We start from the raw sequence: 115,343 nt of genomic DNA, 5'->3' as shown, positions 1-115,343 counted from the left end.
ACCCTCCGAACCACTATTTTTCATTTTGATTGATAACTTCCGCTATGACCAATGGAAAGTTGTAGAACCCATTCTAAATGAGTTTTTTACGGTCGAAGAAGAATCCTCTTACTATTCTATTTTACCCACTACCACGGGCTTTGCTCGTAATTCTATCTTTGCGGGTATCATGCCCAGCGAAATAGAACGCCAATATCCCAACTGGTGGGTCAACGACGAAAACACTCCCGAAGGTGAAGAAGGGCTCAACAAACACGAAGAAGATTTGTTGAGAAAACAATTTGAACGAAATCGCATGCAAGTGCGCTTTTCGTACAACAAAATCATCAATCAAAACCAAGGTAAATCCTTAATTGATAACCTTCCCAATCTTTGGAAAAACCACCTCAACGTAATCGTCTACAACTTTGTAGATATGCTCTCCCATGCGCGTACCGACATGATGATGATCAAAGAGCTAGCGCCTGATGAAGCCGCCTACCGCTCGATTACTCGTTCGTGGTTTTTACACTCGCCTATCATGGATTTGCTGCAAAAAATTGCCGAGAAAAAAGGCCGTATCATCATCACAACCGACCACGGCATGACGCGCGTCAAAAAGCCCGTGAAAATTGTAGGCTACCGCGAAACCAATACCAATCTTCGCTACAAGCAGGGAAAAAACTTAGGTTTTGATGATAGCAATCACATTTATGTTTGCCGTCGCCCAGAGCGTTTATTTTTACCTAAGCTCAATGTTTCTACGGCCTATGTATTTACGTTAGGGGATTACTTTTTTGCCTATCCCAACAATTTCAACCAATACGTCAATATGTACCGTGATACTTTTCAGCACGGTGGGATTTCGATTGAAGAAATGATTATTCCTTTTGTTTTCTTAAAAGCCAAATAAAAACCACCATTGTTGTGTTGTAGAGACGTTGCATGCAGTGGAGACGTTGCATGCAACGTCTCTACAAAAACGTTGGATTTTTGATACAATCTCAAAACTCTACTCGATAGTTAATCACAGGCACCATTCCTAACTGATATTGTTTCACAATCTGTGCCTGAAAAATATCATAGTAGCTATAAGCTTCGTTTTGGATACCTGCTACATTTTGAATATCAATCGACCAAGTACGGGTATAATTAGGCTTGTTTCGCTTCCAGAAAACCCTCACATCCGGTCTGAAATAATCTTTCATTTTGAGCGTATAAAGTTCACCTATTTGATAAACGGTTTTGCCAGCTTGCCGCGAAGCTGCTACATCGATGGGCGAATCCCGATAACCTCCCAGCCACAATACCCGTAGGTTTACCCCAAAAGTCCGATTGGGACGCCGATGAAATTCTTTGCCGCCCGCCACACTAAAGGTATGATTTCCGTTAAAACGTGTACTACGCTCTACGCCATCTCTGCCTTTGTAGGTAGAATTGTACAAAGAGCCCGAAATGAGCGTATAAAAATTGTTTCTCAAAAACTGCTGATAAGTCACTTCAATACCGTAGTTGCGCCCAGTTCCCCGATTGACAAGCCACAAATCACTCACGCCTTCAATCAAATTAAGGGCTGAAAAAGTGCCATTGTTCGTAACATCCGACCATATATCATCACTTGCAATAGGCACGTTGAAAAGGGATTGATAATATAGCTCTGCTTTGATTGTAGCTTGCTTTTGAAGATTACGCTCATAGCCCACTACAAAATGATGCGCTTTGGTAAAACCCAAGTTTTTGTTGCGCTGTAGCGGCCCTCCGCCCGACATGCTTCCTGTAGAAAGATATACTTGTGGCAGTTGAATTTGGCTGTGCAAACCATAAGACAAACTTACTGCGGCTTTTTCGGAAGCTGCCCACCTCACCGACGCCCTTGGCTCAAGCGACTGGGTTTGGTTATAAGTATATGCTAGATAATGAAGCCCCGCTTGAAGATGTAAACGCGGAGTCAAACGCCCTGACATTGATACAAATGGCTGAATCAAAAAGCCTTGTGTGGTTCCTTGGGCCTGCTCCTGCCAACTACTCACCTGTACAGAATCGCGTTGATGAGTGATGTATAGGCCTTCTTGCAATTGCCAGTGTGCGTTGAGCTTATGTGCCAAAGAAGTAGAGAAAGAATAGCGCGTTTTTTGGAAAGCATCCACTTGGCTCAATGTTCGACTAAAATTCTGTTTGTTGAGGGCATATCCTTCTCGACGGTTTTCTAAAGCCGAAGCTGCCACTACGGTTCGCCAAGTGGTATTACGGCCCACATTGATGGTATGGGTAAAACCCAAAGCCCCCATACGATTACGAAATTCTATGTCAAAATTATCTTTCTGATATTTCCATTCGAGGGTATCGCGCGAGGCTTGAAAAACATTGCTGCTCATACCTCCCATTCCAAACACCGTAAACGTGCCTGCTTTGCGCGTAGGAAAGGTAAGATTGAAGGAAATATCCTGAAAACGAATATCTTCGCCCCCAAATTTCACTCCCATAGCCGCTAACAATCCCGTAAACGAATAACGGTAATTGACCAAATAAGAGGATTTGTTTTTGGGGGAAATAGGCCCTTCTGCGGCAAAATCAAGACCTATCAAACCTGCTTGTCCCGTAAATTCATGCTTTTGGTCATTGCCTCGACGCAGATGCACATCCATTACGCCCGCAAGCACATTCCCATAAGTGGCCGGAAATGCGCCCGTTAGGAAATCGGCGCGTTCCATCAACTGCGCACTCAAGATATTAGTCCCTCCACCTGTTTGGGTAGGTCTATCGCTAAAAGTCCCAGCGTTGCTGAGGTGATTAGGATTGACGATCTCGACTCCTTCAAGTCTCCATTGAGTACCCGTCGGCGAATTTCCCCTGATTACCAGCCCATTGGCTTGGTCGTTGGCAGCAGCTACTCCCGGAAAAGAAGTCGCTAGTCGGGCAGGGTCAAAAAACGTACCTGCATAGCGAAGCGTCTGTTCGATAGTGATTGTTTGAAGGCTATTTTGGGAAACAGGCCGCGCAGTCCGCACCACGGTCTCCGAAAGCTGCTGTGTAGTTTCTTTGAGGGAAATAGTGAGTACTTTTTCTTTACCCGCTTCTACCAATACTTCTGGCAGGATAAATGTTTCGTAGCCTACGCTACTGACCTGTATCGAATATCGACCAATCGCCACCCCATTAAAATAAAACCTACCACTAGAGTCTGTCACGGTGCCACTCGAAGTGCCGATGATTTGTACACTTGCGCCAATGAGGGGTTGATTGTTGTCACCGTCCATAACACGCCCCCTGACCGTCTGCGTAAGGGGTGTCTGACTTCTCAAAAGAGAGTTCACAAAAAATATTAATAAAAAAAATAAAGAACTTGACCTAAATAAGCGGTTCATAATGGAAAAGGATATATATTTCATCAAGATATTTACGTTGTTGCGGATATAGTTAGGCTTGACGTTAGCAGGCTGAGCCAAACACTTTGATTAAGTATAAAACATACCTTTTCACAAAAAGGTTAATTTCCCTCCCACTATGAGTATCAAGACCACCGAGGCAAAACTATACTACACCTTATATGATTTTTTTGAAGCAGAGGGCTTTCAATTGCTGATGCAAAAAAAACAATTTCGTAAAAGTACAACAACAGGCTTTACAAACATCATTTTTTCGGTGTCAGAATACGATGATGAAGCTTGGGTAGAGGTACATATAGGCTGCCGCAATCACCAAATTGAGCAAATGGCCCAGCAGTTTATCCCTTCTCTTCCGATTGATTTTAGAGAAGATGCCAATACGCTCATCATCTCAACAGGAAGATACAACGACGTCAAATATTTTCGATATAAAATCCAGAATGATGACGACTTGAAAAACACCTGCGACGCTATCATGGACTTTATGAACTTGTCGGGATGGACATTTTTTAAATCAGTCACCAAAGTAGCTGACATTGATCGGATTCTGAATAGTCAGCCTCATAAGCCCTCCAAATACCTCTACAATCAAGAAGACCGCTGCTTCAAAGGACTGATTGCGGCTAAACTCAATCATAATCCACATTTTGACCGACTTATTGAGATTTACCAAGTGTATTTACAAAAACAAGTCAGGGACGAGATAGAACTTCATAACTATCAAAAACTAGTCTCCTTTTTACAGTACTACAACGACAACTAGTCCACAGTAGCTTTGTTCCAAAAACTGACCAACATCAGTTTTTGGGTATGACGATTCTCATGTCATTTTGGTATACAGGGGCGCATTTTTGGGGAAATACCAACCCCCCAACTGTATGTCGCAAGCTACACTCTCAACAACCGAAGTAAAATGTTATCACTGTGGTGCCGACTGCGATGATAGCATCATTGTCCACGATGATAAACCCTTTTGCTGCGAAGGATGTAAATTGGTGTATGAATTACTCCAAGAAAACGAACTATGTAGCTATTATGATTTTACCCAAAATCCTGGAGTATCGCCCGACAAAACCTACTACGCTGGCAAATACGCTTATTTAGACATGCCAGAAGTACAGCAGCGCATCATTGAGTTTACGGATGGCCGTCAGACGCACGTCAACTGGTACCTACCTCAGATGCACTGTAGCTCGTGCGTATATCTACTCGAAAACCTTCACCGTCTCCACGAAGGCGTGATTTCGTCTTTGGTCAACTTCCCCGAGAAAAAAGTGCGGGTAGTCATAGATACCCAAAAAATCAAACTCAGCAAACTTGCCGAACTCCTTACCTACATTGGATACGAGCCTTATATAAGCCTTCAAGATGTAGAAGGAAACGCCCAACAAAAAAACAATCGAAGTAGATTGTATAAAATCGGGATTGCGGGCTTTGCCTTTGGCAATGTGATGATGATGAGCTTCCCCGATTATTTTGGCTTAGGAGATACTCAAAGCGATCATCAACTCCAAACCATGTTTAGTTTGTTTAGTGTTGTGCTAGCATTACCAGTCTTTTTTTATTCGGCCTCCGAATTTTTTGTGTCGGCGTGGAAGTCTATTCGCAAGCAGTATCTCAATATCGATGCCCCCATTGCCTTGGCCATTTTGGTGACTTTTTTACGTAGTTTATACGAGATTGGTACTCAAACGGGCGTTGGCTATCTCGATTCCATGACTGGTATTGTATTCTTCATGTTGTTGGGACGCTATTTTCAAGACAAAACATACTCAGCCATTTCGTTTGACCGAGATTACAAATCTTATTTTCCGGTAGCGGTTACATTATTAAAAAAAGCCACTTCCAAAGACTCAGAAGTGCCCACTACGTCAAATGAACAAATCTTAGTAACAAACTTACAGCCTGGCGATCAGATTTTGATTCGTAACAAAGAATTGATTCCTGCCGATGTGCGCTTAATCAGCGAACGAGCCATGATTGATTATAGTTTTGTTTCGGGCGAATCGGTACCCGTCGAAAAAACCCGTAATGAAATCATCTACGCAGGCGGACGACAAATGGGGGGAGCTATCGAACTTGAAGTTACCAAAAAAGTATCCCAAAGCTACCTTACTCAGTTATGGAACAATGATTCTTTGAGCCAACAACAACAATCCCAAAAACGTGACTTAGTAGGCCAAATCAACCGTTATTTTACTTGGACAGTGTTGGGGCTGGGCTTGGCGGCATTGGCATATTGGTATCTTATGGGAGACCTTCCACGAGGTATCAACGCCATCACTACGATTTTGATTGTGGCTTGTCCTTGTGCCTTATTGCTATCAGATACTTTCACCAATGGCAATATGCTGGGGATGTTTGGTTCAAATAAGTTTTATCTCAAAAATGCCCAAGTCATTGAAAACTTATCCGAAATTGATACGGTCGTTTTTGACAAAACAGGAACACTCACCTTGCCCGATGCGGCTCAAATTGAGTTTGTGGGAAAACCACTTTCACCCCTTCAAAAAAGTATTGCCAAAACCATGTCTGAGCAATCTTCTCATCCTTTGAGTAGGCTCATTGCTAAATCTCTGGCGGCATCTCCCAAAGAAAAAACATTGACTCATTTTAAAGAAGTAGAAGGACTGGGCCTTCAGGCTCAATTGGGCGATGACTTTGTAATCAAAATGGGTTCGGCTCGCTTTTTGGGCATCGCTCCCGCCTCCGACGACCAAGAAACAAGTCATGTGTATTTTAGTTTTGGAGGACAGTTTTTGGGATATTTCAACATTTTTAGTCTTTATCGAGACAATCTCTCCGAAACGCTCACAGCCCTCAAACAACGTCATTATCAAACCTACCTTTTGTCAGGTGATAAACCGACCGATATAGCCCTTTTGAGTCATCTATTTGGTTCAGAAAAACAGCTTCATTTTCTCCAAAAACCTGAAGACAAACTTCGTTTTATTGAGGATTTGCAGCAAAAAGGCCAGAAAGTGCTCATGGTAGGCGATGGACTCAATGACGCCGGCGCTCTTCTGAAAAGCAACGTAGGGATTGCCGTTTCTGACAACATTAACAACTTCACTCCGGCTTGTGACGGTATTTTGGAAGGAAAACAACTTTCGCTCCTTCCCCACTACGTAAAATTGGCCAAAGCGGGTCGGCGTATTGTGATTCAGAGCTTTGTTATCTCGGTGGTATACAATATTATCGGGTTAAGTTTTGCCCTAACTGGCACTTTATCGCCCGTGATCGCGGCTATTTTGATGCCGGCCAGCTCTATCTCTATCGTGCTTTTTACGACCTTAAGCAGCCGACTGGCTACGCGACTACTCTTGAAAAAAGCTGACTAAAGTCAGTTTTGAGACCTGACATCGCTCATCTTTATTGCAGCCCTGCGCTCTTACTTTTGAGCAAAACCAATCGATTGTTGACGATTTCAATAATCAAAAACCTCCAATGCTATGAGTGCTCTCATTCTCCTTTTATCGCTTAGTCTGCTAGTGGCTGGGGCTTTCTTGGTAGCCTTCATCTGGTCAGTCAAACGCGGACAGTTCGACGACGACTACACACCTTCCATTAGGATTCTTTTTGAAGACAAAGAAAATAGTTCATCACCTCAATCATAAACCTCCTCAATTTTTGTATGGAACCAATTTCCAAAACGACCTCTACAGTTGACATGGAAGAGTTTCAGTATGACAACACTATCGTACGTAACTTTGCCATTGCCTCCATTGTATTTGGGATAGTGGGTATGCTGGTGGGCGTACTCATTGCTTTCCAGCTCGCTTTTCCGGCGCTTAATTTTGACATTCCCTATACTACCTTTGGGAGATTGCGCCCCCTTCACACCAATGCGGTCATTTTCGCTTTTGTCGGAAACGGCTTTTTCATGGGATTGTATTATTCGGCACCTCGGGTACTCAAAACCCCCATGTGGAGCCCACTTTTGAGTAAAATCAATTTTTGGGGCTGGCAATTGATTATCGTAGGTGCGGCTATTACCTTGCCTTTGGGTATTACTACTGGTAAAGAATACGCCGAATTGGAATGGCCCATTGACATCGCCATCGCAGTAGTATGGGTAGCAGGTTTGCTCAACTTAGTGATGACCATGATCAATCGCCGCGTTCAGCACGTGTATGCCGCTATTTGGTTTTATCTAGCTTCTTTTGTGACAGTAGCGATGCTACACGTAGTCAATAGTGTAGAGCTGCCTATCTCTCTTACCAAAAGCTACTCATGGTATGCTGGTGTGCAAGATGCACTCGTCCAATGGTGGTATGGGCACAATGCCGTGGCATTCTTCCTTACTACACCTTATTTGGGTCTGATGTATTATTTCTTACCAAAAGCCGCCAATCGCCCTATTTATTCTTATCGCTTATCGATTGTCCACTTCTGGTCTTTGATATTCCTTTATATATGGGCTGGTCCTCACCACTTGTTGTACACTGCCCTTCCTGACTGGGCGCAGTCGCTTGGGGTTGTGTTTTCTGTGATGTTGATTGCACCTTCTTGGGGTGGGATGATCAACGGTCTCTTTACCCTTCGTGGTGCATGGGACAAAGTTCGTGAAGACGTAGTACTCAAATTTATGGTGGTGGCTGTTACAGCCTATGGCATGGCTACGTTTGAGGGACCAATGCTTTCACTCAAAAACGTCAACGCTATTGCTCACTATACCGACTGGATAGTAGCGCACGTACACGTAGGAGCATTAGGTTGGAATGGGTTCATGACTTTTGCGATTATGTACTGGCTTTTCCCTCGTTTGTATGGACGGCCCCTCTATTCGCTCAAACTCGCCAACTTCCACTTCTGGATTGGCACCCTCGGCATTATCTTCTACGCAGTACCGATGTACTGGGCGGGCTGGACTCAGTCGTCGATGTGGAAAGAATTTACGGAAGAAGGCTTCTTAAAATACCCTAACTTCCTCGAAACCGTAACCCAATTGATTCCTTTCTATGTATTCCGGGGAATTGGTGGTACGTTGTATTTATTAGGTTTTGTAGTAGGTTCTTACAACCTTCTTATGACTGCCCTTAGTGGCAAACTCATCAAAGTCGAAAACGCCCGTGCAGCTTCTTTGGCTTCTATTTGGCATCAACCAGCCAACGAGTTTTGGCACAGCCGCATTTTCGAACGCAAACCTGTGATGCTTACTTTCTTTGCATTGATAGCGGTTATCATCGGCGGAATTATTGAAATGGTACCTACTTTTATGGTAGAGTCCAATGTCCCTACCATCGAAAGTGTCAAACCTTATACTCCTCTTGAACTGCAAGGTCGTGATATTTATGTTCGCGAAGGTTGCTATACTTGCCACTCTCAAATGGTAAGACCTTTCCGTAGCGAAACCGAACGCTACGGCGAATATTCAAAAGCGGGAGAATTTGTATATGACCACCCCTTCCAGTGGGGTTCAAAACGAACCGGTCCAGACTTGCACCGTGTAGGGGCCAAATATCCCGACTCTTGGCACTACAACCACATGGAAGACCCTACTAGTATGTCACCAGGTTCTATCATGCCCAAGTATCCGTTTTTGTTGGAAAGTACGCTTGACCTAAGCACTACTCCTGCCAAAATCAGTGCTATGCGTACGCTAGGCGTTCCTTATGGCGAAGGCTATGAAGACAAGGCGATTGCCGATGCTCAGACTCAAGCCGACCAGATAGTGGCTAGTCTGAAAAAAGACGGAATCAAAACCAAAGCCGACAAAGAAATCATCGCCCTGATTGCTTATCTCCAACGTCTCGGTACCGACATTAAGGCTCAATAATGACAAAAAATAGACTTTCCAAGCGGCAAGCGGACTTAGCTCTAGCTTGGGAAGTCTCCTCTACAAACCCAATATTATACAACCAATGAAATTCAGAAATTATCTCCAAACCATCGAAGGCGTGGGTATTTACCCGCTCATCGGTCTGCTGATTTTCACCGCACTTTGCGTAGGGCTGATTTGGTATGTTATTCGAATGGATAAACAGACCGTCAAAGCCATTAGTCGCTTACCACTTGAAGATGGCACCATTCAAAAAGGTATAACTACCTTTCTACTTTTCTTCATCACCAGCATTGCTTTTGGCCAAGCAGAGCAAAAAAAAGCCGGAGACCAAGAGTTAATAACTTATTTGATATTGATGCTCCTGGTTTTGGTGATTTTGGCCGTAGTAGTGGTACTAGTACAAGTGTTGATGTTGCTCCAAAAATTAACCAAAGGCACTTCCACTTCAGCCGAAGCTCCCGAAGATTTACGCGGCGAATCGGCTCCTTTGTTTAGCGACCGTTGGTGGCAGCGCTGGACTGGTTTTGGGGTAAAACTTCAAGACGAACAACGCATCCTTATCAAAGGACACGATTATGACGGTATCCACGAACTCGACAATCGTATGCCTCCTTGGTTAGCTTTCTTGTTTCAGGGTACCATTGTCTTTGCTATTTTTTATTTGATTCATTATCACTTTACCAAAACAGGTGATTTGCAATTGACCGAGCTAGAAAAAGAGTCGAAAGTTATCGAAACCAAAAAAGCGGCATTCTTAGAAAAAGCAGCGGCCAAAATCAACGAAAACTCCGTTACGCTTGCTACCGATGCCAAATCGATTGAAGAAGGGAAAGTTATTTTTGCAGCCAACTGCGCCGCTTGCCATGCCGCCGACGGCGGTGGTTCCGTAGGTCCCAACCTGACCGACGAATATTGGCTACACGGCGGAGGCATCAAAAATGTATTCAAAACTATAAAATATGGTATCCCCGAAAAAGGGATGATTGCGTGGGAGAAACAATTGAACCCTCTCAAAATGCAGCAAGTAGCGAGTTATATCATTTCGATAAAAGGCGCCAAAACCGCCGCTCCTAAAGCACCGCAAGGTGAGATTTATGTAGAAACCAAAGCAGCCGCCGATAGTACCGTGGCTATAGAATCCAAATAAACCAGAGAGGGAGGATTCTAATCCTCCCTCTTCTTTTTTGCAACCCAAATGCTATGCAACCCCTCGATACACATCCCGATTTTGATGAATCCTTCCGCGATAGTTTTGCGGCGGTAGATGATACGACAGGAAAAAGAAACTGGTTTTTTCCTCAAAAACCAACGGGAAAGTGGCACAACCGCCGCGTATGGTTTACTATTTTTCAATTGACGGTTATGTTTGGCCTTCCTTTCATCAAAGTGAATGGCCAACCCCTATTTTTGTTTAATGTACTAGAAAGAAAATTTATCGTATTTGGCATCTTCATTGGTCCCCAAGACTATTGGCTTTTTGGCCTCATGATGATTTCATTCTTTGTTTTTATCGTACTTTTTACGACTGTTTTTGGGAGAGTATGGTGCGGATGGGCTTGTCCCCAAACTGTATTTATGGAAATGGTTTTTCGTAAAATCGAATATTGGATAGAAGGCGATTGGAAAGCACAACGCGCCTTAGAGAAAGCCCCTTGGAATCAAGAAAAAATTATTAAAAGAACTTCTAAAGCAATCCTATTTTTAGCTCTTTCTTTCCTCATTGCAAACCTCCTTTTGAGCTATTTTGTGGGGATTGACGAATTATACAAGATTATCGCCGAACCTATCTCTGAGCATCTTACTTTATTTTTAGGCATTTCTGCTTTTACGCTTATTTTCTTTTTCAACTTTGCTTGGCTTCGCGACCAAGCTTGCACGGTAGTGTGTCCTTATGGTCGTTTGCAAGGAGTACTGCTTGACAAAAACTCGGTGGTGATTGCCTACGATTATAAAAGAGGAGAACCCCGCGAAAAACTCCGCAAAGGTGCCGAACGTACCGCCGGGGATTGTATCAACTGCTTCCAATGTGTGAATGTATGTCCCACAGGTATTGATATCCGAAACGGTACCCAAATGGAGTGTGTTAACTGTACGGCTTGTATCGACGCTTGCGACAATATCATGGACAAAGTCGGCCTTCCTAAAGGATTGATCCGTTATGATTCTGAAAACAACATCGCAAGCGGAAAAAACAAACTCATCACGACTCGTACCATTGCTTATGCTGTAGTACTATCGGCGTTGTGGATAGGACTTGGGTACGCTATCCTGACTCGCGACGATACCGAGACTACACTATTGAGAGCTCCAGGCTCACGTTTTATTGAAAATCCCGACAAAAGTATCAGCAACCTCTATACTTTTAAACTTTTCAATAAAACCAATCATCCTATTACACCAGAGATGCGAATCATCTCTCCCAATGGCACCTTAAAATTTGCGGGGATTCCCAATCTGCATCTTAATGCCGCTGGAATGGTAGAAGGCTCGGTGATTATTACTTTACCAAAATCCGAAATCACCAAACGACGTACTGAGATAACGCTGGGTATTTTTGCCAACGGCGAAAAATTAGAAGAATTCAAGACCTCGTTTATTGCACCCGAAGAATAAATTCACTCATTTCTCACATTTCAATTTATTATCTATATGAAACTCTCTTGGGGAAAAGGCATTTGGGCATTTTATGGCCTGTTTGTCGCCATGATACTCACTATGGTTGGTATGAGTGTGGTTCAAAAAATCGACCTCGTCACCGATAGCTACTACGAAGAAGAATTACGTTTTCAGGGAAAAATTGATAAAATCAAACAAGCCCAAAAACTCACGATTCCGCTTACTTGGGAAGTGACCGACCACAATATCCTGGTCAAATACCCCAAAAATCTTAATAATATCAGCGGGCATATCAATTTTTATTGTCCTTCCGACAACCGGAAAGACTTTAAATTACCTATTCAAATCGACGCACAGTCAAGTCAATCGATTCCTTTAGAAAAGATATCCGCAGGGCGTTATCAGATTCAGTTTGACTGGCAAGCCGCCGGTACTCAATATTGGAACGAAGGTATTATTAATCTCTAAAGACTTTTTGGATAAGTTGTTGTTCCAGATTAGCCCATTTTACCTAAGATGTTTTATCTAGCTTTTTCATTGGGATTGATGAGTAGCCTCCACTGCATAGGCATGTGTGGGCCTATTGCGTTGGCCTTACCAGTGCATCATCGTTCTTTTTATGGCAAAACATTAGGTATCTTGAGCTATAACTTAGGTCGGGCTTTTACCTACAGCTTACTTGGTTTTTTACTAGGCAGTCTCGGAACTGCCCTCAATTTTGCGGGTTTACAGCGATTTCTTTCGGTGGGGTCGGGCTTGGTAATGCTAGGCGCAGTAGCCTACTCTTCACACTGGCTCGACCAGCTTTCTACACCTCTACCACTTCAAAAAAGCGTCGTTTGGCTCAAAAAGAAACTAGGCGTATTGCTCTCTCGGCGCAGTTTCGGCGCATTGTTTACCTTGGGAGTGCTCAATGGCTTTTTACCTTGTGGATTGGTATACATGGCTCTCATTAGCTCTTTTGCCGTAGGGAATGCCGCCGAAGGTGCTTTGTTTATGGGATTGTTTGGATTAGGGACACTACCTGCGATGAGCGCAGTAGGGTTTGTGAAAAATATTTTTTCGGTAAGTTTTCGAAGCAAAGCTCGCCAACTAATGCCCGCTATTGTGGCGGCCACGGCTCTTTTACTCATAATTAGAGGTTTTCAGTTTTCGGGAGACTCATTTTTTCATAAATCTTCCCCCGAAATCCCGATTTGTCATGGAAAATAACACCAACGATGACCTTTGTCATATTTTACTCCCACAAACAATTTCATTTTTGGTAAAAGTAGTTTTTTATCCGACATTACCATGAATACCCATCTCTTACAAAAATACAACGTTCCAGGCCCACGATACACCAGTTATCCCACGGTGCCTTATTGGGACAAAACTCCGATGACCGAGACTAAATGGCAAGATTTAGTGAAAGATATGTTTTCGGTCAGCAACGACACCGAAGGAATCAGCCTTTATATTCATTTACCTTTTTGTGAAAGCTTATGTACTTACTGTGGATGTAATACCCGCATTACGGTCAACCATAAAGTAGAACATCCTTATATAGAAGCAGTACTCAAAGAATGGCAACTTTATTTGGATTTTTTGCCTTCACGCCCGCTGATTCGGGAAATTCATTTAGGCGGTGGCACTCCTACTTTTTTTAGCCCTGATAATCTACAAACTCTTATCAAAGGATTACTAACAAAAGCAGAAGTACACCCACAAGCAGAGTTTGGATTTGAAGCGCATCCTGCAAGTACTACCGATGCACACCTAGAAGCATTGTATGAAGTAGGCTTTCGACGTATCAGCATTGGGGTTCAAGATTTTAACCCTGTCGTTCTTCATCTCATCAATCGCCCCCAAACCTATCAACAAGTAAAGCACGTTACCGAAAAAGCCCGTGAGATTGGTTACACTTCCGTCAATTTTGATTTGGTGTATGGCCTTCCTCAGCAGCGCGTATGTACCATGACACAAACTATCGGCGAAGTCATTGCGCTACGTCCTGACAGAATCGCTTTGTATAGCTATGCGCATGTACCGTGGGTCAAACCCGGTCAACGCAAGTTTACGGAAGATGACCTCCCCGATGCCTCCAAAAAACTGGCCATTTATGAAACTTGCCGTGGGGTATTAGAAATGGCAGGTTATGCAGATATTGGCATGGATCACTTTGCCCTCAAAACCGATGAACTTTACAAAGCATTAGAACAAAAACGCCTGCATCGTAATTTTATGGGCTATACCACAAGCAATACCCGTCTTTTGGTAGGTTTGGGGGTATCGGCTATTGGAGATTGCTGGTGGGGATATGCCCAAAACGAAAAAACGGTAGAAGCTTATTACGAACGCCTCAAGCAAAATCAATTGCCTATTTTCAGAGGGCACGTATTGACCCGCGAAGACCTTATCTTACGTCGGCATATTCAACAATTGATGTGCCATTTCGAAACAAGTTGGTACGATACCAAAGACCAATGCAGAGCACTATATGAAGCTCTCGCAAGACTCGATGAGCCCGAAAAAGACGAGTTAGTCAGCATTGAGCCTTTTCACTTGACAGTGACACCCTTAGGTCGTTCGTTTATTCGTAATATCAGCATGGCCTTCGATGCACGACTCTGGGGAGATGTACCGCAAACGACGATTTTTAGTCAAGTCTTCTGAAATACTAGGCTATAAATACAATTTAATAAAGTTTTAATTTTTTTGGAAAAACCGTAATAACCTCCGTATTTGGTATGTTAGAAATATTTATTCAACAAACCCAAGCGATGAGAAGACACGTCGAAATGCTAGATGCACTTTTCAAAAGTGCAACAGAGGGAATTATTGTCGTGGATTCGTGGGGCGCTATCCAGTTAGTTAACCCAAAAGCACAGGAGTTATTTGGTTATGAAGAGGGGGAATTGATTGATAAAAAAATTGAAACCCTGATTCCACAACGTTATGCTAACAAGCATGTTTCCCACCGGATGAACTACGCTCAAGCCCCTAAAGCCAGGAGTATGGGCGGAAATTTTGACCTATGGGCCAAAAAAAAAGACAATAGTGAGTTCCCAGTAGAAGTAAGCCTTAGCCCATTTAGTACCAGCGAGGGAGATTATGTAGTAAGTTTCATTATCGACATTACCTCTCGCAAAAAGCAAGCAGAGGCACTCTTAGAAGCCCATCACCAAATCCAACACCTCAATGCTGATTTGGAAGAACGCGTCAGGATGCGAACTCGCGAACTCGCCCAAGCTCTCGAAGAGCTTGAACAGTCAAAACAAGAAGTGATGCGTGCCCTCGAAAAGGAACGCCAACTCAATGACATGAAGACCAAATTTGTGACCATAGCGTCGCATGAGTTTCGGACGCCCTTGGCTACGATTTTGTCATCAGCGTCGTTGATTGGGCGCTATACCCATACCGAAGAAGACGAAAAACGCCAAAAGCACGTACAGCGTATCAAATCGACGGTCAATAACCTGACTGAGATTCTCAATGATTTTCTATCATTGGGCAAACTTGAAGAAGGTCAAATCCGAAATGTACCCGTCTTGTTTAATATCGCCGATTTTTGTACCGAACTCGTCGAAGAGCTGCGCCCTGTATGCAAAGAAAATCAAGCAGTGAAGTACACCCACAAAGGCGATCAAGAAGTATGTATCGACCGTCACCTTTTTAAAAATATCCTTATCAATCTTCTTTCTAACGCTACCAAGTATTCGGGCGAAGGCAAAGACATATTTCTGAATACACAACTAAAAGATAAAACACTTTTCATAGAAATCATCGATCAAGGAATCGGAATTCCTGAAAAAGACCTCCCTTATGTTTTTGACCGATTTTTCCGTGCTCATAACTCAGGCACTATCCAAGGGACTGGTTTAGGACTCAATATCGTCAAAAAATACATTCAACTCATGGAAGGCACCGTAGAACTTCTGAGTGAGGTCAATGTCGGAACTACCATTCGGATTCAACTCCCCAATTGTTGTTAATAGCTCCATGGGGAGCAAGCTATTCTCATTTACATAGATGAAAACAATCTTACTCATAGAAGATAATCCCGAAATGCGGGACAATACCGCCGAAATTCTGGAATTGGCTCATTATACCGTACTTACCGCCGAAAATGGCAAAAAAGGCATCAAGTTGGCCCAAGAAAATGAGCCTGACCTCATTATTTGCGATATAATGATGCCCGAACTCGACGGCTACGGGGTGTTGCACTTATTGAGTAGAGAGCCCAATACGGCGAGTATTCCTTTTATATTCTTGACTGCCAAGGCCGAAAAGTCTGATTATCGCAAAGGAATGACCCTGGGAGCCGACGATTACCTGACCAAACCCTATGACGATGTAGAATTGCTGAGTGCTGTTGAAACACGTCTCCGCAAAAACGACTTACTTAAAACCGAATACTCTCGCACAGAAGAAGGCCTCAATCAATTTCTGAACGAAGTAAAGTCTTTTGAATCCCTCAAAAAGCTTTCTGAAAATAAAAAGACCAAAACTTACAAAAAACGAGAGGTTATTTATTCAGAAGGGAGCTACCCTAATGCGGTTTATTTCCTTAAAAATGGGAAAATTAAAAACCTAAAATCCAACGAATTCGGTAAAGAATACATCATAGAACTGCACAAACCTGGTGATTTTTTTGGCTATCTAGATTTGTTAGAAAATACGACTTACCAAGACTCAGCCGTGGCACTGCAAGACAGTGAAGTGGTCATTATTCCCAAAGATGAATTTAATTCACTGCTTTACAACAATCGTGATGTAGCTACCAAATTCATCAAAATGCTTTCTAACGAAGTCCGCGAACGCGAAGAAAGGCTCCTCAAATTGGCCTACAATTCGGTCAGAAAACGCGTGGCCGAATCGCTCATCATGCTTGCCAACCGCTACCAAGAAGACAAATCAAAACCCTTTGCGATTTCAATCACCCGTGAAGATTTGGCAAGCATCGTCGGTACCGCCACCGAAACAGTCATCCGTACTCTCTCTGACTTCAAAGATGAGCACCTTATCGAGATGAAAGGTAGCTTGATTACAGTGCTTGATTATGAAAAATTAGCGAGAATGAGGAACTAGTCCTCATTCTCTAGCCCAATGCTTCTACTTCTAGCATCGCCTGCTCCCACTCTTCGGTGGCTTCGTCAATTTTTTGCTTAATATCTGCATAAAAACGATTCAACTCTGCCAACTTGGAAGGATCGTTGTAAATGTTTGAGTCGGACAGTTTAGTTTCGGTATCCTCTTTTCGTTTTTCTAAATCGCTGATTTTCTGCTCGATTTGGGATACTTTATTTTGAAGCTGTTTGAGCGTAGTTCCGTTAGTGTTTTTTGCTAATTGTCCATTAGATTTAGAAACCTCACTGGATTTTGGAGTAGTCATCACGGGAGCGAGGGGTGCTTCCACCGACTTTGCGGCCTGCTCTTCAACTCTTTCCTCTTGCCACCATTCGTATTCTTCGTAAGTACCAGGGTATACCTTCACTTCTTTGTCTTCGATGTACCAAATTTTGTTGGCAATGGCTTCCACAAAAAAGCGGTCGTGCGAGACCACCACATACGACCCTTCGTACTGACGGAGTGCCTGAATCAGGATATTGACCGATTGCATATCCAAGTGGTTGGTAGGCTCATCAAGCAGTAAGAAGTTAGCCTCTGATACCAACACCTTTGCCAACGCCACCCGCGATTTTTCCCCTCCCGACAACACCTTGATTTTTTTGAATACATCGTCTCCAGTAAATAGAAAACAGCCCAAAATCGTGCGGCATTCGGTTTCGGTTTTGGTCGGGTTGGCGTATTTGAGCTCTTCCAATATAGTATGCTCTACATTGAGAGATTCGAGCTGGTGTTGGGCATAAAACGTAAAGAGCACATTATGACCTAGTCTTCGCACGCCATCGACAGGCTCTGTACCTGCGATGATACGCAGTAGAGTAGATTTTCCTTTTCCATTGGCTCCAATCAATGCCACTTTATCCCCGCGTTCCATGGCTACATTGGTATGCCTCAAAATTTCCTTTTCGCCGTATGCTTTCGAGACATCTTCTAGCTGAAGCACATGCCGACCGGGCTGAGTCGTAAACTGAAACTTAAAATACACCTTGGCATTTGCATCTACTACCGCTTCTACCCTCTCTAATTTATCCAACATTTTGGCACGGCTTTGGGCTTGTTTGGCTTTGGTAGCCTTGGCCTTAAAGCGTTCGATGAAGCGTTCGGTTTGGCGAATTTTGGCTTGTTGATTCTCGTAAGCCCCTTTTTGTATTTCGTTACGCAGGGCTTTTTCTTCTATATAATAAGAATAATTTCCGGCATAATAATTCAGTTTTTGCCCGCTTACTTCTACCGTAGTATTACAGACATTATCCAAAAATTCGCGGTCGTGAGATACCACTATTACTGCATTTTCATAACTCTGCACATACTTTTCTACCCACTGAATCGACGGCAAATCCAAGTGGTTGGTAGGCTCATCAAGCATCAAAAGGGCAGGTTTTTGGAGAAGTAGCTTGGCTAGCATCACCCGCATACGCCATCCTCCCGAAAACTGCCGCAACGATTTTTGTAAATCAGTTGTCGAAAATCCTAGCCCTTCGAGTATTTCTTCAGCTTTTGACTGAATAGAATAACCATCCAGCGCTTCAAACTCTTCTTGTACCCGCGCCAACTTATCGACGAGCTCGTCGCGATAGTTGGTTTCCATTTCATGCAAAATCTTATCTATCTGACGCTGAAGCTCATTTTGCCGCTCAAAGGCTTGCATCGCTACCGACAAAATCGAATCTTCGGTTTGGTATGATAGTAAATCCTGATTCAAAAAGCCGATAGTACACCCTCCTGCTTTGGAAATAGTACCAGCATCGGGCTGATAATTCCCCACTATCAAATGCAATAAGGTAGATTTACCCGTTCCGTTTAGCCCAATCAGGCCAATTTTATCTTTTGGCTTGATATGCAACGAAGCATTTTCGTACAAGGCTCGGTCGCCTAAGTAATATGATAAGTTAGTTATTGAAATCATGCCGCAAAGTTAGCGGATTTTGTATCTTTGTCCGATAAGTAATCACAGAATGACGTCCATAATCCTACAGAAAAGGGCAAAATCTCCCAAGCCACGACGTTATATGACACGTGTGTTTAGGAACGAGCCTGAAATTCTACACCATTTTCGCCTCCGATGGACCCCTTGGCTGTTTAATACCCCTCTGCACGTCAGGTATCAAGCAGCCGAAGAAGTTTATACTTTTGTCTTGACAAACGCCGATACCCAATCCGACGCTTATGGTTTTTTTCATTTGTTTATACAAACCCCTAAAGGCATTAGTCCTTTTAGAGCGTCATTTGGCTCTTTCGAAATCGCCGAGCATTTGAGTCACGAAGATTTTGACGAATGGCTACATTTCATTGAGGATTTTAGCAAAACACTCGGGATTAGGTCTATCACACTCAAACATTACCCTTCTTGTTATAATCCAAACCGGACGGCTTTTATTAAGAGAGGATTGTTACGGAATTCGTTTGATATACTCCAATCTACCTCCAATCAGTACCTTGCTGTTACGTCCCGTTGTTTTGAGGAAGGATTGCATGCGTCCGAAAAAAGACGCTTACGCAAATGTACCAAAGCAGGTTTTTGTTTTGAAGAGTGGCAACAGCCCGTTGCGGAAGATGTTTATCAATTTATCCAGCACAATCGGAAGTCACTTGGCTATTCGTTGTCGTTTAGTCTTGAGCAATTCAAAATGTGGCTCCGTGTTTTTCCCAAATATTTTCGTATTTACTGTGTCAAAGACGGTGAAACAATCGCCTCGCTTACCATTGCGGTACAAGTAGGAGAAGAGGTATTGTACAATTTTTGTCCTGCCGACAACCTCAGTTATCGTACTTTCAGTCCAGCCGTAATGCTCAACAAAGGACTTTATGATTACTGTCAAAAACACGATATCAGTCTTTTAGACTTGGGGGTCTCTGTAGATGAACAGGGTCTCGAAAAACCCAGTTTACGGAGATTTAAACAAAATTTAGGAGCAAGAAACTGTGATAAACTCCAATTTCACAAAATCATTGTTTGAAATAGTACCTTGTTGCTTCTATTCGCTATGAATCTTCGTAAAACGCTTGCCTTATTTTTACTGGCTTTTCATTTTTTGGGTCATCTTATTGCCCAACCCCCTCTTTCACCCGACAAAATCAAGTTTGTAAGACAAGGAGTGCGGAGGTTTATCTTTGACGAACAGCAATCTATTCCCTTGGCAGCATTGAACCCTCGCGAAATCATCGGACTATCGGCCATGTATCCAGTCAATCATATGGGCAGTGAAAAAGCCGATGTCAAAATTCATGAAGGGCAACTTTCGATTCAGTCTAAGACCGATACACACACGGCCATTTGGTTTGGCGGATTCAATCCATTTGCTACCTACACCATCGATTTGGGCTCTTGTCAAGGAAAAGGCGAATTAGGATTTATGTTTGCTGATGCAGCCAAAAGTGAGCAGTTTTTCATCAAAATCAAGTACCACAACCTACAAATCACCGAAGTAACCCAAACCCTACGCCAAGGCTCCAAGGTCATAAAAGATAGCACAATCGCCACTAAAAACGCCTTAAAAAGCCGTATTTCTGGAAAAATCATTCTACAAATGCTTGGTAGTGGTCTTACTTTATATGTCCAGAAAGATAGTTTGCCTGTACCTATCGGTCAGTCTGATTTTGGTCGGTATATTGATTTACGTAAAAAACAATACCTCAATTCTTTTCAATCGCATTTTTATGTATACCAACAAACAGGGCACGTTGCCATCAATAAAATAACGTCAACCCTCAGCAGCGGTATGGGACTAGCCGATATTAGGGCCATAACCTACGAAGACGGAGAACCTATGCTTGACCGTGGCCGACTTTGGTACACCATGTCTATTCGAGGAAGGGCTTTGCCGCACCATATTCAAGGAGTTTTTAGTATGGATCCTACCGTGTTTGATGTTCGCTTAGAAGGGGTTATCTTGTTTGACCGCGCCGACGGCCTCCTGCGCAACGAAATCGCTTCTCATATTTTTTTCGACCGACAGCATAAGCTATGGCGGGGCATCACGACAGGTTTTAGTGCTTATGCGCATCCAAATGAAAAAAAACAACTGTTAGCTGTTCAGAGTCAAAAAGACCCGCGTTTTGGTTTTTCGGTGATGAGTGCTAGTCCTTTTGGAATAGTAGGAGACATCGAAGACCCTCATATTTTATTTGACGACATCGCAAAAAAATGGCGCATACTCACCTGTGAAAATATCAACGGTTATAAGGCTGTCATGCTGGAGTCGGAAGAGTGGAACAAAGGTTATCGCCGCATTGCAGGCCCCGTCACTTTCAATTCTACGGGTACCTCTATCCAAAAAATAGGCGACACACGCTACTGTTTTTCGGGTAGTCAAGAGCGCAAAATTTTCATTTACTCTTACCCTGACCTCAAGTCAGTAGGCACTTTAGGAATGGATTTACCTCCTTGGGATGCTAGCTCGGGTACCAGAGTCTGGCCCAATGTAGTACAGCTTCCCGAAGGCTACCCCTTCCGCTACGTGGCATTGATGATGGATCGATTCAATTATCCTGGATTAGAAGGCCCCAACTGGACCTACGGTGCCCTGTATTTGTATCATGGATATGAATAATCAGAGACAAAAACTGATTTATGTTATTTATTTTACCATCTTACTGAGGTAGATTTATTGGTTCATTATTACCAAACGCCAAATGATTCACTTCAGAAAATGGAAAAGTTTTTAAGAATTCTCTCCATTGTGTTCCTTGTTTTGACGGCTCTCAACGCCATCATAGCAGGACTACTATTTATGATAGACCCTTCTGGCTCTAAAATGGGAATGACCGTCGATTATTTACAATTTTCACCATTCCGTTCTTTTCTAATCCCCGGCCTAGTTTTGTTTTCTGTAAACGGGATTTTGAGTTTACTGACGGCATTTTCTACCATAAAACATCAAGCAAATGCCCCTGCGCTTATTATCATTCAGGGTATTTTGCTGGGTGGCTGGATACTGATTCAAATCATCATGGTGAGAGATATCAACCCACTCCATATTATTATGTTTACCATTGGGGTTATTTTAGTAACCTGCGGCACTTTACTTTGGAAAGCCGCCAAAGCATAAGTTTTTACCTTGTATTTTAGGTACCCCCCAAAAATACTCCTGACATAGGGCTGTCAACCATAAGTATTAAATTTGTCATAAAATACCTGACGTAATCAGCACTTATGGAAAAGGAGACCTTTTATCCCCAAAGCCGACAAGCATGGCGCGAATGGCTACATGAAAATCATCATTCTAAGCCATCTATTTGGCTGGTTTGTTATAAAAAACATACCAATATTCCCACTATTAGCTGGAGTGAGGCCGTAGACGAAGCACTATGTTTTGGGTGGATAGACAGCACTCGCGTCTCGGTAGATAACGACGCCTTTATCCAGTTTTTTTGTCCAAGAAAACCCCGTAGTGGATGGTCTAAAATAAACAAAGAAAAAATAGCACGACTCACCAAAGAAGGTTTAATGACCTCAGCGGGATTAAAAAGTATTGAAATTGCAAAACACAACGGTTCTTGGGATATGTTGGACGAGATTGAAGCACTCATTATCCCTCAAGATTTGACAGAGGCGTTTGAAAACTATCCTTCGTCGTTAAGTTATTTTTTGGGTTTAAGTAAATCCGTCCGAAAATCCTTATTGCACTGGCTCGTGCTCGCCAAACGCCCCGAAACGAGACAAAAAAGAATTCAGGAAGTAGCATCCTTGGCAAGTCAAAAGCAATTACCTAAACAATTCAGGTAACGCCTCGGACTATTGCCCAAATACACCGCTATTTTTGATAAATGATAGGTACTATCCCTGATAAACTTGGTTTAAGATTAAATAATATTCAATTTTTTGGGAGAAATAAAAGCTTAATTACTAACATTGCGCTTTTCATCAACTTTGACAAAGTTCTATCATTTGAATCAAAACCGTATGTTTAGAATAGTAACCGCCTTTTTAGGTTTTGTACTTTTGACCACCATCCTACACGCCCAACAACCCGTAGAAGTCACCGAGCAGACCCTCAAAATCGGAGGGCTCAAAGAAGAGGCGTTTTATTTTGGATTTGCCACCGGCGACAAAATCGTTTTTAATTTCAAAGAAGTTGACAACAAAGAATTGAAAGAAATCGAAATTGTAGAATATCCCAATAATCCTCGGTATTCGGATTACAAAATCACTCTTTTGGAAAATAAAACCATCGAGGTACCCAAGCAAGGAGTTTATATTTTCAGATTTAAAAATACTGCTCTTACTGGCCGAATCTGTAAAATCAAGGTTCAACGCATCCCTGCTAGTATCGAAACGGCTCATTTTAATACTTCGGTGACATGGGAAGACAGAGATGAAACCACCTACAAAACATATACCAAAGAGGTCATTGCAGGCTATGATACTACCTATATTCAAAAAACAAAAAAAGTACTTGTCAAGACTGAGCAAAAAGAAGAGTTGATTTTTGATAAACCACAGAGGGTTCACTCAAACGCCAACATCAGCAATCACAACAAAACTTCTCTCTCATTCAAACTTCCCCTCAATCAAATCAGTCCTTACAAAACCACCAAAGTAATCGCTTGGGCTTACTGGGTGGGCGTAGGCAAAGAAGCCAATCTAGCTTGGAAACAAAATGCCCAAATCATCAAAAACATAGTGAAAGGTGCGGTGGCTTACTTTACTACACCGCTAGGCGCATTGGCAGCGGGTGTGGTCACTGATTTAGCCACCCCCAAAGCCGGAGAAGATGTGTATTATGGCATTGCTAATCAGACCAATAGAGATCTTTTTGTGGCGGGCCAAAAATATACTGTTTATGACCAAGGCAAAGGCGTAGCGGGCTATCGAAAATTCACCGAACCGAGCTTATGTCAAGGGACTTATTACGTGCTTCTCTCCAACGACAATCTAGTGCAGGCCATAGATGCCACCGTGAAGGTCGTTGCTATTCTCGAAACCAACGTCTACGAAGAGCAATCCTACTCGGACATAATTCTCAAGCCTCGTTATGAAACAAAGACATTTTCGGAGCCTGTCATCAAAACCTCACGAGTCCCTGTCACTGGAAAATTTTGAATTAAATAAATGTGCTAATTGGTTAGTCAAACCCAAACGGCTTTATTTGAATTAATATGATGTTTGAACACATTTTCAAAGAGCAACTTACGGCCTTAACAAAGGACCTAACCCTCATCGAAAAGCTATGGAGTGAAATCAAGCATCAGTATTCAAAACCTGAACGCCATTATCACAACCTCTCACATCTCGACGCGCTAGTGGCTTCTCTGTCAAACGTCTTTGACAACATCAATAATTGGCAATCTCTCATTCTGGCCGTAGCTTACCATGATATTGTGTATAATGTCCTAAAAAACAACAATGAAGAGCAAAGTGCTAAACTTGCCGCCGAAAGACTTGAGCAGCTAGGCTTGTCCCAAAACAGTATAGCGCATTGCTGTGCTCAAATAATAGCCACCAAAGGCCACACAGAATCAAATAATCAAGATACTAACTATTTCATTGACGCTGATTTGGCTATTTTGGGTGGTACTCCTGAAGAATACAAACACTATACACATCTGATACGAAAAGAGTATCGATATTATCCAGACCTGATTTACAATCCAGGCCGACGAAAAGTTTTACAACATTTTGTCGCTATGCCTCGCATATACAAAACCGACTATTTTTATGAGCGGTTTGAGTATCAAGCTCGTATCAATCTTCATCACGAACTTAAGAGCTTATCTTAGTACAAATAGATATATATTAACAGACATGATGAGCCTGAAAAGTCGACTAAACAGCATTTTTTGACTTAGATCAAAGTTTGAAGGAAATAAGCATTGCATTTTTGCACCATTATTAATCTTCATAACAATTCAAATAATGAAAAAGAAACACTTTAAGTACATCAACACCTTATTTGTAGTAATTCCGATGACACTGATTATGGCCTTTGTCGGTCTTATGCGCAACTATGGATTTGGCGAAGACTGGTTTGTCAAATTTATAAAAGCCTGGAGCGTCATGTTGCCTGTAGCGTATGCGTCAGCATTTCTCATTATTCCTAATGCCCGAAAACTGGCAGAAAAATTAGCCGTAAAAGAGTAATTTAAGAGCCCACTAATTTTGAATGTACGAACAACTCACACATTACCTCAACAGCCAAATCAAAGTAAGTGAAGAAGAACTAAAAATCATTCATTCTTTCTTCAGGCCATTGAAATTAAAGAAGAACGAGCTTTTAGTTACCCACGGACAAACCAGCCAACGAACCTTCTTCGTTGGCAAAGGTTGTTTACGGATATTTTTCATCAACGAAGAAGGACAGGATGCTACCCGATATTTTGCTTTTGAAGACCAGTTTGCGACGGCTCTAGTAAGTTTCATCACGGGTGAGCCTTCCGAAGAGTTTATACAAGCAGCCGAGGATTCGGAATTGCTTTATATCACGCACAAGGATTTTTATCATTTGCTCGAAGTCATTCCGCAATGGGAAAAGTTTTATCGCCATTACCTCGAAAAAGCCTACGTAAACAATACCAAACGCCTCATGTCTTTTCTTACACAAGACGCCACCGAAAAATATCGCCAATTACTTAACGAAAATCCAATCATCGTAAGACGTTTGCCTAATAAAATGGTCGCTTCTTATCTCAATATTTCGCAGGAAACATTGAGCCGTTTAAAATCAAAAGTTTGATTTTATTTTTTGATCTACATCAAAGCGTAGCGCATTGAATGTCAATAATTTTACCCAAAAAAAATTGACACAAATGAGCTACCAAAAAGAATCAATGATACACAGCGGAATCGTTTTACAAAACAAGCAAATCGCGGCTCACACTTTCCATTTACAAATCCAAAGCGATGATTTCGCCAAAATGCAATACGTAGGGGGTTTTACGGTAGATATATTTTTAGGAAACCCTTTAGAGGAAGCTTTTTGCCAAGACCGAAAATATTCCTTCTGGAATTATGAACCTGTCTATCACATTGCCGACTTTGCCATTTGCACATTCTCAAACGGAAAAGGGGCGGAATGGATACAAAAATTACAGCCAGGGGAGCGTATTTTTTTCAAGCCACCCAAAGGAAAATTATTGGTAGACAATAATGCCGACAATTATTTGCTTATTGGAGATATCACTTCCTTATCTCATTTATACGAAATCCACAGAAGCCTTGCAGTAAGCAAAAATATTTTCACTTTTATTTATGCCCAACAAGAAACTGATTTTTTTCCTGATATAGACCACAGCTTCCCATTCAACCATCATATTATAAAACCTGTACTGACCCACATCGTAGTGGATACAATCATTAGTCTTTTGCCAAGGTCTCTTGACAATACAATAGCCTACATTTTGGGTCATCCTGAAATCTGCCTCGTATTGCACAATTATTTAAAGCATAACAAAAACCTACCAGTTCAAAACCTACGTACAAAACCGTTTTGGAAAATTAAACAAAATAACCACTAATCTTAAGTCTGCCCTCTTTCCATAGACCTTCTGCTTAGAATTTTTATTGTGTACGGTAGTAGAGCTGTATTGACCCAAGACTAACGATTTGATTGTTAGTAGCAAGGCTTGGGCAGTCCACAATTTCTATCATAAGGCACGATATGACAAATAGGGCAGTTTTTGTAACTTTAGCCCCTACAAAGCACTTCCTATACCTAATCCGTTAGATGATGAAAAAAATAGCAATTATAGGAGCCACGGGGATGCTAGGGCAGCCCGTCACATATGAGTTTCTTAATGCAAGCTATGAAGTCAGTATTTTTGTTCGTAATCCTTCCAAAGCACAAAAGCTTTTTGGGAAGAAGGTCAACATTACTACTGGCAACCTCACTGACGTAGCAAGACTCAAAAAGTTTTTAGAAAATCAGGATTTTTTATATCTCAATCTTTCGGTAAAGCAAGAAAGCGGGGAGCACGATTTTCAACCCGAACGAGAAGGATTAGCAAATATTTTGAAAGCCGCAAAAGAGACCTCCCTACCAAGGATTGGGTATCTTTCATCGTTGGTGCATTTCTACCAAGGCCAAAATAATTTTGACTGGTGGGTCTTTAGACTCAAAGCCGATGCTGTTTCTCAAATCAAAAGCAGTGGTATTTCTTACTCTATTTTTTACCCTTCCACATTTATGGAAAGCTTTGGAAAAGGTGCTTATCGTCAAGGCAACAACCTCTTGCTTTCGGGTAAATCAGCTTATAAAATGTATTTGATTTCGGGGAGCGATTATGGAAAGCAAGTAATCCGGGCTTTTGAAAACAACAATGGCAATAACGAATATACAATACAAGGACAAGAAGGATATACTGCCGACGAAGCCGCTACTTTATTTGCAGACCATTATCCTAAAGCCAAAATCAGAATCATTCGAGCACCTTTTGGGCTATTGAAGTTTTTAGGAAAATTTACCAATAAATTTAATTATGCCGCCAATATCATCGAAGCTCTAAACAACTATCCTGAGCAATTTGACGCTGAGAAAACTTGGCAAAAACTAGGCACTCCCCCCACGAAGTTTTTGGACTATATCAAAAAATGCCCCTAAAAAATTAGAAATACGTATCTATCAAAATGTCAAATAAGGCGCAATTTTGGACACTAGTTTTTCGTCTAGGATTTTAATTTTCAACAAATCCTCCTCCGACTGAAATGCTCCATGCTGCTCCCGATACCGCACAATAATCTCGGACTGTCGTCTTGATAAATAAGGATGTCGATCAAGATCTTCGGGAGAAGCGGTATTGATATTTATTTTTTTGACGGGAGATTTCACCCTTGCAAGTCGATTGAGTTCTCCCAAGGCTAATGAATCTAGTCCAAAGACTTCGGAAAATTGTGACTCTGATACAAAACCCCCTAACCCATCTCGAAACTTTACAATCCGAGCAGCTAGTTTGCTCCCAATTCCTTTTAAACGGATAAGTTGGGTTGTGTCGGCGGTGTTGATGTCAAAAACTACCTCTAGCGGTTTAGAAAAATGATTGGATTTGGGCGGCACTGCCACTGTAGCGACTTCAGCTGCTGAGGTCAATGTAGCTTGGGGCTGGGTCTTAGATTCTTCTTTTGCGAGGCTAATGTATGGTTCGAGTTTTTCGTAAAGCGTAGGTTGTAGCCCATATATTTTTTGCAAATCTTCTTTCTTACGAAATTTCCCCCCTTTACTACGGTATTTTTCGATGCGTTCTGCAATAAAACGCGGCATTCCTAAGGCCTGAAACTGCTCAACTGTAGCTAGATTGGGATCAAAATAAAATAAAGTCAAAGGCTGTTCAGGATTGCCTTGCGTCTCTTTTGGGTAATTTTTTGCGGTATAGGAAGGATACGATTTGGATAATACCTGCGATTTTTCCAATATAGCTACCAAGCTATCGGCTTTTTGAATATCCTGTGGTTGGATAACAAAGCCCTCATTATCCAACATTCTATCATACACAAGAGGCAAACTCCAGCTCGCTACCATCAACGTAGCTACCACCAAAAACGCCCGCGCTTGGCTTTTCGAAACCCCAAATTCATCTCGAATAAGTAATATTAAGCGGCGAAGCATACAAATTTAAAATTAGTAACCACGGCTTTTTGACTTACTTCGCTACTTTACGTCACAATTTCCCTAATTTTGCCGCCTTATATCATTGTCAAAAATCGATAACAACTAACTGATAACAGATAACGTCCCCATGAGCCAAGCTCCCGCTACCTCTTTACAAGACATTGTGGCACATGCCAAAGAATACGGATTTGTATTTCCTTCTTCCGAAATTTATGATGGGCTACAGGCTGTGTATGACTACGGTCAAAACGGTGTCGAACTCAAAAATAACCTCAAAAACATCTGGTGGAAAGCCATGACACAACTCAACGACAACCGCAGCGGCGGGCCAATCGTGGGTATTGACGCGGCTATCTTTATGCATCCCCTTACGTGGAAAGCCTCAGGGCACGTGGATGGTTTCAATGACCCGATGATTGACAACAAAGATTCTAAAAAACGCTACCGCGCTGACCAACTTCTTGAAGCAAAAGCCGAACAATACGCTGCCGAAGGCCAACCCGAAAAAGCCCAGGAATTGTTGAATGAAATGGGGCGTTTGTTGGGAAATAACGAATTAGAGGCTGTACGCGAACTCATCATTGCGGAAGGTATCAAATGCCCAATTTCGGGTACTGCCAACTGGACCGAAGTGCGTCAGTTCAACCTTATGTTTAGTACCCAAGTAGGGTCTGTGGCAGAAGATTCAAATTTGATTTATCTCCGCCCCGAAACAGCCCAAGGAATTTTTGTAAACTTTTTGAACGTACAAAAATCTGGCCGCATGAAGATTCCTTTTGGGATTGCCCAAATCGGGAAAGCTTTCCGCAACGAAATCGTAGCACGGCAGTTTACCTTCCGCATGCGCGAGTTTGAGCAAATGGAAATGCAGTTTTTTGTACGTCCTGGTACCGAAATGGAATGGTACGAAAAATGGCGTGACACACGCCTGAAATTTCACCAAGCGGTAGGTCTGCCCGCCGAAAAACTGAAATTCCACATTCACGAAAAACTCGCCCACTACGCCAATGCTGCCGTGGATATTGAGTACCAGTTTCCGTTTGGCTTCCGCGAAATCGAAGGGATTCACTCACGCACCGATTTTGACTTAAAAAATCACCAAGAACTTTCGAAGAAAAAGCAACAATACTTCGACAACGACCTCGACGAAAATGGCAAGCCTTTTGGTAATTATATCCCTTATGTAGTAGAAACTTCGGTAGGTGCCGACCGTTTGTTTTTGGCGGTATTTTGCAATGCTTATACCAAAGAACTTGTAGGAGAAGGAGATGCTCAAAAAGAACGTACTGTACTAAAATTACATCCTGCGTTGGCTCCTTTCAAAGCGGCGATTTTCCCCTTGGTCAAAAAAGACGGCTTGCCCGAAAAAGCCGAAGAAATTGTGAAAGCACTCAGAAGCGAGTTTCGGGTATTTTATGAAGAGCGCGATGCCATCGGCAAGCGTTATACGCGCCAAGATTTGATAGGAACGCCTTTCTGTATTGCGGTAGATTATCAAACCCTCGAAGACAACACCGTCACCATTCGTCACCGCGACAGCATGGAACAGGAGCGCGTACATATCGACGAGTTGAAAGCTAAAATCGGCTACGCTGTGTCAGAACAGCGAATTTTGGAGTTAATTTAGAATAAGTTCTTTAACCACAAAGAACACCAAGAATAGCACAAAGGACACAAAGCATTGTGAACTTAGCGGCCTTCTTCGTTTTCTTTGTGGTTATTTTTTTAGGCTACATTTACTTTAAAACGCTCACTATAAAGTTGATAGAAACTAAGAGAGTAAGCAATGTAAAAGCAAAACAATAAAGCCACTAGCACAATTGGCCCTTCCCTGAAAATATTGTAGTCTAAAAAAGCACGTGGCAAATTTAAAGTCACACTCACCCATGCAAATAGTAGCCCCAATCTTGAAGACACTGCGTTGAATTTCAACGAATTCACAAATTTTTGTTTACCCGATGCATACCTCCAAATCTGTTTTATAGTTTGTGGAATAAGCATCAAAAGCGGAGTCAGTACACACGCCATAAAAACCCAAACAAAATACTGCCTAGACACCAAATATGCAAACTGAAAAGTAAGCAATCCAACCAAAAGCGTTGTCACAAGCGTAGGCCAACGGAAGTAGGATTTCATGATTTGCCAATGCCTTTTGGAAATTTCCCCCCTCAAATTTTCTTCGTACTCAGCTTGAAGTTTGCCAATTCCAAATTCGGGTACACCTCCGTTTGTATAGTCTTTCCATACCCCATAATGGTCCCACGCACGAGCTGGGCGTTTGTAGTTTACAAAATCCGCATGAACCTCCCCAAAAGCACTTTCAAAAGTTTGCCCCTGGGCTTGTCTATCTTCAATAGCCAAAATATAATGATCTAGCAATTCTTCGTACAAGTCTTGGTACTTGATACCACCTTGGATGAGTTCTTTGCTGATAAGGTCAAGTTGAGTGGGGGTTAAGTTCATCACAGAGAAGGTTTTAAGTTCAATATTTTTTGGAGATTTGTCACAAAATCCGCCAATTCCGACACCGCACTTTGGGCTTGCTGTTGCCCGTTTTCGGTGAGCTTATAGTATTTTCGATTTCGGCCGTCCACTAGGGCATTTTCGGTAGTGAGTACGCCTTCCGCTTCCAATTTGTGCAAAGTAGGATAAAGCGCCCCTTCGGTGAGTTGAAGCTCTCCCGCCGTAATTTCGCGTACCCGTTGAGTGATTTCGTAGCCGTACATGCGTTTGTTGTCTTGTAAAAGTTGCAAGACAATCGCGCTCAAGCAGCCTTTCAGATAAGTTTGTTGTTGCATATCACAAATATACATCAAAATTTTAAATACCAAATTTACTTAGGTATTAGCTATTCTGTTTTTTTTTAACTTTGTTAAAGTTTAAGACTTTAACAAAGTTTTGTAATGAATCCACTTCCAAAAAAACACTATACGCCAGAAGAATACTTAGAATTGGAAGAAAAGGCTTCTTATAAAAGTGAGTATTTTGACGGTCACATCTACCCCATGGGCGATTTTGAAGGCGATACACCCGAAGCAATGGCCGGCGCAAAACCTGCTCATAATGCTATACGGGAGAATTTATCGATTGAAATAGGTTCTTTCTTAAAGAAAAAATCATGCCGCTCCTATTCAAGCGACCAACGGGTTTTTATTCCTTCTACTGAGCTTTACTCTTATCCTGACTTGGTAGTGGTATGTGGAAAACCTGAGTTTTCGGATAGCCAAACCAGTAGCTTGACCAATCCCGTTTTAATCGTAGAAGTATTGTCACAAAGCACGGCCAATTATGACAGAGGCGAAAAATTTGAACTTTATCGCGCTATTCCAACGTTCAGAGAATACTTATTGGTAGATTCGCGCCGTATTTGGGTGGAGCTTTGGCGAAAAAGCGAGCAGGGTATTTGGTCACTGATGTTTGAAAGCAAATCGCTAGAATCCGTGGTACATTTAGAGACGATTCAGGGGGATTTATTGGTTGCTGACTTATACTCAAATACGGAAGATTTGCCAGAAACCGTTTTTAGAATTCGATAAATATAAATAAGAATGATATACCAAAGGACTGAAAGTAACACTTATACGAAACTTTCAGTCCTTTGTTTTTTTTACTAAGAGTAGCCGAGAGACCCAAAAACCGTAAAAACATTTTTTTAATCAACTCTCGTATCGTACCCTTTTTCGCAGTATGTACAATCTACAATTTTGGCTTTTGTGCCTCAGTAATTTCCTATTTTCAGCCAGTTTTCAAATGATGATTCCTGAATTGCCTGATTACCTCTCGGCTATGGGTGGGCAACAATACATCGGACTCATCATTGCACTTTTTACCCTCACCGCCGGCCTATCGCGACCTTTCAGTGGCAAACTCACCGATACTATCGGCCGTGTACCGGTCATGGCCTTTGGGTCGTTGGTATGCTGTGTGTGTAGCCTGATTTATCCTTTTGTACATGTGGTGTGGGGATTTTTGCTTTTGAGATTCATTCATGGGTTTTCAACTGGAACCAAACCTACCGCGACCGCTGCTTATGTAGCCGACATCATCCCCGAAAATCGACGGGGGGAGGCCGCAGGAATGCTTGGTATTTTTACCGCTACAGGTATGTCGATTGGACCCACTATCGGTAGCTATCTTACTTTATGGTTTGGTATCAATCCCATGTTTTATGTAGCTTCTGCTTTTGCTTTGATATCTATTTTGATTTTGCTAAACATGAAAGAAACCTTAGTAGAGAGGCAGCTTTTCAGCTTTAAGCTCTTCAAAATCAACCGACAAGACATTTTCGAGCCTCGCGTCTTGAGCGTATTTTTGGTCATGTTTTGTGTATCATTTTCATCGGGGGTGATTCTTACCCTTATACCAGATTTGAGCAAGACTTTAGGCATTCAAAACAAAGGCTTGTTTTTCACAGTCTATACGATTGCCTCTTTACTTATTCGAGTCGTGGCGAGCAAATCGTCCGATATCCACGGTCGTGTACCTGTCATGATTATCTCTACCATTATTTTGGCGATTGGTATGGCCATACTTGGTTTTACCCAATCCACCTTTGGATTTTGGGCGGCGGCGATTTTGTTTGGTTTTTCATGGGGACTCAACACCCCCACCCTCACCGCTTGGGCTATTGACCTCAGTCATCCCGAATATCGTGGACGGGCATTGGCTACGATGTACATTGCATTAGAGGCGGGCATCGGCGTAGGCGCGTGGTGGTCGGGCTGGTGGTATGGTGGAAAAGTAAGCAATATGCCTTTCGCTTTTTATCTTTCTTCGCTTTTGGCTCTAGCCTCATTGGGCTATCTTATTTGGTGGCGGCGCCACAAAGCCATACAAATGGGATAAAATTTAAAAACTAATGACTTTTGTCGGTACAACGAGTGCGTTTGTGTTGTAATTTTGACGCCACTTCCTTATCTCTGATTGGAGAGCAGGATATTGTTTAGTGGACACCTCGTTTGAATGCAAGAACTTCGCACCCTCATTGGCAAAGAAATAACGCTCGAATGGCGCCAACGTTACGCCCTCAATGGCATGATGTTGTATATCGTCAGTACCATTTTTGTGTGTTATTTGAGTTTTCGGCTCAAGTCAAACCAATTGAACCCCCTCGCTTGGAATACCCTCTTTTGGATTATCATGCTTTTTATGGCTATCAATGCCATTTCTAAGAGTTTCACCCAAGAGCGTGCGGGACGGTTATTGTATTATTACACATTGGCAAGCCCGCAGTGGATTATTCTTTCCAAAATCATCTACAATTCCGCCTTGATGTTGATTTTATCGATGTTAGGTTTTGGGTTTTATAGTTTTGTGATGGGAAATCCCGTCGGTGATATCCCTATGTATCTGCTCACGATTGTGTTGGCAAGTGTAGGTTTTGCTTCTTCTTTAACGATGATTGCGGGGATTGTTTCCAAGGCTGAAAACAACGGCGCATTGATGGCTATCTTGAGTTTTCCGGTGATTATTCCGATGCTTTTGATGGTGATGAAACTCGCCAAAAACGCCCTCGACGGACTCGACCGGGGCAGTAGCAACGACGAAATGATGATATTGTTGGCATTGGACGCGATTGTCGTAACTTTGTCATTGATTTTATTTCCCTATTTGTGGAGGAGCTAACACAAATAAGAGACATAAATTTATTAGCTCTGAGTTATCACTTAATTTGTTGATTTAGTTATAGATTATGAAAAAATATTGGTGGAAAATAGTAGCGGTGGTATTGCTAGTTTATGGCTTTTACTTTGGTCTTATGGGTGAAGTACCACGCCGTGATATTTTGAACGAAAGTATCCGAAATGTGTACTTTCACGTATCGTTGTGGTTTGCTACTACGCTATTTCTATTAGTGTCGGCAATTTTCTCCGTTCGTTATTTACGTTCTAACAACCTAGCCGACGACGATAAGGCAGTTGAGTTTGCCAATGTCGCTTTACTTTTTGGGGCTTTGGGATGTAGCACCGGCTCACTTTGGGCTAGAGTGACTTGGGGCGGATGGTGGCCCAACGACCCCAAGCTCAACAGCGTTGCGATCAGTATGTTGATGTATTTTGCGTATTTGGTGTTGAGAAGTTCACTCGAAGACGAACAAAAGAAAGCCCGTATTTCGGCGATTTACAACATATTTTGTTTTGCAGTATTCATTCCTTTGATTTACATTTTACCTCGCCTGACCGATTCGTTGCACCCCGGCAACGGCGGCAACCCTGCCTTTGGCGAATACGACATGGACAATCAGATGCGTCGGGTGTTTTATCCTATTATCATCGGGTGGATGCTCCTAGGCACTTGGATTGCTTCACTGCGTATTCGGGTGCGCGCTTTAGAAAAAATAGAAGATTAATGTATAATTTGATATAACCATGAGAAAAATATTGTTTTTGTTTTTAAACGTGTTGGTTTCCTTAAACCTCTTTGCTCAACAATCTGTTAATCAAGAAACACCTATGGCCGACCAAATGCGTGCTGACGGCAAGATATGGGTAGTAGTCGTGGTTATTGGGGTAATTTTTGCGGGCATTATTGCCTTTTTGGTTAACCTAGAGCGCAAAGTCTCCAAACTCGAAAAACAATCAAAGAAATGAGTTTTTGGGAATTAGTCGTAAAGATTGAAAGTAGCGTTTATTTGAAGAATGCGGAATTAAGCCAATTTAGTAAACATCAAAAATCAGCATAATCATCATGAAAAAAATACATCTTTTTGGACTCATCGTCATTGCTATTGCTATCGGTATCATTGTCTCTACTTACGGCAATGCCAGTACTTACTCCAATTTTACGGAAGCTACCGAAATGGCCAAAGAAGGCGAAACCTCTGATATCCACGTAGTAGGAAAGCTCAAAAAAGACGCTAGCGGGCAAATCGTAGGCATGAAGTATGACCCCGTCATGGACGCTAATCACTTCGAGTTTGTGCTAGTCGATACCAACAAAGTAGAAAAGCGAGTGGTATATCTCAGCCCCAAACCCCAAGATTTTGATAAATCAGAGCAAGTAGTGGTGATTGGTAAAATGCAAGGTGATTATTTTGCTTGCAACAAAATCTTGATGAAATGCCCTTCTAAATACACCAACGAAAAGCCTGATTTCAAAGAAGCGACGGCAGAAAAAATATAAACCAACCCACGCAAAGGGTGCACTAGCTTAAAATACTAGGCACCCTTTGTCAATTTCTACTTCAACTCATGACACTCGGAAATCTAGGTCACTTACTCGTTATTATATCTTTTGTCACGGCTTTGGTAGCTACCTATGCTTACTTAAAAGCCACGCTTTTGGCTACCAACAATCTCGAAACCGGCACTTGGAAGCAATTTGCTCGTTATGCTTTTTATACCCACTCTGCTGCGGTGATAGGATTTTGTGCGGTCTTATATACCATCATTTACGGGCATCATTTTGAATATCACTACGCTTGGAGTCACTCATCAAAGGCTTTGCCGTGGTATTATATGCTATCTTGTTTTTGGGAAGGCCAAGAAGGAAGTTTTATGCTTTGGATGTTTTGGCAAGCGGTGCTAGGGGTGGTGTTAATTCGTACTAACAAAACATGGGAAGCACCCATGATGACCGTTTATACGCTAGTACAAGCTTTTTTGACTTCCATGATTTTGGGAATCGTAATACCTGGTTTGGATTTCAAAATCGGTAGTACTCCTTTCTTGACTATCGTTGAAGCCAATCCCAACGCGCCGTTTCTACAAATGAATCCCGATTTTGTACCCAAAGACGGGAATGGTCTCAACCCTCTTCTCCAAAACTACTGGATGGTGATTCACCCTCCTACCCTATTCCTAGGTTTTGCGCTTACTCTTATCCCTTTTGCTTATCTCATGGCTGGTCTATGGCGTAAGCAGGTTTCGGAATGGCTTCGCCCAGCATTGCCTTGGACTCTGTTGGCGGGGGTGATTTTGGGCGTGGGTATTTTGATGGGTGGCTATTGGGCCTACGAAACTCTGAGCTTCAATAGCTACTGGAGTTGGGACCCCGTCGAAAATGCCGTGTATGTACCTTGGTTGATTTTGATTGCAGCCTTGCATACGATGATTATTGCCAAGAAAAATGCTACTGCTCTTAAGACTTCCGTCATTTTGGTGATTGCACAGTTTATCCTGATCTTGTATTCTACTTTCCTTACCCGCAGTGGCGTTTTGGGCAATGCCTCCGTTCACTCATTTACGGATTTGGGCCTTTCGGGGCAGCTTCTTTTGTATCTTTTTGCTTTTATTGCCGTAGCGATTTTTTTGAGTGCAAGGGTCTGGAAACTCATGCCTTCTGACAAAGAGGAGGTTTCAACTTACTCACGTGAGTTTTGGCTTTTTATGGGTGCTACGGTCATTTGCTTGGCTGGTTTTCAAGTCATTATTCCAACTTCCATTCCAGTCTGGAACAAAATCGTCGAGGCATTTGGTGGGGTTTCTAAGCTTGCTCCTCCTACCGATGCCATTAGTTATTATACCAAATTTCAACTTTGGTTTTTTGCCGTAATAGCCATTTTGTCAGGAATTGGCCAGTTTTTTTGGTGGAAACGAGTTCAGAAAGGAAAACTTCAAGACCTCCTGACCCCTCTTTGGATTACATTGTTGATTTCTGCTTTGTTGATTACTTTTGGCAATATTCATAAACTCCCTTATATAGCCCTTCTCACCGCCGCCGTTTTTGCGCTAGTAGCCAATATTACTATTATTTTGGGGGTATTGCGTGGCAGCTACCGTCTTTCAGGTGGCGCTGTCACTCACATAGGGGTGGCATTGATGTTGATTGGTATTTTGTGGTCGTCGGGTTATCAAAAAGTAGTTTCGCTCAATGCGTCAGGACTTTTGATTTCTAAAGATGATTTCTTTACTAAACAAGACAACAAGGAAAACAAAGAAAACGTGTTGCTTTGGCTCGGCAAGCCTACGCGTATGAGTGATTATTTGCTCACTTACCGCGGGCCTCGCACCGAAATCCGCGATGTTTCTAGTTATGTCCCTAGCAGTTGGCTCGACATCATCGAGGGAGATTTTCACGCCGTTTGTTTGAGAGATATTACTATTGGCGAAAAAACATACCACAAAAAAGGTGATACCGTGGCGGTATATCCTGAAAATGTTTTTTATGAAGTCGAATACCGCGAACCCAACGGACGCATCACTACCCTCTATCCGCGAGTGCAGTTCAACGAGCGTATGGGTTTGGTTACATCGCCTGATATTAAACGCGAGCTTAACAAGGATTTATATTCGTATGCTACTATTGGTAGCAACCCCAACGAAAGCCAAGATTGGTCACCTACCGAAAATTTCCGCGTGGCTGTTCAAGATACGTTTTTTGTGAATGATTTTGTGGCGGTGCTAGAAAGTGTAAGTCGAGTAAATGCCGTGGAAGGTATCAACTTAGCTTCCAACGATATTGCGGTCAAAGCACAAATAAAAATATTCGACCAAGACCGCGAATACTATATCACCCCTACTTTTGCTATCAACCAAGACCGAATGGTATTGCGCAAGCCAGAAGTAAACGAAGAACTAGGGCTAAGAGCGCAGTTTATGGAAATTGATCCCAAAACAGGCACTTTCACTTTTGCATTCAATGCCAAGCAAAGAGACTTCATTGTGATGAAGGCCGTCGAGAAGCCTCTCATCAATGTGCTCTGGATTGGGACCTTGATTTTATCGCTAGGGTTTACTATGTCGACCATAAGGCGCTTTCGTGAATTCAGACTCACCCGCGATAAAGAACCCAAAATCGAAAGAGTTGAAAAAATAATTTAAAAAATAAAAGAGAAAAGCGGCTTTTGGCCGCTTTTTTGTTAGTATTTAAGAAATACAATTTACGCTCAGTAGAGGCGTTGATATAATTAAAAATCTTCTATGTAGTGCGTCAACATCATTATATAGTACAGTTGTGTCTTTTCATGATTTTGCTCATGGGAAGTGCTTTGTATGCTCGGCCTACCGAAACTCCTACCTCCGAAAGCTTCAAGAAAACCCTTATTTTCAAAAAACATCAGTTTGATATTTCAACCAGCGATGCTGGATCTGTACGAGAGCTTGTGATACGAGTTAGTCGTGACAATGCGTTTTTGATGACTATTCGACAAAAAACCGACGGCTGGGTCGTCAATGCAGAAGCAGGTGATTTGGACCAAAACAATGCTCCCGAAATCTATATTTATTCTTGCACCTATGGCAGTGGTGCCTTTGGTAAGGTGTATGCGTTTCAGTTTTTCCCTGATTTTTTTGACAAAATTCATACCACACCTCTTACCGCAGACTTAGCGGAAGGTTATATGGGGCATGATTCATTTATGATAGAAGACAACATGCTCATCAGAAAATTTCCCATTTACCATCCCGGCGATACCAATGCCAAACCAACAGGAGGGCTTCGTACTATTATGTACAAATTAGAAGAGGTAGAAAAAAGGCTCATCTTAACGCCAAAATCCTCCTTGCCTCATCCTTCTTCGTTGCCCAACCGATAGGAAGCAATCTCTTCAATTTATTTTTGGCAAGATTATTGCTGGTTTAAGTTAAAGCCTATATGGCGCAAGTGTCATTATACCCTACTTACTATGAAATACCCATTCTTTCTCTCTTCAGAAGAGAAGGTGAAGCTGTCTTTAGCTCTCTCATTTACAAAGTGTTTGGTCTTTGCTTAATATTATTTCTTTCAAACTCCAATGACCAAGCGATGTTATTTTACTAATTTCCCGCAACTTTTTGTGAAGACAAATGTTTGTAGAAGAAACATTCTAAGAAAAAGTAGTATTGGGGCAAAGCCCATGCTAATTGATAAAAACTATAGCAGTAATTATCCCAAAGAGTTTTCTTTTGTTCTAAAAAGGCATCAAAATTTTAATATAGTGTGAAAAGAGTAGAATTCCCTTTAGCGATTGCCGAAGGGAATTTTTGTTTTTAAGAAGTATGATCACTTACTATCAACCATTTCCCTCCTATTTTGCGAAACACTAAAGTATAATGTCCCCCAATGTCTCCCTTTTCGGGGCGAGTCAGGTGCCATTTTCCTATCACAAAATAGGCGTTTTTGTCAAGGCGATTAAGACGCAGAATTGTGAACTTCAATGTTCCCATAGAAGCACGGTCAGGGTAGCGCACTTTGTAGTTGTCTAAGGTATTTTGCCACCCATAAGTCGGCCCCTTGGCACCGATAAAAGCCAAAGAGTCTGATTTCCAGTAACCTTGCATAAACGAATTAACATCGCCCGCATTCCAATCCGCTTCTTGTTTTTGAAGAATAGCCAAAATGGCTTTTTCGTCTGCGTTTTTTTGGCCAAAGCCTATATTCCAAACTGCTAAAAACAACAGTAGCGCAATGGTGATTTTTTTGTTCATCCCTATTAGATTTAATATCCTCTTGACAAATTGATTTGGTTTTCGACAGGCTTGCCTTCTAAAAATCGGGTAAGGTTTTTGGCGAAAAAATTGACTTTTCCTTCATCTTCACTTGCTTGACCACCGCCTGTGTGTTGAGTAAGTATGACGTGGGGCATTTCCCACAAGGGATTATCAGAAGGGAGAGGTTCTACTTCCGTTACATCCAATACTGCACCCGCAATGCGCTTCTCTTGTAGAGCCTTAATCAACGCTTCTTCATCGACGGTAGTCCCACGGCCTACATTTGCAAAAACAGCCGTAGAAGGTAAAGCGTCTATCATCTCAGCCGTAAAAAAACCTTTGGCCATGCCGGGCAGGCAATTAATGACTAAATCAGTCTCAGGTAAGACTTTCAGAAGAGCTTCAGGGGAGTGAATATCGGCACTCGGATGCGATCGTGCTACCATACTTATATCACAATCAAAGCCAGCAAGCATTTTTTTGACGGCTTGACCAATGCTCCCAGCCCCCAAAATAACCACCCGCTTGCCTGTTAGGAGATTGAGGCGAAAACGTAGCGGAGCTCCAATCCAACGTTTTTCAGCTTTGAGCAGGGTAAGTTCGTCCACTCCTCGATAAAAAGCCATGATACCGGCGATGATTGTCTCCGCACAAGGAATCGAAAAATAATCGGCCAGATTACACACTACTGCTTCTGGCAAAGAAACATGTTTGAAACCATCGAATCCAGCCGAATCTAGCTGCCAAAATTGAAGATCTGGCGAAACCTCCTCAAACCATGCCGCAGGGGGATTTCCTAAGATAATTTGAGATTGTCGAAAGCCTTCGCGTTGTTGTTGTTCGGTGTGTTCTATTTTAAAAAATACTGAATGCTCCGCAGGAAGCTGCTGACGTAATTTCTGGCGTAATACCTCATTCAAAGGTGTATTTACAAATATTTGCATTAGATTTGTGGGGAAGTTACATAGCTAAAAGTAGCGGATTTTTATCAATTACTTTAGAAAGTAACCAATAAAATTGACATTTCATTAAACTCACTTTCAAGCATATGCTCAATAAGTGGCTCAATAAGCTCAACCGACACGACTATCCTTTCATCGATTTGTTTTATTACTTAATCGTGATTGTCGTTTTCTTTTTGTTGGTAATTATCTCTAGTATTTTTTTTGACTAAAACACCTACCTAGACTTCCCGCCGATTTTTCTTGAGAAGCCTAGGCAGAGTGTGCCGTATCTTATTTTATGCGTGAATACTGGGGTAGCTCCCAATCACATACCGGCTTCAACCACTCATAACCCGATTCAATCGGCTGGCCGTCGGGTGGAGTCATGGCATTGATAGGGACTATATCTGATGCGTTGGAAGCTGCTTCTTTTATCTGATTTTCGGCAAACAAATAATGTGCTTTTTGCTTCATATCCGCCGTGGTTTGTCTTGATAACCAAGTTTTTAAATCTTGCACTTTCAATCCTATACTAGCTCGTACTTGAGGAGTGACGTCTTTGCTTCGGCTCAAATCCAGAAGATGTGTCAAGATTAGCTTTTCTACCAAGCGCTCAATTTCTCCCTCATATCCTGCGCGGCTCTGCGTCGATTTCCAAGTAGCATTGATAAGCTGCCCGATGACTTCTTCAAGACTTGGCAAGGAAGGATCAATTGCTGACTGAATCACCAAACGACTCAAACGCTCGGGATTGAGTAACATCCGAAGGCTCATTCCTGCCGCAGCTTCGGGTGGCCCAAGTGGATCAAACACAAGTCCTGTGCGACGTTTGAAGGTCTCACGGGGATTGGCACTATATCCAAAAGCACGGGGAGGAATTAGTTTTAACACCGAGGAAGGCACTTTCAGAAAAGAAGGTTGTAAAGTCTGTAACAAAGCCTCCAGTGCTTCCCGTTGTTCTTTACCATTGACAGGCAATGTTTCAAGATTTTTCTCACCTTTTACCGAAAAACGATAGTTTACGCCTGCCAATACTTTGGCCGTAGCTTCTACCTGAAACCGATGAAAAAGGTACATCGGCACAAAAACCTCTTCCAACGAACTCATCGGAGTTCCCGTACGAAGTTTACGTTCGTCAAAATTAGTCAAAGTGACTTTCCGAACTTCCGAAATACGTTTTAGTTCGGCAATCGCACTCACGCCATTGTCCCAAAGATGCGTCTGAGGGTGAGCACTTCCTTCGGGGCGTGCATCTTGGTCAGTCAAAAAATACAGTCCCTTGGCATACATTTGCTCTACGATACCATTAAGGGCTTTTTTCTCGTCAGTGCCTTTGGGAAAATCTTGGTATCCCCACATAATAGACCACTTGTCGTAGTCTCCTATTTTTTGGTCGTAGGCGTTTGATAAATCTACTTTTCCGTCTTTGAGCTCTACCAGCATGTGAGGATAGTCCATCACCGAAGCCCGATTGTGCACACTCGCTACGTAATTGTGTGGTAAGCCTAAGGTATGACCTATCTCATGCGCGGAGAGTTGTCGGAGGCGAGCAATCGACATCCCCATCATATCTTCTACGTTAGTAGTATCGGTCTGAAAATCACCAACCAAACCCTGAGCAATGAGGTAATCTTGACGTACCCGCAATGACCCCAAAGTTACTTTCCCTTTTAAAATTTCTCCTGTGCGCGGGTCGATGATACTACCGCCATAAGACCATCCTCGGGTAGATCGATGCACCCACTGAACCAAATGATAGCGTATATCCATGGGATCGGCATCGGCAGGTAGCAATTTGACTTGAAAGGCATCTTTATAGCCAGCAGCCTCAAAAGCTTGATTCCACCATTTGGCACCTTCTACCAAAGCCGTCCGAATAGGCTCTGGGGCACCGGGATCGATATAGTACACGATAGGCTCCACGGCCTCACTCAATGCGGCATTAGGGTCTTTTTTCTTGAGACGATGCCGCACAATATACCGCTTTGTGATAGGCTCACTGACGGGGGTGGCATAATCGTAAAACGAAGTAAAAATATACCCCATGCGTGGATCAAACTCTCGGGGTTGAAAATCTGCATCGGGGATCTGCACAAACGAATGGTGCTGACGCATTGTGACAGTAGTGGGAGTAGGTACTACTTGGCGCAAGTAAGCACCTGGAGAATCGCCAGTGAGGGTGATGGTTACTTCAAATTCGGTGTTTTTTGGAAAATTTTTGGTATTGGGCAAATACATCGAGGAGCGCGACGCATCCAATTTGTAAGTACCTTGCTTGGAACGACTGATGTCCTGAATTGCTCCTACCGCATCTTGCAGTAAAAACGGGGTCAAATCAACCAAGACATTTCCCGAATTTTCGGCGGCAATTTCAAAGCCCCAGTGAACAGACTGCGCAAACGACTCCTCCACCGCACGACGTTCGAGTGGATCTTGACTCACCGCTCGATAGCCATAGTTGGGTTCTATCATCAATACTTTGTTGCCAGTGCGCTGAAATTTTATGATGTGTTCTTGCCCCAAACGACCCCGGTCAAGGCCAATGTCGTTTGAGCCAATACCCTGAGCTAAAGTGGGATAATACAACAATTCGGTATCAAACTGTTTGATTTCTAGGTAAATCTTTCCCTTTTTGGTATCCCAATAAAAGGGTAAAAACCCATCTTTCTTTTCCATGTCTTTGGTAAAAGTTTCGATGGGATTTTGGCTAAAAACTGAAAACGAAATGAGCGTAAAAAGAAGAATTTTTCTCATAAGAAGCGTTGGTTTGTTGAATGAAAAAGTGGGCTATTCACAAATAAACCACTTTTTCAGGAAACTTTCACCAACACAGTGAGATTTGTATTAATGCTTCGCAATCTCCTCCAAGCTCACGCCTAAAGCTTTCTTTGCGAGGGCATTGAGATCTTTTTCGTCGCCTTCAAAATGATAGGTACGACTGCTGTGTCTGAGGCTTTCGCCTTTTTTGAGGGCTTTTGCGGGCGACGATGATTCCAACTCATAAAAGGGTCCCATTTGAGTCCCATCTGCCACGGGTCCATCATTATAAGAATTGACGGCATCGCCTTTAAAAGGTTCTTTCTGGATTTCCCACATCGAATTGACATAGTCACCCGTAGGGTCAAGGTCGTAACTAACAATCGTCAAAATACCTTTTTCGGCATCATAGCTACCCATCACGGGTTTTGAAATACCCGGTGGCAAGCCTATTTTGCTGCGATGCTTGCCATCTGCTTTGAAATACAACACACTGTCTTCGATGATAAGACGCTCGGCGGGGACTTTCCCAAAATAACTATCATTGATTTTGGATTTATTTTCATTTCCTCCCTCAAAAGGAATAACGACGGTAGTTTTGGGTGAGGGGTTAAACATCCCCAAAATCCAAATCGACAATAAGCCCGTTTCTTTTTTCCAGTCAGCCCCTTGATTGGTGATTTGATTGACGGTTTCGTAAGCTACTGTTTTCACATTTTTTAGCGGCAGATTAAACGCCGTCTCCACATCCACCTTGCTAAGTACCTCCACACGACGCTCAATCACCAAGTCGAAGGTAGTGCCACTGTAATTGGTAAGCGAAGTCGTTTTGCGAAATACGGCCTTTGATTTGTCGGACGAGGCCACCTCAAACGCCTCAGAATCAATCACCGCAGGGACTTGCCAATCATCAAAGACAAACTTTTTGCCAGGTTGGAAATAAATAGAAAACTGCCCTCCTTCGGGGCCTAACCAAAAGCGGTCTTCGCCCCCAAAAGCACTCATATGAGAAGTAAATTTCCCTTCTTTTAACAATGATTGGTTAATCCAGCCGTAGCTATTGCCCGCCGCGCCATTGGCCGTAGAAGTCATGACCCGTCCTTGCAGAGCCGCTACTACGGCCACCTGAGCAGAATCATCGTCGGGCGAAACAAGAACAAGAGTGGGTTTGAATTTTTTTAGGGTTTCGATATCTGTACTAAAAGTGTTTGTGTTGGAAGACATAGTATCGTTTTTAGGAGACGAGCAGCTCGTCGTGTTTAGTATCATTACCGCCGTCATCGCCAAAATGACTATCGAATGAGTGCAACAAAAGTGTTTTTGGGGAAAAGCCATAGCAGAGTTAGTGAATATTCTATTTGTGAATGAAAGCGTACTTAGATTCTCAAATACTCATGACCCGTAAGATGAGCTGCGTCGGAGACGCTGCACCATTTTTGACCCAAATCGTAGTTTGGGCCAAGTTATCGCTTGTCCCGACGTGCTGTCGGGATGCTCAGGATAACTCAAAACTACCCTATTGGCAAACTGGAAACTAAGGCAAGTACATCAACCTTGATACCTATCAGCTTTCGTCCTATATTTGTACTGACAGTATTTCAAATTCTCCCACTTCGGCAATTCCCAAACCGCTAGTAGTAAGCTTAGTCGGACTGATTAACTGATGGACAAATTTATTCTTGCATTAAGAGCCTATCAATCTGACGTTGAAATTCATAGGCATTCAGCGTACCAAATTGTATTTACGACTGACAATCCCTTTCATTCTACAATTGAAAGAAAGAAATATCAAAATATTTATGGTTTTGTAATCAGACCTCAGGTAGCACATGCCTGTGAATGTAGTAATAGCACTCTTACTATTATCAATATTGAACCTTACTCTTTTATTGGTAAAATTATCCTTGACAAACTTGGGAACAACAATTCTAAAGTGTTTAATAACAATGACGAACTTACAAACTTCTTCAATATTTCGGAGTTCAAGTTTTCTATATCCAATCTTGTAAAGTCCAATCAGCTACCCAAACCCCTCACAGAAAAAGATGAAAGAGTTGAAAAAGTAATCGTTCATATCAACCAAAATTTTCAAACAGAACAGTTTTCACTTAACGATATTGCGAATCACGTTTTCTTATCACCCTCTCGATTAGGTTTTTTGTTTAAACAAGAAACGGGGAGTAGTATTACTAAGTATCTTTTGTGGACAAGGCTGAGAAGGGCTATATTTTTAATACTTACAAATCATAAAAAAAGAATTACTGACATTGCATTAGAAAGTGGCTTTTATGACTCCTCACAAATGAACAAATACATGTATCAAATGTTTGGAGTTGGCCCTCTAAAGCTTCGGCAAAAAAGTGATTTGATACAATTTTTAGAGATGGAACCCCATTAAATTTGTGGCTCAAACCAATCTCATAAAAATTCAACACTTTAAGCTATGAATAAAATATTAGTTGTAATAACCTTGTCGGATAGTGGAATTGAAACCATAAAATCTACGCCAGAACTTCCTAAAAAGGAAATGGAGTTTGTAAACTTGTGGCAAAAAGAAGAAATTTTGGAAAGTTTTTTTATATCGGTAACGAAAGTAAATGCCGTCTTAATTTTTAAAAGCATTGACGAGCCGCAAGTTAAGAAACTTATAGAATCACTACCCTACTTTCCATATATGTCGAAAATAGAATATCATGTTTTGAATCAACAGTTTTGAGAAGCTACAAAGTCTGTTGATTTTGGTAGAAACTAAGGTTTCGTGATGGAGTGCTTACAAGAAAGCAAATTCCCTCCTTTTTACATGGATTGGAAGAGATGGGCTTCTTGCCTATAGAGCCACATACAATAGAGACTTTCTAAGTTTTTAGCTTCTACTGCCTCAAACTTAGAAAGCCTTTGATTGTTATGAAGACGCCACTTTTTTTCTGATAGTGATGCCTCTATTTTCGGCCCATTCTTGGGCTTTCGCGGTGGCGATTGCAATAGCTCGGCCTTCGTCGTTGCCTTCTTCTAGCAAAGCATTCGCTATTTCGATGGCTTTATTCCGTACCCGTGCCCGAAAGTTTTTCAAGGAAACGGGATAATCATCCTTGGTCCACGGCATGATGGTATAGCGTTTTGAAATTAATATTACTTCATTCCACGTTCGAGACGTTCGGCCATTTCCAGATGAGCGGTCAATTTGGGAAGCGTTTTAGAAGCAAAATCCTTGATATTTGTATCTTTTGATTCTTCCACTATTTCCTGAAACTCTTTGATATCTTCTTTATGGTCATCCACCATCATATCGAGGTATTTTTTATCAAAATTTTTCCCAGTCTCATCCTTAAACTTATTGACCATTCTTTGATGCTTATCCATCAGGGCTACTGGCAAAGCCAAATTTTTTTGAGAAGCAATATTTTCTAAATCAGCAATAGCGTTGGTATGGTCATCCACGAGCATTCGGGCAAAGTCTTTGACCTTAGGCGACATTGATTTTTGAAGTGCCAATTTCCCTAACTCGACTTCCATCATACTCCCGCTTGCGGCTTCTGCCAAAAACTCAGCATCGTCTTCTTGGGCATCTGCCGCTGCCTCTGTAGGAGCAGTGGCTTCGATTCGTTCTTCGTTTGTTTTTTCGGTGGTATCTTCTGTGTCTGATGAGCCACCACAGGCAGTCAACCCTCCTATCAAGAACAGAACTGCCACCAATTTCATGTTTGTTTTCATAGTTTAGTAAGATTTGTTGTCGTACATAACTATACGTTCAAAACAACCATGCCAATTTGGTTTGGGGAATCAAGCGTACATTTTGGGGATTATAAAAACTAAGGATGAAAATTTTGCCCCATATACAAAGTAAGACACGACATTTTCTAGCGAAGCAATATGTTGAATAAGAATATTCCACTTCTAAAATTATTGTGCAATTAAATCCAATCTGTAATTTTGATAACTCTTAGCAACGTTTGAAAGTCCCCGGCAGGCTCAAATCGTCCTTAAAAGCCTTAGAGTAAATCGCATGAAATATAAGGAATCGATTTTAGTTTTTATATTCTTCTTTTTATCCTTATCAACTAATAGTCAGTGTCTAGTATCTATAAGTGATATTTCAACGCAGATTGATCTCACCCCTTATTCTTCAGTTTTTGAAGATAGTACTTCTAAACTTACTTTTAAAGAAATTCAGCACAAAGACTTCAAGCCCATTGAAAAAAAAGATATTTTGATTCCTTTTTCAAAGCGTACATTCTGGTTCAAGGTACATTTAAAAAATACAAGCTCTCAAAATGCGCATTGGGTGATAAAGTGGGACAATCCCCTTCCCGAGAGCCTTGACTTTTATTTACCTGATTCACAGGGCCGTTATAAGGTTCAGAAAAAAGGCACCCTTGTTTCAAAACCCGAGTTTTTTTATGGTAGTATGAGTCCTCATACAAGTTTTAATCTCACTCCTCAAGGCCAAAAGATCATTTTTATCCGCGTTCAAAGTCAACGGAGTCATTATGCCCAGATTGAATTATATACTTACTCCCAATATATCACCACCCAAGGAGCAGAACTCCAAGGCAATGGTTTTTTGCATGGTATTAGCCTTCTTCGGCTTTTTTATGTACTGCTATTGGTGTTTTTTGTCGTCAAAGATGTTACGTTTCGCTACTATTCTTACTTCTTAATTTTAAGGACCTTCGCCTTCTGGGGTATCAATAGCCTCTTGGGAGTATTTTTCACCCAACCTGGGTCTACCGCTACTATCATCAATTTTATGTCTTATCATATCATGCCAATTGGATACGTCTGGGTAGTTCAGTCCATATTGCCCTATCCAAGTAAGCTCAGGCCTGTCAGATTACTCTTAAATATCATCATCGGAATTACGGTTATCCTTGCACTTTGCATCATTTTTAATTATCAATGGTATTGGTTAGAAATCTCCTCCTATCTGTCTATTTTTTGTTGGCTTGTGGTCGTTGGACTATATATGGCTGCGGGTATCCATTCAGCCAAAATCGACTGGAGCTATTCTACCCCTTTTTTGTTGGGTATCAGTAGCTATATTTTGATTCAAATTAGCTTGGTTACCCAAATCGAAATTCCTTGGAAATACACCTTTGCCTACCTAATGTATATTATCGAGATTTTTGTATTTGGCCTTTTTTTAGGAAAAATTATTCACAATTCTCAACAAGCCCAATCAGATACCGAAAGAGAGCTGTCGTACAAACAACAGCAAGCCAACTACCTAAAAGAGCTAGACACCCTCAAAACCAATTTCTTCACCAACATTTCGCACGAATTCCGTACTCCACTTACCCTTATTATCAGTCCTATTCAAGAATTAAAAAAGAAGTTTCCTACCCTCGAAAGCCTCTGGCTCATCGAACGAAACGCCCAACGTCTACTCTCTCTTATCAATCAACTGCTAGACGTCAGTAAATTGGAGGCCAAAGAAATGCCCGTTGATTTGCAAGCTGGAAACTTAGCAAAGTTTACTCAATCCTTGGTGCCTTCTTTTCAATCTTTGGCCGAAAGCAGACATATTCAGTTTGAGATTTTTCAGAACCAAATCAATGCAAACGTCTATTTTGACCCCGATAAGTTTGAAAAAATCATTTTCAATTTGCTTTCCAACGCTTTTAAATTTACCCCCAATGGAGGGAGTATTTCGCTCGGCGTTTATTATGGTGAAGCTTTGGACGAAGTCAAAATCATCGTCAAAGACAGCGGCATCGGGATTCCTGAACAAAAACTAGAGAAGATTTTTGACCGCTTTTTTCAAGTCGAGGGCACCAACCAACCCAACTATGAAGGTACAGGCCTCGGCCTTACTTTGGTTAAGGAACTCGTGAATTTGCTCCAAGGTTCCATCCAAGTCACTAGCCAACAAAACCTAGGTACTACTTTTAGCGTAACTTTGCCATTAAAACCAGCCACACACCCAACGGAAAACTTACCACTCTATTTTCAAAAAGACGAGGCTATTTTCTCTCCTTCTGCCAACGACGCCACCACCATGCCCCCCCTCTTCCCTGCTCCAAATACAACCGAAGAGGTATTGCTGATTGTGGAAGACAATGAAGATTTGAGAACTTACATAAGAGAGATTTTTGAGAATGATTACCAAATCATCGAAGCCGTTGATGGTATAGACGGACTTGAAAAAGCAACCAATTCTATCCCCGACATTATCATCAGTGACCTGATAATGCCCCGTATAAACGGGTTTGAGCTTTGCAAATACCTCAAATCTTCCGTCAAAACCAGCCATATTCCTATTATAATATTAACAGGCAAAGTAACACTTGAGAATAAACTACAAGGTTTAGGACTTGGCGCAGATGATTACCTTATCAAGCCTTTCAATGCCGCTGAGCTAAAAATACGCGTGCAAAATCTGGTTAGTATGCGAGAAAATCTCAAACAATATTACTTACAGACTGCCACAACTACGCCTTCTGCTTTAGAGGCAAGTTTATCTTTAGAAGAGGTATTTATCCAGAAGATCAAAATCATTCTTGATAAAAATCTATCTGATAGTACTTTTGGTGTAGAGCAGTTGGCCGCTGCCGCTAATCTAAGCGCTTCTCAATTGCTTCGAAAACTCAAAGCACTCACCAATCTCACCACCGTAGAATTTATCCGCGTGTATCGTTTAGAAAAAGCGGCGATTTTGTTAAAGCAAAAAAATGCGACTGTTTCTGAAGTCGCTTACCAAACGGGCTTTGAAAACCTTTCTTATTTCACCAAAGTATTTCAAGAAAGATACCATGTATTACCTTCAGAGTACTAGTCTTAAAAGGCTCTAAAGTTATGATTTCATAGTTTTTTTGTCAGATTGCTGGATTTATGGCAAAGAATGCTGGATTTGTGTTAACCCTTCTTTTTACAAAAACCACACATTTGCGATATTTTATCGCACTAAAAGGCTGCTTGCTTCTTTGCACTTATCGATAAGTGTAAAGTTTGCCTGTCTTGTATTACTCAATCCTTGTTTTATCAAATACGATTCCCTGAAAATCAAATGCTCAACTCATGAAAAAAAAATTTACACCCCATTTCTTCAAGTCTGCCTTTAAACCATTAATGAGTGGCTTTTTAAGTTTGATGATGTTTAGCAATACGTTTGCCGCTACCTATACTTGGGACAATGCCAACAATACCTTGCTTATTTCGCTATCTACCGATGAAAGTATCTCAATTAGTAAAAGTGGAGCAAACACCTCCTTTACGCTTAATAGTGGTGTATTTACCCAATCGGGCGGAGATATTGCCACTGGTAGCGGCACAAGCACCATTACAATTGCAGATGCCGATTTAGTTTCGTCTTTAACAATCGATAATGTTTCTATCAGTAGTGGTACAAACAATGTCACATTCAGCGGAAGTGGAAGTCTATCGTCTGCTGCAATCAATATCAATATTGCCCAAACGGGAGTTTCTAGTACTATTAGTGCTTCTGCCACGTTTAGTCTGATTGCTACCGAATTAGTTTTTCAAGCTACAGCGGGAGTGGGAACCTCCTCCGTCCCAATCAATACACAAACCGGTAAATTTGAAGGCACTACCACTAACGCCGGGATATTTGTTTCAAACATTGGTGACCTAACCCTTGGCGGTACGAATGGTAGCTTAAATGGAGTAACGGCAACAGGTACTTCCGGAATAATTCACATAGTGACAAGCGGTACTATGAGAGTCGTAGAACAAGTGAAAGGTTCGGGTAATGTAACCCTACAGACTACGGGGGTTGCCTCAGACCTTATCACAGAACACGGGGCTGTAAACGGGATTGGTGCAGCAAGCGGAGTGATGACCGTGAATGCGGGTCGTGACCTTATTTTGGGTACTGTAAACGGATACGGAGATGTAAACGGTCAGAGTGTAGCAGTTCTAGCTGACCGTGATATTGTCATATCTGCTGCTACATATGTACAAAGTAACGGCGGAAGCTTATCAGCCACGGCAGGGAGAGATTTTAAAATCCTTCAAACCAATGGAGGAGGCTCCGTTTTTAATAACAATGCCGGCAATGCTCCCATTACGATTTCAACTGGGGCAGAGGGAACCCTTGTTTTAGATCAAGGCTCTAACGGCGGAATCGCAGCAAATGGTGGAACAATCACCATCAATGCGGATAATATCTCTTTACTTTCTGGGGGAATAGCAACCTCTTCTACTGTCATCTTAGCCTCAGCTACTACTGCTCGCTCAATCTCTCTCGGTACCGAAACTAACGGGCAATTAAGTTTAACTGATACCGAGCTAGACCTAGTGAGTGGCGGTACGTTGGTCATTGGCGCAGCCAATAGTGGTACTATCAACGTCGAAGCCGACATTTCGCGAACTACTGCCACCGCAATGCAGTTGATTAGCAATGGTGATATCAATATCAAAGGTGGAAGTATCAGTACAGGCGGGGGTACATTACTTCTTGATTCAGGCACTTCGCCTGCGGCGGTGAAACCTACTTTTACGGGTACTGACGTTACAAGCAGTACGCTTTCCTTTAGTAGTGATGTGGCCATTGTTCTCAACGGCACTACGCCTGGAGATGGTACTGGAAACTCATATACCCAACTGACGGTGTCAGGAGGGATTAATTTGACCGGAGCCACACTGGCACTAAGCGGTACTTATGTTCCCGTATTAGGCCAAACGTTTAAGATTGTTGATAATGACAATACCGATGCTATTACTGGTACTTTTATTGGCCTCGCCGAAGGGGCAACTATCAGCAGTTTTCTAGGAAGTAATTTCTCTGCTTCTATATCTTATATCGGTGGCGATGGAAATGATGTGGTCATTACGGTAGTATGCAGTGCCTTTAGCGCACCTACGGCATCTGTTACTACCCAACCCACTTGTGCCATTCAAACCGGAACAATTACCATTACTACGCCAACGGGAAGCAATATAGAGTATAGTGTAAACGGTACTGATTATCAACCACAAACTACCTTTAGTGCACTAGCTCCAAATAACTATTCAATAACTGCTAAAAACACGCAAACAGGTTGTATTTCAGAAGCATTAAGTCTAACTGTCAACCCTGTGCCCACTGCTCCAACCATTTCAGGGATAGATTTGACTCAGCCTACTTGTGCCACCAACACCGGAACCGCCCTCGTCAACGCCTCTGGTACAGGTACTCTGGAATATTCTAAAGACGGCATCAACTGGCAAGAAAGCAACACTTTTAGCGGGCTTGCCCCAGGCAACTACACTTTTCAAGTAAGATTGCAGAACAATACGACATGCTCGGCTTCTTCTCAGCAGCAAACCATTAATTCAGTGCCTACTTCTTTAACTGTCTTTACCTTACAAGGAGGAACCACACTCTGTGCTAATAATTCGGGTAACACTCCTGCCGCCGCCCTCCTCCTCAATGGCTCACAAGTCGGAGTACTTTACCAACTCAAAAAAGACAACCAAAACTTCCGAGAACCTATCTCTGGTAATGGTAACAACCTCGTATTCTCCAACATAAACCAAGCTGGTAACTATACGGTAGAAGCTTTCGTGGAAGGAGGGGCTTGTCTGACTACTATGAATGGAGCTGCTACAATCAACCTCGGACAGACACCCAATGTCTTTTCTCTCACTGGGGGAGGTAGCTACTGCAACGGTGGAAATGGCGTAGCTATTGGCCTAAGTGGTTCACAAGAAGGATTTGTTTATCAACTTCGACGCAGCAATGCCAACATCGGTACTCCAATCTCAGGCACTGGCAATGCCATTAGCTTTGGAAATCAAACCGCCGCAGGTTCATACACCGTCGTGGCTACTCAAGCTACTTCGTCTTGTAACAGAAACATGACAGGGTCTAAAACTGTAACCATTACCAATTGTAATGCCAGAGTCGCCAATGCTGAAAATAGCAATATTGAAAGTAGCGAAACTAAAGAATGGGTCACTATCGCTCCCAATCCTGTGGTAAATTCAATCCTTGAACTTATCGTAAGGGGTATTGCTCAACAATCTGTTGAATGGCATATTTCAAATATACAAGGTTCTTTATTACAGCAGGGCTCTTTTCAAGTTTCTTCACCTATGTATACCACCACCTTAAATGTATCTCATTTAAAAGCGGGGGTTTATTGGATACACTTAACAACTTCTACATTCCAAAAAACATCTATCAAAGTCATTAAAATATAATCAAGGTTTTTTCACTTTAATCTCATAAGCATAGGTAGATTCAATTTATGCTTATGAGATTTCTCCTATATTTGTAGTGAAGTACCTATTGATTATGCGTTTTTTCTTGATTCTTTATCTTTACTCTTCCTTTCTTTTTGCACAATCTTCCCCTTGGCAAAGTATTACTATTTCTGACGGGCTTTCGCAAGGCATGGTGTATGACCTGCGCCAAGACCGAGAAGGCTTTATGTGGATTGCGACCAAAGATGGCCTCAATCGCTACGACGGCTACAATTTCAAGGTATTTACCAATGACCCCTACAATCCTTTCAGTATTTCTGGCAATACTTGTACTGCTTTGTTGGAAGACACCAAAGGGAGGATATGGGTGGGAACCGAAAAAGACGGCCTCAACTTGTATGACCCAAAGACCCATAAATTTTACCATGCAGACATCCGCGACCAAGGATTCAACAATGCGGGCAATTATAGCATTGTTTATCTAAAAGAAGATCAACAAGGTTATATTTGGATTTTCACCGTGCAAGCTGGAAAATACTTTAAAATTAACCCACGTCAGCTTACTCTCTCTACCAGTGAGTTTTCGCATCTGGTCGAAAAAGTAAACATCAAACATAGCCAACAAATCCCTCAGTTTATCCATGACAATGTTCCCCTACCCCTACAATATGCCGAGCACCTTTATCAACTAGATACTATTTATCAGAAACACCATAAAATCCTCCAGCGTACTGTTACTAATGCTGTTTTGAAAACCTCCAGGCACGGTTTCTGGGCTGCAACTGATGAATCAATTATCAATTGGAATCATCAAAAGTTAACACAAATTCGGGTTCCTGCCAATAAACAAAGCAGTTTAAACTTACTGAATGACAGCACCTTAACAATTTACAATCAGGAGTATGTGTGGCTACTCCCTATAAAGGATTTTCATAAAACTTCTGAACTTACGCCTCAAAATGCTCACGCCCAACTTTCTATACCCTTTCACTTGAGTAAGGCGACTCGTACGATTAATTATATTTTTCAAGACCAACAAAATAATCTATGGGCTACCACTCTAGGCTATGGCCTGTTAAAATTTAATCCCCATACCAAAGAGTTTCAGTCATTTTTACCAAGCTATTCGCCAGCCTACCTCTACCAAGACCGTCAACGAAAAGTATATATACATGCCAATTATCGTCCTTCGTATCATTTTTATGAATTAGACAAAATTACAAATACCCTAAAAAAAATACCCAACACTTCTTATGCCTCCAATGACCTTCACGATGCTTTATTGCAAGACTCAAAGGGCCATTATTGGTTATTGACGAGAGTTGTACCTCAAGTCAGTCGCACTTTAAAGAAATATGCCCCCAACTGGCAACTACTAAAACAATATCCTATTCCTGCTCTCAAAGAAACCTCTACGGCTAGTTATAGACTTTTAGAAAGTAAAAATGGGTCGCTGTGGATAGGTTATACCGATGGTATTTTGTTGTATTTTGACCCCACCAAAGAGCAATATAAAATCCACAATTATAAGCACTTATTACCCCAAAATGGCGCCACTGTTGAAACATTTTCTCTTTTGGAAGATGTATTAGGCAATCTATGGATTGGAACCCAAAAAGGTCTCATTAAAGTCGAAAACCCTTATGTATCACCTTCTTTTTCGATTTACAAAAACAACCCTACTAATCGGCAAAGTTTAAGCAATGATTTTGTATCAGGGTTACTAGATGACCCTTTACAGCCGCGCAATTATCTATGGGTGAGTACCAAAGGAGGGGGGCTCGAACGCCTCGACAAACGAAATGGACAATTTCAGCATTTTACAGAAGCCCAAGGATTACCCAACAAAGTAGTATATGGGGTACTCTCCGACGAATACAACAACCTTTGGGTAAGTACCAACAGGGGTATTGCTCGACTCAATCTTAGCACTTTTATTTTTAGTAATTTTAATAAATCGGATGGTCTACAAGGTGACGAATTTAATACCAATTCTTATTTCAAAGCCTCTTCAGACGAGATTCTCTTTGGTGGCGTCAATGGCATTACCATTTTTCGACCCTCTAAAATAGGTCACAATAAAAAATCACCCACCGTTAAAATTATTGACCTAAAAATTAACAACAAGACTGTCATTCCTGGCGATACGACTGGTATTCTTCAACAATCTATTGAATATACTTCACAACTACTACTAGACTATAAGCAAAATTCACTCACCTTTGAGTTTGTAGTCATGGACTTGAGTAACCCTATCAAAAATCGATTTCGATATCAATTATCCGGCAGCGGTCAAGAATGGATAGATATAGGTACCAATCGCTTCGCTAATTTTACCCAACTTCCCTATGGGCACTATACACTCAAAGTACAAGGTACTACCGACGGCGAGCTATGGAGCAAACCTATCGCGCTACATATTTATATTCGACCTCCTTTTTATCGAACTTGGTCAGCGTATTTGATTTATTCAATCATAATTTGCTACGTACTCTATCGTCTTTATTATATCCAACTCAATCGGGTACGATTAAAAGAACAAATCCGTTTTAAAGACCAAGAAACCTCCCGATTAGCAGAATTAGACACGCTTAAGACCAATTTTTTCACCAACATTTCACACGAATTTCGTACCCCACTTACCCTTATTATCGGCCCTATTCAGGAATTAAAAAAGAAGTTTCCTACCCTAGAAAGCCTCTCGCTCATCGAACGAAACGCGCAGCGTTTACTCACACTTATCAACCAACTCCTTGACGTCACTAAACTTGATGCTAAACAAATGACTGTTGACTCGCAACCAGGAAACTTAGCAAAATTTATTCAAGTGTTGGTCACTTCTTTTCAATCTTTGGCACAAAGCCGAGATATTCAGTTTGAATTCGCCCAAAACAAATCTAACGCAACGGTTTTTTTTGACCATGATAAGTTCGAAAAAATCATTCTCAATCTGCTTTCCAATGCCTTTAAGTTTACCCCAAATGGTGGGCGCATTTCACTGAGTATTTATTATAGCGAAGCTTTTGACCAAATAAAAATTATCCTCAAAGACACCGGCATTGGTATTCCTGAACAAAATTTGGAGAAGATTTTTGACCGCTTTTTTCAAGTCGATGTCTCCAAAAAACAAAACTACGAAGGTACCGGCATTGGCCTTACCTTGGTCAAAGAACTAGTTGATTTGCTACAAGGGTCAATCCAGGTCACAAGCCAAGAAAACTTAGGAACTACCTTTAGCCTCTCTTTGCCATTAAGAGCCGCAGACTCCAAAACCCAAATTAGGCCGCTTAATTCACAAAAGCATGAAGCCATTTCCGCACTCTCTACTGCCGACGCCCCCCTCACACCCCCACCTCCTCCCAAAATGCCCGAAGAGGTGCTGTTAATTGTGGAAGACAATCAAGACTTGAGAACTTACATAAGAGAAATTTTTGAGGATGAATACCAAATCATCGAAGCTATAGATGGCATAGACGGGCTTGAGAAAGCAATGAACTCTATCCCTGATATTATCATCAGTGACCTTATGATGCCTCGTATGGATGGATTTGAGCTTTGTAAATACCTTAAATCTTCCGCCAAAACCAGCCATGTCCCTTTCATATTACTCACCGCTAAAGCCACCCTAGCCAACCGCATCGAAGGTTTGGAACTCGGCGCAGATGATTACCTTATTAAGCCTTTTGATGCCAATGAACTCAAAATACGAGTACAAAACTTAATCAAAATTCGTAGGCAGCTTCAGGAATTGTTCAGTAAAGCTATCGTTGACCTACGACCCACGGAAGTAAAAGTAAGCTCTATCGATGAAGCTTTCCTCCAAAAAGCAAAAGAAGTTATTGAAAAAAACATTGCTGACAGTAGCTTCGATATCACGCAGTTTGCCCATGAAATGAGCCTTTCTTCTTTTCAACTCCGCCGCAAACTCAAAGCTCTCACCAATTATACCGCGACAGAGTTTGTGAGACGTTATAGGTTACAGCGGGCGGCTGATTTACTCAAACAAAAAACCGGAACCGTCTCCGATATAGCCTTTCAAGTAGGCTTTGAAAGCCTGTCCTATTTCACAAAAGTTTTTCAAGAGGAATTTGGACATACTCCGTCTGAATTAATCAAATAGCCCCTTTCCTTTATTCAAAAATTGCATTTTGCTCAAAATGAGCAAAAGAATCTCCATTTTGAGTTAACACAGCCCAAGCCTCAAAAACCATCTTTGTGTTTGTATTCATTCCATCTTTACTACCCTAAAGAGGGCGAGTAAAGAATGGTTTTTCGCTCAATTTTACATTTCAAAGTAGTTATGAAAAACTCTCTACGCTTGCATCCGCTCTGTTTTTTGGGGCAGAGTTTGGTCATTTTATGGCTGACTTTTACCCCTTTTATTAGTGCCGCTGCTACGCTCACCGTTACCAATGGCAACGACAACGGCCCTGGTTCATTGCGAAACGCACTTGCTACCGCCTCCAACAATGACCTTATCGTGTTTGCATCAAATGTTTCGACCGTTACGCTTACTAGCGGGGAACTGCTGATTGAAAAAAGCGTCCATATCAACGGTGGCACAAGTGGTGTCACTATCACACGATCTGGAGATATACAGTTTCGAATTTTCAATGTTGAAAGTGCCTCTGAGCAAAGCCCTGTAACAGCTTTTTTGACTCTACTTACTATTAGCAATGGAAATCACCCCACTCAAGGAGGAGGTATCCAAAATTCAGCTACTTTGACCTTAAATCAATGTAGAATTACGGGCAATACCGCACTTCAAGGAGGCGGCATCCAAAACGACGGGGTAATTACGCTTAACAGCTGTACTATCGACAATAATACTGTCAGTAGTACGGGGGCGGGTTTTATCAGTTTTGGAACCTCCAATACACTCACCAACTGTACCATCAGTAACAACGTGGCTTCTGGAGGGGGCGGGGGCCTTAATATTCAATTTGGCGACCTCTCCATGACACATTGTACAATCGCTTATAATCAAGCGTCAGAGGGGGGAGGGATTTTTATTGCCAATAATTCAACCATTGTGCTTACCAATACAATTCTTGCTAACAATCCAGCTACTAATATTTATGGAACTGTAAGTAATACGAGTTCCCATAATATTTTAAGCTCAACTCCAAGTACGTCGGGAGGAATGAGCAATGGCGTCAACGGCAATATACTTTCTACATCTCCCTTATTAGCCCCCCTTGATACGTATGGTTATTATACGCCTACCCATCCATTACTTCCAGGCAGTCCCGCTATTAATGCAGGCACCAATACTAGTATAAATACTGACCAGCGAGGGATTAGCCGTCCCCACCAAAGCGGCGTTGACATAGGAGCTTTTGAATCTCAGGGCTTTACCATGTTCATTTCTGAAGGCAACAATCAAAGCGCCAATCTCAGTACTGCCTTCACTCATCCATTGATTGTCACCGTTACATCTTCTTATTCTGAGCCAGTAAAGGATGGAAAAGTGACATTTACAGCGCCTGCTAGTGGAGCAAAAGCAACTATTACTACCACTATGGCTACCATCAATGACCAAGGTCTAGCCACTAGTGGCACCGTCAGTGCCAACAATGTAGGCGGTACCTATACCGTCACCACAGAGTCCAATGGGGTGACTTCTCCAACTAGCTTTACCTTGACAAACATCTGTACTGAACCTTCTATCACAATACCTCCTGCTTCTACGACGGTATGTGCAGGATCAAAAGCTACATTTAATGTGACCGCCACTGGCTCTCTTTTGACGTATGTCTGGAAAAAAAATGACCAAACTCTCTCTACTAATTCTACTTATAATACCCCTCTACTTACGTTAAGCAACAGCGGCGATGAGTACAGTGTAGTTGTGAGCGGAGCTTGTGGCACTTCTTTGACTGCCTCCGCTACAGTGACGGTCAATGGTGCGTCAATCATTACATCTCCTTCAAACCAGTTGGTTTGTCCCCACAACTCCGCAACCTTTTCTGTAAGTGCTACTGGTACCAATTTAGGCTACCAATGGCGTAAAGGGGGTACTGATATTCCGAATGCTACCGACCATAATTATACCATCCCAAACGTCAGTATCACTGACGCAGGCTCCTATGATGTCATCGTGTCTTCTACTGGCTGTACAAGTGCTACATCAAGTGCCGCCACACTTACCCTACTCAGCGCGGCAGTTATGACGCCGGATATGCCTTTTTGGGGAGGACGCCTCAATGAAGGCCAATTTCAGTTAGGAGTAGGTTTATGGAACAGCTCAGAAGGACCTATGTTTGCCTTTGACGGAACGGCTAGTAAATCGCTTATTCGTACCACTAGCAACGCAGGATTCATATTTACCCCTTCTACTTGCGAAGGAAATGGGAGAATTATCAATCAAATGCGCATCTACACTGCCAATGACTACCCTGACCGCGACCCTGCAAGTTATGCTATTTATGGAACTAATAATACCTTTAACGGTAGCGGTCCTTTTGATACTTCTGTTTTTACCCTTATCAGTTCGGGGGACCTAAATCTTCCACTAGATCGCAATATCAATTCCCTCAACGACGCCTATTCTCAATTAGTAAGCTTCACTAATACTACTCCCTACAAGAGCTACATGCTCATATTTCCTAGCATTCAAAACTCCAGCACCGTTATTTCTACCCAAATCGCCGAAGTCAAATTCTACCCAGAAAATTTCCAGCCTTCTTTTGTGGTATCTTCGGTGAGCAATACGCAAGGAAAAACGATTGTTAGCTCCTTGGGGACTGTCACCTCTGGTACTGACCAAATGCCCGAAACTCTTTCTATAAGTATCAGTAGTGATGGGACAAACTTCGGGCCTTCGGCTACCTCTAATGGTGTCACTATCAGCAATATTGCTATTGCTCCTACTGGAATCGTGGATGCTTCGATAGCTACCCTTTGCGATGCTACCGACGCTACTTTTACCGTCAAAGTAACCAATGCCCTCAATCAGTCGCAAACGACGTCTCTTTCCGTTAGTACCCACACCAACCCCTCCCCTACATTGTCTTACGCCGACATTTCCATTGAAGCAGGCACTGCTACTACAAATTCGCCTTCCGTGGCTACCGACAATGGTTCTATCTTAACCTATGAAATTCAATCATCGGGAACTTACAGCGGAAGTGTATCGGTCAACAACAGCGGTGTAGTATCTTTCAATAATGTACAGCCTACTGGTAATCACATTATTATTATCAGAGCTAGCGATGATTGCGGAGCTTATACTGATGCAAGTTTTAATATTAACATAAGTACTCCAGTAGCTCGGCATTACCGAAGTATTTCAAGCAATCATTGGAACAACTTAGCAACTTGGGAAACCTCTATTGACGGTATCGAATGGGAGGCAGCGCTCAATGCTCCCACCGCTAATTATGCTAATACCATCACCATCAGAAGTCCACACATAGTCACTGTATCAGCTAGCGTAGATGCCGATGAAGTTTCTATTGCAAATGGTGGAACCCTTATTGTCAACAATGGAATTTCATTGACTATCAATGACGGAACAGGAGTAGATGTAAGCGTCGCAGGTTTATTAGCAATAGCGGGAACCATAATCAACAACGGCCAAGTTCAAATAAACGGAACTCTTCAAATCAACCAAGAAGGTACCCTGAGCAATGCTCCCACCTACGCCATAGGCTCTTTACTGAAATACAATACAGCTGGCAGCTTTGCTCGTGGCAACGAATGGACCCCTAATGCTATTTCAGGGACAGGATATCCCTTTGATGTACAACTTAGCAACAATACAGCCCTTGATCTCTCCAACAGCTCCACTAGCTCTCTTTTTCAGTTGGCGGGAAATCTAATCATCGATCATGGCTCTACCTTATCAATGGGAGCGATGACTCAACCCTTGATTATCTTAGGAAATCTGATTTATAGTGGTACACTTGTCTTCTCTTCAGGAATAGGGGGAGATTTAAAATTATGGGGAGATTTAAGTCAGCAGAATTCTGGTACACTAACTTTTAACGGTCGAACTATTTATTTTGAAGGCAGCTCCACTCAAAATATATCCTCAAGTACTGGTTCATTGACTTTTCCACACCTTACTATTAATAAAGGAGGGGGAACTGTCAACTTAAATACCAACCTGAATATCAATGGCGATGGCGGAGGCAGCTCATTGATATTCAACACAGAATCAAGTACTCTTACCATTAACAGCAATACACTGACTTTGGGAGGCTTCCTCCCCACTCCCCCACTCAACTCGGGAATTATTGGGAGTTCAACAAGCAACTTAATCCTAAATGATGGAGATACTACGGGCGATATGGGAAGCATTCGATTTGTAGCTGACCACCAACTCCTCGGCAATCTAACCATCAACAGAACCACCTCAACAGGCAATATTACTCTTCTGAGTCCGCTTGAGATCAGTGATGTATTGGCTCTCACCTCTGGTACCATCACTAGCGGAGATAATATATTGGAGTCATCTGCTACTGGAAGTATCAGCCGAACTCAAGGTTACGTCATTGGAAATTTGCAGAAAACATTTAGCACTAGCGCACCTTTTACCTTACCCGTAGGTACACCTAATGGTTACTCTCCCGTTAGTATATTATTCTTGAGCGGCCCTGGCACTCTAATGGCTAGAGCTATTCAAAGCAAACACCCTAATATAATTGGCCCGAATGCACTCAATCGGTATTGGCACATTACGGGTAGTAGTATTACTGCCAATCTTGCCTTTTATTATCTGCCTACCGATGTAGTAGGCACTCCAAGTAATTATCGTATTGTCCAATATAACAATGGTTTTATTCCTCCTATTAGTTTTTTCCATGATTTATCAAATCGCATAGGCTACATCAATGGCGTTAGCAATTTTTCAGACTTTACATTTGCAGAACTTCCCTCTGTATTTCCAGAAATAGGGATTAAGAGCAAAAATACGCCTATTGCGAATGGTTCTGGTACTTTTTCTACGCCTAATAACACCTTTTTCGGATCAGTTGAAATTGGAACTACTACAAGTCGCTTGTACACTATCTTCAATACGGGAGCACCAAATCTAAATTTAACAGGCACGCCCAAAGTAACGCTTTTGGGTGATCCTGAGTTTTCGGTCATTACCCAACCTAACTCTCCCGTCAGTCCAGGCGATAGTACTTCCTTTAGTATTCAATTTGAACCCACAACAGTAGGAGATCGCACAACTTTAGTTAGCATTGCTAACGACGACACTGACGAAAATCCTTATAGTTTTTCCATTAAAGCAACAGGCAAAACATGTACCCTGCCAACTATTTCCAGCGTTAACTTGACCCAGCCTACTTGTGCTACCAACACCGGTACCGCCGTCGTCAACGCCTCTGGAACGGGAACACTCGAATATTCTAAAGACGGGACCAACTGGCAAGAAAGCAATACTTTTACCAACCTCACAGCAGGAAATTATACTTTCCAAGTACGTTTGCAAAACAGTACGACTTGTTCGGCTTCTTCACAACAGCAGACCATTAATCCCGTACCAAACGCCCCAACTATTTCCAGCGTCAATTTGACCCAGCCTACTTGTGCTACCAACACCGGTACCGCCGTCGTCAACGCTTCTGGAACGGGAACACTCGAATATTCTAAAGACGCTACCAACTGGCAGGAAAGCAATACTTTCAGTGGACTCGCCCCAGAAAATTATACCTTCCAAGTACGTTTGCAGAATAATACCTCTTGTAGCAATAGTTCGGCTCAGCAGACTGTCAACCCCGTACCAAACGCTCCAACTATTTCCAGCGTCAATTTGACCCAGCCTACTTGTGCCACCAACACCGGTACCGCCGTCGTCAACGCTTCTGGAACGGGAACACTCGAATATTCTAAAGACGGCACCAACTGGCAAGAAAGCAATACTTTCAGTGGACTCGCCCCAGGTAATTATACTTTCCAAGCACGTTTGCAGAATAACACCTCTTGTAGCAATAGTTCGGCTCAGCAGACTATCAACTCCGTACCAAATGCCCCAACCATTTCCAGCGTTAACCTAACCCAGCCCACTTGTGCCACCAACACCGGAACCGCCCTCGTCAACGCCTCAGGAACGGGTACTCTGGAATATGCTAAAGACGCTACTAACTGGCAAGAAAGCAATACTTTCAGTGGGCTCGCCCCAGGTAATTATACCTTCCAAGTAAGGTTGCAGAACAGTACGACTTGTTCGGCTTCTTTTCAGCAGCAGACTATCAACGCTGTACCAAACGCCCCAACCATTTCCAGCGTTAACCTAACCCAGCCCACTTGTGCCACCAACACCGGTACCGCCGTCGTCAACGCTTCTGGAACGGGAACACTCGAATATTCTAAAGACGGGACCAACTGGCAAGAAAGCAATACTTTTACCAACCTCACAGCAGGAAATTATACTTTCCAAGTACGTTTGCAAAACAGTACGACTTGTTCGGCTTCTTCACAACAGCAGACCATTAATCCCGTACCAAACGCCCCAACTATTTCCAGCGTCAATTTGACCCAGCCTACTTGTGCTACCAACACCGGTACCGCCGTCGTCAACGCCTCGGGTACAGGGACTTTGGAATACTCTAAAGACGGTACTAACTGGCAAGAAAGCAATACTTTCAGTGGGCTCGCCCCAGGTAATTATACTTTCCAAGTAAGGTTGCAGAATAATACCTCTTGCAGCAATAGTTCGGCTCAGCAGACTGTCAACCCCGTACCAAACGCCCCAACTATTTCCAGCGTTAACCTGACCCAGCCTACTTGTGCTACCAACACCGGTACCGCCGTCGTCAACGCTTCTGGTACAGGAACACTTGAATATTCTAAAGACGCTACCAATTGGCAAGAAAGTAATACTTTTACCAACCTCCCCGCAGGAAATTATACTTTCCAAGTGAGATTGCAGAACAGTATGACTTGTTCGGCTTCTTCTCAACAGCAAACAATCAACGCTGTACCAAACGCCCCAACCATTTCCAGCGTTAACCTAACCCAGCCCACTTGTGCCACCAACACCGGAACCGCCCTCGTCAACGCTTCTGGTACAGGTACGCTGGAATACTCTAAAGACGGCACCAACTGGCAAGAAAGTAATACGTTCAACAACCTTGCCTCAGGAAATTATACCTTCCAAGTAAGGTTGCAGAATAACACCTCTTGCAGCAATAGTTCGGCGCAGCAAACAATCAACGCTGTACCAAACGCCCCAACCATTTCCAGCGTCAACTTGACCCAGCCTACTTGTGCCACCAACACCGCTACCGCCCTCGTCAACGCTTCTGGTACAGGAACACTTGAATATTCTAAAGACGCTACTAACTGGCAGGAAAGCAATACTTTCAGTGGACTCGCCCCAGGTAATTATACTTTCCAAGTAAGGTTGCAGAATAATACCTCTTGTAGCAATAGTTCGGCTCAGCAAACAATCAACGCTGTACCAAACGCCCCAACCATTTCCAGCGTCAACTTGACCCAGCCTACTTGTGCCACCAACACCGGTACCGCCCTCGTCAACGCTTCTGGTACAGGAACACTTGAATATTCTAAAGACGCTACTAACTGGCAGGAAAGCAATACTTTCAGTGGACTCGCCCCAGGTAATTATACTTTCCAAGTAAGGTTGCAGAATAATACCTCTTGTAGCAATAGTTCGGCGCAGCAAACAATCAACGCTGTACCAAACGCCCCAACCATTTCCAGCGTCAACTTGACCCAGCCTACTTGTACTACCAACACCGGGACCGCCGTTGTCAACGCTTCTGGAACGGGAACACTCGAATATTCTAAAGACGCTACCAATTGGCAAGAAAGTAATACTTTTACCAACCTCCCCGCAGGAAATTATACTTTCCAAGTGAGATTGCAGAACAGTATGACTTGTTCGGCTTCTTCTCAACAGCAGACCATTAATCCCGTACCAAATGCCCCAACCATTTCCAGCGTCAACTTGACCCAGCCTACTTGTGCTACCAACACCGGTACCGCCCTCGTCAACGCTTCTGGAACAGGAACACTTGAATATTCTAAAGACGCTACCAACTGGCAGGAAAGCAATACTTTCAGTGGACTCACAGCAGGGAATTATACTTTCCAAGTAAGATTGCAGAATAACACCTCTTGCTCGGCTTCTTCACAACAACAAACCATTAATCCCGTACCAAACGCCCCAACTATTTCCAGCGTCAATTTGACCCAACCTACTTGTGCTACCAACACTGGTACCGCCGTCATCAATGCTTCTGGTACAGGAACACTTGAATATTCTAAAGACGCTACCAACTGGCAAGAAAGTAATACGTTCAACAGCCTTGCTCCGGGCAATTATACCTTCCAAGTACGTTTGCAGAATAATACATCTTGCAGCAATAGTTCGGCTCAGCAGACCATTAACCCCGTACCAAACGCGCCAACCATTTCCAGCGTTAACCTAACCCAGCCCACTTGTGCCACCAACACCGGAACCGCCCTCGTCAACGCTTCTGGTACAGGAACACTTGAATATTCTAAAGACGGCACCAACTGGCAAGAAAGTAATACTTTTACCAACCTCCCCGCAGGAAATTATACTTTCCAAGTAAGGTTGCAGAACAGTACGACTTGTTCGGCTTCTTCTCAACAGCAGACTATCAACGCTGTACCAAACGCGCCAACCATTTCCAGCGTCAACTTGACCCAGCCTACTTGTGCTACCAACACCGGTACCGCCCTCGTCAACGCTTCTGGAACGGGAACACTCGAATATTCTAAAGACGCTACCAACTGGCAGGAAAGCAATACTTTCAGTGGACTCACAGCAGGGAATTATACCTTCCAAGTAAGGTTGCAGAATAACACCTCTTGCTCGGCTTCTTCTCAACAGCAGACTATCAACGCAGTACCAAACGCCCCAACCATTTCCAGCGTCAACTTGACCCAGCCTACTTGTGACACCAACACTGGTACCGCCGTTGTCAATGCTTCTGGAACGGGCATTTTGGAATACTCTAAAGACGGTACTAACTGGCAAGAAAGTAATACTTTCAACACTCTTGCCGCAGGCAATTACACCTTCCAAGTGAGATTGCAGAACAATACGACTTGTTCGACTTCTTCGCAACAGCAAACAATCAACGCAGTACCAAACGCGCCGACCATTTCCAGCGTCAACTTGACTCAGCCTACTTGTGCCACCAACACGGGTACCGCCGTCGTCAATGCTTCTGGTACAGGTACACTTGAGTATTCTAAAGACGGTACCAATTGGCAAGAAAGCAACACTTTCAGCAACCTTGCCGCAGGAAATTATACCTTCCAAGTGCGTTTACAGAATAATATCACTTGCTCGGCTTCTTCACAGCAGCAAACCATTAACGCAACTCCCACATCACTGACCGTATTTAATTTGCAAGGTGGAGCCACTCTATGTGCTAATAGTTCGGGCAACACACCTGCCGCGGCTATCGTCCTCAATGGGTCACAAGTCGGAGTAATATACCAACTCAAAAAAGACAACCAAAACTTCCGCGAACCTATCTCTGGTACAGGCAGCAACCTCATATTTTCCAACATCACCGAAGCTGGTACGTATACAGTCGAAGCGTTTGTAGAAGGAAGAGCTTGTTTGACCAATATGAATGGAACTGCTACAATCTACCTCGGACAGAGCCCTAATGTCTTTGCTCTCACAGGAGGTGGTAGTTATTGTAATGGCGGCTCAGGCGTGGCGATTGGTCTATCTGGCTCGCAAGAAGGATTCGTCTACCAACTTCGACGCAGCAATACCAACATCGGCACTCCAATCTCAGGCACTGGTAATGCCATCAGTTTTGGAAATCAAACTACTGCAGGTTCCTATACCGTCGTAGCCACTCAAGCTACTTCGTCTTGTAACAGAAACATGAGCGGTTCAAAAACGGTAACCATCACCAATTGCAATGCCAGAGTCGCCAATAAAGAAAATAGTCCTATTGAAAGTACCGAAATTAAAGATTGGGCCACTATCGCTCCCAATCCAGTGGTGAATTCTTTTGCTACAGTTTTGATAAAAGGGCAAGCAAATCAAACGATTCAATGGAAACTCATTGACTTGAAGGGCAATATTTTGAAACAAAATACTTTTGAAATCACCTCCCTTCACCACCGTCAAGAAATTCCTTTGCAGAATACGCCTATTGGTACTTATTTTTTAAAGTTCAATACAGATGTTCGAAGTATTACATTGAAAATTGTTAAAGTAGACTAGTCATGCCTCCCCCTAAGCATTTTCATCGCTTGGGGGGATATTTTTATTCACCAAAATCACTTTTGTTTTTTTAGTTCTTGTTGCCAGTTGATTCCCAAAAAACTAAAAGCATGGTGAGCTCCACCAATCGTGTGATATATGATTTCATCGGCAAAATCGAGACCTTTTTCTCCATTGGCAAAATAAACTACCCCTTCCTTTTTGGTCAGATTTACCATGTAAAAGGCTTTAAAGTCCCCATTATCCCCCCAATGCCACAAATAGGTTCCGTCGGACAGTTGCTCCACCCCCATTCCTAATCCCCAAAAAGATTGGGGGACGATTTCTCCTCCCGAGAAACGCTCCGGTAGCGGTGTTTGAGGGCTAAGCATTTCGGCGAGCAAAGCTTGATTTAGTCCTTTTGAGTCGAGTAAGGCTTGTAAAAAAAGTGCATAATCTGCTGCCGTGGTCTGAAGAGAATAAGCCATGTTGGCTTGTGTAGGTTTGTATTTTTGCCCAATCGCTTTTTTGTCATTATGAGGGAAAGCAAAATCGGATTCAAAATCGGCTTTCCAAACAAAACCACTATGGTTCATTTTAAGAGGCTTAAGAATCTGCTGCTCCATCCAATCATTGATGGGCATTCCTGTGATTTTTTCAACTACTTTTTGTAAATACACGAAGCCCTCCCCCGAATACCCAAACCTTTCGCCCGGCGTAAATGACATATTCACCCGAGGTTTTTGTCGATTACGTCGCCAATTAGGAAACCCCGAACGATGACTCAATACTAGCCGCGCAGTGATTTGCTTATAACGCCCATCAAAAGCGGCATCAGCATAAGGCAAATATTGATAAAGAGGCTTGTCTAAATCGATTTTCCCTGCTTCTACAAGTTGCATTACGGCATAAGCAAAAATCGGTTTGGTAAGCGAGGCCGCTTCAAAAACGGTATTGACATCCACTTTCTGTGAAGAATCTGCCTTAGTCATTCCGTACATTTTAAGAGAAATAGGTTCGTTGGGACCAAGTAGCGCAAGCGATAAACCTGGCACTTTCGCCTGAGTCATCATTTGTTGGATAAGGGTATCTAAGTGATTGGGAGAGAGTACCTGTTGTGCATGAATTTGCAAACAAAATCCTCCCAACCACATTATAAACATAAAAGCATGTCGGTTCATAGAGCAATCCTTTTTTTAGTGTTGCTGCAATTTACCAAATCAGCCTCTATACAATCAAAGGTTTTTTTTCTTACCGTCTGGCGTAAACGAAAACACTGGTCCTTCCCATGCCCCAAAATCAATTGTCCCTGCGCTTTCTGTTAAAGGGGCAAAAATTCCAATTCTATTATATTTCTGAGTCATAGGGCTCGCGATTACTTCAGCATTGGTATAAGCCGCCAAATAACTACAAAACAACTCACCATCGTTTGCAGTATATTTGGCACCTTTATCTTGCTGGGCTATATTACAAGCATAAATTGTAATTTTTTTGACCAAGCCATACAAGGCCCTTGTCACATTTAGATTAGAAAGCAGAAGATTCTCCTTCCCAATCGCCAACCCTCGTTCATCACTACTTGGTATAGATTGGGCAGCTTTATCAGATTCTATTCCAGCAGGTTTTGCACCTCCATGACACATAATAAAAAGATTATCTAATCCATTTTGGGAACGAGCATAGGTGGCTATCCACTCAAATATATGAGATATATTATTCTCTTTATTTACTTTAAAAATATTATCCGCAAGATGGGTAGGAGCTTTTCCCAGTAGCCGCGTATCATGCAAAATCATGTTTTTAGCCATTTGTTTGTTTTTTAATAAAACCCTCCATTTCTCTCTATTTACTTTTACTGTACCATTCCACTAATACCCGCATGATACACTGTGCCGTCTTTGGCTACTACGCAGGGAGATGATTGGTCAATAGTACGGCCAGTATCGTATTCCCATTTTTTGGTACCTGTAGCCGCATCAAAGGCATAGAGTTTCTTGCCAATGCCCTGATAAACTAGCCCCGTTGCTACAACTGCCCCAGAAGCAATCAAATTGTTGGCTTCAGGTTTTGCTTCCCATTTTTTGATACCAGAGGTCGCATCTACGGCGTAAAGGGTGCCTCCCGCACCGATATAGACGATACCGCTAGCCACTATAGGTGACGAATAATCAGGGCCGCCATCAGGAGTTTTAAATTCCCACTTCTTTGCCCCTGTTTTAGCATCCAGAGCATAGAGTTTATCATTGTTAGTGTTAGCAACCGCACTAGTCCCAATATAAACGACGCCATTCGCAACAGTGGGAGATGAATTGGTAATCAAACCGCTGTCAAACGTCCATTTAGTCACTCCTGATGAAATATCAAAGGCGTTAAAGCCACTAAACTCCGACCCAGCATACAAAAGCCCATCAATCACTGCAGGTGACGACTCGGTAATAAATGTTTTGTCTGCCTTCCATTTTCTAGCTCCAGTCTTCGCATCCAATCCATAAATGCCTACCTGAACTCCTGTTCCTCTAATACTAGCATAAACAATACCATTTACGAGCGTAGGAGAAGCCTGCCAGCCGTATATTTCATCATCTCTAAACTCCCATTTTTTGGTACCCGTCGTAGCATCTAAAGCATAGAAATAATTATCACCAGGATAATAAACCAGCCCATCACTCACCAAAGGGGCAGCAAAAGGCTGCAACAATTTGACGGTTGAGGGATTTGACTCCCATTTCTTAGCCCCTGTCTCAGCGTCGAGGGCATAGAGTTTTTTATCCCAACTGGCAAAAAATACGACACCATTCACCACTGTTGGGGAGGAATTAATACTTGCCCCCGTCTTAAACTCCCATTTTTTGACACCAGTAGTCGCATCTATTGCATAAAAGACACCATCTAAGTTGCCTATATACACTGTCCCTCCTTTTTCTTTATCGACACTCACTGTATACGCCTGCGTACTACCGTCTTCGGCAGTTACGGTATACGTTACGGATTTTGAAAAATCCTGTGCCGCACCAGAGGCAGGTGATACAGTGGCTTTATCAGATACCGTAATCGTGGGTACGAGCTTGGTAATATCCGTAGCGGCTGGTACTGTAGCCGACAGAGTAGTACCACTTATAGTCGCATCCACTGCGAGGTTAAGAGCCGCAAAAGTGAACTTCGTAATAGCTTTTGCGGAGCTTTTAGCCACGGGGGTTGGTGGCGAATCTTCTTTTTTACAAGACACCACGCAAACCATTAATACCAACCCTATCCAGCTGAGTTTCTTGATAATTTTCATTTTAATAAAATTAAAAAGTTAACAATTCTTTAGGGGCTTTTAACCCTATTTTCAGTGCTAATCTTCACCCGTTTATAATAGATCCAAGCTAAAACTGAGCAAACGGTAGGTTCATTGAGTGCAATGTGGAGTTGGTTGAGTGTGCGTTCATTACATTGTATCCAAACTCAAAGTGATAAATCGCTATTTTATCTTTGAACACTGGGTACACTATCCAATATCGATTCTCCTCCGTCTTTGTAAAGCACTTTTATGGCATAGCGGTATTTTCCCGTTTGCGTAGATTTGTCAACAAACTGACTGGTGGTGCTTGGTAATCCTTCTATCAAAACCAAACCTGACTGATTTATTTCTCGGTAAATCAAAACCCGGTTAGCGGTCACTGAATTTACGTTCCATGTCAGTAAAATCTGCTTACCATCAGTAGTTTTGGTAACTTTTAAATTTTGCACGCCTCGCCGTATCCCCGAATCGTAGGGTTTTACTTGGATTGGGAATGATTTTTCGGATAACAATTGGCTGTCATCCATGGCAACTAATGTATAACTGTACCGATGTTTTGGTAAAACGGTCTTGTCAATGTATGAATTCTTTTTGGCATCCAGACGCGTCAGTTCGCGCCATTCGGGGTCTTTGCCATCTTCTTTCCGATATACTATCTGCATTTTTACATCTTCGCTCGAAGACGGCACCCAATGGAGAGTCGCCGTACTGTCGGATACTGAAAAACCATCGAATACAGGACTGACGGGAGGAATACGGTCGGGCTTTTTGAGTTCTAAAATTTCTGAATAGGGACTGGCTCGGCGCGACTTATCAAAAGCTACCACGCGATAGTAAATTTTTTTGGTAAGGCTACGAAGCGTAATGCTATCGGCAAAGAACTCGTCTGCCAAAAAATCAGTGGTGATGGGTGTAAAAACGTGGTCGATGGCGTTGGCTTTATAAACCATATAGCCCAGCAAATCGGGTTCATTGTTTTTTGACCATTGAATTTTAACAATACCTGCGCTATCGATACTACCTTTGAGACCCGTGGGTTTTAAGGGAGCCGATTCGTCTTTCATCACCACATAAGCAGGTAATGAAATGGCCGTATTGCCTGCGGTATCTATGGCTGATACTACGTAATAGTTTTTACCATATTGATTTCCTAATGGGTCTTTAAACCGTGTAATGTCTTTAGTCAAAAGTTCAGAAATAGTTTGATAAGTACCGTTTATTTCGCTACTTTTCTTTACTACAAAACCCTTAAAATCACCCTCTTTCAGTTGTTTTTGCCACTCTATAAGTACCTCACTCCCCTTAGAATTGGTCGCTTTTAGATGTGTAGGAGCTATCGGAGGGGTTAAATCACGCCCTCTTACATTCAAAATGGGTGAAGGAGAACTCAATACGCCGAAAGTGGTCAGCCCAATGACTCTATATTGGTAATTTGTATAGTTTTGAGGCAACGAATCCACAAGTGTAATGTATAACGAATCACGGTTTCCGTAGAGATAGGGGTCTTTATTGATTCGCTTAAAACTTTTTCCTCCGTCGTCCGAACGGTCATAGTAATAAGCCACAAATTGCTGATTGGCCAATGCCTGATTCCACCTAAATTTTACTACTTTATCTCCTATTTCTTTGAAAATCACTGGCATTAGGGGTTTATCATCCACCTTTTGGGTATTGATTAGAATGGACGCGGGCGTAATGGCAGGCAACCCTTTCAGAGGAGACGCTTGCTTCAGTACATAGAGATAGTTTTTGTTTTTGGCGATGTTTTTGTCCACAAATCTCAGTCCCATTTTTTGACCATAGTCAGCATAAACCGCTGTATAGAGCATTACAAAGAAGAAACGATAATCGTTATGATTTTTTCTTTCAAAAGCTTCGCCAAACGACCCTGTTTTTGTATTTTTTTCTTCTTTTAACAATTTTGCAAATCCTTGGGCAAGGGTATCTTGGGGCGGCAAAGCTGCCCATTGAGCTTGCGAAAATGCTTTTAAGTTAGCACTCAATACCGTAGAATCAAGAATTTTAAAATTGCCACTATCCACAGTATATCGCATCAGCCGATACCCCGATTGATTGCCTGATTTCCACACAAGGGCATCTTTGGGTAACCAACGTAAAATCACTGAGTCACCTGTATAATGGGCTTGGAGTGTGATGTTGGCCTTCTGAGCCTGAACAAAATACCCCATACACGCGAATAAAAGAATAAACAATTTTTTCATGGGCATTAGTCAGGTTGTCGATAAGCAGAGGGTTGAGCGTATCTAAATTCTATCTTTTTTTCTAAGGTATTCCCGCCGATTTGACCACCATAATACCTAATAACAGCCGCCGCGGTGTCGTCGTCGAAGGGAACAATATCAAAGCGCCCGAGCAATAACTCAAATAACTTATCACGAGTAGCAGTATCTTTTTTGAGCAAATCACCATAGGTAATGATGTCTTTTCCGAATGCCTCTGCAATGACTTTGACCGATTCGACGTCAAATTTTTTCAGGGCGTCATTGAGATACATCGGTTTTTTATTGATTAACTCCTGACGCAAGCGCTGGTGTAGTTCTTGGGTTTCGTAATAAGCCAGTACCCGTCCCCAAACTCCATTGGCTTCATTTTTGAGCTTTTCATAGTTGGCCTTCACTTCTTCAAGTGAATACGCAAACGTTGTATAAACCAACGACTTATTTAAGTTAGCGCCTCCCCCTCCTATGCTAAAACGTGCCTTCTTTTCTACTTTTTGAGTTCCTAAGTCCGCCTTGTCATAACCTGTAAAATAGGTTCTGATTTTGTTTTGAAACCTCAAGTTTTTCATCTCAGGCGACAGTAAATTCCACGACCAATTATTGAGTTTGGTACCAGTGAAGAGATTATCAAGCTGTACCAATTTTTGAGTATAATATCGACTCAGCTTAGGCGCAGGGATAATCTCAAACAATACGCCCTTATTTTTCCCCCTTTCTCCAAAAACCTGCGGTTCTACATCTGTTTTTTCTAATGGTTCAAGAGTCTGATTCCCTCCCAAACTTACCATTGCTAAGTAGCCATATCCTTTCCCTTCTATATCGCTTTGGTAAGCCGCCATTTTCTCATTGAAAGTAGCATACTCACTCGTTTTAAAACGGTATTGATATAACGTCAAATCGGGTTGTTTTTCAAGAACTAGCTTTTTGGATGTAGTCATGTTATTTTTGAGAGAGGTGATTCGTTCTCCCCCAGTAGCTGTCGCTTTTACGGTATTGGTTTTGCTTTCTGCATCAAGCGCAGTACTGGGTTTGGTATTTAATTTAGCAAAAGTGGTATTTGAAGCATCAGTTGTATAAACCAAAGATTTTCCCCTCAATACCAATTTGACAGTATATTCTGTGTTTTTTTCGAGTTTCCCAGCTCCTCCAAAAGAAGAAAGGCCACCTGCAAAAGAGTAATCAATATCTGCTCCGTCGAGTTGGGTAGGAATTTCTACGGCTTTTTGTGTTTTTTGGTTCGTCAGTAATATGATAGGTTTGTCCTCAAACTGCCGTTCTTCGTCACTATAGGTTGTAAACTCTACTTTAGTGGCCATTCCCAAGCGGCCACGTTTGTATTCATTCGCCAATGCGTATTGTTGATTTTTAAATGGAAGCCGTGCCACTACCAAATTGTCATCAAAAGAATCGGGCATTTTTCCAGTGCTAAAATTAATGTTTCTTGTTTCGCTGACCGGGTTGTTTTTCCATTTATACTCCTGATAATTTGCCTCATTGCCGCGCTTAACCAAAGCCTTGGCTGATACTCTTAATTGATAATCTTGTTTGGGGAAAAACATGCTTTCTTTATTCCAAAACAGGGTTTGCCCGTCACGTTTTAAGATAAAATCGTTGGTCGTTTTGGTAGATACCGACGCAGAAGATGTACCTGTATAAGCTGCTTCCACTTCCAGCTTGTACGACTCAACGATAGGGTTTTCGTTGTCATCAAGCGCATCCACTTCAAATTCAAGTGGATAATTCAGAACCAGTACCGGAGAATGAAACACATTTACGTCTTTTTCGCCAGCGCTAATGTTGACACTATTAATAAGAAGGTTGTTATCAAACGGATTGGTACGTACTACGCATTTGGTACCAATCTGAACTGGCAAGCTGAAATCTTTGATAGGGTTTTCGACATACACCATGCCATCAAACCACGTAGGGTTGGGCAGCCCCGTACCCAGTCTTGCATACAAACCTATACTTGTAGAACCCAACAAAAACACGCTTGCCGTGACTTGCAGATACCCATAAGCTTGTGCTTGAGCATACCATCCCTTGAAGCCTGCGGGTTTGCCGTTGCAATCGCCAGCACCGCTTTTAAGATTGATATCAAAGCCCAACCCTGCGCGATAGCCTACGCTCACCACTTCAAGGTCTATTTTTGCAGCGGCGTTGAGGGAGGCTCCGAAGGCAATACCATCTCCCGACTTGGCATTATCCATTTTGAAAGGCTTATAGTTGAGCTTACGAAGTACATCATCGGGCACATCAGGAGCAGGTATATCGGGAATGTCTGTACCAAGCATAAAATAGGTTTTGGCAGTGGCGACATCTACGATATTCAAATTTATTCGATTTTCGGGCTCCCCAATTTTTAGAAAATACCCCTCTGGGCTGGCATGAATCCGCAGGTTTTTATCAGCAGTAAGTTCTATTCCAGCCTGTTTGGCAGTGACACTACCCGTGAAATCGAAAAGATTTTGTTGACTATCATAAATGGCATTGAAAGAGCCATTTATCAACCCATCACCTGCTTTGGAGGGGGTGTTAGAGGCATTGATAAGCTGCACATCACCGTCGAGTGTGAGTTTAAGCCCATCGCCAAACTCCGCTCCCATCACCACTTGTCCTGCGGCTATTTCTTCTTTGACAATACATAAGTTTACGCCCGCCTTAATGCCAATTGGCCCTTCTTTCGGAATATAGTTAGGCTTTGTAGTGATATTTTGACCTTTCTCAATCGGTGTGGTGAGAGTCATATTATGATAGGCACCACCGCCAAAACCTGTAATATAAACTGCGGGCGGTACCATAGGAAGTTTGAAACCATTGAGATTAGCATAGACATACCAATAACCAAAATTGTCTTTATGACCAAATTTAGCCTCCGCAGCAAGTGCAATTTTTGGAGGAAATGTTGCCCTTAAGTTACCAGCAAAGCCATTCCCCATTGTTTTGTCTCCACGATAAAAAGTCAATGAGCCTTTGACACTCACAGGCCCCAACTCTCCCGAAACATATACGCTGTCTAAATACACCCCGTCGAAACGCATTTTGGGTCGTAGATTTTCCAGCTTTACATCAGCCAAAATAGACAATCCTACTTTGGCAACGGGTTTGAGTGGAATATTTGACATTTCTAAGCCACCTCCAAATACAAACCCTACTTTGCCGTCTTTCATGACAGGCATAAAGGCATCTACTGTAAATGGAAATCCCCCGATACTCTTTTGGGGGCTGGCAAATTTGCTAACAAAGCCCGAAAAGCCTTGGTAAACATCTTTTCCTTTTTTGAGGGCAGGCGAGTCAAAATTTCCTAACTCAATATAGGGTGCTTGGCTTTGTATTTTAAGTCCCTGAAATGTAAACATATCCAATTTGAAACTCGGTAGCGGTAGGCCTGCGACATCGGTTACGGCTTCGCTTACATCAAAACTCATCTCACCGTTCAAATCGGCCTTTGCCAGAAATTTACCTTCATTCACTGCTTTATCACCCACCGTTACAGTGATGTTAGAAGTGGCCAACAAACTCATTTTGGCTTTCCAGATAGATGCGCTGATGTCTTTATCTTTATCAGGTTTAATCACAAACTGATACTTCAGCTTGCTGTCTTCTTTGTCTTTGGTAAGGGTGGTGGTATAAGCAAGGGATGTACTTTTGTCATCGCCCGAGATTGGTAACACGATTTTGCCATCGGCAGCAGCTTCGATGAACACGTTATTGAAAAAAGTAACGTTGAAATTATCCAACGAAAAATACCAACCTGCCAGATTTCCGTCGCCGATACCAATGGCGTTTTTAGCGACCAAACTCCCTGTTACACCACGGCTATCAATTACAAAATTATTAACCGTTACGTTTACGCGGTCTTTCTGGTCGGCTTTGAATACCTCGGGCAGCGTTACTTTGAGTTGGGGCAAATAAAACCCCTTCCACGTATTCTCTTTCAGCAAACCCACGTCTCCTTTGTCATTGTTGGGGAGTTTAGGTTCGAGAGCCGCCAGCATTTTGTCCATACCAGCAGGGTTTTCTTTGTCGCTGTGGTCGTAGGTAGCTTCACCTACAAGTTCAAAGTCAAGGTCTTCCATGCCGTGTACTTTAAATGCGGGGATGCTTACCTTGGCTACCCAGTCCGAAAACCCGTTAGGTGTTTGGGCTTTGAGCGTGGCTATTACTTTTTCGTCATTGTCTTTGCGGCGAATGATGTCTTTTTTAAACTCGTATTCGGCATAAATATTGATCTGTTTGAATCCATCTTTAGTATTGTAAACCACGTACGTAGCTTTGCTCAAGTCCGCACCTCCTTTAAGGGTTAAGTTACTGATAGGCACATCTTTGTAGAGGTACAATGTATATTCCTGGCAACTGCCTTCTATCCCAATGCACGCTCCTTTGAAACCAAATGGAATCACGATATTTTCTTCTTTTAGTTCCACCACCGTCATTACGTCAAACTGGGCATTGGTGGGCGTAATCAGGAAATTCTCGAAGGCCGTAGTAATGTCCACTCCACCAGCGTTTTGGGTAAAACCCAGGGGCGTTTGCCAGCCAGCAGTGTTGGGAGCATTTTTGAGAGTAGCCGCATTTTCATTGATATAGTTGGTGATTTGTCCCCAGCGGTTTTTAAGTTCGGTTTGTACTTGTTGGGCTTGGGCTTCGAGCTGTGTGGGGTTGGTCAAATCAGGCGTGAGGCCGTTGGTGTTGGTCAATTTATCAAAATCGGGCAGTTTGTTGGGCAGCGTAGCATCGGGCATGAGGCTCGGGATACCGCTACTGTTTTTCTTAGACATAATTTTACCCGCAAACATGACCCCGTCTTTGTTTACTTTTACTCCTTCAAATGTTACCTGCATGGGCAAACCCAAAATGGTTGCAATACCTTCCCCTTTGCCGCTGTTGGCATCGCTTATTTTATTAATGGCCACTTTGTAGCCTTTGGTGCCACCCGCCAAAAAGGTTTTGCTTTCTGCCAGATTGGCTTTTTCTTCTATTTTATCCTGAATATCAGGAAACTTGCAGCCGCTGCATTCGGCCATAGTTACAACGGGGTCAGGTGGTGGTGGAGATCCACACTTTCCCACACAAAACGAGCGTATTTCGCTGACCGCGTAATGCGCGCTTTTTTCGTCAGCAGCAGGATCGGTGAGCCATTTTACGCGCCAGTAATACATCACCTCGGTGGTAAGGGGTATTTTTTGAGAAATTGTAGCATACGTCAAGTCGGCCAGTTGGGCAGCATTTTTAATGTCCCCCGAATTGACAGTCAATTGCCCTGACCGAACAGCTTTGATGTCGTCTGGCTTGAACTCTTTGGAAGTGGCTACTTCCAATACATACTTTTCATTGACACTCAATTTATATTTTCCTATTGTTCCATTTTGTGCCTGGGTGATGTCAAACGGGAATAAATCTTCGTCGGCGGGTCGCTTGCTTGTTTCAAACTCGAAGGTTAGCTCACCTGTATCGTTTATTTTAGCATTGGCAGCGGGAGTTTTCAACACAGGCTGATCCATACCCGCGACAAATTGCGCATTGCAACTGCCACTCAGCTCTTTGCCAGGCTTATCGGTCATAATAGCATTGACCCCCCATTTTGCGATACGATGTTTTTCAAATTCGGCCAACAACTTAGCCCCCGCTGTGCCCTCAGGCAGACTCAGTGGCAGAAAAGTGGCGAGAATATCATCGACGGGTATTCCCTTTAAGGCGAACTCCTGCGCTTTGGCGGGTGAATTAAACCTTGACCAGTCGTTACTCGCTTCATTTGAGCCTATTTCTTTGTTTTTTTCATCCCATACTTTTAACTTAAAATCAAAACGCTGATAGCTTTCTTTGTAGGGGGCATATTGGATTACCAAGGGCATTCCTCTAAAAGGCATCGCTCGGTTGTTTTTGGGATAAGCAGCCGAAATAGTAAAGGGACTGGAAGGATCACTTCCACCATACTTAAACGTAAAAACTTCACTAAGTCCCTGATTTTGGAAAGAGTAATACTTAGAAATCGGTTCTTTTTCAGCTATTACCACGCGCCAAGCGTAGCTTTTCCCCACTTCAAATTTGGGGTCACTTGCCTTGTATAAGTATGTAGGGCTACCATTTTCTATTTGAATATCTGCAAACAACGGCCCCGACCGAAAAGCATCGTATTCGTTTTGATTGGGGAGCAGTTCGGCTATTTGAAGATTGTATTTGATACGACTTGGTAGTACACCTGCCGTGCTTGTCCACGAAAATTGCAAAGGTTGATAGTTGGCACTTGCGTTGGCAATGGATTCTTTGTTTTGGGGTTGTAACAGAAATGGGGCTTCGATAGAAGTAATCGTGAACCTATAACAGACCTGTTCAGATAGCTGCCTATACCCGTTTGCTTCAAAAGTTTTGACACAAAGTTCATAGTCTCCTTCGGGCAAAATATAATTACCGATAGCATCTAATTTTAGAGGTTGGGTACTTTTATCAAGTAGTTTCTCGGCCGAATAAGACTGCTGTAAATCATTAGAATTCAACAATTTACCCGCATTTGTAACTACAATCGGATAAACGCTCTTATCACCTGTATAATATTCAAGATTGTCGGGTAAACTCAAATCAACGCCTGTATTGCTTCTCAACGAACCTGTGATTCTGACCTCAGTGTTATTTCCGAAAAGTTGTAGCTGTACTTTTTCTGGTTTCAGATAGTCTCCAAACAGATTTGAATAAGGCGCGTTGACAGAAAGCGTTGCTTGAACAGGATACTGCGCCCAAGTAGCCATACTGATAGCCAAGAAGTAAAGAAATAGTAATGCCTTTTTCATCATTTTCAGAAAGTATAGGTATAGTCGAGTGTGCCTCTAAATTCATTGAAATTGCGATTCGTAGCAGTTTCATCTTGGCTCATCACTTGGTAAGCAGTCAACCCTACGCGATGATGTTTGGCAGGTTTCATGTGAGCCGAAGCCGAAAAACTCATAGCGTTGCTCTCTTTAGATAGGTTGTAGTTGGCACTGAAATTGGTAGTAAGTTTATTTTTCAGGAAACCTTTGCTTACCCCAGCCGTCATACCCAAGTTATCGGTAGTACCACCAATGTTTGTGAGGGAAAAATAACTCACCCCAAAATCAGCACTTAAAAACTGTTTATCGAGCGAAAGTCCATAATTAAAGTTAGCATTAAGGCCACTATATTCGGTGTTACGTTTAAAGGTAGTATCCGTACTGTTATCGATGAGCTGGTTAGTCCCCACGGATAACATCAGATTGTGGCTAAACGCTTCATTTACAAATGTAAGCCTAGGCATGAGCATCAGGGTATAATTGGCCTGATTCATAAGTTGTACTGCTTGCGTAACGGTTTGCTTGATACCCGGCGCTTGATTGAGCGTGCTGTAATTGGCATTGACCATAAAGCCAAACATCGCCGAAGGATTGATTGATAGCGTAGCAGAGGGCAAAAATCGCCGCGTACTTCGTAGCTTATCGCTGTAGAGATTGTCGCGTTGAAGACGCAAATTGCCATTAAAAACCACTTTATTCTTCAAAAGATTAAAACGCGGAGCGACGGAGATAATTTCCAAATCGTTATTCACATTATACATTCCCATGGTCGTAAACCCTGGGTCGATACGCTGATAACCTGCCCGAATCCCATAACCTTTTCCACTATACGACAAGCTGCTACTGACAGCTATTAACCCTCTTGAAGAGATATTGACATCAACCGTTTTGTAGAGCACAGGCGACACTTGAGCTTCAAGCAGGGCGGGGTCTATTTTGGCGGCGTTGACATCGCCCGTATAGATACTAAAGGCGGCGTCTGCATTAAAAACCAGTCGCGTTCCAAAGCTCTTATTTATGACCACTCCCACGACCGTATTTTTGGCTGGACTCAGTCCAAACTTCTCATAATCTGTCAGTGAGGTAGCGTCGTCATAGCCCTGCATCATAATCAGATCAACGTAGTTTTGTCCTTTCCCTACGCCCAGCCTTGCCGCATAGCCCATACGCCGAAAAGTAGTGGGGCGATTTTCGGCCGATGTAATTGCTTTGTTGAGCCGCCCCATCATAAAACCCATCCTCAGAAGCCCTTTCTGTACTTCCAAGCCCCCGCCAAGCACTGTAAAGCCATTGAGGGTATAGTCTGAGAAACGTAGATTTCGGTAGCCAGCGTGAAGGGTAAATCCCTTGTAGGTAGGACTCATACCAAATTGATTAAAAGGCTGGGCAAAACTCGTTTGACGATTTGAATAACTAACCGAAAAAGGAAAGCTGAGTCCATTTAACAACGTAATCGTCACACTTCCCGACAGCCCATAGCCAAACGGATTGGCTCGGTACAACGGACTACGACTCCCCATACTGTAGTAGCTTCGTGCGCCCACACTTCCCGATACCTTCACGGGATTTTTGGCAGAAAGCTGACTGAGGTCTTGGGCGAATACAGGGCACAAGCCAAACGTCCAAAGCAGTAGCAAGGGCAAAAGGTATAGCTCTCCTTTCTTCATTAGGATTAAAAATTTTAGGGTCATTCCATTTTTAAAACATACCATGGCTCGATGCTCCGCACTACTCTGTCTTAGACAGATTTTTCATTCTTGAATAGTAGTTCAAACTATTTATATGAACACCATCATTAAAGCAAAACCCGTTAGAATCAGGCTAAAAAATAATGACAGCAAGGCTAATCCTTTTCCCCTCTTTTTTTCCTTCCCGCGTTTGATTCGCACAAGACTAATAATACTGAGCGTTAAGCTACCAAGTGCCATGACCGCCACAATTCCCACCCCAACACCTCCAAAGAATAAAACAGGGGTCAAAATCGTTGTTCCAAACGCAATCAGCGCTAAGGGTTCAATGGGACGCGGTTGCTTTCTTTCATCTGTAGGATGGAGTTCGGGTATTCTTTGAGATATTACACTTTGATGGGTAACAGTGGCTGCCCCATAGCCCATTGAAAACAATAGAGTACACAGTAAAAGATACTTCATACCAGTAGAAATCCAAAGGTAAGTTCGTCCCCTATTTTGTCATTTTTTGAAAAAAACAACTCCATAAACCAATCCCTTGTCATTATACGTAGCTTGGTGAAAGGTAGGGAAAGCCCCCACTTGCCCTATTTTAGAAGCGTACCTTACTGCCGATCTTACCCAGCCTGCTGTACCCGCCTCATCGCGGTTGATAGGTTCCATACGGCTCTGTGGAATATCTCGGAATGTGACGGCATCTGGTTTGAAAAGTATCGTTCCGCATACGACTCCACGACCATGATCGGCATGATAAAAAGTAGGAATACCCGCTGAGTAGCCGTGGTTGGCGGCCCATGTCATCGATTGACGAACACGCTCCTGAAAGTTGTTTAAATCAACATTGCCCAGTTCTGACTGAGGAATATCTTTGAACTCCACATATTTTTTAGGAACAAGCACTGTCCCATAGACGATTTGGCCGTTTTGGTTGCCATTTTCAAAGGTAGGAACTCCCGCCCCAAACCCATAGCGGGTGGCATAAGCCATGCTTTCGCGCATACGTCCCTGCAAATCATTGATAGCTACGCCATTGAGCTCGTTGGCAGGTACATCTCGCCACGTGGTTTCTTGGGCCATGCTCAAAAGGCCAACTAAGAAAAATATAGATGTAAAAAACAGTGTTTTCATTAGTTTTCAGGAATGGATTAATAATTATAACAAGGAATAGAATTTACATTAGCTGCTCTGTCGCCGTTTTGATACACCGTTTCATTCGCTTGGTTTAAGTAAGCTCCGCAAGTAGGTCCAGTTATAATCTTTCCTTTCTCAAAATCCACTGTTTGTTGATTATCAGCTTTATTTGGGTCACAGCTCGACTTTGGTAAGCCCAACCAACTGCCATCATATCCGACACCAGCTCTCCCGTACATACCCTCTACTTTTCCCCAAAACGCCTGAGCACCTGTGGCTTGGCTCCAATAAATTTGCCCAAGCGGCCCAGTTTTGGTAAAATGCTGAAAGTGTCCTTCTTTGCGAGTAGTCATGGTACCTTCATCACCAATAGGATATCCCAGTGGGCTATTCCAACGGCCGAGGGCTTTGTATTTTTCGTAAATAGAGCCATAAACGGCAAATACACCTTTTGGAGTAGAAACAATAACTCCTTTAGTAAACTCATTACCCGTAATTCCCGTCAAAAACTGTTGCCAATCAGAAGTGGGCGTACCCAATGCCGTAAACTTATCTTGACCGAGGGCTTCATATTTCTTCATTTCATAATTTAAGAAACCAAATGCCTTTCCGTCGATATAATAAATTGCGCGGTCTTTGTTGCCATAATATTGCACCCAACCGTTACCACTTGCGGTTTTAACTGGTTCGCCACCGTTATCGGCTTCTGGCATCCAGCCCAGTTGTTGATATTTAGCTTTAATCGAGGCTTTGTAATCAGGGTCAGCAGGTTTGGGGCAGCCCGTTAATAAAAACAGCATTGAAACACATACAAGTGGCAAAAAAAAAGAAGTTATTTTTTTCATGGTATTGTCTCGTTTAACCTCCGACGAGTTTTTTAGAATAAGATTTTTAGAAATGAACTACTTTACTGTGCAGTCAATAAAACACTTCTCGACTGGTTTGATAGAAGGGGGATTAGGATAATAGACCGTACCATTGGCCATTTTAACATAAGGAATTACTAACCTCCAAGGATAGCTACTACAAGGTGCTTGTAAACTTCCTCCTTCCGTTTTACGATTGGTTGTATATACTTTTCCATTAGCAGAAGGAAGCAAACTGATGAGTTTTCCGGTAGTGTTATACACATAAAGCGCATAGCTATTATCGCCCGAGGGAATACTGAAATATCCTTTTGTGGTGTAACTTGTACTTGGAGGTAGGGTTTGAGGGGTTACTTGTGCATAGTTGGTACTCAATATTTCAATTTCCCCTATTTCCGTTATTTGAGGAGTACGGCTGTACTTGGTTACGGTAAAAGAAGTACCATTGCAATCAAACTTTAAACTGCTAAACTCGGGAGGATAGGTATAAGAAAAGGTTTGGCTACTGCCGTAGTAAACGCCGTCAGTGGTTTTAATGTAAGCTCTGAAATTATTAGTAGCTTCCAGTTTTGCGATGTCTGCTTTTTTAATTCCACTCAGTATTACGCCATAACCATTTATTGAGGTCGTACTTACCACTTTCAAAACGTTATTGTCAAGCGTTGGGTTAGCAGTTTTAGAATCATGAACCACAAAGCCATATTCCACAATTTGTGCTCCATTGGTAGTAAGAGTACACCTAAGGGCTATTCTATCATCATCACTTTCCAAATTGACAATCGTACTAAAGGAAGCGGAGGTATAGCCTATGGTAGGAACAGCAGCATTTGTCTTAAAACTTTTTACTTCACCATAGCCTGTTCCGGCAGCCGTAGTAGCATAGCCGCGCACATAGTAAGTAGTGTTGGGGTTAAGATTTGTTAGATTTATATTAAAAAACTCAGGTGCGTTTGAAGACCCATTCTCGCGTTTGGTATCGGCAATGGTAGGGGTCTGATTCGTACTGCTCCAGCAGATACCCACTTGCCCATTGGTCGTTGTTCCGAGCGTATTGCGGGTTACACCCACATCGGCCGAGGAGGTTGTGATGTTAGTTACATTGCCAGTTGTCACGGTGGAAGCCACTACGTTTGCAGTTTTTATGGTCGCTACAGAGCCGTAGCCTGTACCAGCGGCGTTGGTCGCATATGCACGTACGTAGTAAGTAGTATTGGCTTTAAGTCCCGAAAAACCACTCTTATAATCTTTAGGAGCATTGGCCGTGCCAAGTTCGGTTTTAAAATCGGAAGTCGTAGGAGTTTGGTTGGTTTCAGATAATACATGACCATGTTGAACTACATCACTGCTACCTATATTGGCTATTTTCCCCGAAACTTCCAAAGAAGTGCTTGTTATATTCTCGCCCGTTCCTGTAGTAACTTCTGGCGCTTTTTGGGCAGTAGTACTGAAGGCGAGTTCTTCACTATACACAGGGTCTCCTTCGTGGAGTACATATGCTCTTACATAGTATTTGGTATTGGCTGTAAGCCCCGAAATAGTCACCTGAAAGTCGACAGGGATGTCGGTTTTTTCACCAGCTTTTAGTTTAGTATCGCTGATAGTTGGTTTTTCTTTCGTGGCATAGCAAATCCCATATTCTTTGATTGATGAACTTCCATCACTGCCTACGCCCACTTTGGAAATGGAGCAAGAGGCTTGTACTGAGGTGGTTTTTATGTCATTGATTTTGACATTTCCCAATATAGGCAAACTCGCAGTAGGGTCGTTTTTATTGGTACGGCATCCTACATAGACAACTAGCCCCCATAAGAGCAACACATGAGCGACCTTAAAATATTTGGATAAAGTTTTCATCATTATAAAATTTTATACCCTAAGGATTGATAGTAGAAAAGAGAAACCATCGCTTTTACCAAAATCACGCCTAAGACGATTTTTTTGATTTCCAGCGCTAATCTTCACTCATTTGATTTAGATTCAATTCAAAACTGAGCAAACGGTAGAGGCATTGAGTGTAGTAGGGAGTTGGCTGAGTGTGTGTTCGGAAAAAGTGCCTCCAAAATCCGTTTTTTGTAACTTCTAAAACTCCCCTCCTGCCATGTTTTTGGGGATGTCATTCTTAAATGTAGCTTTGTGGTAGGTGGCTTTTTTGGGCACTTTAAAATACACGATATGCCTCGTTCAGAATCAAGTACTGCTTCCTCTTACTTTTCAAAGTTGCTTTGGGGAATTTGGTTTATTTTGGGATGTCAGAGCTTTTGCTTGGCACAAACTACCGACAAAGACACCCTTTTCTTAAATGGTACTTTGCCCGAAGGCTATCTATCGGTGATTGATTATTGCCGATTTTATTACAATAATTTTAATCCAGCAGCCTTCCCACACAACATCGTATTTGAGAAGTATAACCCTGATTTGGCACTTAGACATAAATCTGTCACGACTTGGGTAAGGCTAAATATCAACAATACTCATCCCAAAGACACGCTTCGTTTGGTATTGTGGGCAGGAGATATACACCTCGATGATGTCTTCAAAAAAGAATATAGAGTAGTTCATCAAAGTAATCTCCAAAAATCCTTCTTCAACAACCACAACCAAATTTCTTTTAGTGTTTTACCTCACCAAACGGTCACTTATTGGATTCGTACTTCACTTTCTAGGCATTTTAGCGACTTCCACCCAGAATTATACGCCGAGAGTACCTTTAAGCGTTTGCTTCCTCAAATTGATTTTAACTATTCCCAACGCTATATCTTTATATGGATGGTGATTGGATTGTGTTTTTTCTTGGGAATTTTTGCGTTTGTCCAGTACGCTTATGGCAAAGATCTCCCTTATGGCTTTTGGGCGAGTTATCTTTTAGTCAATTCGTTTTTCTTTTTTACCGAACTCGATCGTTCTTTTAAGTTAGGGGTTCTCACCAATCTCAAAGACGATAGACGATTTCTTCCTTGGGCTATCGCGGTTCAGTTTTTAGTCCAAATTACCTATTTACTTTTTTTAAATTCTTTTCTATCAATAGAGCATCACAGCAAAGCCATTCATCGCTTTCTAAAAGGCAGCTTAGTGATTATGTTGATTTGTTTTGTGTTTGCGGTATTTGCCATTAGGCACTACGACTTACACCTCACCGACTACGCAGATATGTTGTTGGTATTCACCAATTTACTAATCGCTATCATTGTCTTCAAAACAGGTTTTTCTGCCATACCCCAGACTCGTCTTATTCTGATAGGCACTTGTGGGGTATTGTTGGCAGCTACTATAGCGGTGATTAGAGAGGTACTAGAAATCAAAGAGGTAAATGATTTTTGGCTAAGTCCTTTGGTCTCTTTTGGCTGTGGTACTATCTGGGAATTGGCCTTCTTTTCTTTAGCACTCAGCGAACGTACACGCTTGATAAGACAGGAACATCTTGCTCTTCAAAAAAACTATATGGCTCGACTTGAGAATGAACTAAATCTCCGAATCAATGAAAATGAGCTTCAAAACAAACAATTGGAAGAACAACGCATTCGACAAATTACGGATATGTTTCAGCAAAAAATCGCGGAGGTAGAAATCTCCGCCTTGCGCTCGCAGATGAATCCACATTTTATCTTCAATTGCCTCAATTCTATCAAAAGCTACGCCCTCAACAACGATACCGAGCATGTCTCGGTCTATCTCACCAAATTCTCTAAACTCATTAGGCTGGTACTCGAAAACTCAAAATCAGAAAAAATTACCCTCAAAAACGAAATCGAAACCCTGCACCTGTACCTCGAAATGGAAAAACTCAGGTTTAGCGATAAGTTTGACTTTATCATTCAAATCGACCCACTCATCGAAGACGATTTCATTGAAATTCCACCTCTGCTCATTCAGCCTTTTGTCGAAAATGCCATTTGGCATGGAATCATGCAAAAAGAAGAACATGGGTGGGTCAAAATCTTCATCTCCCAACCCAAAGACAAAAGCATCCAAATCGTGGTCGAAGATGACGGTATCGGTAGACTCAAAGCCGCCGAACTCAAAAGCAAAACTTCTACCAATCATAAATCCTTTGGTATGAAAATCACTTCCCAAAGACTTGATATTTTCAAACAACTCTATAACCTCGACGCCACTATCGCGACCCAAGATTTGACCAATCCCACCGGAACACGCGTTATTATCGAAATACCCATATGAACGCGCTTCTTCTTCTCTTTTTGACTTTTTAGGCAATTCTTTTCGAGGTATTTTTGCATTATTTTTTGTTTCAATAGGCATTTAGAACAAAATTTAGCAAACGGTATCTTCATTGAGTGTAGTGATAGGTTGAGTGAGTGTACGTCCTATGAATAGGCCAAAAACTGCTTTTTTGTCCTTAAAATGAGTCTATAAACCTCCTAAACTTCCCTTCATAGAAAGCCTCATTTTTGGTAATACTCGCTCAAAGTGTAGATTTGTGGTGGACGATAAGATATTTTTTAAATATCTTATTTCAATATCACATCCGCTGTCTATGCTTTTTATCTACCTGAATCATGCGAGTGATTTTATTTTTAGTGGTAATTTTGGGAAATGTCACTTACAAAACTATAGCCCAAATCACTACATTCCCCAAAGTGAACTTTGACAAACGGGGTAATAAAATGTACTTAGATAGCCTTGCCCAACTAGGCAAGCGACAGATGGTTTATTTATCTCAAATCCCGCGTTCTTTCCAAACAGACACTACAAAACTTTATACGCTTTATTTTCTGGGTACCGTATATCGTATCTGGAACGGACGCCGTGATACGTCTCTGTACTACGCCAACCAACTCATTCAAGAAAGTCAGCTCTTAAAAAATAGAGATTATTTATTGCGAGGATATATCGTTGCAGAATACTATCAACGCATTGCCAATATCAATTTTCCAGAAGCTATACGCCTTAATTATGAAGCAATCAAAAACCTCGACAATCGACGATTTAGCCAAGAAAATGCGTTTCGGTTTAAAAACAATTTAGGGGAAATCTACTTCGAAATGCGGCAATACGAACAATCTCTAACGCTGTACTTAGAAGCACTTGAGCTTATCAAAATAAATACTTTAGACGTAAGCATCGCAAGCCACTATGCCAATATTTATCAAGGAATTGCAAAAAACTATCAAAAGCTGAATGATTTTGCAAAAGCAGAAACGTATCTCACGATTGCAATCGAAAAACTATCTCAATATGGCTCAGAAAGTAGTAAAGCTTGGATTTATGGAGATTTAGCAGATAATTATGTCTACCTAAAAAAATATGAGGATGCTTTATATTTTTTTCAAAAGGCAGAAAACATTTGGAATAAGCTCAACTTAAAAAATCAGTTGATAGAAGTTTGGAGTAATTTAGCAAAACTCTCCGTCTTGATGAACCAATACGACAATGCCCTTCAATATGCCCAGAAAGTAATTGGACATAATGACAATGTCCCGCTAGTGGATGAGAACTCCTATTTTGCACTTTATAAAGTCTACAAAGCACAAAATAATTGGGAAAAAGCACTTCAGTATCATGAAAAATTCACTGAGCTTAATGCTCTCACGATTAGTAAAATAAGAGACAAACAAGTATCTGCCGTACAAAGTCAATTTGAAAGAGAAAAGTTTGAACTAGAAAATTGGAAACAACTCCAAATTCAACAACAAAAATTAATGGATTTAGAACGGCAAAGCATCATGAATAGACTCAAAGCCGACTCTAAAAACAAGTTTCTATACCAAAAAGCCAGAACTGCCGAACTACTACGCAAAGCCGAAAGACAACGTTTAAAGACCCAAGCAGCCGAAGCACAGTCTCGCCAAGAACTTATTATTCGAAATCTAAAAATCAATGAACTTCGGCAAAGCCTTTATCTACAAAACCAAAAACAAAACATTCTGACGGGGTCTTTTGTTATGCTTTTTCTTTTTGCATTTTTGGTAGGCTGGTTTTTATTTCATCAATCCCGTCAAAAAGCACTATTTATTGAAAAGGAGGGAGTTTTTCAACAGCGTCTTTCCGAAACCGAAATGATGGCGCTACGCTCGCAGATGAATCCACATTTTATCTTCAATTGCCTCAATTCTATCAAAAGCTACGCCCTCAACAACGATACCGAGCATGTCTCGGTCTATCTCACCAAATTCTCTAAACTCATTAGGCTGGTACTCGAAAACTCAAAATCAGAAAAAATTACCCTCAAAAACGAAATCGAAACCCTGCACCTGTACCTCGAAATGGAAAAACTCAGGTTTAGCGATAAGTTTGACTTTATCATTCAAATCGACCCACTCATCGAAGACGATTTCATTGAAATTCCACCTCTGCTCATTCAGCCTTTTGTCGAAAATGCCATTTGGCATGGAATCATGCAAAAAGAAGAACATGGGTGGGTCAAAATCTTCATCTCCCAACCCAAAGACAAAAGCATCCAAATCGTGGTCGAAGATGACGGTATCGGTAGACTCAAAGCCGCCGAACTCAAAAGCAAAACTTCTACCAATCATAAATCCTTTGGTATGAAAATCACTTCCCAAAGACTTGATATTTTCAAACAACTCTATAACCTCGACGCCACTATCGCGACCCAAGATTTGACCAATCCCACCGGAACACGCGTTATTATCGAAATACCCATATGAACGCTATTATTATCGACGACGAACCTCACTGCCGCAATGTCTTAGTTCGGATAATCGACAAATATTGTCCACAAATCAAAATCATTGACGAATGTAAAGATGGTGTAGAAGGCAGGAAAAGTATTGAAAAACACCGTCCTGATTTGGTTTTTCTAGACATTGAAATGCCCCAAATGAATGGGTTTCAAATGCTCGAATCTATTCAGGCAGAGCACCTCAACTTTGCGATCATTTTTACTACCGCTTACGACAAGTTTGCCATTAAAGCATTCAAATTCAGCGCCTTTGATTATTTACTAAAACCTATTGATGAACATGAATTAGTGGCGGCGATTACACGCCTTCAAACCATCAACACCAACCGTAGCGAACAACTCCAAAGTCTTTATCATAATTATCAAAGAGGAAAGTTTGAAAAAGTAACTATTTCTACTTTAAACGGTGTACAGTTTTTAGACTTTGATGACATTATTTTGATAGAAGCCGACAGCAACTATTCGCGATTTTATCTAAAAGACAATAAGCTCGTAGTAGCCTCTAAAACATTGGCTTATTTTGACGAAATACTTTCCGAAAAAGGTTTTTTCAGGTCCCATAAACAATTTATTATCAACCTAAAACACATCAAAGAATACAAAAGCGGAGACTGGAATGTAATCATTATGAGCAACCAACTTCAGGCCAAACTCGCCCGTACAAAAAGAGAAGAGTTTTTACATTTGTTTTCGTCGCGTCGTTAGCAAAAAAAAGCCGTACCTCAATTGAAGTACGGCTTTCCGACGTTTTCTTAACCTAAACTAAATTTTTCAATGCTTTTGATTCTCCTTTGATATTGTTGATACTCTGAGTTTGTCAAAAAGTTACATCATTGCAACCATTAAATTTATAGACAAACATTTCTAAGCAATATAAGATGACTATTGCTGACCCGAATTGGCACGATTCCGTAAGTCTTCTGTACTGGTGCTACGTTGACGCGCTGCCTTCACATTTTGATTCCCGAAACGATAAGTAAACGACACTCTCACTTGACGGCTTTCCCAACGTGAATTGATTTTGAAATCCAAATCTTGGTACTTCACTGTTCCTGCAAATCGATTCAAGAAAAATATATCATTGATATTGACTCTCAGCGACGCCTTACGATTCCAAAGGGATTTGGCAACTCCCGCACTTATCTGCCCTTGTGCTTTTGCAAACAAAAGGTTGTATTGGGTAGGAGAATTCCAGAATCCACTTACCTCTGCTGTATAGCCTTTGGGTAAGGTGAAATTGTTCATCACAAACACACTAGCTCCAAACTGCCCCAAGTCCAAATCGGCACCATAATAGAAAGAACGATATCGATTATAGAACGCGCTGATGTTGTTTTGCATTGTCCACCATTTATTTATCGGGATGGGCAAACTCAACGTTAGGTTATAACTATCCTGATGTTCAAGGTTTTCGGTAGTCACATACGTTTTGTTTTCTTCTGGGATTTGTTTGGGTATTTGGTTAGCAATCACATCGTTGATACGGCTATATCCCAAAGTAGTCGAGAATGCACCTTTGAAAACGTGCGTAATCTGGAAGGAATTCGTAAACTGTGGACGCAAATTAGGATTGCCTTGCTCAAAAGTAAGCGGGTCTAAAAAGAACTGAAACGGATTCAAGTTGCGGTAATTGGGGCGGTCGATACGACGACTATACGAAATATTCAAGACGTTGTTGGTATCTAAAGTTCGTGATACAAACACACTTGGAAACAAATTGACATAGTCGCGCGTCACGATATTATTCAATGTTACGGAGTTACCTTCAGAGTGTGTATGTTCGGCCCTTAGTCCCACTTGTAGCTGCGTCTTTTTGTTGAGTTTGGTGCTATAGTTAGCGTAGGCAGCGTTGATATTTTCTTTGTATTTGAAACGATTTGAGCGCGTAGGATCTAATATCCACTGATTATCTACTTGGTTTTCAAATCTCATATCATTGTCAGAATCGACCAAACTACTTTTGGCTCCCGCTTCAAACTTCCCGTTTTTCAAAGGTTGAATATAGTCTACTTTGGCCGCTGCGATGCCAATAGTCGAAGGCATGATATTACGGACAATGTCTTTACTTGTCACTGCTCCAGCAGGTGTAAAATAAGTAGTATTGAGGTCGTTACCAGAGTTTCCGTTGAAGAAAGAATAATCTAAGTCGGCGGTCAATTCACGTCCTTTGCCAAAATCATGCTTTAAGTTGAAATTACCAGTATAATTGTCCAAGCGATTATGGTTATAGGTATCGGTTTCAAAGCGACTAGTGAGCGTATTGGTTTTGTCATAAAAGTCAGTACTTGAGATTCCATTCATCCGAAACTGATTCAAGAAGCCACTAGCCAATACACCTAATGTTGTTTTTTTGCTTACAAAGAAGTCCATACCTGCTCTAAAGCTCAAGTTTTGGGGATTGCCAACGCGAGGGCTATTTTGATCCAAATAGGTGATTTGATCTTTGTAGGCAATCGTACGGTCGATGCTTTGGGTATTTTGGAAACGTCCATGAAAAACACTTACATTTCCAAACGAATTGACTTTAGCGTTGCGGTGATTTAGACCTATCGAAGCATTGAGTTTTTCGTATCGTCCATAGCCTGCCCCAAGGGTATAATTTCCATTAGTCCCAAAGTTTTTGTTTTTCTTCAACACTATATTGATTATCCCTGTATTACCAGCGGCATCGTATTTGGCAGGAGGGTTGGTGATAAGTTCAATTTTTTCGACATTATCACTTGGCATTGATTGGAGCATATTCATCAAATCTTGCATTGAGATCTGTTGCAATTTACCGTCAATCATCACCATCACACCTTGGCGTCCCTTAAGTTGAAGGCGGTCATTTTGACGGTCGATAGTGACGCCCGGCGCTTTTTCCAAAATTTCGAGGGCTGTTCCACCTGCCGACACAATGCTGTTTTCGACATTAACTACCATGCGGTCGATTTGCTGCTCCACAAAAGGTTTCTTGGTTACAACCTTTACTTCCTGTAATGTTTGGGCATTTTCCAACACCTTAAGCACGGGCATTTTTATATCGGTAGCTTGGGCAGTGATTTCAAAGGGAGAAGAATAAGTTTTCTGAAATCCCATCATCGAAGCGGCTATCAAGTAGCGGCCCCCACTTACATTTTCGATTTCATAATTTCCACTTTCGCTTGTGATGGCACCTTTCACCAAGGTCGAATCAGCGACTTTTAGCAAAAGGATTGTCGCAAAGGAAAGTGGCTTTCCGTTAGGTTCTTGCGCCTCTCCCGAAACTTTTCCCCGAATAGGACTTTGAGCAAAAACGGACGAACAGAGCAGCAATGCTGCTGCAGCAAAACTTATAGAAGTTTTCATGGCTGTTGTTTTATGGCTGTTGTTTAATTACTGCTTCAAAGGTATGGTACTTTGTTATACAAGCTACCTTTTTTTACATAAGCGGTAAAATTATCTTGACAAACGGTTTTGGGAGAGAAGGCAGTTTGTAAGAGAACGATAAAATGAAAGATTCGGTCACAAACTGCCTTTTATTCGTTTAAAATGGCTGTTATTCTAAAATATTGACTTTTACTTGGAAAGTCTGACTAGGTCTTCAAAAGTGACTTTCCAAGTTTCTCATAACTCGCAAGCTAAACTTGGAAAGTCGGGTACTGTTTTCAAAATGGCTGTTCGTATTCAAAATATTGACTTTCCAAGTTTCTCATAATTCGCAAACTAAACTTGGAAAGTCGGGTATTGTTTTCAAAATGGCTGTTCGTATTCAAAATATTGACTTTCCAAGTTTTTCATAACTCGCAAACTAAACTTGGAAAGTCGGGTACTGTTTTCATTGTGGCTGCTAATTTCATACATAAGATGCAAGAAGGAACTACAAGGTTGCATGAAGCGTCAAAAAAAATTGTTGAGATGCAAAAATTGGTTTCCCATTTGTGTTTCTTTTTACTTTGTGCTTTGTTTGATTACTGTCTATGTCACTGCCTTATTATATTGATATGATTGGCGTTTTGGTATTTGCCATCTCGGGAGCTTTGGCGGCTGCCGGCAAAAAAATGTACCAAGACATCTTCGGAGTTTTCTTCACGGGTTTTATTTCGGCGATTGGCGGTGGCACCCTGCGCGACGTCACTTTAGGAGTATACCCTTTGGCGTGGGTCAAACACATCGACTATCTCGTTTTTATTACGTTGGGCGTGCTGTTGACTGTGATTTTCAAGAAGGCAATTCTCAAACTTCATAAAGTAATTTTTTTCCTTGACACAATCGGCATTGGCGTGTATACCATTCTTGGGGTTCAAAAATCCCTTCAATATGGTGTCAATCCTTTCGCGGCTATTATTTTAGGGATGATTTCGGCCGTATTTGGGGGAGTCATTCGTGATACACTCATCAATGAGTTGCCTCTTATTTTTCAAAAAGAAATTTATGCTACTGCGTGTATGGCGGGGGCTGTAGTATATGTTTTGCTGGATTATTACGGAATTCATACTGATTGGAATGCCATCGGATGCATTTTATTGATTATTATTGTCCGTTTGATTGCGGTCAAATACCAACTTTCTTTACCCAAGATTGACTTTTGATTCCCCCAATGATACCTATATGAAAGAATCTTTATCCGCTCTGGATTATATTCGGCTCAACTTCTCCGCCGAAAGCTCCGCTACCGTCAACATTGCTTTAGCTTTGATGATGTTTGGTGTAGCACTCGACATCAAACCTTCTCACTTTCAAAGCCTTATTCAAAATCCTCGTCAGCTATTGGCGGGTGTATTGAGCCAAGCTGTGGTAATGCCCGCCGCTACCTTTCTGTTGGTCATGGCACTAGGCGACCATATCACTGTGGGTGTCGCTTTAGGGATGATTTTGGTAGCTGCTTGTCCTGGAGGCAATATTTCTAATTTTATCACCTCTCTAGCTCGTGGCAATGTAGCCTTGGCTGTGAGCTTGACGGCAATCAGTACTATTATCGCCGTAGTGATGACGCCTTTCAATTTTACATTTTGGGGCAATCTATACGCACAAAGTAGCTCGTTGGTTCGGCCTCTTACGCTGGATTGGGTAGAATTACTGAAATCAGTGATGACTATCCTAGGGATTCCGATGCTGCTAGGAATGCTGTGTTCTATTTATCTTCCACGCGTCGCTCACTTGTTGCTCAAGCCTTTCAGAATACTTTCTTTGGTGTTTTTTACAGCTTTAGTAGTAATTGCTTTCACCCAAAATTTCGATATTTTCATCAATCACATCGGCTATGTATTTATAGTGGTACTCATCCAAAATGCCTTGGCGTTGGCGATTGGCTATGGCATGGGAAGTGTCTTCGGATTATCTGTCCAAAACCGCCGCACCCTAAGTATCGAAACAGGTATTCACAACTCTGGTCTTGGCCTTGCTTTGCTCTTCAATCCTACCGTCTTTCCGTCTGATTTACCTTTGGGTGGTATGGCTATCATTGCAGGATGGTGGAGTATTTGGCATATTTTGTCAGGCACGGCCTTAGCTTTTTATTGGCAACGTAGTGGTCAAACCTCTTCACTTAATCCCCAACCCTGAATCTGAAAAAATCATCATCAATGTCACACCGTAGTTTTTTTTACAGCCTTCTTAGAGCTTATGTCCGTTTTTGGCACAATCGTATTTTTTATCGCAAAGTTGAAATCAAGAATTTCCCAAAAAATCTTTCGACCGATATCCCGTTGTTGATTGTTACTAATCATCAAAATACCCTCATGGATGCCTTGGCGGTGGTACTCAACGTAGGTGAAAGGCAGCCCTACTTTTTGACCCGCGCCGATATTTTCAAAAAAGATTTTGTACGCAAACTCCTCATGTCGCTCAAAATGCTACCTGTTTATCGCCTTCGCGATGGCATGGATGAAATGAAGCAAAATGACGACATTTTCAATACCTGCGTCAAAATTTTGAGTACAGGTGGTACCTTGGCGGCTTTTCCCGAAGGGAATCATGGGGTACAATACCATTTACGCTCTTTCAAAAAAGGGCTGGCGCGCATTGCATTTCAGGCCGAAACGGAACACGATTGGCGGCTCAACCTCCAAATACTCCCTTGTGGGCTTTACTATACCCACTGCCAAAAAATGGGAGAACGCCTTGTACTCAATTTTGGAGAACCATTCAAACTTAGTGAATACCAAAATGCCTACCAAGAAAACCCACCTCGCACGCTTACGCAAGTAACCCGACGCATGTATGATTCAATACAAGCCTTGATGCTACACATCGACGATTTGCCACATCATGACGATTACAAGTGGCTTATAGACGTAGCTTCGGGCAAAGGAGGGGATTTGATGAACACGGTGCTTTCTACGCGAAAAGAGCTTGATGAATTGCGAAAAAATACGCCCGAAAAGTACATGGGTCAAATACAAGCCGCTCATCAGCAACGACTTCTGATGGAGCCTAAAAGCATTAGTCCGTTTACGGTAGGCAAAGGTAAACCTGCTATATTTATGTTGGTTTTAAAAATGCTTTTTTTATTGATTAGCAGCCCTTTAGCCTTATATGGAGTAGTCAACAATGGCCTCCCCTACGCTTTTCCTTTTTTGATGACGCGCAAATTAAAAGATCCTCAGTTTTCGAGTGCTTTCCGGATTGTGCTATTCGCTTTAGTAACTTTTCCGATTTTTTATCTGATACAAATTTCAATCGTTGGTATTTTTACAGACGCACAAAGCACGCTATTATATGCGCTCTCTCTTCCCATCAGTGGTTATCTTACTCACCATTGGGCCCGCAAATGGAGCGAAACCATACAGCAGTGGCAGCTATAAGTAGTTGAACAAAATTGAGGTGGGGTCAGCAGTAGGCCGTTTGGAGAGTAAGTAGCCAAAAACCATGAGAAAAAGACTTCTCAAATCTTAGAAAGGATTGATTCACGTTTCTTAGAACCTGCTTGTGGTAATGGAAACTTTTTAGCGGAAGTACTAAAAAGAAAATTAGCCGTAGTAGATGCTCAATATAGCAAAAGTCAAGTGAAATAGGAACGTTATTCTAGTATTGCGGTTTCCAGTATTTACGGAATAGACATTTTAGAAGACAACGCACAAGAATGTCGAGACCGTTTGCTTGGTATTCTAAGATTTTCGAGCAAGTAGAAAATGAGTGTATCCGTTCTGTTCGTTTTTTATTGAGCCGAAATACACTTTGGGGGGATACCTTGGACTTTACCAATCTCGCCCCAAACCAACCGATTGTATTTTCTGAATGGAGTACTGTAAACGACTCTATGTTTAAATTTTTGGTGGAAAAAACACCCCACTTCACGCTTTTTAACGATGAAGGCAATTTATCCATTACTTAAAATTAGGCGAAGATGAGTGATGTAAAGCCATACGATGATTTAGTTGACCAAATTGGCAATTTACTTGCTAATGCCAGATTGCATGCCGCAAAAGCAATAAATACCCTGTTGGTGCAAACTTATTGGCAAATAGGAAAATATATTGTTGAGTACGAGCAAAGAGGAAAGCAAAAATCCGATTACGGCAGTGAAGTATTGGATAGACTTTCCAAAGACCTGACTTCTAAATACGGGAGAGGATTCAGTAGATCAAATCTCGTTTATATCAGAAAACTTTATTTGTCTTTTCCAATTAGTGAAACACTGTCTCACCAATTGAGTTGGAGTCACTACTTTGAGATTCTTAAAAATGACGATTCTTTGGCAATTAGCTTTTATATAAAGCAATGCGAAAAAGAAAATTGGAGTGTAAGGGAATTAAAACGACAAATGAAAAGTATGTTGTTTCACCGTTTGGCACTCAGTAAAGACAAAGAAGGAGTGCTGACACTATCTCAAAAGGGAACCGAAACCCAAGTGGCAACTGATATTATTAAGGACCCCTATATCTTTGAATTTTTGGGAATACCCCAACAATATCAGTACCTCGAAGGCGAGTTAGAAACCAGATTGATCCAAAATTTAGAACATTTTCTTTTAGAACTTGGTAAAGGCTTCGCCTTTATCGGCAGACAATACAAAATTACGCTTTCGAATCGCCATTTTTTTGTGGATTTGGTTTTCTATCACCGCATTTTAAAATGCTTTGTACTTATTGATTTAAAACGGGGAGAAATTGAGCACAATGATATTGGGCAAATGAACCTGTATCTGAACTATTTTGCCAAAGAAGAAAATGAACAAGACGATAATCCGCCCATCGGAATAGTGTTAGGTGCTTACAAAGACCATATCCTGGTTGAGTACGCTACCGAAAACATTACCAATCAGCTTTTTGTAAGTAAGTATCAGCTCTACCTGCCCGATAAAAAACAATTGCAAGCAGAACTCGAAAAAATACTAGGGTCAGAATCAGAATTTTCAGGATTAAAGAATATACAAGATGAATAAGTACAATGACATCACCTATAAAAGTACACAACCCAAGCTTGGCAAAGAATGTGTCTGTCCAACCGACAGACAAAACAACGAACGAAAAGAGTATCGAACCGATAATATGCGTTTGATGGCAATGGCTGATGACTTGGTCAATTAAACATTCTACCTGTCTTCAATCCCGAAAGCTTTAGGGATTGTATATTGACAGTTTTGTGCTCCGAAATCCCCCCCTGCGCCAAGTGCCAACCCGTTATTAGGAATCGTACAAAGTTCCTTTACAAAGCAGAAAAATTCAGCCATCAGGGGCTGAATGCGCTCGTTTGTCCATATCATTCATCACTTTTAAAACTCAACCACAATGTCATTAGAAAATCTAATACAACAGGTTAATTTCATAAAAGAAATCGACAAATTAAAGTACATCCAACGCAAAACAAAATTGTTTAACAGCGACCGGTGTGAAAATGACGCCGAGCATAGCTGGCATTTAGCGATGATGACCATCGTGCTGGCCGAACATTCAAACACACCGATTGATATTCTTAAAGTCTTAAAAATGGTCTTGATTCATGATATAGTGGAAATAGATGCGGGTGATACGTTTATTTATGACACCACAAAAAATCACTGTAACACTGAGCAAGAGCTTATAGCGGCCAAAAGGATTTTTGGCCTTTTACCAGCACCCCAAGCCGAAGAATTAATCGCCATTTGGCTAGAGTTTGAAGAGGGCATCAGCGATGAAGCCAAATTTGCCAGAGCAATGGACCGATTTGAACCATTGCTTCAAAATACCTCCAACAATGGCGGAACTTGGGCCGAATTTAATGTAGACTACCAGAAAGTTTATGACAAGAAAAAAGTAATCAATCATGGCTCTACATCGCTCTGGAATTATGCCGAAGGCCTGATTAACGAAAGCGTAGAAAAGGGGATTTTAACAAAAAAAAGTGATCATTAGACCCTTGCAACACTTATACAAATCATTCTGTATTTCGTATTGAATCATTTGTATCTCCAATTTCTTTTTTCAACTGCTCGGACATTTTCACAGTTTTTCAATGTCCTCAGATATTTGAGAAGATGATTTAATTCATTGTCGTTTGGGTCACCCCTAAATTCATCAATGTAAATTGCATTGCCATAATTAGGGCGTGCCTTTTCTGGGGTATCATCTATCAGAAGTATTTGCTCAAGTGCAAAGCCACGTTTTTTGAGCTTAGCGAGACGTTTTTCATAAACATAAGTATCTTGTTCAATATTTCGTCTATATGAACACTTACTTCTCCCCCAAACTACTTCAAAACGAATACTGGTTTTAATTAGACTCACAATAGACTCCACATATTTGTCGTCTGCTGAAGACCAAATCCCCAGTTTAAAATCGAGGCTCAGCTGTTGAAGAAAATCATCAAGGAATGGCCGCTTATACACAAAATATTTATCGAAGATGAAATCTTCCAAAAGGTCACGTTTATGGGAAGTAGCGTGAATAAGAGTCTCGTCAAGGTCTAATATGATTAGTTTATCGGTCATTCTGTATTTTTGCCACCATTCTGCCACCCTAAAGGTTTTATAAAGCATAAAGCACTGTAAGAAACTGTCTTACAGTGCTTTATAAAGTCGGGATGGCAAGATTCGAACTTGCGACCTCCTGGTCCCAAACCAGGCGCGATGACCGGACTACGCTACATCCCGATGCTAGGCCAAAATTAGCAGCGGAGGGAGAGGGATTCGAACCCTCGGTACCCTTACGAGTACGGCAGTTTAGCAAACTGCTGGTTTCAGCCACTCACCCATCTCTCCGTTGATTTTGCTGCATTTGCAGCGGCGTTTGGCTTAACGAGGTGCAAATATAGCTGAATTAATTTCTCTTTCGCAAGTTTTCAGGTCAAAAAAAGAACAAAATTTTTGAAATTTATTTTCCAACCAAATAGCTTTCAGACAGAAATTCCTCAATATCAGGCGTTGAGCGATAAAGCTGCTCGTAAGAATTTATCACAAAATAATGCTCCTGAAATCGGTCAATATGAAAAGGTGTGGCCAAAATCGTCCGAACATCGAAAGGTAACTTGGGAATTTTGTCGCTTAAGCAGTACACACTTTCTCCGGCTGACGATAAAATTCCACCCCCATAAATTTTGAGCTGACCTGCTTCCTCTATTAAACCAAACTCCACCGTGTACCAATACAATCGACTAATCTGCACAATGGCTTCGGGTAAATCGATGAAACGTAAAGCAATTCGACTCAAATCTTCGACAAAATCACAAAAGGGCTGGTGAGTCAGCAAAGGTACATGCCCAAAAGTATCATGAAACATATCTGGCTCTTCGAGATAGTCCAATTGGGCGGGCGTACGAAGCCACGTAGAAGCTGGAAACTTACGGTTAGAAAGTAATCTAAAAAAATCTGGCTGCGGAATCAATCCCGGCACTACTTCTACCTCCCAACCAGCCAACTGCCGTAGACGCGGATTGGTCTCGTTGTTGAAATTAGGAATATGCTCCGCCCTAAACCCTACCTTTTCGATGCCCTCTAAATACATGCGACTAGCAATAGCAGGTAGCTGCGCCATCTGACGTTGAAAAAGCATCTGCCACATGGCTTGGTCTTCTTGGGTATATTTTTGATATGCCTGTTCCATGTCTGGTCTCATTTGGGAGTTTTACAACGTACCTCTCAACGCCTGTTCGCGCTCAATAGCCTCAAAAAGAGCTTTAAAATTTCCTTTACCAAAAGATTTCGCTCCTTTGCGTTGGATGATTTCAAAAAACAAAGTAGGGCGCGGCATGATAGGCTTCGTGAAGATTTGCAGCAAGTAGCCTTCATCGTCTCTATCTACCAAAATCCCCAATTGGCGCAGCGGCTCCAAATCTTCGTCGATATGGCCTACACGCTCTAGCAAATCGTCGTAGTAAGTGGTAGGGACGTTCAAAAACTCCACGCCTCGCTCTTGCAATTCTGTCACAGTCTCGATGATATTGTCGGTGGCAACGGCGATGTGCTGTACGCCCGCTCCGCCATAAAAATCAAGGTATTCCTCCACTTGCGATTTTTTCTTGCCTTCGGCAGGTTCATTGATTGGAAATTTAATGCGCCCGTTTCCATTGCTCATGACTTTGCTCATTAAGGCTGTATAATCGGTCGAGATGTCTTTGTCATCAAACGAAACCAATTGATTGAAGCCCATGACGTGAGCATAAAATTCTACCCAAGGGAGCATTTCGTTCCAGCCTACATTGCCCACCATGTGATCTACGTACTTGAGACCTACATCGCTAGGCTGATAGGCAGGCTTCCAAGCTTGAAAACCTGGCAAAAAAACGCCCTCATATTCTTTTCGCTCTACAAACACATGTACTGTATCGCCATAGGTATGTATCCCCGACCGAATTACTTTGCCCCACTGGTCTTCCTCTACTACTGGTTCAAAATATGGTTTAGCGCCGCGCTCTACCGTGGTATGGTAAGCATATTCTGCATCATCTACCCAAAGTGCCACTACTTTCACGCCGTCGCCGTGGGTATCGATGTGCTTTCCAATTTCGGTTCCGCCTTTCAAGGGTGATGTCAATACTAGACGAATTTTGCCTTGTTGCACTACGTAAGACTCGCGGTCGCGAAGCCCCGTCTGCAATCCCGCATAAGCCAAAGGCTGAAATCCAAAAGCCGTCTGAAAATAATGCGCCGCTTGCTTGGCATTGCCTACATACAGCTCGATATAATCTGTGCCATTCAAAGGCAAAAAGTCTTCTTCCTGAACTTGTGAAGGGACTATTTCGGTGATGAATGTTTCCATGATATCCATTTTTAAGGTTGATAACTAATCCAAATTCCTCTATCGAATCTAGGTAAGGATTGTTGATGAAGCGTCAAATATTTAATTGTTTTACTAATTATTAATTTACTTACAATTTTAAAGACAATATTTTATTTAGACAAGTTTTTATCAAAAAAATGTAAATATATAAGAACCTTAAGCCCAATAAATGGCTTAAATTGCGTCACATTCATCACCTTTTTGTATTAGACCATGAAAATCGCAGTAGCTGCTTTATGCCTTATTCTCACTACGACCCTTCTCCACGCTCAGATTGATTTCAAAACGCCCTTTAAGGAATGTCAGCTAGAAGGCAGCATCTCGATTTATGACTATCAAAACAAAAAATGGCACCTCAGCAATGCCGTTGATGCCTATCAAGAAACGCTACCTGCTTCTACTTTTAAAATCATCAACTTACTCATTGCGCTAGAAACCAAGGTTATCAAAGATGAAAACGTGGTAGTCAAATGGGTAGGCCATACCGATACTACCTTGTATGGATACCGCCCCGACATTTATCATGACATGACCGTCAAAGAAGCGTTTGAGGTTTCGGCCGGCTGGGTATTTATCGAATTGGCTAAGAAAATCGGAAAAGAGCGCTATAAAGCTTTTTTGAAAGCGGCTCAGTATAGCAATCTCAATTTATCGCAAAAAGGAGATGATTTTTGGAATTTTGGCAGTTTTGGGATTTCTCCCATGGAGCAAGTCAAATTTTTGATGCGGGTCTATGAAGAAAAAGTGCCTTTCTCGAAGCGAAATATCGAGATTCTTAAACGAGTAATGGTAGTCGAACAAAAAGGGAATTATACCATTCGAGCCAAAACAGGCTGGACTCGCTACGGAGATAAAGATACAGGCTGGTGGGTAGGTTATGTGGAACGCAAAAACAATGTGTATTTTTTTGCCACTCGCCTCATCAAAGACCTCAAAACTCCTAATCCGCGTTTTGGTCAATGCCGCAAAGACATCACCAAAGCTATTCTGACGCAGCTAAAAGCCTTTGAATAGAAACGAGTGGCTCTTATTGTTATACACTTAATTTTTCGGGGGCAAACTTCACAAAAAAATCAAGGGACTGGGGATTCCGCATCGTATCACGACTTGCCACTTTAGCGGGATTCATACCCATCAATATTTTTTTGACAGGGGCCTCCATTTTTTTACCACTTATGGTATAAGGAATTTCCGAAATTGCATAAATCGCGTCAGGCACATGGCGCGGACTAAAACGCGTTCGCAATTCGTGATTGATTTTCGACTTAAGGTCATCTGTTAGCTTCTGTCCCTTAGCAGGAACCACAAACAAAGGCATAAAATACTTGCCTCCTTCTTGTTCGAGGCACACTACTAGGCTATCGGCTACATCCTCTACGCTCTCCACTGCGCTATAGATTTCACTGGTTCCGATGCGTACACCATCGCGGTTGAGTGTTGCATCGGAACGTCCATAAATTACCACGCCTTCACGCTCAGTGATCTGAATCCAATCGCCATGCCGCCATACGCCCGGATAATCTTCAAAATAACTCGCCCGATAACGCTGGTTTTGGGAATCGTTCCAAAAATAAATAGGCATCGAGGGCATGGGCTGCGTGATGACCATTTCGCCTAGTTCATTCTTAACAGGCTGTCCTGCCTCATCGTAAGCCTCTAATTTACAACCTAATAATCGACACTGAATTTCGCCTGCGTATAAGGGCAACGTAGGGCACCCTCCCACAAATCCGCTACAAATATCGGTCCCCCCACTTAGCGAAATCAGCCACACATCTTTTTTGAAGGTTTTATAAACCCATTCAAAACCCTCCGACGGCAAAGGCGACCCCGTAGAACCAATGGTTTGAAGTTGGTTAAACTTGTATCCTTGTAAATTGATACCAGCTTTCATACAAGCAATATAATAGGCAGCGCCACCGCCAAAATGATTGATTTTGGCTTTCTCGGCCAAATCCCACAGTACATTGAGGTTTGGAAAAGCTGCCGACCCTTCATAAAGCACCAGGGTAGCCCCTACGAGCATCGAAGCTACCGAAAAATTCCACATCATCCAGCCCGTGGTCGAATACCAAAAATAACGGTCGCCGGGTTTTACATTCTGGTGAAGAGAAAGTGCTTTGAGGTGTTCGAGCAAACAGCCTCCCACACTATGAGTAATCGCTTTGGGCTTACCCGTAGTACCCGACGAATACAATATCCACAACGGATGTTCAAAAGGCACAGGTGTAAACTCAAGGGTCGAAAAGGGAGTTTTGAGCACATCCCCCCACATGACAGCTTGCGAAAGTTTACTTTGAGGATTCAAAAAAGGCAAGAGAACCGTTTTTTTCAATGTAGGAAGTTGAGCTATCAAATCCCCTATCAGTGGCAGCTTGTCATAAGCTTTGCCATTGTAAGTATAGCCGTCTGTCAAAAACAACACTTTAGGTTCGATCTGCTGAAAACGATCAAGCACGCTCGCTGTTCCGAAATCGGGCGAGCAACTCGACCACACCGCCCCGAGCGAGTTGGTGGCCAAAAAAGCAATCACGGCTTGAGGACCATTGGGCAATACCCCCGCTACTCTATCCCCCACTCCTACGCCTGATTGTTTGAGAAAAGCCGCCACAGCACCTACTTGTTTTTCAAGATCACGCCACGAAAGCTCACGCAATGGTTCACGTTCAGACTGATACATAATAGCAGGTCGGGAGGTATTTTTGTGACGAAATATATGCTCGGCATAGTTGATAGTAGCCCCCCTAAACCACTTTGTACCAATAAAATCTTTAGAAGACCTTATCAATACATCAAAATATAAACTATGACTCTTAACGTCGTTGAATTGCCAAATACTTTCCCAAAAATCTTCTAAATCAGTCACCGACCAATCCCATAAATCATGGTAATTTTTGAAGTAAAGTCCTTTCTTAACAAACAACCAATTTTGGAACTTTTTAAGGTTGGATTGCTCCACAAAATTGCGAGAAGGCATCCAAAGTGGTTTCACAGATACACGGTCAGTCATCACAGCGATAAAGTTAATAGGATAGGATGGATTTTTGAATAAACGTCCAAATCCATCCTTTTGAGATATATTAATGATAAAAAATCATCTTTCCCCAAAAATTCGTACCTTTGTATCGCTGATTATCAGGCAATTTCGCCAAAATAACCAACAGCCAAATATTCATTTACATAATTCAATAATTACAGTAGTGATACTGCAAGCTCAATGAAAAAAAGCAATAAAACTCCCGGCAACGAGCCATTTTACAGTAAGTTTAAAAAAGATCCAGAAGGGACTTCCAACAAACTAAGTAAGTCTTACGATTTCAAACCTTCCAGAAAATCAGCAGAAGAACGCTTCGACAAACCTGCCTTCAAAAAACCTTTCGACAAAAAAGGTGACTTCAAACCACGTGGTGAAAGAAGTTTTGACAAACCTTTCGACAAAAAAGGTGACTTCAAACCTCGCGGCGAAAGAAGTTTCGACAAACCTTTCGACAAAAAAGGTGACTTCAAACCTCGCGGTGAAAGAAGTTTTGACAAGCCTTTCGACAAAAAAGGTGACTTCAAACCTCGCGGTGAAAGAAGTTTTGACAAACCTTTCGACAAAAAAGGCGACTTTAAACCTCGCGGCGAAAGAAGTTTTGACAAACCTTTTGAAAAAAGAGGTGACTTTAAACCACGCGGCGAAAGAAATTTTGACAAGCCTTTTGAAAAAAGAGATGACTTCAAACCTCGTGGCGAAAGAAATTTTGACAAGCCTTTTGAAAAAAGAGGTGACTTCAAACCTCGTGGCGAAAGAAATTTTGACAAGCCTTTTGAAAAAAGAGATGACTTCAAACCTCGTGGCGAAAGAAGTTTTGACAAGCCTTTTGAAAAAAGAGATGACTTCAAACCTCGTGGCGAAAGAAATTTTGACAAGCCTTTTGAAAAAAGAGATGATTTCAAACCTCGCGGTGAAAGAAGTTTTGACAAGCCTTTTGAAAAAAGAGGTGACTTCAAACCTCGCGGCGAAAGAAATTTCGACAAAAGAGAGGATAGAACAGAGCGTGGTGAAAGGCCCGTTTTCAAGAAATCTTTTGATAAAGAAGGTTTTGAGCCAAGAAGTGAAAAACGTCCCCGTACCAACGAAAACTTTGAAAAAGCACCTCAAAAAGACCGCGCTAAAGATGCTCAACGTCGGCGTGTAGGTGAGTTTGAAGAAGCACCTCGTTACAATTTCAAACGGGCTGAAGAGCAATACGCAAAAAAAATCCAACCTAAAGACGACGACGGACTCGTCCGACTCAACAAGTATATCGCCAATGCGGGACTTTGCTCCAGAAGAGAAGCTGACGGGCTTATCGAGACGGGACAAATCACCATCAACGGGAAGGTCATTACAGAAATGGGGTATAAAGTCAACCCTGGAGACGTAGTAAAATACGGTAACCGCGTCTTGAACCCCGAAAAAATGGTATATATTTTGGTCAACAAACCAAAAGACTATATCACTACTACCGACGACCCCGAAGGACGTCATACTGTGATGGAATTGATAGCAGGTGCTTGTTCCGAACGTATCTACCCCGTAGGCCGCTTAGATCGTAATACCACCGGTCTATTGCTTCTTACCAACGATGGCGAACTAGCAGAAAAGCTCATGCACCCTTCTAACAATGTCCAAAAAATCTACCAAGTAGAACTGGACAAGCCTATTACGGCAGAAGACTTCGAGAAAATCAAAGATGGTTTAGAATTGGAAGACGGACCTATTAAGCCTGATGAATTGGCGGTGGTTACTCCCGATGCAATGGTAGTTGGCATCGAAATCCACAGCGGTCGCAACCGTATCGTACGCCGGATTTTTGAATCTCTAGGTTATGAAGTCCTCAAACTCGACCGTACTGTGTATGGCGGACTCAACAAAAAAGAACTTCCTCGCGGCAAATGGCGCTTCCTTAATGAAAAAGAGGTAGTGAAATTGAAGTACTTATTGTAGCATTATTTCACTCCACAAAAATCTGGGAGGGTATCATACCTTTCCAGATTTTTTTGTTTCAAGGGCTTTCCCAACTGACTTCCTTTTATAACACAAGCCCTACAGCTCTTATCAACACACTTATTTTCAACACTTTAACAGTAAAATAGATATTTTTCAAAAAAAATTAGTAAAAAAAATTGCGAAACCGAATAGTTGCACATAAATTTGCAACCAATTAGTTTCATAATAAAAAAGACAATGAGACGAGATATTTTTCAAGCCATCGCCGACCCCACCAGAAGAGCTATTATAGCGCTCATCGCCATACAAGCAATGACTCCCAACGCTATTGCTGAGCATTTTGACACGACTCGTCAAGCAGTTTCGAAGCATTTGAAAATCCTGACTGAGTGCGAACTCATCAGGCAGCAACATCAGGGGAGAGAGATTTACTACCAACTCGAAATTGAGAAAATGAAAGAAATAGATAAATGGCTCGAACAGTTTCGAAAGATTTGGGAAGACCGTTTTAACCAACTTGACGATTTATTATTAACGCTTAAAAACAAATAACACAATGAAACCCAATCTGCAATTTGACTTTCTTGTTGACAAAGCCACCAACGCTATCACCTTTAGAAGAGAATTTTTGGCTCCTCGTCAGTTAGTGTGGGATGCTTACACCAAGAGAGAGCTATTGGACCAGTGGTTTGCGCCTAAGCCCTTTAAAGCCAAAACCAAATCAATGGATTTTAGTGAAGGAGGACGTTGGCTTTATGCCATGGTAGCCCCCGACGGAACCGAATATTGGAGCATTTCGGACTTCCTGACCATCAAGCCTATCGATAATTTTACCGCCTTAGACGGGTTTTGCGACGAAAACGGTGTTCTTAATCCCGAACTTCCACGCGCCAATTGGGATGTAACTTTCAGCGATAAAGGCGAAAATGCCTTGGTTGAGACGGTCATTATTTACAACTCACTCTCCGACTTAGAAGTAGTAATTCAGATGGGAATGGAAGAAGGTCTAGCTATGACTCTCGACAACCTAGATGAGTTTTTATTAACCATCCAGTAATCTATCACGCATAATTTTTAATAATCCTCAATCATTAACACCCATGAACACAAGACAAATCACCGTTCAAGCAAACATTGCAGCTAATATTGAAAAAACTTGGGATTTTTATACCCAACCCGAGCACATCACAAAATGGAACTTTGCCTCCGATGATTGGCAGTGCCCCAGTGCCTCCAACGATATGCAAGTAGGTGGGAAATACAGCGCCCGCATGGAAGCCAAAGACGGTAGTTGGGGTTTTGATTTTGAAGCCATTTATGACGAAATCACAGAGGGTGAGGGATTTACTTATACTATGCCCGACGGCAGAAAAGTAACCGTCACCTTCAAAAGTATTGACAACGGCACTCAAGTGACTACCGTTTTTGATGCCGAAACCCAAAATCCAGTAGAAATGCAACAAGAAGGGTGGCAGGCGATTTTGAACAATTTCAAAAACTACGCCGAAAGCCAAGCATAGTTATCTCCCTTCTATAGAAGAGACCACAGTAAGGGTATATTATAAATCTTCGGATTTATAATATACCCTTTTTCATAAGGTTTATTGCCAGTTAAACTTTTGACGAGTTTATGTCAAATATCATTCTTGAGTGATTTTGTTTTTTAGTAATTTGCCCCTACATCATAATTAGCATTATGGAAACGGCAACAGACAATAAATTTTGGCAATTTGGTACTGAGTATTGGTTTGGGTTACTCAAAAGTTCAGAAAAAGGACTAACTCAATCTGCCGCTGATGCCCTCTTCTCTGAAGCGACCTCCCATCAAAAGCCTAAATCTGCATTCAAAAAGGACATTCTTCTTTTTGTGAATCAATTTAATAGCCCTCTAATGCTTTTACTCATCGGAGCGGTTATTATTTCGGCTTTTTTGGGTGATACATCCGACGTGTTCATTATCTTATTCATTGTGTTGTCAACAGGCCTTCTCAGTTTTTTTCAAGAAAGAAACGCTAGCAAAGTAGTGGAGAAGCTTCAATCCATGATTGCATTAAAGACAACAGTGTTACGAGATGGTACTCTTAAAGAAGTAGCTTCCAAAGCAACCGTAAAAGGGGATGTTATTATCCTAAATGCGGGAGATATGATACCCGCCGACTGTCTGCTCCTTGAAGAAAACGAACTGCACGCCAACGAATCCAGCCTTACGGGTGAATCTTATCCTGTCAAAAAAACAGTGGGAACATTAGATGCAGAAACCGAATTGTCAAAAAGGACCAATTGTCTATGGGAAGGTACCAACGTAGTAAGTGGCAGCGGCAAAGCATTGGTGATACAAACTGGCGAACAAACCATTTTTGGTAAAATCACCGTCAGCGCTTCAGGAACCGTAGAAACCACGTTTGAAAAAGGCATCAAGGATTTTGGTTATCTTTTGATGAAAATTACCCTGATATTGGCCGTAGTGATTCTTACCGTCAATCTCCTTAATCACAAAGGCATCATAGAATCAGCCCTCTTTGCATTGGCACTAGCAGTAGGAATGGCGCCTGAGCTATTGCCAGCTATTACTACGATTTCGATGAGTGCTGGTGCCAAAAGGCTACTTGCCAAAAAAGTAATTGTAAAAAAACTAAACTCTATCCAAAACCTCGGAGAAGTTAACTTACTCTGTACCGACAAAACTGGCACTATTACCGAAGGTGCAATCAAAATAGCGGGTATTACCGATGCCTCCGAACAAGAAAGTCAATTTGTAAAACAACTAGCTTATTGGAATGCCTATTTTGAGACGGGATATTCCAATGCCATCGATGATGCCTTAAAACAATTAAAGCTTGATAGTCCGAATGTGACGAAGATAGGCGAAGTACCTTATGACTTTATCCGAAAAAGACTCAGTATTGGTATTAATAATGCTGACACAAAACTTCTTATTAGCAAAGGTTCTTTTGGGCAAATCTTGAGTATTTGTTCAAAAATTAAACTTGCAAACGAAACCCTCGAAGATATTGAGCCACACAAGCAAGCCCTCCAAGCAAGTTTTGAAACTTACGGGAGCAAGGGGCTAAGAGCGATTGCGATTTGTTATAAAAACATTGGTACAAATTCCATCTCAAAAGACCTTGAAACCGAAATGATTTTTGCAGGTTTTATTTTGATGAATGACCCTATCAAATCGGGCATAAAAGAAACTATCAATCAATTACAACAGCTTAAAGTAGGTTTAAAAATAATCACTGGAGACAATAAAAACGTAGCTTCGTCAATTGCGCTCGGAATTGGTATCTCCAATCCCAGAATTATAACAGGTAAAGAGCTACTCAACACAAGCCCCGAAGCACTAAAGCAGCTCGTAAAAAAAACGCACATTTTTGCCGAGGTAGAACCCCAACAAAAAGAACGTATCATTTTAGCCCTTAAACAAAGCTATACGGTAGCTTACATGGGAGATGGTATCAATGACATATCAGCCCTCAATGCGGCAGATGTAGGTATATCGGTCGATAATGCCGTAGATGTAGCTCGCGAAGCCGCAGATTTTGTACTGATGGAAAAAGATTTAATGGTTTTGGTAGATGGCATCAAGGAAGGCAGAAAAACCTTTGCCAATACCCTCAAATACCTGTATATCAGCACCGGCTCTACTTTTGGCAATATGTGTAGTGTCGCAATAGCATCTTTGGTGTTGCCCTTTTTACCGATGCTTCCCAAACAAATCCTCTTGACCAATTTCCTGACTGATTTTCCTTTTCTTACCGTCACTACCGACGACGTAGACAAAGAACAATTAGATAAGCCCGGTAAATGGAACCTGAAAATCATTCGCAATTACATGATTGTGTTTGGGATTCACAGTTCATTGTTTGACCTAATCACCTTTTTGACACTGCTTTATTTTTTAAAAGTAAAAGAATCAGGTTTCCAAACAGGCTGGTTTATAGAGTCAGTGCTTTCGGAATTATTCATTGTATTTATCATTCGAACCCACAAAAACTTTTTTAAAAGCAAACCTGGAAAATACTTAGTTATTTTGAGCTTGCTAGCCTTAATACTCACCTTAAGCCTGCCCTATTTGCCTTTTATGCAAAGTATAGGTTTGAGTCCATTACCCCTCCCCAATCTGGGTGCAATGCTACTGATTGTAGTGGCTTATATCCTCACCGCCGATCTACTGAAAGTATGGTTTTTCAAGAAATACCGTAATGCTTGATTAACTTAAAATCATCTTTCGGTGTTTCTGCCCCCAAGTTACGATAGCCCCTATCAACGGCTCCAATGATTCACCGTGCTCAGTAAGACGGTAAGTGACCGCATTGGAAGCTCCTTCTTCTGCGTTTCGAATTATTAATTTATTGACTTCCAAATACTTCAATTCTTTGGTCAAGGTCCTGGGGGTGATATCTCCTAAATCCCGTTTGAGTTCATTAAAACGCTTCTGTCTGTCGCATAAACTTGCCAAAATAGCTCCCCGCCAACGTCCACCAATTATCTCAATGACATCTTGCACGTCTCGCAACTGAACTTGTTTTTGTTTGTTTTTCATAAATAAATAGCTTCTAAAAGTATCCTAAAAGATACTGACTTTTTTGGCAAATTTAGTATCTTTTGGATACTACCCAATATATTTGCCACACAAATTTATACCTCGAAAATGAAAATAACCGTCATTGGTGCATCGGCTGGCGTAGGACTCGAAACCGTCAAAAGAGCTCTTCAGCGTCATCACCACGTTACAACACTTTCACGCTCCGAAATCAGCCTGCCGAGCCATCCTAACCTCACCACTCTCCGAGGAAGTGCCACCCAAAAAGAAGCACTCAAACAAGCAATCGACCAAGCTGAAGCGGTGATTGTGGCCCTCGGAACGGGCAAAAGCATGAAAGCCACGACGCTTTATTCAGATTTTGCCAAACTACTCGTAGAGATTCAGCAAGAGACCCACACCACTATTCCTTTCATCGTTGTCACAGGATTTGGGGCAGGGGAAAGTGGTGCCTTTAATACTTTTTGGATGAAACTCTTTTTTAAATTCTTCCTCAAAGATGTATATGCTGATAAAACTAAAATGGAAGAAGTGATTTCTGACTCTTCCATAAAATGGGAAATTGTAAGACCAGGACTTTTAAAAGAAAAACCTCTTACCGAACAGTACCGCGTAGAAACTTTTCTCTATAAAGGCATCAATATTGGTGCCATCAATCGTACAGATGTGGCAGATTTTTTGGTAAAGCAAGCCGAAAATCCAACCCTGCTTTATCAGTATGTATCTCTTTCAAATCAATAATCCCTCTAATCAACTTAAAAATGGCTTTTCAAACACCTTCCAATGAGGTAGGCATTCCTAGCTCTGTAAAAATTTTCACTTGGGTTCTCATCGGTGCGGGTTCATTTTTCTTTTATGTTTACACCTTCAAGCCTAGCCTCAGTTTCCCCAATGCTACCCTCGAAACCTATTCCGCCCAAATGGGATTTGCTAGTACGGGAGTCCGAATACTAGGAAGTGTTTTGGCTTTGTTGGTTTCGGTCGTAGCCAACAACCCCCGTTGGTTGTTTATTACGCTTGTTTCCAGAGTTTTTATCGAACTAGGCGACGTAGTTGTTGGAATGGTTTTGGATGGAGTCACTACCAATACCTTGGCTTTAATAATACTCGCTTCGGTGGAAATTTGGGCAGTATTAAATCTATGGAAATATCAAAATACTTGAATACTTTTGTATCTAATTAGCAATGAGTAAAGAGAAACAATTATTTAAAAATATTATCAATTAAAATTTCACTCTTACTTAAGTTGTCAAAAGTATTGGAATTGTACCGCTTATATATCGTCAATAGATTATAATAAATAATTGACGGTTTGGTTTCTTTTAATTGTGTGAGATATGCTTACTTATTTAGTAAAAGAAAGTGAAGGCAAAACCTATCATTTTAAAGCATCGATTTACAACAATGGCATAGATATTATCCAAGGTGTGTTTTATCATTGGCTGAGTAAGTCGTGGGAAGGCTGTGGTAATTTAGAAAATGCACTTCTCCGAAAAAAAAAACTAGTTGAAGGAAAAATCAGAGAAGGTTATAAAATCACTGATTACCTAGAAACTTTAGAAAATTCGGTAGATGTTTATAATCGTATCAAAAGCCACATAGGAATAGAATATTCAAAACCCTCGGCAGAATCAGACTGTAGCATATATACAGGATTTTTTTTAGGATGGCTCATCGACAACGAACTTATCAGTAATACATTCAGAAGTGATCACAATTACGAAATCGAACAGTTCAAAAAAAGAAAAATCACTGCCCCTACCCTCCTCGATACATGCTGTGACGGGATTTTGATGCTCGAAGATGTATGCGAGGTAGGAAACCGTTTCGCGCTTCCCTACCTCAGCTTTGACTCAGGAAACTATCTGAATGATTTCAAAGCGCTGCTCTTGGCCGGAAAACCAAACCTCTACAAAGTTGCCGATAATTGGTACAACTACGAGAGATTAAAAATAGCTATTAATAAACGTTTTGAAAATTGGGAAACACAAAAAGCAGCAAGAGCATTTTGGAAGTTGTGGTAAACCCCAATTACTCCTTCATTTTTTTCTTAACCACATCTGCCGGATACCGAAGTGCTAGCTTCCTGATTTCATAGCTAAAATCTTCAAAAGTTTCGCGCCACAAACGTGCTTCTTCAGGGCTATATTCATAAAAACCTTGGGCATTTTGTACTCCTTTAGCGCCAGCTTTTACGAGGTCGTCTATCAGAGGGGGTATATCGGTTCGGTTGCTGAGGGTAGGAAAAAGCTCTTTTAGCACCGTATGATAAGCCGGTACTCCCGTCAAATCCATCCACCGAAAAGGCCCCACGAGGGTCATCCAATAGCCCGCATTGTTTCGGCAAGCCCTGTCAACATCTTCGACAGTAGCGTAGCCTTTTTCTACCAAATCAAACGCTTCTCGGTACAAAGCATACATGAGGCGATTGGTAATAAACCCTCGAATGTCTTTTCGTACGAGGGTAGGTTCTTTTCCCCACCGATGCGATAGTTCATAAAGCCATTCACCCTTGCTTACATCGCTCAACTCACCACAAATCACCTCCAAAAAGCGCGTAGTATGTGAGGGTTCAGCCCAATGCAATCCCAAAAAGCGCCTTGGATGTTTGACTTCTTGCTGTAAAACACTGATAGGAATCGCCGAAGTATTGCTTGTAATCACCGTATCGGCTGATACCACCGCTTCGATTTTTTCATAAACCGCCCTTTTGATTGCTAGATTTTCGAGTGTACACTCAATCACCACCTCACAATCGGCCAAGGCAGCATACTCTTCCGTAATCAGAAGTGAAGGCCAATAGTAGCTTGGCTCCAAAGTAGTGAGTCCTTCTTGAAGCGATTTTTGTAAATGTTCTTCTATACGTGGTTTAGCAGTGGAAACATCTGTGGGTAGCGGGGCTACCGCAACCACTTTATGGCCTGCCATCAAAAGGCAAGTAGTAATACTACATCCCATCAAACCTAGTCCTACCACCCCTACCGATACTTGACTACTCATTTGTGCTTTATTATCTTGTGTAAAATCTTATGTTTCTAGTGCTTTTTTGCTAGACTATCACTACTCTTTCTTCGTAAACTCCTCTAAAATACCCTGATATTCTTTGAGGAAAGTTTTAAACTCACGCTCTAATCTAGGTAAATCTTCGGCCAAAGTGCTTGTATCATTGGTTTTGAGTTTTCCTTCTCCTATGCGGGCTATCTCTG

At 42.0% G+C, this 115,343-nt stretch carries 85 protein-coding genes and 2 tRNA genes (2 of these 87 cut by a window edge); 56 read left to right on the top strand and 31 right to left on the bottom strand.

Annotated features, from left to right (window positions below):
* A protein-coding gene (locus P1X15_RS14355; RefSeq protein WP_277338818.1) for a bifunctional response regulator/alkaline phosphatase family protein crosses the window boundary here: on the top strand, positions 1 to 892 show its 3' portion. The gene continues 671 nt to the left of window position 1, outside the view; only the last 892 of its 1,563 coding nucleotides appear in the window; its start codon lies off the left edge, out of view; its stop codon occupies positions 890 to 892.
* Between the two features lie 91 nt (positions 893 to 983).
* Here the strand turns inward: P1X15_RS14355 and P1X15_RS14350 are convergent, their stop codons facing one another.
* On the bottom strand, positions 984 to 3,293 hold the full coding sequence (locus tag P1X15_RS14350) for a TonB-dependent receptor (RefSeq protein ID WP_277338817.1): 2,310 nt from the start codon (positions 3,291 to 3,293) through the stop codon (positions 984 to 986).
* Positions 3,294 to 3,483: 190 nt separating this feature from the next.
* Here P1X15_RS14350 and P1X15_RS14345 point away from each other — a divergent pair, with 190 nt between their 5' ends.
* The 11 genes from P1X15_RS14345 to P1X15_RS14295 all read left to right on the top strand — a co-directional run bounded on the left by P1X15_RS14345 (position 3,484) and on the right by P1X15_RS14295 (position 16,836).
* Positions 3,484 to 4,128: a hypothetical protein gene (locus P1X15_RS14345; protein WP_277338816.1), complete on the top strand. Its 645-nt coding sequence runs from the start codon at positions 3,484 to 3,486 to the stop codon at positions 4,126 to 4,128.
* A 115-nt stretch (positions 4,129 to 4,243) separates the two neighbouring features.
* Positions 4,244 to 6,706, top strand: coding sequence for a heavy metal translocating P-type ATPase metal-binding domain-containing protein (locus tag P1X15_RS14340; RefSeq protein WP_277338815.1), 2,463 nt, complete (start codon positions 4,244 to 4,246; stop codon positions 6,704 to 6,706).
* Positions 6,707 to 6,817: 111 nt separating this feature from the next.
* A complete protein-coding gene (ccoS, locus tag P1X15_RS14335) occupies positions 6,818 to 6,982 on the top strand; it encodes a cbb3-type cytochrome oxidase assembly protein CcoS (RefSeq protein WP_084650838.1) in 165 nt (54 codons plus the stop codon).
* Positions 6,983 to 6,999: 17 nt separating this feature from the next.
* The gene (gene ccoN / locus P1X15_RS14330) at positions 7,000 to 9,144 is read left to right on the top strand and encodes a cytochrome-c oxidase, cbb3-type subunit I (RefSeq protein WP_277338813.1); all 2,145 of its coding nucleotides are present in this window, start codon (positions 7,000 to 7,002) and stop codon (positions 9,142 to 9,144) included.
* A gap of 85 nt (positions 9,145 to 9,229) precedes the next feature.
* Entirely contained in the window at positions 9,230 to 10,297 is a 1,068-nt protein-coding gene (locus P1X15_RS14325) for a cbb3-type cytochrome c oxidase N-terminal domain-containing protein (protein ID WP_277338812.1), read from the top strand.
* 53 nt (positions 10,298 to 10,350) lie between these two features.
* Entirely contained in the window at positions 10,351 to 11,763 is a 1,413-nt protein-coding gene (gene ccoG / locus P1X15_RS14320; RefSeq protein WP_277338811.1) for a cytochrome c oxidase accessory protein CcoG, read from the top strand.
* A gap of 36 nt (positions 11,764 to 11,799) precedes the next feature.
* On the top strand, positions 11,800 to 12,234 hold the full coding sequence (locus P1X15_RS14315; RefSeq protein ID WP_277338810.1) for a FixH family protein: 435 nt from the start codon (positions 11,800 to 11,802) through the stop codon (positions 12,232 to 12,234).
* A 48-nt stretch (positions 12,235 to 12,282) separates the two neighbouring features.
* Positions 12,283 to 12,978 carry a sulfite exporter TauE/SafE family protein gene (locus tag P1X15_RS14310; protein ID WP_277338809.1) on the top strand — a complete coding sequence of 232 codons (696 nt, stop codon included), beginning with the start codon at positions 12,283 to 12,285 and terminating at the stop codon, positions 12,976 to 12,978.
* An 81-nt stretch (positions 12,979 to 13,059) separates the two neighbouring features.
* The gene (gene hemN, locus P1X15_RS14305; protein ID WP_277338808.1) at positions 13,060 to 14,421 is read left to right on the top strand and encodes an oxygen-independent coproporphyrinogen III oxidase; all 1,362 of its coding nucleotides are present in this window, start codon (positions 13,060 to 13,062) and stop codon (positions 14,419 to 14,421) included.
* Between the two features lie 74 nt (positions 14,422 to 14,495).
* On the top strand, positions 14,496 to 15,740 hold the full coding sequence (locus tag P1X15_RS14300; RefSeq protein ID WP_277338807.1) for a PAS domain-containing sensor histidine kinase: 1,245 nt from the start codon (positions 14,496 to 14,498) through the stop codon (positions 15,738 to 15,740).
* A gap of 37 nt (positions 15,741 to 15,777) precedes the next feature.
* Positions 15,778 to 16,836 carry a response regulator gene (locus tag P1X15_RS14295; RefSeq protein WP_277338806.1) on the top strand — a complete coding sequence of 353 codons (1,059 nt, stop codon included), beginning with the start codon at positions 15,778 to 15,780 and terminating at the stop codon, positions 16,834 to 16,836.
* A 10-nt stretch (positions 16,837 to 16,846) separates the two neighbouring features.
* Here P1X15_RS14295 and abc-f read toward each other — a convergent pair whose 3' ends face one another.
* Positions 16,847 to 18,781, bottom strand: a complete 1,935-nt coding sequence (gene abc-f, locus P1X15_RS14290; RefSeq protein WP_277338805.1) for a ribosomal protection-like ABC-F family protein — start codon at positions 18,779 to 18,781, stop codon at positions 16,847 to 16,849.
* Between the two features lie 103 nt (positions 18,782 to 18,884).
* Between abc-f and P1X15_RS14285 the strand changes: the two genes are divergently transcribed.
* From P1X15_RS14285 to P1X15_RS14240, 10 genes are all read left to right on the top strand, one after another.
* Complete coding sequence (locus P1X15_RS14285) at positions 18,885 to 19,832, top strand: GNAT family N-acetyltransferase (protein ID WP_277338804.1); 948 nt, start codon at positions 18,885 to 18,887, stop codon at positions 19,830 to 19,832.
* 27 nt (positions 19,833 to 19,859) lie between these two features.
* On the top strand, positions 19,860 to 21,425 hold the full coding sequence (locus P1X15_RS14280) for a hypothetical protein (protein WP_277338803.1): 1,566 nt from the start codon (positions 19,860 to 19,862) through the stop codon (positions 21,423 to 21,425).
* Between the two features lie 99 nt (positions 21,426 to 21,524).
* Positions 21,525 to 21,923: a hypothetical protein gene (locus P1X15_RS14275; protein ID WP_277338802.1), complete on the top strand. Its 399-nt coding sequence runs from the start codon at positions 21,525 to 21,527 to the stop codon at positions 21,921 to 21,923.
* Between the two features lie 104 nt (positions 21,924 to 22,027).
* The gene (locus P1X15_RS14270; protein ID WP_277338801.1) at positions 22,028 to 22,600 is read left to right on the top strand and encodes a YdeI family protein; all 573 of its coding nucleotides are present in this window, start codon (positions 22,028 to 22,030) and stop codon (positions 22,598 to 22,600) included.
* A 177-nt stretch (positions 22,601 to 22,777) separates the two neighbouring features.
* The gene (locus P1X15_RS14265; RefSeq protein ID WP_277338800.1) at positions 22,778 to 23,917 is read left to right on the top strand and encodes a hypothetical protein; all 1,140 of its coding nucleotides are present in this window, start codon (positions 22,778 to 22,780) and stop codon (positions 23,915 to 23,917) included.
* Between the two features lie 56 nt (positions 23,918 to 23,973).
* On the top strand, positions 23,974 to 24,594 hold the full coding sequence (locus P1X15_RS14260) for a hypothetical protein (RefSeq protein WP_277338799.1): 621 nt from the start codon (positions 23,974 to 23,976) through the stop codon (positions 24,592 to 24,594).
* Positions 24,595 to 24,730: 136 nt separating this feature from the next.
* Positions 24,731 to 24,955 carry a DUF2798 domain-containing protein gene (locus tag P1X15_RS14255; RefSeq protein ID WP_277338798.1) on the top strand — a complete coding sequence of 75 codons (225 nt, stop codon included), beginning with the start codon at positions 24,731 to 24,733 and terminating at the stop codon, positions 24,953 to 24,955.
* Between the two features lie 22 nt (positions 24,956 to 24,977).
* On the top strand, positions 24,978 to 25,547 hold the full coding sequence (locus P1X15_RS14250; protein WP_277338797.1) for a Crp/Fnr family transcriptional regulator: 570 nt from the start codon (positions 24,978 to 24,980) through the stop codon (positions 25,545 to 25,547).
* A gap of 73 nt (positions 25,548 to 25,620) precedes the next feature.
* Positions 25,621 to 26,328 carry a hypothetical protein gene (locus P1X15_RS14245; protein WP_277338796.1) on the top strand — a complete coding sequence of 236 codons (708 nt, stop codon included), beginning with the start codon at positions 25,621 to 25,623 and terminating at the stop codon, positions 26,326 to 26,328.
* A 209-nt stretch (positions 26,329 to 26,537) separates the two neighbouring features.
* Positions 26,538 to 27,410, top strand: a complete 873-nt coding sequence (locus tag P1X15_RS14240; protein WP_277338795.1) for an SDR family oxidoreductase — start codon at positions 26,538 to 26,540, stop codon at positions 27,408 to 27,410.
* A gap of 21 nt (positions 27,411 to 27,431) precedes the next feature.
* Here P1X15_RS14240 and P1X15_RS14235 read toward each other — a convergent pair whose 3' ends face one another.
* Positions 27,432 to 28,412: a helix-hairpin-helix domain-containing protein gene (locus P1X15_RS14235; protein WP_277338794.1), complete on the bottom strand. Its 981-nt coding sequence runs from the start codon at positions 28,410 to 28,412 to the stop codon at positions 27,432 to 27,434.
* Between the two features lie 130 nt (positions 28,413 to 28,542).
* On the opposite strand from P1X15_RS14235, the gene P1X15_RS14230 reads away from it, so the two are divergent.
* Positions 28,543 to 30,042 carry a glycine--tRNA ligase gene (locus tag P1X15_RS14230; RefSeq protein WP_277338793.1) on the top strand — a complete coding sequence of 500 codons (1,500 nt, stop codon included), beginning with the start codon at positions 28,543 to 28,545 and terminating at the stop codon, positions 30,040 to 30,042.
* A gap of 98 nt (positions 30,043 to 30,140) precedes the next feature.
* Here P1X15_RS14230 and P1X15_RS14225 read toward each other — a convergent pair whose 3' ends face one another.
* Together P1X15_RS14225 and P1X15_RS14220 are read right to left on the bottom strand one after the other, a co-directional pair.
* A complete protein-coding gene (locus P1X15_RS14225; RefSeq protein WP_277338792.1) occupies positions 30,141 to 30,878 on the bottom strand; it encodes a hypothetical protein in 738 nt (245 codons plus the stop codon).
* Entirely contained in the window at positions 30,878 to 31,213 is a 336-nt protein-coding gene (locus tag P1X15_RS14220; RefSeq protein WP_277338791.1) for a PadR family transcriptional regulator, read from the bottom strand. The genes P1X15_RS14225 and P1X15_RS14220 overlap by 1 nt, the downstream gene beginning before the upstream one ends.
* Positions 31,214 to 31,318: 105 nt before the next feature.
* On the opposite strand from P1X15_RS14220, the gene P1X15_RS14215 reads away from it, so the two are divergent.
* From P1X15_RS14215 to P1X15_RS14180, 8 genes are all read left to right on the top strand, one after another.
* Entirely contained in the window at positions 31,319 to 31,951 is a 633-nt protein-coding gene (locus tag P1X15_RS14215; protein ID WP_277338790.1) for a Uma2 family endonuclease, read from the top strand.
* Positions 31,952 to 32,102: 151 nt separating this feature from the next.
* Entirely contained in the window at positions 32,103 to 33,260 is a 1,158-nt protein-coding gene (locus P1X15_RS14210) for an MFS transporter (RefSeq protein WP_277338789.1), read from the top strand.
* 117 nt (positions 33,261 to 33,377) lie between these two features.
* Positions 33,378 to 34,040, top strand: coding sequence for a heme exporter protein CcmB (locus P1X15_RS14205; protein ID WP_028668992.1), 663 nt, complete (start codon positions 33,378 to 33,380; stop codon positions 34,038 to 34,040).
* A 67-nt stretch (positions 34,041 to 34,107) separates the two neighbouring features.
* Positions 34,108 to 34,764, top strand: coding sequence for a cytochrome c biogenesis protein CcsA (gene ccsA / locus P1X15_RS14200; RefSeq protein ID WP_028668991.1), 657 nt, complete (start codon positions 34,108 to 34,110; stop codon positions 34,762 to 34,764).
* Positions 34,765 to 34,783: 19 nt separating this feature from the next.
* Complete coding sequence (locus P1X15_RS14195; protein WP_028668990.1) at positions 34,784 to 35,005, top strand: CcmD family protein; 222 nt, start codon at positions 34,784 to 34,786, stop codon at positions 35,003 to 35,005.
* Positions 35,006 to 35,102: 97 nt separating this feature from the next.
* On the top strand, positions 35,103 to 35,537 hold the full coding sequence (locus P1X15_RS14190; protein ID WP_028668989.1) for a cytochrome c maturation protein CcmE: 435 nt from the start codon (positions 35,103 to 35,105) through the stop codon (positions 35,535 to 35,537).
* A gap of 68 nt (positions 35,538 to 35,605) precedes the next feature.
* Positions 35,606 to 38,176, top strand: a complete 2,571-nt coding sequence (gene ccsA / locus P1X15_RS14185) for a cytochrome c biogenesis protein CcsA (RefSeq protein ID WP_277338788.1) — start codon at positions 35,606 to 35,608, stop codon at positions 38,174 to 38,176.
* A gap of 143 nt (positions 38,177 to 38,319) precedes the next feature.
* The gene (locus P1X15_RS14180) at positions 38,320 to 38,889 is read left to right on the top strand and encodes a hypothetical protein (protein ID WP_277338787.1); all 570 of its coding nucleotides are present in this window, start codon (positions 38,320 to 38,322) and stop codon (positions 38,887 to 38,889) included.
* Between the two features lie 433 nt (positions 38,890 to 39,322).
* On the opposite strand, the gene P1X15_RS14175 is transcribed toward P1X15_RS14180, so the two are convergent.
* The 4 genes from P1X15_RS14175 to P1X15_RS14160 form a co-directional block, all read right to left on the bottom strand.
* Positions 39,323 to 39,760 carry a nuclear transport factor 2 family protein gene (locus P1X15_RS14175; RefSeq protein ID WP_277338786.1) on the bottom strand — a complete coding sequence of 146 codons (438 nt, stop codon included), beginning with the start codon at positions 39,758 to 39,760 and terminating at the stop codon, positions 39,323 to 39,325.
* An 11-nt stretch (positions 39,761 to 39,771) separates the two neighbouring features.
* Positions 39,772 to 40,707 carry a D-2-hydroxyacid dehydrogenase gene (locus tag P1X15_RS14170; RefSeq protein ID WP_277338785.1) on the bottom strand — a complete coding sequence of 312 codons (936 nt, stop codon included), beginning with the start codon at positions 40,705 to 40,707 and terminating at the stop codon, positions 39,772 to 39,774.
* Positions 40,708 to 40,998: 291 nt separating this feature from the next.
* Positions 40,999 to 43,461, bottom strand: a complete 2,463-nt coding sequence (locus P1X15_RS14165; RefSeq protein WP_277338784.1) for a zinc-dependent metalloprotease — start codon at positions 43,459 to 43,461, stop codon at positions 40,999 to 41,001.
* Between the two features lie 90 nt (positions 43,462 to 43,551).
* Entirely contained in the window at positions 43,552 to 44,688 is a 1,137-nt protein-coding gene (locus P1X15_RS14160) for a DUF6786 family protein (protein ID WP_277338783.1), read from the bottom strand.
* A gap of 439 nt (positions 44,689 to 45,127) precedes the next feature.
* Here P1X15_RS14160 and P1X15_RS14155 point away from each other — a divergent pair, with 439 nt between their 5' ends.
* Together P1X15_RS14155 and P1X15_RS14150 are read left to right on the top strand one after the other, a co-directional pair.
* Positions 45,128 to 45,862, top strand: coding sequence for a helix-turn-helix domain-containing protein (locus tag P1X15_RS14155; RefSeq protein ID WP_277338782.1), 735 nt, complete (start codon positions 45,128 to 45,130; stop codon positions 45,860 to 45,862).
* 45 nt (positions 45,863 to 45,907) lie between these two features.
* Positions 45,908 to 46,180, top strand: a complete 273-nt coding sequence (locus P1X15_RS14150; protein ID WP_277338781.1) for a hypothetical protein — start codon at positions 45,908 to 45,910, stop codon at positions 46,178 to 46,180.
* 186 nt (positions 46,181 to 46,366) lie between these two features.
* Here P1X15_RS14150 and P1X15_RS14145 read toward each other — a convergent pair whose 3' ends face one another.
* On the bottom strand, positions 46,367 to 46,567 hold the full coding sequence (locus P1X15_RS14145; protein WP_277338780.1) for a DUF2188 domain-containing protein: 201 nt from the start codon (positions 46,565 to 46,567) through the stop codon (positions 46,367 to 46,369).
* Positions 46,568 to 46,593: 26 nt separating this feature from the next.
* On the bottom strand, positions 46,594 to 47,175 hold the full coding sequence (locus P1X15_RS14140) for a DUF4142 domain-containing protein (protein WP_277338779.1): 582 nt from the start codon (positions 47,173 to 47,175) through the stop codon (positions 46,594 to 46,596).
* Positions 47,176 to 47,467: 292 nt separating this feature from the next.
* Between P1X15_RS14140 and P1X15_RS14135 the strand changes: the two genes are divergently transcribed.
* The 4 genes from P1X15_RS14135 (at position 47,468) to P1X15_RS14120 (ending at position 67,807) form a co-directional block, all read left to right on the top strand.
* The gene (locus tag P1X15_RS14135; RefSeq protein WP_277338778.1) at positions 47,468 to 50,236 is read left to right on the top strand and encodes an ATP-binding protein; all 2,769 of its coding nucleotides are present in this window, start codon (positions 47,468 to 47,470) and stop codon (positions 50,234 to 50,236) included.
* A gap of 242 nt (positions 50,237 to 50,478) precedes the next feature.
* A complete protein-coding gene (locus P1X15_RS14130) occupies positions 50,479 to 53,604 on the top strand; it encodes a T9SS type A sorting domain-containing protein (protein WP_277338777.1) in 3,126 nt (1,041 codons plus the stop codon).
* A gap of 94 nt (positions 53,605 to 53,698) precedes the next feature.
* Complete coding sequence (locus tag P1X15_RS14125; RefSeq protein WP_277338775.1) at positions 53,699 to 57,727, top strand: two-component regulator propeller domain-containing protein; 4,029 nt, start codon at positions 53,699 to 53,701, stop codon at positions 57,725 to 57,727.
* Positions 57,728 to 57,907: 180 nt separating this feature from the next.
* Positions 57,908 to 67,807, top strand: a complete 9,900-nt coding sequence (locus tag P1X15_RS14120; RefSeq protein ID WP_277338774.1) for a choice-of-anchor Q domain-containing protein — start codon at positions 57,908 to 57,910, stop codon at positions 67,805 to 67,807.
* Positions 67,808 to 67,863: 56 nt separating this feature from the next.
* Here P1X15_RS14120 and P1X15_RS14115 read toward each other — a convergent pair whose 3' ends face one another.
* The 10 genes from P1X15_RS14115 to P1X15_RS14070 all read right to left on the bottom strand — a co-directional run bounded on the left by P1X15_RS14115 (position 67,864) and on the right by P1X15_RS14070 (position 85,657).
* The gene (locus tag P1X15_RS14115) at positions 67,864 to 68,967 is read right to left on the bottom strand and encodes a serine hydrolase (RefSeq protein WP_277338773.1); all 1,104 of its coding nucleotides are present in this window, start codon (positions 68,965 to 68,967) and stop codon (positions 67,864 to 67,866) included.
* A gap of 54 nt (positions 68,968 to 69,021) precedes the next feature.
* Complete coding sequence (locus tag P1X15_RS14110) at positions 69,022 to 69,594, bottom strand: hypothetical protein (RefSeq protein WP_277338772.1); 573 nt, start codon at positions 69,592 to 69,594, stop codon at positions 69,022 to 69,024.
* Positions 69,595 to 69,638: 44 nt separating this feature from the next.
* Entirely contained in the window at positions 69,639 to 71,066 is a 1,428-nt protein-coding gene (locus P1X15_RS14105) for a PQQ-binding-like beta-propeller repeat protein (protein WP_277338771.1), read from the bottom strand.
* A 188-nt stretch (positions 71,067 to 71,254) separates the two neighbouring features.
* A complete protein-coding gene (locus P1X15_RS14100) occupies positions 71,255 to 73,291 on the bottom strand; it encodes a fibronectin type III domain-containing protein (RefSeq protein ID WP_277338770.1) in 2,037 nt (678 codons plus the stop codon).
* 5 nt (positions 73,292 to 73,296) lie between these two features.
* Entirely contained in the window at positions 73,297 to 80,100 is a 6,804-nt protein-coding gene (locus P1X15_RS14095; protein WP_277338769.1) for a hypothetical protein, read from the bottom strand.
* Between the two features lie 2 nt (positions 80,101 to 80,102).
* Positions 80,103 to 81,782, bottom strand: a complete 1,680-nt coding sequence (locus P1X15_RS14090) for a hypothetical protein (RefSeq protein ID WP_277338768.1) — start codon at positions 81,780 to 81,782, stop codon at positions 80,103 to 80,105.
* A gap of 111 nt (positions 81,783 to 81,893) precedes the next feature.
* Positions 81,894 to 82,265 carry a hypothetical protein gene (locus P1X15_RS14085; RefSeq protein ID WP_277338767.1) on the bottom strand — a complete coding sequence of 124 codons (372 nt, stop codon included), beginning with the start codon at positions 82,263 to 82,265 and terminating at the stop codon, positions 81,894 to 81,896.
* A gap of 39 nt (positions 82,266 to 82,304) precedes the next feature.
* The gene (locus P1X15_RS14080; RefSeq protein ID WP_277338766.1) at positions 82,305 to 82,931 is read right to left on the bottom strand and encodes a hypothetical protein; all 627 of its coding nucleotides are present in this window, start codon (positions 82,929 to 82,931) and stop codon (positions 82,305 to 82,307) included.
* A gap of 17 nt (positions 82,932 to 82,948) precedes the next feature.
* Positions 82,949 to 83,779, bottom strand: coding sequence for an LGFP repeat-containing protein (locus tag P1X15_RS14075; RefSeq protein WP_277338765.1), 831 nt, complete (start codon positions 83,777 to 83,779; stop codon positions 82,949 to 82,951).
* 57 nt (positions 83,780 to 83,836) lie between these two features.
* Entirely contained in the window at positions 83,837 to 85,657 is a 1,821-nt protein-coding gene (locus tag P1X15_RS14070; protein WP_277338764.1) for a hypothetical protein, read from the bottom strand.
* Between the two features lie 315 nt (positions 85,658 to 85,972).
* Here P1X15_RS14070 and P1X15_RS14065 point away from each other — a divergent pair, with 315 nt between their 5' ends.
* The 3 genes from P1X15_RS14065 to P1X15_RS14055 all read left to right on the top strand — a co-directional run bounded on the left by P1X15_RS14065 (position 85,973) and on the right by P1X15_RS14055 (position 91,166).
* On the top strand, positions 85,973 to 87,976 hold the full coding sequence (locus P1X15_RS14065) for a sensor histidine kinase (protein ID WP_277338763.1): 2,004 nt from the start codon (positions 85,973 to 85,975) through the stop codon (positions 87,974 to 87,976).
* Between the two features lie 338 nt (positions 87,977 to 88,314).
* Positions 88,315 to 90,426 carry a histidine kinase gene (locus P1X15_RS14060; RefSeq protein WP_277338762.1) on the top strand — a complete coding sequence of 704 codons (2,112 nt, stop codon included), beginning with the start codon at positions 88,315 to 88,317 and terminating at the stop codon, positions 90,424 to 90,426.
* Positions 90,423 to 91,166 carry a LytTR family DNA-binding domain-containing protein gene (locus tag P1X15_RS14055; protein WP_277338761.1) on the top strand — a complete coding sequence of 248 codons (744 nt, stop codon included), beginning with the start codon at positions 90,423 to 90,425 and terminating at the stop codon, positions 91,164 to 91,166. The genes P1X15_RS14060 and P1X15_RS14055 overlap by 4 nt, the downstream gene beginning before the upstream one ends.
* Positions 91,167 to 91,343: 177 nt before the next feature.
* Here P1X15_RS14055 and P1X15_RS14050 read toward each other — a convergent pair whose 3' ends face one another.
* Entirely contained in the window at positions 91,344 to 93,788 is a 2,445-nt protein-coding gene (locus P1X15_RS14050) for an outer membrane beta-barrel family protein (RefSeq protein WP_277338760.1), read from the bottom strand.
* 611 nt (positions 93,789 to 94,399) lie between these two features.
* Between P1X15_RS14050 and P1X15_RS14045 the strand changes: the two genes are divergently transcribed.
* The 7 genes from P1X15_RS14045 (at position 94,400) to P1X15_RS14015 (ending at position 99,754) form a co-directional block, all read left to right on the top strand.
* On the top strand, positions 94,400 to 95,011 hold the full coding sequence (locus P1X15_RS14045) for a trimeric intracellular cation channel family protein (RefSeq protein ID WP_277338759.1): 612 nt from the start codon (positions 94,400 to 94,402) through the stop codon (positions 95,009 to 95,011).
* A gap of 19 nt (positions 95,012 to 95,030) precedes the next feature.
* On the top strand, positions 95,031 to 95,984 hold the full coding sequence (locus P1X15_RS14040) for a bile acid:sodium symporter family protein (RefSeq protein WP_277338758.1): 954 nt from the start codon (positions 95,031 to 95,033) through the stop codon (positions 95,982 to 95,984).
* A 20-nt stretch (positions 95,985 to 96,004) separates the two neighbouring features.
* Positions 96,005 to 97,225 carry a 1-acyl-sn-glycerol-3-phosphate acyltransferase gene (locus P1X15_RS14035; protein WP_277338757.1) on the top strand — a complete coding sequence of 407 codons (1,221 nt, stop codon included), beginning with the start codon at positions 96,005 to 96,007 and terminating at the stop codon, positions 97,223 to 97,225.
* Positions 97,226 to 97,503: 278 nt separating this feature from the next.
* Positions 97,504 to 97,755 carry a hypothetical protein gene (locus P1X15_RS14030; RefSeq protein WP_277338756.1) on the top strand — a complete coding sequence of 84 codons (252 nt, stop codon included), beginning with the start codon at positions 97,504 to 97,506 and terminating at the stop codon, positions 97,753 to 97,755.
* Between the two features lie 12 nt (positions 97,756 to 97,767).
* Complete coding sequence (locus P1X15_RS14025) at positions 97,768 to 98,805, top strand: YhcG family protein (RefSeq protein WP_277338755.1); 1,038 nt, start codon at positions 97,768 to 97,770, stop codon at positions 98,803 to 98,805.
* A complete protein-coding gene (locus tag P1X15_RS14020) occupies positions 98,798 to 98,950 on the top strand; it encodes a hypothetical protein (protein ID WP_277338754.1) in 153 nt (50 codons plus the stop codon). The genes P1X15_RS14025 and P1X15_RS14020 overlap by 8 nt, the downstream gene beginning before the upstream one ends.
* A 201-nt stretch (positions 98,951 to 99,151) precedes the next feature.
* Positions 99,152 to 99,754, top strand: coding sequence for an HD family hydrolase (locus P1X15_RS14015; protein WP_277338753.1), 603 nt, complete (start codon positions 99,152 to 99,154; stop codon positions 99,752 to 99,754).
* Between the two features lie 44 nt (positions 99,755 to 99,798).
* Here the strand turns inward: P1X15_RS14015 and P1X15_RS14010 are convergent, their stop codons facing one another.
* From P1X15_RS14010 to hppD, 5 genes are all read right to left on the bottom strand, one after another.
* Positions 99,799 to 100,377: an HAD family hydrolase gene (locus P1X15_RS14010; protein ID WP_277338752.1), complete on the bottom strand. Its 579-nt coding sequence runs from the start codon at positions 100,375 to 100,377 to the stop codon at positions 99,799 to 99,801.
* 39 nt (positions 100,378 to 100,416) lie between these two features.
* Positions 100,417 to 100,491 (bottom strand) — tRNA-Pro (locus P1X15_RS14005).
* 21 nt (positions 100,492 to 100,512) lie between these two features.
* Positions 100,513 to 100,599 (bottom strand) — tRNA-Ser (locus tag P1X15_RS14000).
* 112 nt (positions 100,600 to 100,711) lie between these two features.
* Positions 100,712 to 101,440 carry a phenylalanine 4-monooxygenase gene (gene phhA / locus P1X15_RS13995; protein WP_277338751.1) on the bottom strand — a complete coding sequence of 243 codons (729 nt, stop codon included), beginning with the start codon at positions 101,438 to 101,440 and terminating at the stop codon, positions 100,712 to 100,714.
* 21 nt (positions 101,441 to 101,461) lie between these two features.
* Positions 101,462 to 102,595, bottom strand: a complete 1,134-nt coding sequence (gene hppD / locus P1X15_RS13990) for a 4-hydroxyphenylpyruvate dioxygenase (RefSeq protein WP_409049685.1) — start codon at positions 102,593 to 102,595, stop codon at positions 101,462 to 101,464.
* 234 nt (positions 102,596 to 102,829) lie between these two features.
* Here hppD and P1X15_RS13985 point away from each other — a divergent pair, with 234 nt between their 5' ends.
* Complete coding sequence (locus P1X15_RS13985) at positions 102,830 to 103,630, top strand: penicillin-binding transpeptidase domain-containing protein (protein WP_277338749.1); 801 nt, start codon at positions 102,830 to 102,832, stop codon at positions 103,628 to 103,630.
* A gap of 19 nt (positions 103,631 to 103,649) precedes the next feature.
* Here P1X15_RS13985 and P1X15_RS13980 read toward each other — a convergent pair whose 3' ends face one another.
* A complete protein-coding gene (locus P1X15_RS13980) occupies positions 103,650 to 105,626 on the bottom strand; it encodes an acetoacetate--CoA ligase (RefSeq protein WP_277338748.1) in 1,977 nt (658 codons plus the stop codon).
* A 207-nt stretch (positions 105,627 to 105,833) separates the two neighbouring features.
* On the opposite strand from P1X15_RS13980, the gene P1X15_RS13975 reads away from it, so the two are divergent.
* The 5 genes from P1X15_RS13975 to mgtA all read left to right on the top strand — a co-directional run bounded on the left by P1X15_RS13975 (position 105,834) and on the right by mgtA (position 111,804).
* A complete protein-coding gene (locus P1X15_RS13975) occupies positions 105,834 to 107,588 on the top strand; it encodes a pseudouridine synthase (protein ID WP_277338747.1) in 1,755 nt (584 codons plus the stop codon).
* A gap of 240 nt (positions 107,589 to 107,828) precedes the next feature.
* Positions 107,829 to 108,143: a helix-turn-helix transcriptional regulator gene (locus P1X15_RS13970; RefSeq protein ID WP_277338746.1), complete on the top strand. Its 315-nt coding sequence runs from the start codon at positions 107,829 to 107,831 to the stop codon at positions 108,141 to 108,143.
* A 4-nt stretch (positions 108,144 to 108,147) separates the two neighbouring features.
* On the top strand, positions 108,148 to 108,648 hold the full coding sequence (locus tag P1X15_RS13965; protein WP_277338745.1) for an SRPBCC domain-containing protein: 501 nt from the start codon (positions 108,148 to 108,150) through the stop codon (positions 108,646 to 108,648).
* Between the two features lie 43 nt (positions 108,649 to 108,691).
* Positions 108,692 to 109,111 (top strand): SRPBCC family protein, encoded by a 420-nt coding sequence (locus P1X15_RS13960; protein WP_277338744.1) that lies wholly within the window; start codon positions 108,692 to 108,694, stop codon positions 109,109 to 109,111.
* A 176-nt stretch (positions 109,112 to 109,287) separates the two neighbouring features.
* Positions 109,288 to 111,804, top strand: coding sequence for a magnesium-translocating P-type ATPase (mgtA, locus tag P1X15_RS13955; protein ID WP_277338743.1), 2,517 nt, complete (start codon positions 109,288 to 109,290; stop codon positions 111,802 to 111,804).
* Here the strand turns inward: mgtA and P1X15_RS13950 are convergent, their stop codons facing one another.
* Positions 111,805 to 112,137 (bottom strand): helix-turn-helix domain-containing protein, encoded by a 333-nt coding sequence (locus P1X15_RS13950; protein ID WP_277338742.1) that lies wholly within the window; start codon positions 112,135 to 112,137, stop codon positions 111,805 to 111,807. It abuts the gene before it with no gap.
* Between the two features lie 108 nt (positions 112,138 to 112,245).
* On the opposite strand from P1X15_RS13950, the gene P1X15_RS13945 reads away from it, so the two are divergent.
* The 3 genes from P1X15_RS13945 (at position 112,246) to P1X15_RS13935 (ending at position 114,161) form a co-directional block, all read left to right on the top strand.
* Positions 112,246 to 112,878: an NAD(P)-dependent oxidoreductase gene (locus P1X15_RS13945; RefSeq protein WP_277338741.1), complete on the top strand. Its 633-nt coding sequence runs from the start codon at positions 112,246 to 112,248 to the stop codon at positions 112,876 to 112,878.
* 20 nt (positions 112,879 to 112,898) lie between these two features.
* Entirely contained in the window at positions 112,899 to 113,300 is a 402-nt protein-coding gene (locus P1X15_RS13940; protein WP_277338740.1) for a hypothetical protein, read from the top strand.
* A gap of 174 nt (positions 113,301 to 113,474) precedes the next feature.
* Positions 113,475 to 114,161 carry a hypothetical protein gene (locus tag P1X15_RS13935; protein WP_277338739.1) on the top strand — a complete coding sequence of 229 codons (687 nt, stop codon included), beginning with the start codon at positions 113,475 to 113,477 and terminating at the stop codon, positions 114,159 to 114,161.
* Positions 114,162 to 114,168: 7 nt separating this feature from the next.
* On the opposite strand, the gene P1X15_RS13930 is transcribed toward P1X15_RS13935, so the two are convergent.
* Positions 114,169 to 115,137, bottom strand: coding sequence for a 3-hydroxyacyl-CoA dehydrogenase family protein (locus P1X15_RS13930; protein WP_277338738.1), 969 nt, complete (start codon positions 115,135 to 115,137; stop codon positions 114,169 to 114,171).
* Positions 115,138 to 115,197: 60 nt separating this feature from the next.
* Positions 115,198 to 115,343 carry the end of a PAS domain S-box protein gene (locus P1X15_RS13925; RefSeq protein WP_277338737.1) on the bottom strand. The gene runs 3,475 nt beyond the window's last position, so 146 of the gene's 3,621 nt are visible here — the last part of the coding sequence; its start codon lies off the right edge, out of view; the stop codon is at positions 115,198 to 115,200.

This window comes from Runella sp. MFBS21 (assembly GCF_029433105.1).
In the GTDB taxonomy this organism is placed as follows: domain Bacteria; phylum Bacteroidota; class Bacteroidia; order Cytophagales; family Spirosomataceae; genus Runella.
Note: the sequence above shows the minus strand (reverse complement) of the source record. Positions and strands in the feature narration are given on the sequence as shown.

What these genes read in the sequence shown, in the direction of transcription:
- P1X15_RS14130 (WP_277338777.1), top strand. Translation starts at nt 50,479, where the DNA reads ATGAAAAAAAAATTTACACCCCATTTCTTCAAGTCTGCCTTTAAACCA.
- hppD (WP_409049685.1), bottom strand. Translation starts at nt 102,595, where the DNA reads ATGGAAACATTCATCACCGAAATAGTCCCTTCACAAGTTCAGGAAGAA.
- P1X15_RS14075 (WP_277338765.1), bottom strand. Translation starts at nt 83,779, where the DNA reads ATGAAAAAAATAACTTCTTTTTTTTTGCCACTTGTATGTGTTTCAATG.
- P1X15_RS14145 (WP_277338780.1), bottom strand. Translation starts at nt 46,567, where the DNA reads ATGCCGTGGACCAAGGATGATTATCCCGTTTCCTTGAAAAACTTTCGG.
- P1X15_RS14140 (WP_277338779.1), bottom strand. Translation starts at nt 47,175, where the DNA reads ATGAAAACAAACATGAAATTGGTGGCAGTTCTGTTCTTGATAGGAGGG.
- abc-f (WP_277338805.1), bottom strand. Translation starts at nt 18,781, where the DNA reads ATGATTTCAATAACTAACTTATCATATTACTTAGGCGACCGAGCCTTG.
- P1X15_RS14325 (WP_277338812.1), top strand. Translation starts at nt 9,230, where the DNA reads ATGAAATTCAGAAATTATCTCCAAACCATCGAAGGCGTGGGTATTTAC.
- P1X15_RS14125 (WP_277338775.1), top strand. Translation starts at nt 53,699, where the DNA reads ATGCGTTTTTTCTTGATTCTTTATCTTTACTCTTCCTTTCTTTTTGCA.
- P1X15_RS14010 (WP_277338752.1), bottom strand. Translation starts at nt 100,377, where the DNA reads ATGCTTTATAAAACCTTTAGGGTGGCAGAATGGTGGCAAAAATACAGA.
- P1X15_RS14110 (WP_277338772.1), bottom strand. Translation starts at nt 69,594, where the DNA reads ATGGCTAAAAACATGATTTTGCATGATACGCGGCTACTGGGAAAAGCT.
- P1X15_RS14025 (WP_277338755.1), top strand. Translation starts at nt 97,768, where the DNA reads ATGAGTGATGTAAAGCCATACGATGATTTAGTTGACCAAATTGGCAAT.
- P1X15_RS14035 (WP_277338757.1), top strand. Translation starts at nt 96,005, where the DNA reads ATGTCACACCGTAGTTTTTTTTACAGCCTTCTTAGAGCTTATGTCCGT.
- P1X15_RS14100 (WP_277338770.1), bottom strand. Translation starts at nt 73,291, where the DNA reads ATGAAAAAATTGTTTATTCTTTTATTCGCGTGTATGGGGTATTTTGTT.
- ccoS (WP_084650838.1), top strand. Translation starts at nt 6,818, where the DNA reads ATGAGTGCTCTCATTCTCCTTTTATCGCTTAGTCTGCTAGTGGCTGGG.
- P1X15_RS14095 (WP_277338769.1), bottom strand. Translation starts at nt 80,100, where the DNA reads ATGATGAAAAAGGCATTACTATTTCTTTACTTCTTGGCTATCAGTATG.
- P1X15_RS14225 (WP_277338792.1), bottom strand. Translation starts at nt 30,878, where the DNA reads ATGAACTTAACCCCCACTCAACTTGACCTTATCAGCAAAGAACTCATC.
- P1X15_RS14230 (WP_277338793.1), top strand. Translation starts at nt 28,543, where the DNA reads ATGAGCCAAGCTCCCGCTACCTCTTTACAAGACATTGTGGCACATGCC.
- P1X15_RS14040 (WP_277338758.1), top strand. Translation starts at nt 95,031, where the DNA reads ATGAAAGAATCTTTATCCGCTCTGGATTATATTCGGCTCAACTTCTCC.
- P1X15_RS14085 (WP_277338767.1), bottom strand. Translation starts at nt 82,265, where the DNA reads ATGAAGTATCTTTTACTGTGTACTCTATTGTTTTCAATGGGCTATGGG.
- P1X15_RS14340 (WP_277338815.1), top strand. Translation starts at nt 4,244, where the DNA reads ATGTCGCAAGCTACACTCTCAACAACCGAAGTAAAATGTTATCACTGT.
- P1X15_RS14180 (WP_277338787.1), top strand. Translation starts at nt 38,320, where the DNA reads ATGATTTTGCTCATGGGAAGTGCTTTGTATGCTCGGCCTACCGAAACT.
- P1X15_RS14220 (WP_277338791.1), bottom strand. Translation starts at nt 31,213, where the DNA reads ATGCAACAACAAACTTATCTGAAAGGCTGCTTGAGCGCGATTGTCTTG.
- P1X15_RS13985 (WP_277338749.1), top strand. Translation starts at nt 102,830, where the DNA reads ATGAAAATCGCAGTAGCTGCTTTATGCCTTATTCTCACTACGACCCTT.
- P1X15_RS14245 (WP_277338796.1), top strand. Translation starts at nt 25,621, where the DNA reads ATGAGCTACCAAAAAGAATCAATGATACACAGCGGAATCGTTTTACAA.
- P1X15_RS14260 (WP_277338799.1), top strand. Translation starts at nt 23,974, where the DNA reads ATGATGTTTGAACACATTTTCAAAGAGCAACTTACGGCCTTAACAAAG.
- P1X15_RS14155 (WP_277338782.1), top strand. Translation starts at nt 45,128, where the DNA reads ATGGACAAATTTATTCTTGCATTAAGAGCCTATCAATCTGACGTTGAA.
- P1X15_RS14045 (WP_277338759.1), top strand. Translation starts at nt 94,400, where the DNA reads ATGTCACTGCCTTATTATATTGATATGATTGGCGTTTTGGTATTTGCC.
- P1X15_RS14160 (WP_277338783.1), bottom strand. Translation starts at nt 44,688, where the DNA reads ATGTCTTCCAACACAAACACTTTTAGTACAGATATCGAAACCCTAAAA.
- P1X15_RS14345 (WP_277338816.1), top strand. Translation starts at nt 3,484, where the DNA reads ATGAGTATCAAGACCACCGAGGCAAAACTATACTACACCTTATATGAT.
- P1X15_RS14195 (WP_028668990.1), top strand. Translation starts at nt 34,784, where the DNA reads ATGAGAAAAATATTGTTTTTGTTTTTAAACGTGTTGGTTTCCTTAAAC.
- P1X15_RS14265 (WP_277338800.1), top strand. Translation starts at nt 22,778, where the DNA reads ATGTTTAGAATAGTAACCGCCTTTTTAGGTTTTGTACTTTTGACCACC.
- P1X15_RS13975 (WP_277338747.1), top strand. Translation starts at nt 105,834, where the DNA reads ATGAAAAAAAGCAATAAAACTCCCGGCAACGAGCCATTTTACAGTAAG.
- P1X15_RS13930 (WP_277338738.1), bottom strand. Translation starts at nt 115,137, where the DNA reads ATGAGTAGTCAAGTATCGGTAGGGGTGGTAGGACTAGGTTTGATGGGA.
- P1X15_RS14255 (WP_277338798.1), top strand. Translation starts at nt 24,731, where the DNA reads ATGAAAAAGAAACACTTTAAGTACATCAACACCTTATTTGTAGTAATT.
- P1X15_RS13950 (WP_277338742.1), bottom strand. Translation starts at nt 112,137, where the DNA reads ATGAAAAACAAACAAAAACAAGTTCAGTTGCGAGACGTGCAAGATGTC.
- P1X15_RS14070 (WP_277338764.1), bottom strand. Translation starts at nt 85,657, where the DNA reads ATGATGAAAACTTTATCCAAATATTTTAAGGTCGCTCATGTGTTGCTC.
- P1X15_RS14315 (WP_277338810.1), top strand. Translation starts at nt 11,800, where the DNA reads ATGAAACTCTCTTGGGGAAAAGGCATTTGGGCATTTTATGGCCTGTTT.
- P1X15_RS14190 (WP_028668989.1), top strand. Translation starts at nt 35,103, where the DNA reads ATGAAAAAAATACATCTTTTTGGACTCATCGTCATTGCTATTGCTATC.
- ccoG (WP_277338811.1), top strand. Translation starts at nt 10,351, where the DNA reads ATGCAACCCCTCGATACACATCCCGATTTTGATGAATCCTTCCGCGAT.
- P1X15_RS14065 (WP_277338763.1), top strand. Translation starts at nt 85,973, where the DNA reads ATGCCTCGTTCAGAATCAAGTACTGCTTCCTCTTACTTTTCAAAGTTG.
- P1X15_RS14250 (WP_277338797.1), top strand. Translation starts at nt 24,978, where the DNA reads ATGTACGAACAACTCACACATTACCTCAACAGCCAAATCAAAGTAAGT.
- P1X15_RS14270 (WP_277338801.1), top strand. Translation starts at nt 22,028, where the DNA reads ATGGAAAAGGAGACCTTTTATCCCCAAAGCCGACAAGCATGGCGCGAA.
- P1X15_RS14135 (WP_277338778.1), top strand. Translation starts at nt 47,468, where the DNA reads ATGAAATATAAGGAATCGATTTTAGTTTTTATATTCTTCTTTTTATCC.
- ccsA (WP_277338788.1), top strand. Translation starts at nt 35,606, where the DNA reads ATGACACTCGGAAATCTAGGTCACTTACTCGTTATTATATCTTTTGTC.
- P1X15_RS14215 (WP_277338790.1), top strand. Translation starts at nt 31,319, where the DNA reads ATGAATCCACTTCCAAAAAAACACTATACGCCAGAAGAATACTTAGAA.
- P1X15_RS13940 (WP_277338740.1), top strand. Translation starts at nt 112,899, where the DNA reads ATGGCTTTTCAAACACCTTCCAATGAGGTAGGCATTCCTAGCTCTGTA.
- P1X15_RS14150 (WP_277338781.1), top strand. Translation starts at nt 45,908, where the DNA reads ATGAATAAAATATTAGTTGTAATAACCTTGTCGGATAGTGGAATTGAA.
- P1X15_RS14170 (WP_277338785.1), bottom strand. Translation starts at nt 40,707, where the DNA reads ATGCAAATATTTGTAAATACACCTTTGAATGAGGTATTACGCCAGAAA.
- P1X15_RS14205 (WP_028668992.1), top strand. Translation starts at nt 33,378, where the DNA reads ATGCAAGAACTTCGCACCCTCATTGGCAAAGAAATAACGCTCGAATGG.
- P1X15_RS14165 (WP_277338784.1), bottom strand. Translation starts at nt 43,461, where the DNA reads ATGAGAAAAATTCTTCTTTTTACGCTCATTTCGTTTTCAGTTTTTAGC.
- ccoN (WP_277338813.1), top strand. Translation starts at nt 7,000, where the DNA reads ATGGAACCAATTTCCAAAACGACCTCTACAGTTGACATGGAAGAGTTT.
- phhA (WP_277338751.1), bottom strand. Translation starts at nt 101,440, where the DNA reads ATGGAACAGGCATATCAAAAATATACCCAAGAAGACCAAGCCATGTGG.
- P1X15_RS14210 (WP_277338789.1), top strand. Translation starts at nt 32,103, where the DNA reads ATGTACAATCTACAATTTTGGCTTTTGTGCCTCAGTAATTTCCTATTT.
- P1X15_RS13980 (WP_277338748.1), bottom strand. Translation starts at nt 105,626, where the DNA reads ATGACTGACCGTGTATCTGTGAAACCACTTTGGATGCCTTCTCGCAAT.
- P1X15_RS14175 (WP_277338786.1), bottom strand. Translation starts at nt 39,760, where the DNA reads ATGAACAAAAAAATCACCATTGCGCTACTGTTGTTTTTAGCAGTTTGG.
- P1X15_RS14060 (WP_277338762.1), top strand. Translation starts at nt 88,315, where the DNA reads ATGCGAGTGATTTTATTTTTAGTGGTAATTTTGGGAAATGTCACTTAC.
- P1X15_RS14280 (WP_277338803.1), top strand. Translation starts at nt 19,860, where the DNA reads ATGAATCTTCGTAAAACGCTTGCCTTATTTTTACTGGCTTTTCATTTT.
- P1X15_RS14030 (WP_277338756.1), top strand. Translation starts at nt 97,504, where the DNA reads ATGTCGAGACCGTTTGCTTGGTATTCTAAGATTTTCGAGCAAGTAGAA.
- P1X15_RS14240 (WP_277338795.1), top strand. Translation starts at nt 26,538, where the DNA reads ATGATGAAAAAAATAGCAATTATAGGAGCCACGGGGATGCTAGGGCAG.
- P1X15_RS14115 (WP_277338773.1), bottom strand. Translation starts at nt 68,967, where the DNA reads ATGAACCGACATGCTTTTATGTTTATAATGTGGTTGGGAGGATTTTGT.
- P1X15_RS14055 (WP_277338761.1), top strand. Translation starts at nt 90,423, where the DNA reads ATGAACGCTATTATTATCGACGACGAACCTCACTGCCGCAATGTCTTA.
- P1X15_RS14295 (WP_277338806.1), top strand. Translation starts at nt 15,778, where the DNA reads ATGAAAACAATCTTACTCATAGAAGATAATCCCGAAATGCGGGACAAT.
- P1X15_RS13960 (WP_277338744.1), top strand. Translation starts at nt 108,692, where the DNA reads ATGAACACAAGACAAATCACCGTTCAAGCAAACATTGCAGCTAATATT.
- P1X15_RS14285 (WP_277338804.1), top strand. Translation starts at nt 18,885, where the DNA reads ATGACACGTGTGTTTAGGAACGAGCCTGAAATTCTACACCATTTTCGC.
- P1X15_RS13935 (WP_277338739.1), top strand. Translation starts at nt 113,475, where the DNA reads ATGCTTACTTATTTAGTAAAAGAAAGTGAAGGCAAAACCTATCATTTT.
- P1X15_RS14015 (WP_277338753.1), top strand. Translation starts at nt 99,152, where the DNA reads ATGTCATTAGAAAATCTAATACAACAGGTTAATTTCATAAAAGAAATC.
- P1X15_RS14275 (WP_277338802.1), top strand. Translation starts at nt 21,525, where the DNA reads ATGGAAAAGTTTTTAAGAATTCTCTCCATTGTGTTCCTTGTTTTGACG.
- ccsA (WP_028668991.1), top strand. Translation starts at nt 34,108, where the DNA reads ATGAAAAAATATTGGTGGAAAATAGTAGCGGTGGTATTGCTAGTTTAT.
- mgtA (WP_277338743.1), top strand. Translation starts at nt 109,288, where the DNA reads ATGGAAACGGCAACAGACAATAAATTTTGGCAATTTGGTACTGAGTAT.
- P1X15_RS14300 (WP_277338807.1), top strand. Translation starts at nt 14,496, where the DNA reads ATGTTAGAAATATTTATTCAACAAACCCAAGCGATGAGAAGACACGTC.
- P1X15_RS13970 (WP_277338746.1), top strand. Translation starts at nt 107,829, where the DNA reads ATGAGACGAGATATTTTTCAAGCCATCGCCGACCCCACCAGAAGAGCT.
- hemN (WP_277338808.1), top strand. Translation starts at nt 13,060, where the DNA reads ATGAATACCCATCTCTTACAAAAATACAACGTTCCAGGCCCACGATAC.
- P1X15_RS13945 (WP_277338741.1), top strand. Translation starts at nt 112,246, where the DNA reads ATGAAAATAACCGTCATTGGTGCATCGGCTGGCGTAGGACTCGAAACC.
- P1X15_RS14235 (WP_277338794.1), bottom strand. Translation starts at nt 28,412, where the DNA reads ATGCTTCGCCGCTTAATATTACTTATTCGAGATGAATTTGGGGTTTCG.
- P1X15_RS14090 (WP_277338768.1), bottom strand. Translation starts at nt 81,782, where the DNA reads ATGAAGAAAGGAGAGCTATACCTTTTGCCCTTGCTACTGCTTTGGACG.
- P1X15_RS14105 (WP_277338771.1), bottom strand. Translation starts at nt 71,066, where the DNA reads ATGAAAATTATCAAGAAACTCAGCTGGATAGGGTTGGTATTAATGGTT.
- P1X15_RS14080 (WP_277338766.1), bottom strand. Translation starts at nt 82,931, where the DNA reads ATGAAAACACTGTTTTTTACATCTATATTTTTCTTAGTTGGCCTTTTG.
- P1X15_RS14120 (WP_277338774.1), top strand. Translation starts at nt 57,908, where the DNA reads ATGAAAAACTCTCTACGCTTGCATCCGCTCTGTTTTTTGGGGCAGAGT.
- P1X15_RS14050 (WP_277338760.1), bottom strand. Translation starts at nt 93,788, where the DNA reads ATGAAAACTTCTATAAGTTTTGCTGCAGCAGCATTGCTGCTCTGTTCG.
- P1X15_RS13965 (WP_277338745.1), top strand. Translation starts at nt 108,148, where the DNA reads ATGAAACCCAATCTGCAATTTGACTTTCTTGTTGACAAAGCCACCAAC.
- P1X15_RS14020 (WP_277338754.1), top strand. Translation starts at nt 98,798, where the DNA reads ATGAATAAGTACAATGACATCACCTATAAAAGTACACAACCCAAGCTT.
- P1X15_RS14310 (WP_277338809.1), top strand. Translation starts at nt 12,283, where the DNA reads ATGTTTTATCTAGCTTTTTCATTGGGATTGATGAGTAGCCTCCACTGC.